Source organism: Pectobacterium odoriferum (assembly GCF_009931295.1).
GTDB classification, from domain to species: Bacteria; Pseudomonadota; Gammaproteobacteria; order Enterobacterales; family Enterobacteriaceae; genus Pectobacterium; species Pectobacterium odoriferum.
Genome location: NZ_CP034938.1, coordinates 3,227,751 through 3,343,093, shown reverse-complemented (window position 1 = coordinate 3,343,093; position 115,343 = coordinate 3,227,751). Strand labels below are relative to the sequence as shown.

Here is a 115,343-nt window from a genome sequence, read left to right as displayed (position 1 = left end):
TGCTGCCCTGGTACGGTGTTGCCAGTAACCGTTTGATCCGCGACCCGGCAAATGAGGCGTTACAGCAAAAAATCAGCAGGCTGGCCAACCTGCCACCGGCCAGCCCACTGCGCGGCGAATTGGCGAAGACCGGCTATGACCAGTTGAAAGCCTGGCTGATGATGGCTCGTCCGGATAAGGCCGATGGTGCGTATTACGCGCAGACCCTGAAAGCCGTGCAGCCGACGCGGATGGGTATCTCAACCGGCCTGTGGCAAAGCCTGTCGCCGGATTTGTGGGCCTTCTACATCAACGAATTACCGAAGCAGCCTCAGTGGAAAATCACGCCGGATGCCGGGCTGGTGGCGCAGGCACGTCAGGTGCTGTTGGAACAAATTGGTCGTCGCAATGCGGAAAGCACGCTGTATGAGAACATGCTCAAATCCGTGCGTCGTAACTTCGCCGATGTCTCTCTGGAAGACATGACCAGCGGCACCGATGCGCGGCGACTGTTCACCATCGGGGAGGTGGTGCCGGGCATGTTCACCCGCCAGGCGTGGGAAGGGGGCATTCAGCAGGCTATCGAAAAGGCCGCAAACTCCCGCCGGGATGAAATTGACTGGGTGCTGAGTGATTCCCATCAGGCCGTATCAGCTGACCTGTCGCCGGAAGCCCTGAAAGCGCGTCTGACGCAACGTTACTTCACCGACTTTGCCGGCAGTTGGCTGAGCTTCCTCAACAGCCTGCGACTTAACCCGGCAAACAACATTGCGGACGTCACCGACCAGCTGACGCTGATGAGCGATGTCCGCCAGTCGCCACTGATTGCCCTGATGAATACCCTCGCCTGGCAGGGACAGACCGGCCAGCAAAGCGAAGGCCTTTCGGATTCCATCATCAAATCGGCTAAAGACCTGGTAGGCGGAAAAGACAAACCTGCGATTGACCAGTCTGCGTCAGGGCCGCAGGGGCCACTCGATGAAACTTTTGGCCCCCTGCTTCAGCTTCTGGGTAAAAACAAGGGCAGTAACGTCATGTCGGCTGACAACTCACTGAGCCTGCAGACGTATCTGACCCGCATCACCCGCGTGCGTTTGCGTCTGCAACAGGTGGCCAGCGCCTCTGACCCACAGGCGATGATGCAGACCCTGGCGCAGACCGTGTTCCAGGGCAAAAGCGTGGACCTGACCGACACCCAGCAGTACGGCAGTTTGATTTCAGCAAGCCTTGGCGAGGAGTGGAGCGGATTTGGCAGCACAATGTTTGTGCAGCCGCTGCTCCAGGCCTGGGAGACGGTGCTTCAGCCGTCGGCGGCGAGCCTGAATGACAAATGGAACCGCTCCGTGGTGGCGAACTGGCACACCGCCTTTGACGGGCGCTTCCCGTTTGCGGCGAGTAAAAGTGATGCCTCCCTGCCAATGCTGGCTGAGTTTTTGCGTAAAGACAGCGGACGTATTGAGCGTTTTCTGACGACAGAGCTCAGCGGTGTGCTGCACAAAGAGGGCAGCCAGTGGGTACCGGATAAGGTCAACAGCCAGGGGCTGACCTTTAACCCTGCCTTCCTGAAAGCGGTGAACCAACTCAGCCAGCTTTCCGACATTCTGTTTACCGATGGAGCGCAGGGTATCAGTTTTGAGTTGCAGGCACGGCCGGTACCGGAAGTCGTGGAAACTCAGCTCACTATTGATGGTCAGCCGCTCCATTACTTTAATCAGATGGCCGACTGGCAGTCGTTCCGCTGGCCGGGAGAGACGTACAAGCCGGGAACTATGCTGACCTGGAGCACGGTCAACGCTGGTGCGCGCCTGTTCGGAGATTACAGCGGGACCTGGGGCTTTATTCGCTGGCTGGACCAGGGCAAGCGCCAGCAGCGTGACCGCAGCCAGTGGATGATGAGCTTTACCGCCCCGGACGGTCGGACCCTGCAGTGGGTCCTGCGCTCACAACTCGGGAAAGGTCCGCTGGCGCTACTGGAGCTGCGCGGTTTCACGCTGCCGGATCAAATATTCAGTGTCGACAGCGCGGCCACGGCTCAGGCGCTGATGGCCAACACTGGAAACAGTGACATGGATGGAGTCGAATAATGAGCATTTTGCAGAATCTGGTCACCGCCTGTCAGGCTGACGATACTCAACTGCGGCAACAGGCGCAGGCACGCACGGAAAACTGGCAGCCCTGGCTTGCGCCGGTAAGTGACACCAGTCCGACCGGAGAAGACCCCAGCTATGACGATGATTTTCAGCGCATCCGCGAGGAGGTTAATAAACTTTCCGGCATTGATACTGGGCTGATTTGCACGCTTGCTGAAAAGTTACTGACCACTGGTGCTAAAGATATCCGGGTTGCGACTTATTACTGCTGGGCGCGCCTGCACCAGGATGGCGAAGCCGGCTTTGCCGAAGGGCTTGAACTGCTGGCAGGATTGCTACAGCGCTATGGCAGGCAACTTCATCCGCAGCGCGAGCGAAGCCGTAAACCGTCGCTGGAGTGGCTCGCAGGCTCTCGTGTTCTCGACAGCCTGTCACTCTGGCCAGAAGTGGTGCGCGACGATGCACTGCACACTGTCGGTGCGCTGCTGCTGATCCGCGACAGCCTGGAGGCAGAGCCGGAAGCGTCACGACCAGAGCTGAATGCCCTGTACAGCGCGCTGGAATCTCGCCTGATGAAGGCCGGTGGCGTGGATGCTGTGGTGCCGCAGAACGCCGGTAATAAGGCGCATTCACAGACCTCCACGCATACGACGGAGTTTGACGCGCCGGTTCTGAGTCGCATTACCTCCGGTCAGGATTTGCTGGCCCAGGCTCGTACCCTGACGGGATATCTGCGTGAGCAACCCGATGGCTGGCTTGCCGCACACCGGCTGATGAAAAGCCTACGTCATGACACGCTGAGTGCTATTCCTGCACCGGATGCTGAGGGGAAAACGCGCATCGAACCGCCGCGGGCTGACCAGCGGGCGATGCTCAAACGCCTGTACCTGCAGCAAAGCTGGCTGGAGATACTGGAGCAGGCAGACAGCACCTTTTCGCGTGGCGCTAATCACCTCTGGCTGGATTTGCAGTGGTATATCCACCAGGCCCTGATGAAATCGGGACAGGATGTGCTGGCTGATATCATCGCCGCCGACCTAAAAGGACTGCTGCGCCGCCTCACCGGACTTGAAACGCTGGCTTTTAATGACGGGACGCCGTTTGCCGATGAGGTCACGCTGAACTGGATAAATCAGAGCGTGCTGGACGATATGTCCGGCTGGCGGGACGAGCCGGTCAGTGCCGCCAGCACGTCTGACAACAATATTCTGGCGCTGGAGCCGGAAGCGCTGGATAAAGCGGACAGCGAAGGACTTGATGCCACACTCCAGTGGCTTCAGACACGCCCGGGCACCGATTCCACAAAAGACAAATGGCTACTGCGTCTGCTGATGGCCCGTGTAGCCGAGCAGAAGGGCAAGAATGAACTTGCGTTGCATCTGCTGGGTGAGCTCGACAGTGCCGCACAGACAATCACCCTCACACAGTGGACACCAGCACTGTTGTTTGAAGTGAAATCGCGCCGCCTCAGGTTATTGCGCATGAAAGCCACACGCAGTGAAACCGATAAATCACGGCTTCAGCCTGAGATGGATTTGCTTTTGTCCGGTCTGATTGCGCTCGATCCGGCCAGCAGTGCAGTGCTTTGCGGGTAAAACGCCTAGCATACCTTTAAAACACACATATTCAGGTTTTTATGGACGACTTAACCCTGCGTTATTATGACGCCGAAATGCGCTATCTGCTGGAAGCCGGTGAAGAGTTTGCCCGCGCTCACCCTGAGCAGGCAGCAATGCTCAATCTCGACAAAGCGGGGGCGCGCGACCCGTACGTAGAGCGGCTGTTCGAGGGCTTTGCCTTCCTGATGGGCCGGCTGCGTGAAAAGCTCGATGACGATCTTCCAGAACTGACCGAAGGGCTGGTCAGCCTGCTGTGGCCGCATTACCTGCGCACCATTCCGTCGATGTCGGTGGTGGAGTTCACCCCTGACTGGCGCGAGATGAAAGAGCCGATGCGCATTGTCAAAGGTTTCGAGGTCAATTCGCGGCCGATCGGGGAGAAGGGCACGCGCTGCCGGTACACCACCACCAAAGAGATAACCCTTCAGCCGTTGTCACTGGAGCACGTCCGCCTGTCGACTGACCCTGACGGGCGTTCGGTCATCAACCTGCGGTTTAACTGCAGTCATCTTGCCGACTGGAGCCGTGTCGATCTCAGCCAAATCCCATTCTACTTCAATGCTGACGCACCGCTGGCCTGTGCCATGCATGAAGCCTTTACTATGAATACTGCGCGTCTCTGGCTGAGCATGCCGGGTGACACGGACAGAAGACCGCTGGACGGGTATTTCACCGCACTGGGGTTTGGTGATGATGACGGGTTGTGGCCGAAGGGTGACAGCAGTTTCAGCGGTTACCAGTTGCTGCTGGAGTATTTCACCTTCCGCGAGAAATTCATGTTCACGGGCCTGCGCGGGCTGGAGACCGTGATCTTTCCGGCTGAGCTCCCCTGGTTCGAAATCGACGTGGTACTGGCGGATCGCTGGGAGCATGACTTCAGCTTTACCGAAAAGCATCTGCGCCTGAACTGTGTGCCGGTGATTAATCTGTTCCCGCTGGAATCTGACCCGCTGACGCTCAACTCTCTGCAGACCGAATACATGCTGCGTCCGATGCGGGTGCAGGATGGCCATACCGAGATTTATGCTGTCGATTCGGTGATGTCATCAAGCCAGCATACCTACGTGCCATTCTCAAGCTTCCGCCACAAAGGCGGGATGATGCGCCATGAAGCCCCAGAATATTACTACCACACCCGCGTGCGCCGCGGTCCGTCCGGGCTGCATAACACCTGGCTTATCCTCGGCGGTGAAGCGTTTGATAACCACACGGTGCCGGAAGACGAGAGCCTGTCGCTGACGCTCACGGGTACCAACGGTCAGTTGCCAAGACGTGCACTGCAGAGCACCGTGCTTGATACGGTGATGAAAACCACCTCGGCCAGCATCGCCGTGCGTAACCTGTGTGCGCCGACACTGCCCTGTTATCCGCCAGCGCAGGACCGTTTTCACTGGCGTGTGCTCAGCCATCTCGGCAGCGGATTTCTGTCGATGATGGATAATGCCGACGTGCTGCGCGGTACCTTGGCTCTGTATGAATGGACCGACAGCGAGATGAACCGCCGTCGCCTAGAAGCCATCATTGATGTGAAGCACAGCGAAACCGAGCGCTTTGAGCAGGGTTACCTTGTGCGTGGTGTGCAGATTGAGGTGACGTTGGACAGCCACGGCTTTGCCGGACGCGGCGACATCTGCCTGTTTGGCGAGATGCTGAGCCGCTTCTTTGCGCTCTACACCGATATCTATCTGTTTAACCGCCTGATTATCATTCTGCAACCGACAGGAGAGCGTCTGGAATGGGAAGAGAAGCACAACCGCCGTATTCCCGGCTGACCCCGCGGCTGGAGGCTGACCTTAACCGCATTAACTTTTACCGTTTCTGCCAGTTGCTGGAGAAGATGAATCCGGGCAGGCCGCTGATGGGCTCAACCGGCCATCCGGCTGACGACCCTGTGCGTTTTGCCCCGCATCCGGGAATGGGGTTTCCGGTCAGTGAACTGAAGGCCATCGAATACGATGAGGATGATGACAGCAAACCGCCTGTCATCCGTGCCACGTTTATGGGGATGTACGGCGTCGATTCGCCACTGCCGACGGCCTATCTCGATGACATCACCCAGCGCCGTGAAGGGCATGAAGCGCTGCAGGGTTTTCTGGATATTTTCAGCCACCGCATCCTGACGCAGTTTTACCGCATCTGGCGAAAATATTCCTACCCGGCCACGTTTGAGCCGAGCGGAACGGACAGCATTTCGCAGTCGTTGCTGGGTCTGGTGGGGCTGGGCATTCCGGGCACCGCAGAGCATATTGCCACCCCGGTGTCCCGTTTTCTGGCGCTGCTGGGTGTGCTGCAGCAACCGGGTAAAACGCAGGAGGGCATGCAGGCCTTGGTGACCCTGTTGGCCCCGGATACTACCGTAAAGGTCAGCCCGTACTGCCTTCGACCGGTGGAGGTCAGTCAGCCACTGGGCTTTTACGGTGATGACGATTTTCTGCTGGACGGCAATACGCCACTGGGTGATGAAGCGATGGATGCCGGCAGCCAACTGCTGGTTGCACTCACGACGGATAACGAACAGGAAGCGCAGGGCTGGAAACCGGGTGACCTGCTGTATAAGGACTTTCTGGTGATGCTGCGGGTCTATCTCGGTTGGCGCTTTAAGGCAAAAATCACACTGACCACTCGGACCCGCCTGCTGGCCGCTCCGCCGCTCGGCGAAGGCCCATTCTGGCTTGGGATGAATGGTGTACTGGGCGCGGAAGACGAAGACCTCCTGGACGATATCCCGCAGACCTTTACGACGGAACTGGGCTATTACACCGGCCTGCAGCCCGCAACACCACAACAAGGAAATCGACATGTTACGTACAAATTTAACTAAAACTGCGCGCTGGCTGTTGCCGCTGCTGGCATTCAGCCTGGCTGGCTGCGGGCTGACGCAGGGCGTCACCGATGGTACCAAATCGGCGTTTAATGCTGTTTTCTACAAAAAGATTAAGGTGCTGCGCCTGGATTTCACCGCGCGTGAAGCGCTGAACACGGATTCCCGCGAGAGTAACTCACTGTCCGAGCCGGTGGTGGTCCGTATCTACCAACTGAAAGACCGGAAAACCTTCGACAAAACGGTCTACCAGCAACTGCTCCAAGATGGGGGCACCATTCTGAAGGACGACCTGCTTGCCAGCCGTGATGTGGTGGTAAAACCGGGCGGGGATGCAAACCTTGATATGCCAATGGAAGAGGACGCGCAGTTTGTCGCAGTGGTCGGGTTATTCCGCCATCCGGATATGGTCAATAACACCTGGAAACACGTAATTCAGCGCGAAGATCTTGATCCGGATAAGCCGCGCATTCTGGAAGCGGGTAATAACCATCTGACGCTGCAACCGCTCAAGGATGAATGATGCCCCAGAGACACAACACACCTTCGCTCTATGAAATGCTCACAGGTCATTTTATCGGTGGCCTTGGCCTCAATCAGGTCAGTGAAGAAAATCAGGTCATCCTGTCAGTACTCGACAATATGCAACGTATCCTCAACAGCCGTGCAGGAACGCTGGCGCACCTGCCTGATTATGGTCTCCCAGATATGACCAAAATCCTGCAGGGCATGCCGGGAACGGCCCATGAGCTGATGGGCACCCTGTCGGCTGTTTTGCTCAAATATGAGCCACGTCTGAAAAAAATAACTGTTGTCCTGCTGGAGCAGAATGTTCCGGGCGAACTGCGCTATGCCATTGATGCTGAACTTAAAGGTGTCGGTCTTGTACGTTATGGCACCGAGTTTATGCCTGAAGGGCGGGTCCTGTTACGCCATCTGAAGCAACAGCAATATCTCGACACGACAACACGTCTGTAAGGCCAGATAACACCATGACAGTAAAATCACAGTTCCTCAAAAAACTGCAGGCCAGACAGCCCGCTCCGTCTTCATCTGTTAGGAAGAGTCAGGCTGATATTGCAGAGTTTCGCCTGCGAATAACGCAGCTTCAGGAGCAGATGGATACGTGGCTGGTGGATACCGGACTGAACGTGGAGACGTTTACTGTCTCTGTTACGGACCTGCTGGTGGAGGGCGGTGCTTTTGATCTTTCCGCTATTGTTCTGCATTACGACGACCGGTCCGTAAAGTTTGTGCCGGTATTTTTGTACGGCAAGGGTGTGATCGGGTGTATAGAGGCGACCTTCAATAATGGTGCGTACATGACTTCACTGGGGCGTTTATTCATGCGGTCAGGTACTGTGAGCGACTGGACCTTTGCTCCGCCTGGTACTTTACCCTGCACTGGGCAGGGTTTTGATGAGAGCACGTTTTTTGGGCTGACTATCGCGCTTCTTTCATAGCGGAACCGGAAGGAGTAATAGTTATTTTTTTCCTATTCGTCATTGCGTATTTACCTGGCGAAACAGTCAAAGCTGACGGGGAACAGAGCTCCAAAATAACGAAATAAATCACGGATATGGAAATGAGAAAATTAATCTTCCTGCTGGTTTCAGAAATGCTGTTTACGGCACAAGCTGATGCTGCGCGTGGAAGGCAGACCCACAGAGAAGAGCTGGAAAGACAGCGTCTGGAGCTGGAGCAGAAAATTCAGGACGTGCATCAGCAGTATGAACGCGCCAAATCCATGGCCCAGCTTACAAAGCAGGGTCATGTGTATGTGATTTCCAATATCGGCTCCTTCGGTGAAAACGTCTTCAAAATCGGTATGACCCGACGGCTGGAGCCTATGGAGCGAGTGAAAGAGCTGAGCGGGGCAGCCGTGCCGTTTGATTTTGACGTTCATGCCATGATTTCCTGCGATGATGCCCCCGCACTTGAAAAGACGCTACACGACCATCTTGAAAGCTACCGGATTAACAGGATTAACCTGCGTAAGGAGTTTTTCCGAGTCGAGCTCAGCATAATTATCGATGAGGTAAGCCATTCCGGCGCTTTATGTGGCGTTTACCCGCGCGACGCGTTCGTTACTGGTGACCTGCTACAAAGAAAACAGCATCAGTCGTCAGCTGACGAAATATGCTGGCGTGGGCCTGCAGGAGCGACAGGATGACTATGCATAAAACGATTAAAACCGGTTGCGACCCACGCTCGCTTCCGGATTATTCCGCCCTGCGCGATGAGCTGAGTAAGCTGACACATCCGGCACGTCCGGATGTGAACTGGCAATATGTCGAAAAACTCTGTCTCTCACTGTTTGAGCAGAACGGTGTAGAGCTGCAGACGGCGGCCTGGTATACGCTTGCGCGTACGCAACTGGCCGGCTTATTCGGACTTAATGAAGGGCTGACGATACTCGAGGCACTGATAAGCCATCAGTGGGGCGCACTCTGGCCGCAGCCAGTCCATGCCCGCATGGAAATTCTCAGCAGTCTGAGTCTGCATCTGCAGCAACGAATGCGCTCGTTCCCGTTAAATTACAGCGACCTCAGCCAGTTGTATCGGGCGGAACAACTGCTTACCGGTCTGGGGCAGATACTGCAGCGTCTGGAGCTTAAGCATCTGAGCCAGCTCGATACGTTGCGTACCCTGATGCACAACAATGCTGTCAGGTTGGAAAACAGCGATAGCATAACCAGCGCTGGGCCGAACATTCAGCCAGGTATCGTGTTGCCTGCCCCGGTGATGAATGATGCGGCAGCAGCCACGAGGAATCTCGCTGGTAGTCCGCCTGAAGATATGCCAGACAGTGCCGTGAAGCGGGTGTACGTCATGCAGTCGGAACACCAGGCGAATGTGGAAGTACAGACGGCAATGCCCGCTCCGGTAAAAAAATGGAAATCCTTCGCCGCCGGGATGTCTACCATGCTGGTGATAAGCGCCGTCGCAGTGTGGAGCTGGCAGGTTATTCACCGGCCACAACCGCTACAGACTCAGCTTGCTGCCTCACTGGCTCCGTTACCTGCACCTCTTGCGCCTGAAACGCTGGATATATTGCGTCAGCAATCTCCGTCATCACAAACAGTGATAGCACAAACACAACAGCAGCTTGCCCGACTGGATAAATTACCTCCTGACTGGAATATCACTTACGCCAGAAAACTTACAGAACAGGCTCAGGCGCTGTGGCCGGAACAGGCTAAGCCCCTGGTGCAACAGTGGCAGCAACAACTTAATGCTTCCGCATTACCGGTAGAACAGCTCAATGGCTGGTATCAGGGAATGACAACGCTACAAAAACTGAGTGATCGGCTAAACGGGCTTGATGAGCAGAAAGGCAAATACATGACGGTCAGCGAACTTAAGTCCGTTGTATTTTCCGTCCGACAGTCTTTTAACCAGTCCATACCGGCTGAAGAGCAACTGCGTGTATTGTCAGAAAATCCTGCTGGAGTACCTTTACCTGCCGCAGCGAGGTCTCAACTGGAGATGCATCTTAAACAATTGGCAGCCCGCTATGCTGAAATAAAACAGAATGCATCAGAGTAAAAATGGTGCTAAAAAATAGCAGTGATTCAGTGTGTTACCGTAATAACCGTGCCAGATGGACAGTCGGGGATTTAACCTTTCTGGAAAATAACTATGCTTCCATACCTGTCGCGGAAATTGCTGTGCGGCTGGGACGGACGCCTGGCGCAGTGAGGCTGAAATGGATTGATCTGTCCTTGATTTAATGCCCACCTTGTTTTCAAATCAGTCAACGACAGTTGGCTGAAGACATCCTGAGCCTGAGTAACAGACTGAACACTCAGGTTGTGGTTGAGGCACTGGAGAGGGCGATAAAGCGGCGAAAGCCGACAAGGCAGGTGATAGCGCATTCGGACAGAGGGCGTCAATATGCGAGCCATCGATATCGGGACACACTGAAAGATAACGATTTACGCTGCTCAATGAGTGGAAAGGGTTGCTGTTACGATAATGCGGTAATGGAAAGCTTTTATCACACGCTGAAAACGGGGCTGATGTGTGGAAAAGCGTTTGTCAGCAGAGAAGAGGCGCTGAACGCGATATTTGATTATATCGAGGTGTTTTATCATCGTCGTCGCAACCATTCAACGCGGGGTTATCAAACACCGGTGGATTATGAAATGGCGGCGTAATTAGGTGGGAGTAATTTCAGGGACAGATTAAGACTATATGTTGATTGTATTCGTTGTTTTTAAATAATTTTTTAGACTTTCGGAGAGCGTGTAAGAGAGGGTTATGGTGTCCCCAGCAGGAATCGAACCTGCAACTAGCCCTTAGGAGGGGCTCGTTATATCCATTTAACTATGGAGACGTGAAGCACTGCTATTATACGCATTTTTGCTCTGAGAATAAGCACTTAACGGCGCGTTTGCTCAAAGTGTCGACAATCAGCGTTTCTGCTGGTGTTCTTCTCCCTCATTCCCTTGCTCCTTTTGGCGTTTTCCGTGAGATGAACTGCTCATGTCATTGCGGATTTGTGCGTGGCTGATGAGTGCGAAAATAAAGGTGCCGCCGATGATATTCCCCGCCAGCGTGGGCAGAGCAAACGGCCAGATAAAGTCCTGCAAGGGGATGTGGCCAATGAACACCAGATAGAAAATCTCTGAAGCACCGGCCACGATGTGGGTGAGGTTACTGAAAGCAATCATCCAAGTCATAATGATAATAATCCACAGTTTGGCGGAGTAGGCGCGAGGCAGCATCCAAACCATCGTGGCAATAATCCAGCCGGAGACAACGGCATTGGCGAACATCTCCGTTGGTGAGTGCTTCATGACCTTCATCGCAATGTTGACCAAAGCTTCCCGCGTTTCGCCATCAAAAACGGGCATGTAGGTAAAGGCGAGAGCGGCCAATGCTGTGCCGATCAGGTTGCCAGCCAGCACGACGAACCATAATCGGCCGAGTAGGTAGAAGTTACTGCGCGTGGGCTTATGCATGATGGGAAGCACCGCGGTCACGGTGTTTTCCGTGAACAACTGCTGGCGTGCCATGATGACAATCACAAAGCCGATGGTGTAACCGAAACACTCCAGCAGAAAGCCGCTGGGCACGCCAACCAGATGGTTGTGTAGCATGCCAACCGCCATGAATGAGGTTCCCATGGAGATCCCTGCCGCAGTCGCTGACCACAATAATGCCATTGCATCGCGTTCCAGTTCCTTTTGCCCTTCCTGACGAATCTCTTCATGGATCGCGGCCGCAGGGGAAGGTAAGTGATCTTCGTCTATATCTATCGTTTTTCCTTGCATGCTTTCCTCACTCTCTACCACAACCTCTTCTTCTTTCTCTTGCTGGGTTTGTCTGGATTTTGAAGGTGGATTCATAGCGATTCTCTCGACGAGTGGGCCGGTTGGTGCCTGGCTAACGGTGCTGAGGTTGAGGGGCGATCACCGACAACCCCGATGATAAGCGTAGTCAGTTTTTACAACACGGGATGGCACAGCATGGCTCATTGATTTAGGCTGGTGGTGCTATGCTGTGAGGGGAGCAAGGGAATACCGTGCTGTCGCCCACGCTGGAGCGCGTGTCGCAACGATGCCGCGAGTTGTCCCCACAAAAAAATGGCAAGCCTCTGAAAATGCAGTAATGCGTAAGCCAACGTAGCGATGGAGCGATAAAATGTTACACTGTTGGCCGATATCCCGTCCTTGTCGCTCAACCTGATAGGCTGGGCTGATACTGGGAATACCCATTTTCGGTCGCGGGTATGTACCCTAAATAATTCGCGTTGCAGGACAAAACGTTAGTGTTTTGAACAACGCAAAGCGTTGGCCCGTAGGGCGAGGCTCATTTATGCGCCTCGTAACGCGGTAAGTGAAGGAATCCCGATGAGCTTACCCAAGTAAGTGATTCGGGTGAGTTAACGTAACCAACACACATGTAACGTGAAGTATGACGGGTATAGCACACTATAAATCAGGGAGAACAGATATGAATTACCGCCTGAGTGGGGTGGTGTTTGCCAGCGTGTTACTGATCGGCTGCGCCAGTTCCGGGGATCGAGCTCAAGAAGGACGTTCTGATCCGCTTGAAGGCTTTAACCGTACCATGTTCAGCTTTAACTACGACGTTCTGGATCCTTATCTGGTGCGTCCTGCGGCTGTTGCCTGGCGCGATTATGTGCCGACGCCTGCGCGTAATGGGCTTGGAAATTTCTTCAGCAACCTAGAAGAACCTGCAACGATGGTGAACTACTTCGTTGAAGGCAAGCCGTATAAAGCAATGATTCACTTTAACCGTTTCTTCCTGAATACCTTGCTCGGGATGGGCGGTCTGATTGACGTGGCCTCAATGGCAAATCCGAAACTGGCGAAAGAAGAGTCTCGCCGCTTTGGCAGCACATTGGGTCATTATGACGTGGGCTACGGGCCTTATGTGGTGGTGCCAGGCTACGGTAGTGTGACACCTCGTGAAGACGGCGGTGGCGTAGTGGATACGCTGTATCCGATGCTAAGCTATCTGACGTTTTGGATGTCCGCAGGTAAGTGGGCTATCGAAGGGCTGGAAACGCGAGCACAGCTGTTGGATTCTGACGGGCTGCTGCGTAACTCTTCCGATCCTTACTTGATGGTGCGTGAAGCCTACTTTCAGCGGCATGATTTCCTTGCCAGTGATGGGCAACTCACTCCGCAGAAGAACCCGAATGCTTCAGCGATTGAAGACTCGCTCGACGAGATCGATTCAGCGAAATAGTGTTGCGTCGCATCGCTCATTATACAGGCACCTGCGGGTGCCTTTTGCTTTTATAAAACACTGCTAAACTTATTTTTACCATGATGAATCTGTGGTTTGTTTCTTAAAAGTTATGGCATTGTTGTCTATTTATTTACTTACTAAAATTTATTTCCTCTCTCTAGATAACAATAATGCTACGTCGTTAACCAGTACCGATGTCCATCATGGTTGAAATGTGTCTGCACGCTGATTTTTTTGTTAGCAAGATGATTAACAAAAAGGTCATAAGAATGATGCCTTTTACGGGTGATGGTGTGGTCGTGTGTTAATGAATGCCTGGAATTCTATTTACCTGCACTTATAAAAATAGAGATATAAGCATGAAAAAACTACTTGCTATGTTCTTCTGCCTGAGCGTGGTGGTTAACGCCCCACTGGCGATGGCTGAAGATGCTAAAACGACAGAGAAGACAACGGATGTGGTACTGATCGGCGGGGGCATTATGAGCTCTACGCTGGGCGTGTATTTACAGGAACTGCAACCAGATTGGTCTATCGACATGGTTGAGCGGATGGATAACGTGGCGGAAGAGAGCTCTAACGGCTGGAATAATGCCGGTACGGGTCACTCTGCTTTCATGGAACTCAACTACACGCCGGATAATCCCGACGGCCCAATCAATATCAGCAAAGCGCTGGAAATTACCGAAGCCTTTGAAATCTCGCGCCAGTTTTGGTCCTATCAGGTGAAAAACGGCGTGCTGAATAACCCGCACTCCTTCATTAACAGTGTGCCGCACATCAGCTTTGTCTGGGGTGACGAGAACACGGCTTTCCTGAAACATCGCTATGATGCGATGCAGCACAGCACGCTGTATCGTGGCATGGAGTTCTCTGACGATCCTAATACGATCAAAGAGTGGGCTCCGTTGGTAATGGAAGGTCGCGATCCGGCTCAGAAGATTGCGGCGACTCGTATGCCTATCGGGACCGACGTGAATTACGGTGAAATCACGCGTCAGCTGGTTAGCGCGATGAAAGCCAAGCCCAACTTTGCGCTGCACCTGAATTCAGAAGTGCGTGATATCAAACGTAATGCGGACAACACCTGGAGCGTGACTTACGCCGATCTGAAGAACGGCGAAAAAGAAAGCGTGATTAAGGCGAAGTTCGTCTTTATCGGTGCGGGTGGGGCGGCACTGCCGCTGTTGCAGAAATCCGGCATTCCTGAGGCGGATCTGTACGGTGGCTTCCCAGTTGGTGGCGAGTTCCTGGTGACAGAAAACCCAGAAATCGTGAAGCGCCACATGGCAAAAGTGTACGGTAAAGCTTCCGTCGGTGCGCCACCGATGTCCGTTCCACATCTGGACACCCGTATTTTTGACGGTAAGCCAGTCCTGCTGTTCGGGCCATTTGCCACCTTCTCCAGCAAGTTCCTGAAAAACGGTTCGCTGTGGGATCTGATCGGTTCTGTGACTTTCTCCAACGTGATGCCGATGACGCACGTCGGTCTGGATAACTTCGATCTGGTGAAATACCTGGTCAGTCAGGTCATGATGGATGACGATGACCGTTTTGCGTCGTTGCAGGAATATTTCCCGAACGCCAAGAAAGAAGACTGGAGACTGGCGATTGCCGGACAGCGTGTTCAAATTATCAAGAAAGATGAAGATAAAGGCGGTGTGCTGAAGCTGGGTACCGAGATCGTCAGCTCACAAGATGGTTCGATTGCCGCTCTGCTGGGGGCCTCTCCGGGCGCGTCTACCGCAGCACCGATTATGCTGAGCCTGCTTGAAAAAGTGTTTAAAGATAAAGTGGCGACGCCGGAATGGCAGAGCAAGCTGAAAGAGATTGTTCCGTCTTATGGTCAGAAGCTGGACGGTAACATTGAAATGACCAATAAAATCCGCAGCTACACCAGCAGCACGCTGGGTCTGGATTATATTGAGGTTAAGCCTGAGTAATCGGGTTCGCTGGAAGTCACGATGTAAGGCCGCGAAAGCGGCCTTTTTTGTGCTTTCCAGCCCAATGCGAATTAGCGGTAGTGATAGCCAGTATTGAGCCCAGGGATCCTAGAAAACGCTTCTGCAATGAAGTCCATGAATACAATGGCTCGCTTCGGTAGCAGGCGATTGGCGACATAGAGAAACTGGATTGGCACCGGCGGCGCTTCGTAGTCGCACAGCACCTGACACAGCTTGCCGCTTTTTAATCCACCCTCGTATAACCACTTTGGTCCGCTGGCGATACCAAGGCCGGCGATGACGGCTTCCTGTACCGCCTGGGGTGAGTTGACTCGGAATCGCCCCGAAACGTTGATTTCGGTATCTCGAAAATGCCATGTATTACCCGTGTTTAACAGCGAGTACAGAATACAGTCATGATCGCACAGATCTTCCGGCGTTTGCGGTGTGCCGCGGCGGCTCAGATAGTCTACAGAGGCTACGTACACGCGTGTAAAAAGACCAATCCGGCGTGCGCGTAGTGCACTGTCGTTAGGATGACCTATTCGGATCGCCAACTCTGTTCCTTCTTCAACCAGATCCACGAAACGATCGCTAAGCTGCAAGTCCAGCGATAAGCCGGGGTAGCGGGCCAGAAAAGCGGGTATGTGTGGCATAAGGAAGGCATGCGCCATTGCCGTTGGGCAGGCCACTCGCAGGAGTCCTGTGGGTTCAGCCTCATTGCTCAAGGACGATTCGGATTCTGCAATCGCATCGAGAATTCGGCTTACATCTGCGTAGTACCGCTCACCTTCAGGCGTCAGCACAAGTTGGCGTGTTGTCCGCTGAAGTAATCTTGCGCCCAGATGCTCTTCTAAGGCGGCAACATATCGACTGACGTTGGGTTGCCCCATACCTAGGTCGCGGGCTGCTGCAGAGAAACTCCCCGTCTCGACAGTCCGTTTAAAACAAGTCATGAGTAGAAAGCGATCCACGTGAAGACTCCTCGATTCATGCGAATTCGGAATGAAATATATGCAAAAGCAGAATCTTATCATTGTTTCTGCATATACGTATGATTAGCGCTGTCTCAGGCAGCACATTGCTGCATCCCGCTATGATTATCAGGAGTTCCTTATGTCTCGCTTACACAATAAACGTACCCTTATCACTGGCGGCACCACCGGCATTGGGCTGGAAACCGCAAAGCAGTTTCTTGCGGAAGGGGCCCGTGTCATCGTTACCGGGGTCAATCCCGATTCTATTGCCGCGGCAAAAAACGAGCTTGGCAGCGAGGTGCTGGTGCTGCGCGCCGATTCGGCCAGCGTGAGTGCACAAAAGGAACTGGCGCAAGCTGTGGAAGCCCATTACGGAAAGGTTGATGCTGTCTTTCTCAACGCTGGCGTTTCCGTTTGGCAACCGATTGAGGAATGGACGGAGGATATGTTTGATCGCTCCTTCGACATCAACGTCAAGGGGCCGTACTTCCTGATCCAGTCGCTGCTGCCCGTGTTCGCTAACCCTGCTTCGGTCGTGCTCAATACGTCGATTAATGCGCACGTAGGATCGGCTCGTTCCTCGGTTTATTCTGCGACCAAAGCGGCTTTCCTTAGCCTGTCAAAGACGCTGTCGAGCGAACTGATGGCACGCGGTATTCGCATTAACGCGGTTAGCCCTGGGCCAATCGATACTCCGCTGTATGACAAACTTGGCATTCCCGATAGCTATCGCAAACAAGTCAATGAGGAGATCGTCAAAAGCATTCCTTCAGGCCGTTTCGGCACGTCGGAGGAGGTGGCTAAGGCGGTGTTGTACCTGGCTTCAGATGAGTCCCGATGGACCATCGGCAGTGAGATTGTTGTGGACGGCGGTCGTCTATTGAACGATTGATCCAGCATGACGATTTGCGTGCGGTGTTCATCATTAGCTAATCACTACGCCAGTAAGAAAGAGATAAATGCCTTGTGGTGAGCAATAAAAAAGCAGGTAAGTTGCCTTACCTGCTTTGTCACGTTATGGCTGATGTGATTAGAACGCGTAGTTAAAGTTCACACCGTACAGCCAGGCTTTACCTTTGGAGCTGAAGTTGTAACTTGGAGAACCTGCTCTATCAGAGATAGGTTCGCTGATATCAACTTGCTTACCATGCATATAAGACACGCCAACATCAACAGACGCGTCTTTATTGAAAGCATAGGTCGTGCCTGCGCTCAACCAGAAACGGTCCTGATCGGGGATAGAGATAGAACGTCTGTCGGCTGGTATTGGGCTGTCATCAAACGCGATACCGCTACGGAACGTCCAGTTATCGTCATGATAGTAGGTGGTGCCGAGTGCGATACGGTAGGCATCACGGAAGCCTTCCTCTTTCTGGAACAGCGTGTTACCACTGTTACCTGTCGCTTTCAGCTCCTGGAAATGGCTCCAACTGGTGTAGGTCAGGCTGTAGTGAACCGCCCATTTCGGCGCTACACGGTGGTAGGCAGACGCTTCCCACATTTCTGGCAGATTAAGTGTTAATTGACCTGGTATTGTTGCGCCATTGAGGGCACCAGGTCCAGCGGACCGTTGGTTACTGTAATCGCCATTGAAATCGATATCGACTTTGGAACGATAGGTCAGGCCGACGCGGTTGTTTTCATCGATTTCGTACAGGATGCCGGCATTCCAACCGTAGCCCCATTCTTTGCCTTCCAGACGAGCCATCTCTGAAGACGGACCAGCAACGGCACCTTGAGCGCCACCCGCACCGGCAGGAATATTAGCCAGTTCACCAGCGCGCCGAATAAATTTGGCATCGGCATAAACGGCGTTAACCCCTAAACCAAAACTGAAATGTTGGTTCAGGCGATACGCGGCGCTCAGGTTCAGGTTTGACGTCAACAGGTCGGTTTCTCCGCCGATAGAACCTGCTGCATAGTTGTCATTAAATTTAGTCGCCAGACCATAGTTAGTGGTGGCGGAAGCACCAATCGCCCATTGTTCATTCAGCGGCATGATGAAATGCAGGTTCGGTACCCAGGCGTGTGGCGCGATATTTTTGGCGCTGGTATCTTGCCCAGTCAGGGAGTTTTTCCCCTGAACATCGATATCTGGGTTGATATAGGTGACACCACCGGAGAATGACGGGCGGTCAAACATGGTCATGGTCGCTGGGTTACGGCTACCTGAGGTCGCATTATCGGCTACGGCACCTTCACCAGAAAACGCACGTCCCAGACCCGATGATGAGTATTCATTTAGCTGGAAACCAGCTGCGGACACATTTGCTGAAAACAGGGCCACCGCAACAGCAATTGTGGATTGTTTGAACAGGTTTTTCTGGTTCATGACCAAAACCTCTTTATATGCTTGTTATTTAACGTTGTTACACGGGGTAACAAGGGACGCGCATTGTAGGGGGCGCACTCAGCCTGACAAATCAGACCAGTTGCCAAAGTATAAGTTGGGAATACGATAATGTTGCGTTTGTGTATTCGAAATATTTCCAAAATGATGCGAAATTTAGATCTGCTTAACGTTTTGGTTAATTTGTGTGAAGCGATATGACTCGATTTTACTGTCGCATAACACCGTAATGTGATTGATATCACTAAAATTACTGGTCAGCATGAAGTGCTGGCACTGCTTCGGGATGAGGGAGTAAAATATAAGGAAGATAAAAATATTTGAACTTGATCATATACGCTAAATAATTCGAGTTGCAGGAAGGCGGCAAGAGAGGGAGTCCCGATGAGCTTACATAAGTAAGTGATTCGGGTGAGTGAACGTAGCCAACGTACATGCAGCTTGAAGTATGACGGGTATATATCTCCCGCGTCTTAAGTCTTAAGAGGAAAGTAGCATGACGAACGTAATCAACAAATGCAGTGCTGAAGAAACCGCAGCCTGCTGCTGTGTCGATGTCGGCACAATCATGGATAACACGGATTGCACGGCGTCTTACAGCAACGTTTTCGGCGGTCGTTCTGAGGCGGAAGCGGCACTGGCCGCGCTGACGGAAAAAGCGCGTGCGGTAGAGTCTGACCCTTGCGAAATCACCAGCACGCTGGAAGATGTAGACGGCGGCGTGAAACTGGATATTGATTTCACATTCAGTTGCCAGGCCGAAACGATGATTTTCCAGCTCGGCCTACGTTAAGTATTCCTCTGGCAGGTATGGCCTCATCGCCTAGTCTGCCAGACTCTTTTTTGCTTCTCCCTGCTGTTTATCTCCTTCTCCTTTCATGCTGAATTGATGTTGTCCAACACGATAACGTGTTGCGCTGAAATTCATCCTTTCTTTCCCCTTCTGCCACGTCTTTAGCTAACAATCGCAATTGGATAGCATTTTTTGTTTCTGGTAGATAACTCTGTGATTCTATTTAATTTAAGTATTATTTTTTACATCAAGTTGAGTCCTGTTTTGATCAGTTTTGAGCACGTTAGTAAATCGTTTACGACACAGGGTAAAACGCTTTATGCGGTGAAAGATGTCACGCTGGATATCGATAAAGGGGAGATATTCGGCATCATCGGGTTCAGCGGGGCGGGGAAAAGCACGCTGTTGCGTCTGGTTAATTTGCTGGAGCAGCCAACGGAAGGAAAAGTGACGGTTAACCAGCAGGATATTACCGCGCTTTCCGCAGAAGCGCTGCGCCAACTCCGGCGGCGCATCGGCATGGTCTTTCAAACGTTCAATTTATTTCAGTCGCGAACGGTGGCGGGAAATGTTGCCTGGCCGCTGCGTTTGGCTCGAATGGATCGCCAGCAGATACAGCAACGTGTTGATGAAGTGCTGCGCTTTGTTGGTCTGGAAGATAAGAAGGATCACTATCCCGAACAACTTTCCGGAGGACAAAAGCAGCGCGTTGGCATTGCCAGAGCGCTGGTCAGCTCACCGGATATCCTGATTTGTGACGAGGCCACCTCGGCGCTGGATCCCGAAACCACGGAGGATATTCTTCAACTGCTGGAGAGTATCAATCGGCAATATAACATCACTATCTTGTTGATTACGCATGAGATGAATGTGATCCGTCGCATTTGCCATCGGGTTGCGGTCATGGAACAAGGTCGCGTCATCGAACAGGGGCGCGTGGTCGATATCTTCACTCGCCCCGAGCATAAAACCACGCGCAACTTTGTGCGTTCTATTTTTAACGATCGTCTTCCTCCTCGGTTATTACAAACGCTGCAATCACGTCATTCTGGCGCGTTATACCAGCTCATTTTTCATGATGGCTCAACCAGCGTGCCGTTGCTGTCACAGACGGCACGCCTGCACTCGCTTATCGATTACAACATTATTTACGGCAACATCAGCGAGTTGCAGGGTGCACTGTTCGGTAGCCTTATTGTGGAATTTATTGGCCCGCCGGACAGCATTGCTGCCGCGCTGGAAACGCTAGCGCAAACGGTAGAAGTCAGGGAGGTGAGCGATGAAGGTTGATTGGACGACATTCTGGCAGACGCTGCTGGTTGCCACAGGCGAAACGCTGGCAATGGTGCTGGTGACGCTATTGTTCGCCAGCGTGCTGGGTATTGGCCTGGGCCTGCTGCTGTTTCTGAGCCGCGCAGGTGGCTTGTTTGAGAATCGCGTGCTGTTTGTGTTGCTGAATCTGCTGATCAACATCGTGCGCCCCGTTCCCTTCATCATCTTTCTGGTCGCGGTCAGTCCGATGACGCGCATGGTTGTGGGCACCACCATCGGTATTGCCGCCGCCATTTTCCCCATGATTCTGGTTGCCGCCTGTGCGATTGCGAGGGTGGTGGAGAACAACCTGATGTCGGTCGATCCCGGCATGATTGAAGCCGCCCGCGCATTGGGAGCCACGCCTTTGCAAATCATTACCGGCGTGCTGATTCGGGAAGCTCTGGGCCCGCTGATTATGGGGCTGACATTTATTACCGTGGCGCTGGTCGATTTCTCCGCTGTTGCCGGAATGGTTGGCGGCGGCGGGTTGGGAAATCTGGCGATGACCTACGGCTACAACCGGTTTAACACCTCCGTCATGGTGGTCACGGTGGTCATTCTGATTGTGTTGGTTCAACTGGCACAGCATGCGGGCAACTATTTCTCTCGTCGCATCATGCGGCGCTAGCACGGCGTGTCAGGTGCGCGATATTCAAAACGGTATTCATTTAAGGAGCGAACAATGAAATGGCAAAAGATGGTATTGGGGGCGCTTTTGACGCTCTCCTTGCAGGCGGGTGCAGCACAAAAACCGGTGGACGTGACAATCGGCGTGGCCGGAAGCGAAGACGCGTATTGGAAGGTACTGGCGCAAAAAGCGAAAGCGGAGAACATCAACATCAAACTCATCAGCTTTTCGGACTACGCATTGCCGAATAAAGCGTTGGCCAGCGGCGATGTCGATCTTAATGCGTTTCAACATCTGGCTTTTCTAAGCCAGTTCAACGTGAACAACCAACTGACGATTGTGCCGATCGGTGCGACACAAATTGTGCCTATGGCGCTGTATTCGGAGAAGTATCGTGCTCTGGCGGATATCCCGCAGGGGGCGCAGATTGCCTTGCCAAACGATCCTTCCAATCAGGGGCGTGCACTCAATGTGCTGCAATCCTCTGGCTTATTGAAGTTAAAGGACGGCGCGGGCTTGCACGCGACGCCTGACGATATTATTGAGAATCCGCGCAAACTGAAAATTCTGCCGGTAGTCGCACAGCAGACGCCGCGCGTGCTAGCGGATGTGGCTGCCTCGGTGGTCAATCAGGGCGTGGCGGTCGATGCTGGTTTACCTGCCGATAAAATCCTGTTTCAGGACGATCCTACCGCACCGTCTGCGTTGCCTTACGTGAACGTGTTTGCCGCCCGTGAAAAGGACAAAGACAACCCGGTCTATCAGCGGATTGTGGCGTTGTATCACCAACCTGATGTGATCGCTGCGGTGAAAGAGGATACGAAAGGCGTTGCGGTTGTGGTGGATCTGCCAGCCAAAGATTTGCAGGACAAGCTCAAACAGCTGGAAGACGATTTGAGAAAACAGTGAGCCTTTCGCTTAAATCCAATTTGCTGAAGCCAGGTTGCTTAACCATGCCAGCTTAAGCTGGCAGCTAGCGCAACGATGACGTCAGGAGGCGCAAAATGAGTGAATTAACCCCCCATCATCGCGGCATCATTCGGTCCCATGTTGAACAGGCCGCGCAGCGATATCTAGAGGTCAGCCACCAGATTCATGCCCGGCCGGAGCTGGGCAATCAGGAGTATTTTGCCGCTGAAACCCTTACCGATCTACTGCGTGACGCTGGTTTTACCGTAATGCGGGATATCGCCGGGCATGAAACGGGCTTCGTCGCGCGCAAAGGACAGGCAAACAGCGGGCCACGGATTGGCTATCTAGCCGAATATGATGCGCTGCCGGGGTTGGGGCATGCCTGCGGCCATAACCTGATCGGTACCAGCAGCGTGGCGGCGGCCATTGCGCTGTCCCACGTTGTGGATCAAACCGGCGGAGAGGTATGGGTATTTGGCACTCCGGCAGAAGAGGGCGGTGCCAACGGCAGCGCCAAAGGAAGCTTTGCTGATGCTGGCGTGTTTGATGGCATTGATGCCGCGTTCATGATCCACGGTTCAGGTAAAACACAACTGACTTCCGCCAGTCTGGCGGTCGATCCGCTGGATTTCCATTTTACCGGTCGAGCGGCACACGCGTCGGCTTCGCCGGAGGAGGGGATTAACGCGCTGGATGCGGTGATTCAACTCTTTACTGGCATCAATGCGCTACGACAGCAGTTACCGGGTGATACGCGCATTCATGGCATTATTACCCATGGCGGAGAAGCGCCGAATATTATTCCCGAGTATGCGGCCGCACGGTTTTATATTCGCGCTTCAACCTGGCAACGGGCGCAGGCCGTCAGTGAAAGAGTGCGGGCAGTGGCGGAAGGGGCTGCGCTGGCGACGGGCAGTACGCTGAACGTTGAGCGATTCCAGAATCCCGTTAAGGATTTGATTATCAACCGGCCATTGGACACTATCGTCGGAGAGGAACTGGTGGCGCTGGGTGAAGGGCTTTCTGATCAGCCGCGTCGTGGTCTCGGTTCGACGGATGCCGGTAATGCCAGCCACGTCATCCCCGTTAGCCATTGCTACATTAAAATTGGTCCTGACGATCTTATTGGCCACACGCCTGAGTTTCGTGAAGCTGCCGTTTCCCCACAGGGTGACCGTGCATTGCTGGTGGCAGCACAGGCGCTGGCGCTCTCGGGCTACCGTCTATTGACCGATCCTTCTCTGCTGGAAAGCGTGAAAGCCGATTTTCTCCGTACCCATTCCCCTGCCTGACGGCAATAGATAACGGTTGCTGCTGAAATCACCGTTTCAGCGGCAATCCCGAGTGCCCTGTTGGCTGACAACCGCATGCTCTTCACACTTTTGTGTTGCGCAGCTTTGCGTAATGTAACTATCTGGTTAACAATGAAATCAGGTCTGACCTGTTGTGCGCATACTTTATTTTTGGTTAACGGGAATATTTTCGGTTAACAGGAGCGTTTATGAGCGAGGTATTACCTCTGATAACCCACCGTGGCGATCGCATTGCGATCGTGAGCGGATTACGCACCCCATTTGCCCGGCAGGCAACGGCCTATCATGGTGTACCTGCCATCGAATTAGGAAAGCTCGTCACCAGCGAATTACTGGTTCGCACTGGGATCGATCCTGAATTGATCGAGCTATTGGTCTTTGGGCAGGTGGTCCAAATGCCGGAAGCGCCAAATATCGCCCGAGAGATCGTGCTCGGCACGGGCATGAGTGTGCATACCGATGCCTACAGCGTGTCGCGCGCCTGCGCCACCAGCTTTCAGGCGGTTGCTAATGTGGCGGAAAGCATTATGGCGGGTACGGTGGACGTCGGCATTGCTGGCGGGGCGGATTCCTCTTCTGTGCTGCCGATTGGCGTCAGCAAAGCGTTGGCCAGAACGCTGGTGGATATGAACAAGGCTCGGACACTGAGCCAGAAATTGAAACTGTTAAGCGGCCTGCGCCCGAAAGACCTGCTACCGGTTGCGCCCGCCGTGGCGGAGTATTCTACCGGATTGCGCATGGGCGATACCGCCGAACAGATGGCAAAAACCTACGGCATCACGCGTGAAGAGCAGGATGAACTGGCGCACCGCTCACACAAGCTGGCGGCTCAGGCTTGGGAATCCGGCGTGCTGCGCGATGAAGTCATGACGGCTTACGTCCCACCTTATGACAAGGCGCTGAGCGAAGATAACAATGTGCGTCATGATTCCGCACTGGATCAATATTCCCGTTTACGCCCGGCGTTCGATCGCCGACACGGTACGGTCACGGCGGCGAACAGTACGCCGCTGACGGATGGTGCGGCGGCGGTGTTGATGATGAGTGAGTCTAAGGCCAAAAGTCTGGGGCTCACGCCGCTGGGTTACCTGCGCAGCTATGCATTCAGTGCCATCGGCGTGCAGCGTGATATGTTACTGGGGCCGGCTTATGCCTCCCCGCTGGCGTTGGCAAGGGCCGGCGTGACGCTGGCCGATCTGACGCTCATTGATATGCACGAAGCCTTTGCCGCCCAAACGTTGGCAAATCTCAAACTGTTTGCCAGCGATGAATTCGCCCAGAATCAACTGGGTAGAAACGCCGCGCTGGGCGAGGTGGATCGCGACAAGTTCAATGTGTTGGGGGGATCCATTGCCTATGGACACCCCTTTGCTGCCACCGGGGCGAGGATGATTACCCAAACGCTGAATGAACTGCGTCGTCGCGGCGGCGGGTTGGGATTAACCACCGCCTGCGCGGCTGGCGGGCTGGGGGCGGCAATGGTACTGGAGGTGACGCCATGAACGATCAACAGCCTTTCTCCGTGACAACATCGTCTGCAATGGAAACAACATCATCTGCAACGGAAAAAACAGTGCCTGCAACGGAAAGCCCGTCTGCCTTTTCCCTTACTATCCGGCCGGACAATATCGGTGTTATTCGCATTGATGTCCCCGGCGAGAAGGTGAACACGCTAAAGAGCGAATTTGCAGAACAAATTCTCTCGGTCTTCAAGCAGGCGCGGCAGCATGCGACGCTCAGGGGGCTGATTTTTATTTCCGCCAAGCCTGATTCGTTTATCGCCGGTGCGGATATCACCATGTTGAACCAGTGCAGCAGCGCCGAACAGGCAGAAAATCTGGCGAAACAAGGGCAGGAAACGTTCGATCAGGTTGCCGCGCTGCCGTTCCCCGTGGTAGCCGCGATCCACGGTGCCTGTCTGGGCGGTGGTCTGGAACTGGCATTGGCCTGCGACTATCGCGTCTGCTCGCTGGATGAAAAAACGGTGCTGGGGCTACCCGAAGTTCAGCTTGGCCTTCTTCCTGGTTCGGGTGGAACGCAGCGTTTGCCTCGGTTAATTGGTTTGGATAGCGCGCTGGATCTTATTCTGACGGGTCGTCACCTCCGTGCGAGTCAGGCACTACGACAGGGGCTGGTTGATGAGGCCGTCCCGCACGATATCCTGCTGGAGACGGCGGTCGAGATTCTCAAAAAAGGAAAACGCAAAGCGGTGCCGCTGGGCTGGCATTCACGTCTGCTGAGTAGTCCGGGCATTCGCCACATGCTGTTCAAAATAGTGAAACGCAAAACGCGTGCGAAAACACACGGCAACTATCCGGCCACGGAAAAAATCATTCAGGTGGTGCGTCAGGGCATAGAAAAAGGCCGTGAGGAAGGGTATCGGCACGAGGCGCGAGCGTTTGGCAAACTGGTGATGACGCCGGAATCGGCCGCGCTACGCCATCTGTTCTTTGCCTCCAATGCATTAAAGAAAACTGTCGGTGCGGCCTCTGAAGCGAAGCCGATCCACCGCGTCGGTATTCTCGGCGGTGGGCTGATGGGCGGTGGGATCGCTAGCGTTACGGCGACGCGCGGGCAGGTGCCGGTGCGCATTAGAGACATCAATGAACAGGGCATTAACCATGCGCTGAAATACAACTGGCAACTGCTGACCAAGCGCGTCCAGAGTAAGCGGATGAAGCCGACGGAGCGCCAGCGGTTGATGACGTTGATTTCCGGCAGTACGGATTATCGCGGTTTTGAACATGCGGATATCGTCATTGAGGCCGTTTTTGAAGATCTGGCGCTGAAGCGGCAAATGGTCGCGGAGATTGAAGAGCACGCTGCGCCGCACACGATCTTCGCATCGAATACTTCCTCGCTGCCGATCCATCAGATTGCAGAGGGCGCGCGCCGTCCGCAACAGGTTGTGGGTCTGCACTACTTTAGCCCGGTGGACAAAATGCCGCTGGTTGAAGTTATCCCTCACGCTCACACCAGCGCAGAGACGGTCGCAACGACGGTGGCTCTGGCGAGAAAGCAGGGGAAAACCGCGATCGTCGTGGGCGACAGCGCCGGTTTTTATGTGAACCGCATATTAGCGCCTTATATCAACGAAGCGGCTTATTGCCTGCTGGAAGGGGAACCGATCGAATCGATTGACTATGCGCTGGTGCGTTTTGGCTTCCCCGTCGGTCCGCTCGCACTGCTTGATGAGGTCGGTATTGATGTCGCGACCAAAATTGTGCCGGTGCTGAGTGAAGAACTGGGCAACCGCTTTACCTCTCCCCCCGCGTTTGATGCGATCCTGAAAGATGGGCGCAAAGGGCGTAAGAATGGGAAAGGGTTCTATCGATACAATAAAACACGCCGTTTTTGGCACGCGGGCAGAGAGGTAGACAGCTCGGTTTATCCGCTGCTGGATGTGACACCGAAGGCCCATATTGACCCTGCATTAATCAGCCAGCGTGCTGTGATGATGATGTTGAATGAGGCTGCGCGCTGTCTGGATGAAGGCGTGATTCAATGCGCTCGCGACGGTGATATCGGCGCGGTATTTGGCATTGGTTTCCCACCTTTCCTCGGCGGGCCGTTCCACTATATGGATCGTCTGGGGGTGGAAACAGTAGTGAAAACGCTGCTGGTATTACAACAACAGTATGGCGATCGGTTCGCACCCTGTGAACGTCTGCTCGCGATGCGGGAAGGTCGGCGGACGTTTTATCCGCCAACCAATGAAGACCCTGGCACTAGTTGATCGTGACGTTAATCGTGACGGTATCTTTATACGCGCCCTCTGGCTTACTGGCCTGACTGGCGTTAATGCGGGCGGTGTACGGGATACTCTGCGTAATCCCCGTACCCGTTCCACTGTAATCGTTGGTCTCTGTCCAGGCGATGTTCCCGGTGCGATAGAGTTGATATTGCAAATAAGAGGGAGCCCCCCCGACGGTGGCCGTCATTCTGCGCCAGTTGGCATCGTCGGGGTGGGTGCTGACCAGCTTGACGGTATACGCCCCCAGCAACGTACAGCGAACGCCGAGGCTACTGTTGACCGCCGCGAAATCGGCGGGAAACGCTGCAATTCCAAAACTGACATTCGGCGCACTGGTGATCTGGCAATCATTGGTGATAGTCATGGTGATATTGAGGGTTGAGGTGGTTGAGCCTTCTTCGTAAATGCAAGCACCTAATAAGCCCACTGAACAAAGTCGATAATCCCATTTGATGGTTACCGTATCGGTATAGGTTCCGGCAGAAACGTTGTTGCCGATACTGGTGCGGATATAGATCGGCATGGAGCCATCTGCTGAATTGAACAGGCCTAAGATTCCCAGAAACGTCGTCCGAGACCAGATATAGGTTGAACCGATTTCATAAAGCGTACCGCAGCCAGAATCGATACACAGACTATAGGGAACGTAGTCTGTGCTCGTCCCTCTGCGCATCCGCATGGCGGTACCGCTGGGGTTACTGTCATCCAGTATTGTGATTTGAATTGTATTGGTACTGGCTAAACTCAACAGGCTTCCCGTACAGCGGAACCCACTCCCCGATGTCACGATCTGGGGAGTGCCGTTAACACCGACAACGGAAGAGGCATAAGGCCCCAGCGTGGTGGAGCTCGGTGGGGTCGTGCAGGCGGCGTAGCTAACTGGCGCGTAATACAGCGCCATCAGCAGGAAAGCCAGACGTAGCCAACGGGCCGCTCGCCGGTTAGCGGGGGAGAAGTGCTGGATTTTCGGTATCGGAGTCAGCATCGTTTTATCCTTTTGAGTCAGTCTGGCAGGTCAGTGGGCCGATGGCCGCCATCATGGTCTGTGATTCCGGTAGTGAGAACTCCACTCGGCAAAGCCGCCCGTCCTCTTGTTTAAAGCGTAGGCGGTTAGCCGTTCCCAGATTGGTGAAATAGACCAGACCATCGTAGCCGCTGATGGTGGTATCGCCGCTGATGTCGTCTGTTATCCAGGTGCCGATGGTTAGCGGGTTGCCATCCGTATTGCGCAGCTTAATGTTGGCGGATCGCACGGCATGAACGGGGAACGTAACGACGGTGCCGCTGCCTTCTTTGACCGACACGCGCGATTCCACCTGTGGGGTGGCGACATTGGCTGGCAGTTGTAACGTATCGATTTCCACTTTCGCGGGGTAGTTGGACACGACCCACGGCACGAGTAAATGGCCGCGTTTGTTGGTTTTACCCACCAGTTGGTTTTCATATTTTACTGGGACGTCAGGGTATCCCTCGGTATCGACCACAATAAAAGCGTCGTTGATACGGTTACTGGCGAAAAGCCCGCTATTCATGTAGATCAGCGAGCCGCTCAGTTCCCCCCACTGCGTGGTATTTCCTTCATTGCCATAGGTTCCGCCGGCAAGCATGGCATAAGGGCCGCGCCAGTTCAGCGAACCTTGGTGATAAGGGGCTTTTCCTGCGCCATACGCGGCGTTCCAGCCTAATCCACCTTCTGTCGGCACGGTACGGTTCACTCCGACACGCGGTGAATAATCGCCATTGCTGTCGCGCTGAACGCCGGCATTAATACTGCCGTTTGTACCAAAAGGCATTACGAACTGGATCTGGGCGCTGTAGCCGTTTTCTCCCAGTTCTTTGTTAAAGGCGAGGTAAATAGAGCTGTCTTGCCAGACCTGGCGGCTAAAAGAGAAATTAAGCAAGCGGGTACGGATTGAATCGTACGTACGGATATCGAAATACCCCACGCCGAATGAACCGTTGCCTTCACCGAAGAGTTGGCTGCTGAGCGTTGCCTGATAGCTTTCCCGGCTGAGGCGACCTTCCGTGAGTACGGCGGTTAAATCGCGGTAGGCTTCACTGCGTTTAGCGTGTTGAACGCTCAGGCCAAATGCGGAGGTGTAGTAGGAGTAGCCCGTGGTGTATTGGTGTCCGGTGGCTTCTTTTTCACTCTGACTGTAGGACGAACTCAGCGTGCCCCAGCGGCCGACGGTAAAATCTGCCCCTGCGCCGAGCAGATAGAGATCCTGTACCGCTTCGCCATGCGCCGATACCGTCAGTTTATTGGTCAACCCGTAGCGATAGATGCCGCTAACGGCAGGATCGTCAGTATAGGCGTTATTCTTTACCCCATAGTCCTGACGCAAAACGCCAACGGACAGATCGAAATCACTTAATCCCTCCCTTAGCAACGAGTTGGAGACGTAAAAGGGGATCGTGGTGGAAACTTGCCGCCCCTGCGCATCCGTAGTGATGACAGTCGCTTCCCCTGCGCCGTTAAGGTAAGGCGTATTCGTGAGGGTGAAGGGGCCAGCATTCAGGCTGGTGCTGTTCGCTTTATAGCCGTTGATAAACAGATCCAACGTGCTGGGTACGGCAGCCGTACCGGTATATTGCAACATCGGATAGGTCACGATATCTGGGCGGAGGGCGAAATTGCGAGCGATGCGCAGGCCGCCCATGCGCACCGAGTTGCTCCACGTCAGGGAGTTGCTGATTAGATCGCCAACCTGATAGGTGAGCATGCGTTCGTTATCGTTATAGCGCCAATAGGTGTCGAAACGCTGATAGTCACCTTGCTGCGCGGTATTGCCGCTCGATGTGAAATAGTAAATCCCCGTGTTGGATAAGGTTCCATAGGGACTGAAAACGCGCTGTTCCATCCAACTGTTGAGTGAATCTGCATTGCCACGGGATGAGGTGTAATAAAGGTTATAGTTGAACAACAATCCGGGGCTGCTGCGGGCGGGGATACGTGCCATGTCTTGCCCTCCGCCTTCAACAGATTGCTCGGGTAGCCAGAGCGTGGGCACCGTGAGTTTTAGCTGCTGTATGGCCTGATCGTAATCGGCAGTTACCTCTGGCAGAGCGCTAACATTGACCAGCCCCGTACTTTGCTCCGGTAAGCGGATGTGATTCAAACGCAGCGTTGCCGCATCCACATAATAGCTCCCGGCACGATACGTGACAGGAACAACCGTGTTATCGCTCTGTCCGTTAACGGAAAGCGTTAAATAATAAACGGACTCGCTGAGCGAGGGCATGGCGCTGGGGGGAGCGGGAAGATCGGTATAGTCTTCCGCGAGAATCGTCGCAGAATAAAACAGCGCAAATGGAGCGTACATGAGCAGGGGGAAGGCAACTGTTTTGCGCTTCATACCTGGCTTCACCATAGCTTCACAGCCAATAGACACGCTTCTGCCGTTAACCGAGCCATCATTCGCGTTTAATCAAAATGGGATCGGTGATATCGATCAGGTTGGTGAAGAGCTGCATCGCCGCACCTGGTGTAGATACGCCCGCAGGCAACGACCAGCGCATCTCTTGCCCCGGTAGCACATAGCCTAAAAAGCCGTCGGTTACCTTTATCCGGCTTCCTTTCCCGCTTTGGTCGGCTGACCAATAGACGTTACTCAGGCGAGCATGGACCACGCCACGATTACGGACATAAAGGTAGTTTTTCCCCCCAACTGCACTGACTCGCCAACTGAGCACGGGCAGCGTTGGTTCTGCGTTGGCACGTCGTTTACCCGGGCGAGTATGTGTCCAGACGCCTGCACCATCAAGGAACAACGGCAGTAGGTAGCGCATCTGGAATTGCAGACCCATCTGTGGTGCGTTTTGCTGGTTGGGAGCGGCAATTTCATCAACGATGATGCGATAAGCCTGCTCGGTATTGGCAGACGCGGGGTTGACGCGAATCAGGCGCACCATATTGCGCTTACCCGGTTCCAGCGTCATGAACGGCGGTGTGGCAATCACGTTACTTTGTTCTGCATAACGATCCTGAAAATCTATCTGCTTCCACGACATGATGCGGATTTGCAAGCCGACGGGCGCATTCCCCTTGTTTTCCAGCCACAGCGCTGAGCTGCTCTCATCGGACTCAATAACCTGATAGATCGGCCAAACAAGAATAGAGCTGGCGGCAAAGCAAGACGAGGCGAAACCGCTTAATAAAAAGACCATTGCCCGAATAAAAAACGTCATTTTCCTTTTCATCCTGTGTTCACCCTGTTTTGTTTTTAATAAGTCAGGCTGACGGTCACGTTATCGGTATAAACCCCTGCGGGAGGAAGAGGCGTGCCGCCAAAATAGCGGGCATAAACGGTGTAGGTCTGGGTTGTGGCCGGAAAAGAGGCGATGTTGAGTGCCAGACCTCCCGTTCCCCATACCTGTGTGTGTGCCGCATCGCGGTAGAGCTGATAAGCCAACAGGCGCGTTCCTGCTGCATTTTTCAGATAACGTTGTGTGCTGTCACCGCCATTAGTGCCGTAGCTCAGTTCAATAACGGCGCTGATGCCTGGCGTACAGGTCGCGATAATCGACCCCCCGCCGCTGGTGCTGGCGATATCCACGTTGGTCGCCGTGGCGCTGCGCGTCCCAAAATTCAGCGTGCCCATGTTGGGCTGGCTGCTTGCCGTGCTAGTGCCAAAAACACAGCCTTTTTGTATCGTTGCCGTGACATCGAATGTACTGCTCACGGTGAGCGCCATCGCCACCGTAGGGACGATGGTGCCCGACAGCAGAAATGACAAAATCAGAACCGACGAAAAACGCATCGCAATACCAGCGGTTACGTAAATTGAACGGCGACACGAGAAACGCCTGAAGTCAAAAGGAGCGACGTGGCGTAGTCAGTAAACGCCACATCGCGTATGAGATGTGGTGACATAACGGCTCCTTTTCTTGTGGATCAATGACCCTAAAAAGGCCGACATACGAGCATGTCGGCCTGTAAAAAATTACCATACGATAGTTGCTGCGACGGTGTCGGTGTAAGAACCCGCAACGGGTGACAGAACCGTTTGGTCTGATGGCAGAATACGGGCATAGACCGGAACTGGCTGCGGGTTGCCAGTGGCGACAATGGCAATACCCGTACTCCCCGTAGCCGTAAGCTCGGCACTACGGTTGCTGTCGCTGTATAAACGGTAAGGGATGTTATACGTGCCTGTTCCTGGTGCGAGTCTGCGCAGTGCGCCGCTGTCGTTCAGCCCGGCATCGATGTTCAGGGTAGCTGGGGTGCCAACAGAACACGTGACCGTAATCCCGCCGCCTCCTGCGCTGGTGGTCTGACTATCAATATTGGCGGTCAAATCGGAATGGGAACCAAAATTAATCGTACCCCATATGCCGCTTTGGCCCGCGCTTCCGTTGTTGATGGTACAGGCGGCAGTAATCGTTAAGGATACGGGTATCTGGCCGTTAATCGTCACGCTGCTTGCGGTGTGGGAAAAGCCGAATGTGGTGAAAAGTGTAGCCAGAATAGGTAATGTTATTCGTTTAGAATTCATAACGATTCCTTTATATTCCTCTAACTTATTTTCATCGAAAATGTCTTCACGAAAGCGCATTGATTTCCGTGAAAACTGCTCGTCACGAATGACTATTACAAAAGTAATCATAACGAGTATTTTTAATCAGTACGGATATTTATATGGCATGGATTAACCGATCGGGAAAACACAGAGCATGTATTTTTTTCCTGATCGTCTAAGCCACTGACACAAAAACATCGCACTACTGAAATAGATATCGCTATTACTTTCAGTACGTTCTGTATGGTTCAGGTCATGCTATCAAGAAAGCGTATTACTTATTTTATCTTCCGTGGTGTGAATAATTTCGGACATATAAATAACAGAAAAATTCTTCGGGATTGATCCTGAATTGCACATTCGTCCATAAGAAGAGTAATCTATTTTTTATTATATGACGTTATATTCTGTGTAATTACCTTATTTATAAAAAATGAATAGTGAAGAAAAGTGCTATTTAAGATAAAGATAGAACCAGAGTGGTTTTTTAACAATGTCACAAAAATTGATATGCGTTAAAAAAGTGCAAGAAATCGACATTTTTGATTTTATTAGTGTTTTATGCTGATTTTTTTGTTCTTTACTGAATTCTGTATCCTATTTTTTGATTTTATTGTAGGCGTTCATAATGACCGTTATAAAGTTATGGTTATGTGTTTTGAGCGGGTAGATTTTACCGTATATTGATAAAACTTTTATTTATCATGTGATTAATGATGAAAGGAGAGGTCGGGGGGAGCCTGATGACTCTGCTGATACATTACAATTATTGACTCGTTGGCGACGGAACCGCTAAGAACGCGCCTTGAGAATAGTTAATGTTATAACAGTATTCTGCCGCATTTTGGGCTGACAACCTGTGGGTGGGAAGCGGAGATAATGCATTTTTCTACCAAAACCTGATCTCTGGTGAGTTTACATAGCGAGAAACTCAGGTAACCTACAACAATAAAGCGGTTATACCCGTCATACTTGAATGATTTAGGGTATCTACCTTATCTATGGCTTCTATTGCAGGTATGCCAAAGAGGCAGCAAAGCCAATGCTCATACAACATTTAAGTATGAGGATATATCATATATTTCATTAATATAGCGGTGTAATATGCAAGTGTTGATAATGCGTCATGGTGATGCGGTACTTGATGCAGCGAGTGATGCTGTTCGGCCATTGAGCGACGCAGGTCGTGATGAATCCCGTCAGATGGCGTGTTGGTTGAATGAGCAAAATATCGATATTGAGCGCGTTCTGGTGAGCCCTTATTTGCGCGCCCAGCAAACGCTCGAGGTGGTGAACAACGTGCTGCCGCTGCCGGAAGAAGCGGATTGCCTGAATGAACTGACGCCCGGTGGTGATGCCCTGCTTGTCAGTTATTATCTGCAAACGCTGGCGAGAGAAGGCGTGGGGGCGGTTCTGGTTGTGTCGCATCTGCCGCTGGTGGGCTATCTGGTTGCCGAATTATGCCAGAATGAAACCGCGCCGATGTTCGCTACCTCTGCTATCGCCTGCGTGAAAGTGGACGTGGAATCCGGTCATGGCGTTCTGCACTGGCAAGTCAGCCCGGCCCAACTGAACGCAAAATCCTGATACGACTAACCCAAAATTCCTGAATTCATACGGTATGAGGCGTGTAATGAACTGACACGCCTTGTCGTTCTTCGAAGAAGGGCGGGGTTACTCAAGCGAAGGGGCTTCCAACGCCACCAACACCAGCAACGCGGCACTCCCACCAAATTCTTTCGGGGCCTGATGAAAAGCCAGCACGTCAGGGTGCTGTGCCAGCCAGAGCGGCGTTTGTTGCTTAAGGATATGTTTGCCGTGCCCGTGCATCACGCAGGCGCAGTAAACGTGCTCCCGCCGACAGGCCGCCAGCAGCGCGCCCAGTTCCTGCTTCGCCTGAAGCTGTGTCAGGCCGTGCAAATCCAGAAACAGCTCCGGTGAATAATCTCCTCGTCGAAGCTTCTTCAATTCATAATGGCTGGCACCCGGGCGGACATAGCGCGTTGGGCCTTCTGCATCCAGCTGTGGCTGAAATTCATCCGAAAAATAAAAACTGGCATCAACCTGCTCCTGCAATACCCGTTTGGCGGGCAATTCGCCCGGTTTTTTGCGCAGCGGTTTGTGGGTATAGGTATCCTGATGCAACTTTTTTGTGCCAGTGATGGACGTGCGAAAAAGCTGCAATTCGTCGTCGTTCAGCGAATATTTATTACTCATGTTTCATTCATCTTGCGCCAACATTCGATCAGTTTACCTTGTCTCCCCGCTGTCGCTAAATAAAAGTCTGTATTGGAGCGCGTTCAGTCGGTTATATCTGCTGATTTGTCGCGGGCTTCATGGCAAACTAAGCGCCAATTTGCCATTCAGAACTGTCTGCGGAGGACACCCTTGGACAAAATTTTCGTCGATGAGGCCGTCAGTGAACTTCATACCATTCAGGATATGTTGCGCTGGGCTGTCAGCCGGTTTAACGCAGCCAACGTCTATTACGGTCACGGGACGGATAATCCCTGGGATGAAGCCATACAGCTCGTCTTGCCTAGCCTGTATCTGCCGCTCGATATTCCTGAAGATATGTACACGTCCCGTTTGATCAACAGCGAACGGCAGCGCATTGTTGAACGCGTGATCCGCCGCGTCAATGAGCGTATCCCGGTTGCCTATCTGACCAACAAGGCCTGGTTCTGCGGCCTGGAATTCTACGTGGACGAGCGCGTGCTGGTGCCACGCTCTCCCATCGGTGAGTTGATCAATAATTATTTTGATGAGCAACTGCCAAAAACGCCAAACCATATTCTGGATCTGTGCACGGGCAGCGGCTGTATTGCGATTGCCTGCGCTCAGGCGTTCCCGGAAGCGGAAGTCGATGCGGTCGATATCTCCAGCGATGCGCTGGCGGTAACCGAGCAAAATATTCAGCAGCACGGCCTGGAATACCGCGTGACGCCGATTCGCTCTGACCTGTTCCGCGATTTACCGGCGATTCGCTATGATCTGATCGTGACCAATCCACCGTATGTGGATGAAGAAGATATGTTCGATCTGCCGCAGGAGTTCCGTTTCGAACCTGAGTTGGGGCTGGCGGCGGGCAACGACGGTCTGGATCTGGTGCGTCGTATTCTGGCCTGCGCGCCAGACTATCTGAGCGACGATGGCGTGCTGATTTGCGAAGTGGGCAACAGCATGGTGCACCTGATCGATCAATACCCAGACATCCCGTTCACCTGGCTGGAGTTTGATAACGGCGGTGACGGCGTGTTTATGCTAACGCAATCACAGCTAGTTGATTGCAAAGCGCATTTCAGCGCTTACCGTGATTCGGATAGCTGATAAACCTATTTGCGAAGTGAGGGCGGGAGTAACGGAATAGAAGAGTAAAGCGTTTGCGCCAGGGATGGCGCAATCCGAGCTTACAGGGATGTACTTGCAGCGTCTTTACGATCTATCCGTTACTACCGTTCAACGACCTCTGTCAGCAGCCGTGATTAAACGGTCGTAACGATATTTATTCGCCTTACTGTTTAGACGGTAAGGCAGAAACAGAACACATGCGAAGGAGTTGTGATGGCAGGCAACAGTATTGGGCAATTTTTCCGCGTCACTACATTTGGTGAATCCCACGGTCTTGCGCTGGGATGTATTGTTGACGGCGTACCGCCGGGAATCCCGCTGACGGAAGCGGATCTGCAACACGATTTGGATCGTCGCCGTCCGGGGACTTCTCGCTATACGACGCAGCGTCGCGAACCCGATCAGGTCAAGATTCTGTCCGGTGTTTTTGAAGGCGTGACAACAGGAACCAGCATTGGCCTGTTGATTGAAAACACCGATCAGCGTTCTCAGGATTACGGTGCGATTAAAGATGTCTTTCGCCCCGGTCATGCCGATTACACCTATGAGCAAAAATACGGCCTGCGCGATTACCGTGGCGGTGGTCGCTCTTCCGCGCGTGAAACGGCGATGCGCGTTGCTGCGGGCGCGATTGCGAAGAAGTACCTGCAACAGCAACATGGTGTGAAGGTACGTGGCTATCTGTCACAGATTGGGGATGTCACCTGCGACCTGAAAGATTGGGAACAGGTTGAGCAAAACCCGTTCTTCTGCCCGGATATCGACAAGCTGGAAGCCTTGGATGAACTGATGCGTGCGCTGAAAAAAGAGGGTGATTCCATTGGCGCGAAGGTCAGCGTCGTGGCGGAATCGGTACCCGTTGGATTAGGCGAACCGGTCTTTGATCGTCTGGATGCCGACCTGGCTCATGCACTGATGAGCATCAACGCCGTGAAAGGCGTCGAAATTGGCGATGGCTTTGCTGTTGTCACCAAACGTGGCAGCGAAAACCGAGACGAAATTACGCCGGACGGTTTCCAAAGCAATCACGCTGGTGGCATTTTGGGCGGGATCAGCAGCGGCCAGAATATTGTTGCACATCTGGCGTTGAAGCCGACCTCCAGCATTATGGTGCCGGGCAAAACGATCAACCGTCAGGGCGAAGCGACTGAAATGGTCACGCGCGGGCGTCACGATCCGTGTGTGGGTATTCGCGCGGTGCCGATTGCCGAAGCCATGATGGCGATTGTGTTAATGGATCACCTGCTGCGCCAACGTGCACAGTGTGGGGATGTGAACAGTCAGATTCCTCGCTGGTAAAAAATAATGAAACAAGGGTTAATCGGGGTTCTCGCGCTGGCACTGAGCGCGCCGCTGTTATCGAACGCCGCATGGGCGAAAACGCCCTGGCAGGAGATCGCGCATCCGGTTGCGGGTACGCCGCAGTCAATTGGTAGTTTTTCCAATGGCTGTATCATCGGTGCCCAGCCGCTGCCATTGCAGTCGCTGGATTATCAGGTGATGCGTGTCGATCAGCGCCGCTATTTTGGTCACCCCGATCTTCTGGCGTTTATTCACCGCCTGAGCAACGAGGTTAAGCGCATGACCTCCGGTAATGTGCTTGTGGGGGATATGGGGATGCCGGTCGGGGGACGCTTCAGCAGCGGCCACGCCAGTCACCAATCCGGGCTGGATGTCGACATCTGGCTGCAATTGCCCAGACAGCGCTGGAGCGAGCAGCAGTTACTGAAGCCGCAGCCTATCGACCTGGTTAACGCCAGCGGACTGAACGTTAACCCACGCGTCTGGCGACCGGAAGTCACCACCCTGATCAAAACCGCTGCGCTGGATAGCGACGTAACGCGCATCTTCGTCAATCCGGCGATTAAAAAACAGCTGTGTGTTGAAGCGGGCCACGATCGTGACTGGCTGCGCAAAGTTCGCCCTTGGTTTGCACACCGTGCGCATATGCATGTGCGACTGCGCTGCCCGGCGGACAGCCTTGAGTGTCAGGATCAGGACGAACCACCCGTCGGTGACGGATGCGGTGCCGAGTTAACCAGCTGGTTCCAACCAAAGCAGCCGAGTACCGAAGCCCCGGAAAAAACCACGCCGCCGCCGTTGCCGCCGTCTTGTCAGGCATTGCTCGACAGACATTTTACCGCGAGATAACGAGTCACTATGTCGCGAGATAAAAAATAATTATGGACTGGTTAGTTCTTGGGCCAGAAATGCTGGCCGTGCTGTTTTTTGTCGGGGCGTTGGCAGGGTTTATTGATTCGATTGCGGGTGGCGGTGGTTTATTGACGATCCCTGCCTTGCTGGCTGCGGGGTTATCCCCGGCGCAGGCACTGGCAACGAATAAACTTCAAGCCGTCGGTGGATCCTTTTCCGCCAGTCTGTATTTCATCCGTCGCCGTGCGGTGAATCTGGGCGAACAGAAGCTGGCGATTGCGCTGACGTTTGCCGGCTCGACCTTTGGTGCCTGGCTGATCCAGCAGATCAATGCTGATTTTCTGCGTCAACTGCTGCCAGTGCTGATTATTGGCATCGGTCTCTACTTTTTATTAACGCCAAAAATCGGCGATGAAGATCGGCAGCGTCGGCTGTCACCGCTTCCGTTTGCGATTGTGGCAGGCGGCTGCGTCGGCTTTTATGACGGCTTTTTTGGCCCCGGTGCTGGGTCGTTTTACGCGCTGGCCTTCGTCACTCTGTATGGTTTCAATCTGGCCAAAGCGACGGCAAATGCCAAGATCCTAAACTTTACCTCTAACTTCGGTGGGCTGTTGTTTTTTATGCTCAGCGGAAAAGTAGTCTGGGTGGTCGGCGGCGTCATGCTGATCGGGCAGATCCTCGGGGCACGGCTTGGGGCCAAAATGGTGATGACGAAAGGGCAAAAGCTGATTCGTCCTATGCTGGTGCTGGTTTCCGCCATCATGAGCGGCAAGCTGATTTATGACAGCCACGGGCACGACATTGCCATCTGGCTGGGACAGTTTTTATGATAGCAAGCTTATGATAACAATAGATAACATGACAAATACTCACCACTATCAACAACTGATTGATATTTTTAATGATTGCTTTGGCGATGAATACAATACTCGTCTGGTAAAAGGCGACGATGAGCCGATTTATCTGCCAGCGGATGATGACATTCCGTATCACCGGATTGTGTTTGCTCATGGTTTTTATGCCAGCGCGCTACACGAAATTTCTCACTGGTGCATTGCGGGTGCCCAGCGGCGTTTGCAGGTCGATTTCGGCTACTGGTACTGCCCAGATGGCCGCGATGCCTCGACGCAAAGCCAGTTTGAGGTGGTAGAGATCAAACCGCAGGCCTTCGACTGGTTGTTCTGCGTGGCAGCAGGCTTTCCGTTTAACGTCAGCTGCGACAACCTGAACGGCGACTGCGAACCGGACCGTATTGATTTCCAGCGGCGCGTGCATGCGCAAGTGATGCAGTATCTGGAAGAAGGGATTCCCGCGCGTCCGGCCAGCTTTATTCGTGCATTACAATCGTTTTACAATACGCCACCGCTGACGGCGGCGAGCTTCCCGTATCCAGCCGATCTGTGATGCGCGGGAATCGCAAAAATTTGAGGATAAGAAATGATCGCAGAATTTGAAACGCGCATTCTGGCGCTGATTGATGACATGGTAGAGCATGCCAGCGATGACGAACTGTTTGCTGGCGGCTATTTGCGTGGTCATCTGACGGTGTCGGTGGCAGAAGCGGAAGAGAACGGTGAACAGACGCTTGAAGCACTGCATGTGCGCGTTAGCGACAGCATTAATCACGCCATCAAAAATGGTGAACTGTCACCGCCGGATCAGGTGCTGGTTAACGGGATGTGGGAACGTCTGTTCCAACAGGCGCAGAATAACACCCACTGATTTCCATGTGTGCTAATCGTTAATCTGTCAGTGCTGGTTTAGTAGAACCAGCACTGCTTTCTTCCCCATTAATCCTTCGTTACAGGCTTACCTTTCAGCAGTTTCCTTATCCAGAAACGATTCGGGTTTAGCGCGGCGAGCGTGTCGCGATCCAGCGGTAGCGGTTCGCCATACATCTGCGAGGCCAGAATTTCCGCCGCGAGTGGGGCGGAGCACAGGCCGCGTGAGCCTAACGCACCGATGATAAACAGATCCTGCCAATAGGGTGCGCTTGGCGCCGCGTCGGTACGGTGTTGAGGATGCAGTCGATCTTCATACTCGGCCAGCGTTTGTTCATAGTCCGGCACGGCGCCAAGCAGCGGTAGATGGTCGCGCAGCGCGCAGCGGACGCCCTGACGCGCCTGCGCATCACTGACATCGATCGTCTTGGCCCAGTCTGCATCAGGCAGACAATTCAGCAGGCGCTGGCGATTCTCTTGCTGCTCGTCTTCCCGATAATCACAGTGTGTTTCGCCCCGTAAATAGCTCGCCCCGATGCAGTGCGTTTGATGTTGCGGACTCACTGGCGTCAGGTAGCCGTCGTAGCACAAGACCTGTTTAAGCTTCCCCAGCACCGGGTTGGTCGGAATATGGCTTACTTGCCCGCGTACGGCGTAGGCGGGTAAATGGCGGGTTTGTGGCCAGTCGGTAATGTGATGACCATTTGCCAGCACCACGACCGCATGGTTTACCTGCTGGCCTGTGCTCAGGGTGAGCGCCCAGCCGTCGTCCGTTTTCTCCAGTGTGGAAATGGCAGTACTCATCTGTACCGATAGACCGTTTTGTTCTGCCAGCTTCAACGCAGAAGCCGTCAGCTCTGCCGGACACAGCCATCCGCCGTCAGGATAAGTGATGCCGTTTACGTCGGGATTCAGGCCGCTCTGATTTTCCAGTTGCTGCGCATCCACGCTGGCGACCAGTTCTTCCGGCCATTCCCCTTGCAGAATCTGTTCGATTTTACGCGCACTTTTTTCATCCCAGGCGAGCTGGCTGACGCCGCACCACTGATGCTCAAACTCCAAACCCTGCTGCGCCAGCGCGGTGTAACTGCGGTGAGCAAAGTCAAAGGCGAGGGAGAAAAAACGGGACACCGCATCATGGCGGTTATTCAACAGAGGATATAGCGCGCCCTGACGATTGCCGGATGCGCCCGTGGCAGGCAGCGCGTCCGCGCAGTAGAGCGTGACGTTTGCACCGCGACGTTGCAGCGCCAGTGCGGTAAGCACGCTGGCGATGCCGCCGCCGATAATCGCAATATCGTCAGTCGTGCTGGCGGCGGGGCGTGTGTACCACGGTGTTGGCGACGTGACCGAAAGTTCGTCGGGAAGGATGCCGCTCAGCATCTCGCGTTTCTGCCCGAATCCTTTGATTTTGCTGACCTGAAACCCTGCCTGTTGCAGACCGCGACGCACAAAGCCTGCGGCGGTAAAGGTGGCGAATGTGCCTTCTTTACGGCACAGACGTGCCATTGCCTGAAACAGATTATCCGTCCACATGTCTGGGTTTTTGGAGGGCGCGAAGCCGTCCAGAAACCAGGCGTCGACCTGATGATTCTGCGTATCATCCAGTTCAGGTAGTAAGACGTTAACGTCACCGAACCACAAATCGAGCGTGATAGTGCCTTGCGCCAGAATCAGACGATGGCAGCCCGGCAGCGGTAGCGGCCATTGCTCTCGCAGTTCATCTGCGAATGCGGCCAGCTCCGGCCACTGTGCGTGTGCGGCAGCCAAATCATGCCGACGCAGGGGGAATTTCTCGAAGCTCATGAAATGCAGGTGGCGCAATGTCGCCTGTGGCTGCTGTTGACGAAAGTCGGCAAAAGCCTGCCACAGCGTCAGAAAATTCAGACCCGTGCCAAAGCCGGTTTCTGCTATCACACAGGCTGCGCGCGCGTGTGTAGCGAAACGCTCGGGAAACTGATTGCCCTTTAAAAACACATAACGGGTTTCTGCCAACCCATCCTGATTCGAAAAATAGACGTCATCAAACTGTTGCGATACAGGTGTACCCTGAGCGTTCCAACTTAACGACGCGTGTTGGATGGGGAGGTTAGCCACGGTAAAAGCTCATTATTCAAGTGATGGCGAGATTTTAACGGGCTGAAGATCGTGGCGCAAATTTAGCAGTAATTCACGGTAGTTTGGCTGATCGGACTTGTTCAGCTTACAACTGTACGCTAAAGTGCGAAGCGAAATCCCAAACTCTATAAGTGGAATGAAGAGGTATTAAATGAAACGTGCAGTGATTACTGGCCTGGGGATCGTATCAAGCATCGGTAATAACCAGCAGGAAGTTCTGGCATCATTGCGAGAAGGCCGCTCGGGCATTACTTTCTCTCAAGAGCTGAAAGATTCCGGCATGCGTAGTCACGTCTGGGGGAATGTCAAACTGGACACCACTGGCCTCATCGATCGCAAAGTTGTGCGTTTTATGAGTGATGCATCGATTTATGCTTACTTATCCATGGAGCAGGCGATTCAAGATTCTGGGCTGTCTGATGAGGTTTATCAGAATAACCCACGCGTTGGCCTGATTGCCGGTTCCGGCGGTTCTGCGCGCTATCAGGTGTTCGGTGCTGACGCCATGCGCAGCCCACGTGGTCTGAAAGCCGTTGGCCCTTACGTTGTAACCAAATCCATGGGTTCTGCTGTATCCGCCTGTCTGGCAACGCCATTCAAAATTCACGGTGTGAACTACTCCATCAGTTCTGCCTGTGCGACTTCTGCACACTGTATCGGTAATGCGGTTGAGCAAATCCAGATGGGCAAACAGGACATCGTGTTCGCTGGCGGTGCCGAAGAACTGTGCTGGGAACTGGCCTGTGAATTTGATGCGATGGGCGCACTGTCGACCAAATACAATGAAACACCAGAAAAAGCGTCCCGTACCTATGACGCCGGCCGCGATGGTTTTGTCATTGCAGGCGGTGGCGGCATGGTCGTCGTAGAAGAACTGGAACACGCACTGGCGCGTGGCGCGCATATCTATGCGGAAGTAGTCGGCTACGGCGCGACGTCTGACGGCGCGGATATGGTTGCTCCATCGGGTGAAGGTGCGGTTCGCTGCATGAAGATGGCGATGAACGGTGTGGATACGCCGATCGATTATCTGAACTCTCACGGTACGTCTACGCCAGTTGGCGATGTGAAGGAACTGGGTGCGATTCGTGAAGTGTTTGGCGACAACTCGCCAGCTATTTCCGCGACGAAAGCGATGACCGGTCACTCTCTGGGCGCAGCTGGCGTTCAGGAAGCCATTTACTCACTGCTGATGCTGGAACACGGCTTTGTTGCACCTAGCATCAACGTGGAAAATCTGGACGAGCAGGCTGCTGGTTTGAACATCGTGACTGAACCGACGGAACGTGAACTGACCACAGTGATGTCTAACAGCTTCGGTTTTGGTGGTACGAATGCGACGCTGGTAATGAGAAAACTCGATAAATAATCGGTTTATCATTCAAACGTTCTCATTGAAACGTTCTGATTGAAATAAAGAAAACCCCGCTGGCGCAAGCCGCGGGGTTTTTTGTTGGCGCTGGCTTTGTTGAGGATGGTGTTGTTGGCTCATGGGCATGAGCGATAAGTCTGGCCTTAAGGTATTAGCGCTTAGATCAATACCCAAAGCAAAAATGCAGCCACGCAGGTGCTGACAATCACCAGGAACATCGGCTTATGGAACAGGGATTGCCAACTGAGCGGCAGTGACGCAATCAGCGGGTTAAACAGCGGATGCAGCAACTGTGAGGTCGTGGTCCAGTCCGTTTCCTGTGCGCGCTGAATGCGCTGCGTAAACAGGAACGTCAGCAGATCGCTGACCTGCATCGGCGTCAGCGGAGTTTGTAATCCAATATTGAAGCGATTTTGCGTATAATCCATCAATAAATGCTGTTCCTGCGCGGTCATAGGCTGTTGTAGCAAAGCCTGCAACGGGGCGAGATTCGGGGAAAGCAGCGCGTTCTGTGCCGGTAGCGGCTGTGATGATAGATTCGCTGTGGATGACAGATTCGCGTTAGCCGTATTGGTGGTGTTGGTTGTCAGCGGTTCTGGCGATGCACCCGCTGTGCCTGCATTTGTCGGTGCTCCCTGTGGCGCTGGCGAGGTGGCGCGCAGCAGCGTCTGCGTCTGTTGTAGTTCAACCTGTGCTTGCAGGAACTGCGTGATCAGCGGCAGATGTTTTAACGGGATAGCGTCGCCTGGGCTAAGGTTCTGCATCATCATCAGATTGTTCAGCACTCTTGCAGGCTGTTCCCCGGTCATGGTCGCTAATCGGGTGACTAACTGATTCAAGCCGCGCTGTTCCGCAGGAGAAAGCGGACGATCGGGCGAGTTGGCGACCTGAGCGGTTTGCGACGCGGTGGTTGATGCCGTTGACTGCGGGATTTGCCCGTTTTGCAGCAGCGTAACAACTTGCTGTAGCTGCATTTTATCCAGCGCGCTTAGCGTGGTGCTACCGAACTGTTGCTGGATGAAATTGCTGACCGCCTGACGATTATTTCCCTGAGACAGCATATCGGTCAGACGCTGAAGCAATTGTTGACGTCCACCGCTATCTTGCGCCTGCGTTAAGCGAGTCTGGAGTATCTGCTCGGCAGGCTGGTAGTGGCGGGACAGCAGTTCATTATTTTCTGCCAGACCTAATCCCTGTTTTACCGTCGTCCAGACTTCCGCTGCCTTTGACGTGGTCAGCGCGGCAACTTTAAGCACCAGATTTTCCAGCGTCGTGCGCTGCGCCAGCGTCAGCGGTCGATCGCCGTTGGATGAACCTGCGGCGTTAGCTGATGATGTAGAGGTTGACGATGTGGTGGTCGGCGTAACCGAGCGTTCGCCAGGCAGCGGGGCACCTGGGCCACTTACAGGTTGCATATCGGTTATCCTCACTGCCGTCATGATTGAGATGAATCATAGCAATCTCCCGTGACGGCCGATAGTCATGCGTCGCCTAAAACGGCACTAATCTTATGGGGTAGCTTATGAGCTACGTCCTAGCGGGATGCGCAAGCGCTGGGCGAGGATAACGCCGAGTAGTGTGATGCCCCCACCAACCAGATGATAATGGTGCAAAGGCTCGTGCAAAAAGCCGATCGCGATCATCGCCGTAAAGATCGGCGTCAGATTCATAAAGATGGAGGCTTTGCTGGCTCCCAGACGCATAACCCCCTGAATCCACAGAAAAGGGGCAATGATTGAAGCCATGATGCCAGCGAAAATCACCAGCGGCAGATTGTCGGCATTGAGCTGTACATTGTCCGTCAGCAGGAAGTTTGGAATCAGCACGACGACGCCAAAGGCAATTTGCACATAGAGCGACAGCCAATTGGGCAACGGGATGCTCCAGCGTTTGGTCAGCACGCCATAGAGCGCATAGGACAACGACGCACAAAACATCATGAATTCACCGGGGCCGATACCCTGCGCCAGAATCTGTTCTGGATGTCCCTCACCGATCAGCCAGACAATCCCGACCAGCGACAGCAGGCTACCGAGCACGACGCCCAGTGTGGGTGCCAGACGCAGCAGAGGGATGCTGAGCAGGACGGTGAGTAGCGGGACTAATGACCCCATGATCCCCATCATCACTGCGCTGATCGTGTGTGCCGCGTAATAGGCCAGACTTTGATACAGCACCATGCCAAGCAGACCCAGCACGAGCAGTTTCCAGGCGTGTTGACGAATGGCCACTGCATGATGGCGAAGCGTTGGCAGCATGAACGGCGTCATGACGAGGAACGCAAGAAGCCAGCGATAAAACGAGATAGCGGCCGGGTCAATAACGCTCGCGGAGAGCTTGTTGACGATGACGTTAATTGACCAGATCAGGACGGCAATGGTGGGAAATAGGGCGTTCAACGTTGGGTTTCTCATAACGAACCAGACGAAAAACGCACCAATTGCCAGTCTGGTCGATAAAAATGGGGCAAGTGCGGCAATGGCAAACAACATAACAGAGCCACACGATAGCTATCAACCATGTAATTGCCTTGGGTTTCTGCACCATTCGGTGGCAAAATATCTCCCCGCTTTTTTTGGCTGGCTACCGATGTCGGAGAAGACAATGAAGATTCTGGTTGATGAGAATATGCCTTATGCCCGCGAGCTATTTAGCCGTCTGGGTGAAGTGCAGGCCGTGCCGGGACGTCCTTTGCCACGCGATCTGCTGGCAGACGCGGATGCGTTGATGGTGCGTTCGGTTACGAAGGTGAACGCGGATCTGCTGTCTGGTTCGGCGGTAAAATTTGTTGGCAGCGCGACGGCAGGCACCGACCACGTTGATGACACGTGGCTTAACGCCAACGATATCGCGTTTTCTGCTGCCCCCGGCTGCAACGCCATCGCGGTAGTTGAGTACGTCTTTTCTTCTTTGCTGATGCTGGCCGAGCGTGATGGCTTTCAACTGCGTGATAAAACCGTAGGGATTGTCGGCGTGGGCAATGTTGGCAGACGTCTGGATGCGCGACTGAAAGCCTGGGGCGTGAAAACACTGTTGTGCGATCCGCCGCGTGCCGATCGCGGTGAGGCGGGCGATTTCCTGCCGCTCGACACGCTGGTGCGCGATGCCGACATTCTGACGCTGCATACGCCGCTGTATCTCGACGGCCCGTACCGTACTAACCATTTGATTGATGCCGCTGTACTGAACGCATTTGCTGACGGACGTATTCTGATTAACGCCTGTCGTGGCTCGGTGGTGAACAATGCTGCATTGCTTGAGGCGCTGCAACAGGGTAAAAAACTCAGCGTCATTCTTGACGTATGGGAGCCAGAGCCCGCGTTATCGACCGACTTGCTGGCGCGGGTAGACATCGGCACAGCGCATATCGCTGGTTATACCTTGGAAGGAAAAGCGCGCGGCACCACGCAGGTGTTTGAGGCGTGGAGCGAGTTTATCGGAACCCCGCAGCAGGTGGCGCTTTCGTCGCTTTTGCCTGCGCCAGAGTATGCCGAAGTGACATTGACCGCACCGCTGGATGAGGCGCTGCTAAAACGTCTGGTGCATCTGGTGTATGATGTGCGCCGGGATGATGCGTTGTTGCGCCACGTTGCGCATCAGGAAGGCGAATTCGATCGCCTGCGTAAACATTATCAGGAACGACGCGAATGGTCGTCACTCCATGTTATCTGTGCCGATGCTGACAGCGCAGATTGCCTGAACGCGCTGGGATTCACGGCGTCAGTGCGGGATGCGCGTTAACGGTGTTCCTCTGACGGCGGTGTTGCGCGAGTATCACACTTTTTTATTCATAAACTGACAGACGGCATCACTATCGTCTGTCGGTTCCATTCATGATTTGTGTTTCATTCAAAATTTGGGAGAGAACCAAATGTCTGACGGCTGGAATATTGCTCTGCTGGGCGCAACGGGCGCAGTAGGCACGGCGTTACTGGAATTATTGCAGGAACGCGAATTCCCAGTGGGTGAACTGTATCCGCTGGCCAGTGAACGTAGCGCGGGTGAAACCATACGTTTTAACGGCAAATCCTGTCTGGTCACCGATGTGGCCGATTTTGACTGGTCACAGGCGCAGCTGGCATTTTTTGTCGCCGGTCAGGATGTCAGCGCCCGCTATGCGGAAGACGCGGGGGACGCGGGTTGTCTGGTTATCGACAGCAGCGGTCTGTTTGCGATGGAGCCGGATGTCCCGCTGGTCGTACCCGGCGTGAATACACATACGCTGGCAGATTATCGTAACCGCAATATTGTCGCGGTGGCCGACAGCCTGACCAGCCAACTGCTGACGGCGATTAAGCCGTTGACCGATGCGGCTGGGCTATCGCGTCTGCATGTCGTCAATATGCTGTCGGTTTCCGCACTCGGTAAAGCAGCGATAGACGATCTGGCCGGACAAAGTGCCCGTCTGCTGAATGGTGTTCCGCCTGAGGCCGGGCTTTTCCCGAAGCAGCTAGCATTCAATCTGTTGCCTTTATTGCCTGATGATGCGGGCAGCGTGCGTGAAGAGCGCGTTCTGGTCGATCAGGTGCGTAAAGTCTTGCAGGATGACGGATTGCCGATTTCAGTGACCTGTATTCAGTCCCCTGTGTTCTATGGTCACGCGCAGGTTGTTCATCTTGAATCACTGCGTCCGCTGTCTGCGGAAGAAGCGCGTGACGAACTGCTCAATGCTGGGAATATTGAGGTAAGCGACGAGCAGGATTACCCGACGCAGGTTGGCGATGCGTCCGGCAATGGGCAACTGAGCATCGGCTGCCTGCGTAATGATTACGGTATTCCTGAGCTGCTGCAATTCTGGTCGGTCGCCGATAACGCTCGCTTTGGCGGCGCGCTGATGGCGGTGGAAACGGCAGAATGTCTGGTGCAGGAGTATCTCGGGTAATGTCGGAAACCACTCAGGCGGAGGCTATTCAGGCCGATGCCGCAGCGGAAAACGAACGCGCCCCGCTGAAAATCGCGCTCGGCATTGAGTACGACGGTAGCCTCTATTATGGCTGGCAGCGTCAGATTGATGTCGCTAGCGTGCAGGCCTGTCTTGAAAAGGCGCTGAGCAAAGTCGCGGATGAACCGATAGAGGTGTTTTGCGCCGGGCGAACCGATGCTGGCGTTCACGGCACCGGCCAGGTTGTGCATTTCACCACGCATGCGATCCGAAAAGATGCCGCCTGGACGATGGGCGTGAATGCAAATTTACCGCCAGATATCGCGGTGCGCTGGGTGAAAACGGTGGATGAGGATTTCCATGCGCGTTTCAGCGCGACGGCGCGTCGCTACCGCTATGTCATCTACAATCATCGCTATCGTCCTGCGGTGCTTTCACGTGGTATGACGCACTTTTATCATCCGTTAGACGTGGAACGCATGGAGCGTGCCGGGCAATGCCTGTTGGGGGAAAATGATTTCACCTCTTTTCGGGCGGTGCAGTGCCAGTCGCGCACGCCGTGGCGCTATGTAAATCATTTAAAGGTTACGCGTCACGGTGACTATATCGTGGTAGATATTAAGGCCAATGCGTTCGTTCATCATATGGTGCGTAATATCGTTGGTAGCCTGATGGACGTCGGCTGTGGTAATCGCCCCGAGTCGTGGATTGCAGAGCTGCTGGCGGCCAAAGATCGTACGTTGGCTGGTGCAACGGCTAGAGCCGAAGGGCTGTATTTGGTGGCGGTAGATTATCCCGCGCGTTTTGCTCTACCGCGGCCTACGATGGGGCCGCTCTTTTTAGCCGATTGACGTTTTTGTTGTAACGAGTGCGCCTTTTACCTGTCGCACACTGCCAGATGGCCGTAGGTCAAAAGGCAGCGTGCGACGCATATTAAGGACGAGGCTATTCAGCGTGCTATACGCAAGGCAACACGGATAGTGCGGCTGCTTTGCGTATATCGACCGCGTGCGTTCGATAGACACTTTGGGGAGAAGAAGTGGTGATGGAGTTTATACAGTTTATTATTGATTTTATTCTGCACATTGACGTTCATCTGGCGGAACTGGTGGCGCAATATGGTGTCTGGGTTTATGCCATTTTGTTCCTGATTCTGTTCTGTGAGACCGGGCTGGTGGTGACACCGTTTTTGCCGGGAGATTCGCTGCTGTTTGTCGCAGGGGCGCTGGCGGCGCTGCCGTCGAACGATCTGAATGTGCACACGATGGTGTTCCTGATGATCGTTGCCGCGATTACGGGCGATGCGGTGAACTACACGATTGGACGACTGTTCGGTGAGAAGCTGTTTAGCAACCCGAACTCAAAGATTTTCCGCCGCAGCTATCTGGATAAAACGCATGCGTTTTACGAGCGCCACGGTGGCAAGACGATAATTCTGGCGCGCTTTGTCCCGATTGTGAGAACATTTGCGCCGTTTGTCGCTGGGATGGGACACATGAGCTATCGGCATTTTGCAGCCTATAATGTCATTGGTGCGCTGCTGTGGGTGTTGTCATTCACCTATGCGGGCTACCTGTTTGGCGATTTGCCAGTGGTGCAGGAAAATCTGAAATTACTGATTGTCGCGATTATTTTTCTCTCTATCCTGCCGGGCATTATTGAGATAGCCCGTCACCGTAGAGCGGCTTCGCGCGGCAATGTGAAATAAGTGAAGTATTTTAACATCCGGTTTGACCAGTTTTTTATCCACAGTACCGGAACGTTATGGTTTAATGGGCAGCATTTATGGTCTGTTCTTGGGAACACCCTTGGTGCCGATGCCTTTGGATCGCGATTGTTGTGCGTCTCAGGCATTTTTTCATTGGCAATGTTGTCAGGGAATAACATGAACAGCGGACTGGCATTTGCCAGGTTCAAGCAGAAAGGTTATCAATGAGCTGGATTGAACGAATTCTTAACAAAAGCAATATTACACCGACCCGTAAAGCGAACATCCCTGAAGGGGTCTGGACAAAATGTGATAGCTGCGGTCAGGTTCTTTATCGTGCTGAGTTGGAGCGCAATCTGGGTGTCTGCCCGAAGTGCGATCACCATATGCGCCTTTCCGCGCGCGCCCGTCTACAGGCTTTTCTGGATAAAGAAAACACTGTCGAGTTGGGAAGCGAACTGGAACCGAAGGATGTCCTGAAATTCCGGGATTCCAAAAAATATAAAGATCGTCTGGTTTCTGCACAGAAACAGTCCGATGAGAAAGACGCGCTAGTCGTGATGAAAGGCACGCTGTACGGCATGCCGATTGTCGTCGCGTCGTTTGAGTTTGCTTTCATGGGCGGTTCAATGGCGTCTGTTGTGGGTGCGCGCTTTGTGCGTGCCGTTGAGCAGTCGTTGGAAGACGGTTGTCCGCTGGTGTGTTTCTCCGCCAGTGGCGGTGCGCGTATGCAGGAAGCGCTGATGTCGCTGATGCAAATGGCGAAAACCAGTGCCGCATTGGCCAAAATGCGCGATCGTGGCTTGCCTTATATTTCAGTACTGACCGATCCGACTATGGGCGGTGTTTCCGCGAGTCTGGCGATGCTGGGCGACCTGAACATTGCCGAGCCGAAAGCGCTGATCGGTTTTGCCGGCCCACGCGTTATCGAACAAACCGTGCGTGAAAAACTGCCGCCGGGCTTCCAGCGCAGTGAATTTCTGATTGAGAAAGGGGCGATCGATATGATCGTTCGTCGTCCAGAAATGCGCTACAAGCTGGCCACCATTCTTGCCAAACTGACGAACCATCCAGAACCGGGCGACGATGACGTGGAAATCCGCAGCGATGCGCCGTCTGAATCATCACAGGATGACGCATAATTGACATGATGGGCAGGACGTGTGGTACTCGACCACGTCGTTCTCGACCGAGTAGCAATACGCAATCTCTGCCCGCAATGAACCGTAAGCTAGTGAACGGGACTCATGGATACTCTTCAAATACCTCAAGCCACGTCACCTTTGGTCACGTGGCTTCATTATCTTGAGCACCTGCACGCTCAGGCCATTGATTTAGGTCTGGAGCGCGCTAGGCAGGTTGCTGAACATCTCCAACTGCTCCAGCCAGCCGCCACGATTTTCACCGTCGCGGGGACAAACGGCAAAGGAACGACCTGCTGTACGCTGGAGTCCATTCTGTTAGCCGCCGGGCTGCGGGTGGGGGTGTACAGTTCTCCCCATCTTGTTCGCTATACCGAGCGAGTGCGTATTCAGGGCAAAGAATTGCCTGAAGCGCTGCATACTCAGGCGTTTGCGGATATCGAAGCCGGAAGAGGGGCGGTATCGCTCACCTATTTTGAATTCGGTACGCTGTCGGCACTGCAACTCTTTAAGCAGGCGAATCTGGATGTCGTTATTCTGGAAGTAGGGCTAGGCGGGCGGTTGGATGCCACCAATATTGTGGATGCGGATGTATCCGTGGTAACCAGCATCGCGATCGACCATACCGATTGGTTAGGTAACGATCGGGAAAGCATTGGCCGCGAGAAAGCTGGGATATTCCGACAGGGTAGACCTGCCGTTGTTGGCGAGCCGGATATGCCAGGAACGATTGCCGATGTTGCCGCTGAGAAAGGCGCGCAACTGCGCCGCCGTGGTCGCGACTGGGAATATTCAATGCAGCGCGAGACGTGGAGCTGGCAGGATAAACAGCGCGAGCTGTCACGGTTGCCGTTACCCAACGTTCCGTTAGCCAATGCCGCCACGGCACTGGCTGCATTGCACTATTCTTTACTCAACGTGAGCGAAGAGGCGATTCGACAAGGCTTGCAGCACGCCGCATTACCCGGTCGTTTTCAGACCGTGCAGGCGTCACCGCGATTGATTCTTGATGTTGCGCACAACCCTCATGCGGCGGCGTATTTGGCAAACCGTTTGGCTGTGCTGCCGAAAACCGGAAAAGTGCGGGCTGTCGTCGGCATGCTGTCGGATAAAGACATCGCCGGTACGCTGGCTCACTTAACACCTGTGGTGGATGAGTGGTATTGCGCACCGCTGGAAGGGCCGCGTGGCGCAACGGCGCAGCAGATTGCTGAGCACCTTACGCGCAGCCAATCGTTCCCCGATGTCGTTACCGCCTGGCAGCAGGCGATGTCCGAGGCGACGGAGCAGGATATCGTCATTGTATGTGGATCTTTTCATACGGTAGCGCATGTGATGGAAGCGCTGGATGAGGAGAAGGCGAATGGCGAGTAAATTTCAGAATCGGCTGGTCGGTACGGTTATTCTGGTCGCGTTGGGCGTGATCGTTTTACCCGGCTTGCTGGACGGCAAGAAAAAGCACTACGAAGACGAGTTTGCATCGATTCCGCTGATCCCCAAACCGGGTGACAGCAATGAGATGGAAGCGCTGCCTGCGCTGAACCCGTCGTTGCCGAGTCAGCCGCCGGAAGGGGCGGAAGCGGCGATGCAAAACAGCGCGGAAGCCGAAGCGAGATCATCTACACCATCCACAACGACAGCACCTGAAACCACGACGCAGACGCCGCCATCGTCCCATTCTGGCACGAATACGCCAGCCATGACGGCACCGCCAGTGGTGGTTGAACGTCCGCCGGTTCAGACGCCCGCGCCAGTGACGCCGAAGCCTCAGCCAAAACCTGAGGTGAAGCCAGAAGTGAAACCAGAGGTGAAACCGAAGCCAGAGCCTAAACCGGAACCCAAACCGGAAATGAAGCCTGAAACGCAGCCGACGCAGCAAGCGCCTGTCGGACAGGCCTATATTGTGCAGCTTGGTGCGCTGAAAAACGCGGATAAGGTGAACGAGATTGTCGCTAAGCTTCGTCTCTCTGGTTACCGCGCGTATACCGTACCATCAACGCCGGTGTCAGGCGAAATCACCCGTATTTACGTGGGGCCGGATGCCTCGAAGCAGAAGCTGGAGTCTTCACTGGGCGAGCTGAAACAGCTCAGCGGGCTAAGCGGGCAGGTGCGAGCACATTCCGTTCGTTAAGGTCGTCGAGCGGATGATTACGTGATGGATGGTTCGCAGTCGAGCACGTAAATAAGCAAAAGCAGGCCGCGGGGATGAGGTTCACATCAGTGATACGTCGCCCCGCATCTGTTTTAAGATGCCTGCTGTGAGTTTTGAGATGCCGAGAGTTAATAGAATCAGGCATGATGTCTTGTCGGTTTTTTCGCCTGATTATCTATCGATGAAATCGGCGGAAATACGCTACGCAAACGTTTTCTTTTTCTGTTAGAATGCGCCGCGAACAGGATGACGTAGCGGCTTATTGGTAGCATCGTTCATTATTAGGATAGTTCATGGTTTGGGTTGATTACGTCATTATTGGCATCATCGGATTTTCGGCTCTGGTTAGCCTGATCCGGGGGTTTGTTCGCGAAGCGCTGTCGTTAGTAACCTGGGGATGTGCTTTTTTTGTCGCCAGCCATTACTACGCTTACCTCGCGGTCTACTTCACCCGTTTTGATGATGAGCTGGTGCGTAACGGCATTGCGATTGCCATTCTGTTTATTGCAACGTTGATTGTGGGAGCTATCGTCAACTATGTGATTAGTTCACTGGTTGAACGTACCGGATTATCCGGCACCGATCGCGTTCTGGGCATCTGTTTTGGTGCGCTGCGCGGGGTGCTGATCGTTTCCGCACTGCTATTCTTTCTGGATACGTTCACCGGTTTTTCACAAAGTGATGACTGGAAGCAATCCCAGTTAATCCCGCAGTTCAGTTATATTATCAGGTGGTTTTTTGACTACCTGCAAAGCACGTCAAGTTTCTTGCCGCAGCATTTACCGCTGCGGTAGCGCTGATGAGGAAAAGACACCATGTGCGGTATTGTCGGTATCGCCGGTTTTACACCGGTCAACCAGTCGATTTATGACGCGTTAACGGTGTTGCAACACCGTGGGCAGGATGCTGCGGGTATTGTGACCATCGATGCCTTTAATTGTTTTCGCCTGCGTAAGGCCAATGGCCTGGTGAAAGATGTGTTTGAAGCGCGGCACATGCAACGCTTGCAGGGCAACATGGGGCTTGGCCATGTGCGTTATCCGACTGCGGGTAGTTCCAGCGCTTCGGAAGCACAGCCTTTCTACGTTAACTCTCCGTTCGGCATCACGCTGGCTCACAACGGTAACCTGACTAACGCCCACGAACTGCGTAAAAAGCTGTTCGAGCAGGAGCGCCGTCACGTTAACACCACGTCTGATTCTGAAATTCTGCTGAATATTTTCGCCAGAGAGCTGGACCGTTTCCAACACTACCCGCTGGAAGCCGATAATATTTTTGCGGCCGTTGCCGCGACGCACCAGCAAATTCGCGGTGCCTATGCCTGTGTTGGCATGATTATCGGTCACGGTATGGTGGCTTTCCGCGATCCTAATGGGATTCGTCCTCTGGTTATCGGTAAGCGCGATCTGGAAGATGGCCGCAGCGAGTATATGGTGGCGTCAGAAAGCGTCGCGCTGGATACGCTGGGCTTTGAATTTTTACGCGATGTGGCGCCGGGAGAAGCGATCTACATTACGGAAAAAGGGCAGCTGTTTACCCGCCAGTGCGCAGAGAATCCAAAGAGCAACCCGTGCCTGTTCGAATATGTCTACTTCGCTCGCCCGGACTCTTTCATCGATAAAATCTCGGTCTATAGCGCGCGTGTTCGCATGGGCCAGAAGCTCGGTGAAAAAATTGCGCGCCAGTGGGAAGACCTCGATATTGATGTCGTGATCCCGATTCCTGAAACCTCTTGTGATATCGCGCTGGAAATCGCGCGCATTATCAACAAGCCGTATCGTCAGGGATTTGTGAAAAACCGCTATGTTGGTCGCACGTTTATCATGCCGGGACAGCAGGCGCGTAAGAAATCGGTACGCCGTAAGCTGAACGCCAACCGTGCTGAGTTCCGTGACAAGAACGTGCTGCTGGTGGATGACTCCATCGTGCGTGGTACAACGTCGGAGCAGATTGTCGAGATGGCGCGTGAAGCAGGAGCCAAGCGTGTTTATCTGGCCTCGGCAGCACCGGAAATTCGCTTCCCTAACGTGTACGGCATCGATATGCCAAGCGTCAATGAGCTGATTGCCCACGGTCGCGAAGTGGATGAAATCTGTAAGATTATTGGTGCCGATGAGCTGATATTCCAGGATCTCGACGATCTGATTGAAGCCGCGCGTGAAGATAACCCGGATATCGCTCAGTTTGAATGCTCGGTGTTTAACGGGATTTACGTGACGAAGGATGTCGATCAAGGCTATCTGGATTATCTGGAAGTCTTGCGCAATGACGATGCCAAAGCGCTGCGTAGCCAGAATGAAGTCGAAGATCTGGAATTGCACAACGAAGGTTAACGGCTAGTCGCACATTAAGGCTGTATTGAAGGGGGAGGGCGCGAAAGTGTCTTCCCCCTTATTGTATCTGGAAAACAGTTGTATAAAGAAAACAGGCTTTCGGCGCTTATCCTTGCTTATCGCTAATCAATACGGCAAAGTTTGCGCAGATGATTTTTCCGCGTTTCTGCTTGCGCGGCCAGCCAGAGGCAGTATGAATGAAGCGACTCATTGTAGGAATTTCCGGTGCCAGCGGCGTCATTTACGGCATCCGGCTGCTACAGGTTTTACAGACGCTGGAAGGTATCGAAACCCATCTGATCATGAGTCAGGCCGCCCGGCAGACGCTGGCGTTAGAAACGGATTTTAGCCTGCGTGACGTACAGGCACTGGCCGATGTGGTACATGACACGCGTGATATTGCTGCCAGCATCTCTTCGGGGTCGTTTAAAACGGCGGGGATGGTGATTCTACCCTGTTCGATAAAAACCCTGTCCGGCATTGTGCACAGCTACAGCGACAACCTATTGACCCGCGCGGCCGATGTGGTGTTGAAGGAGCGTCGTCCTCTGGTACTGGGGGTACGTGAAACGCCGCTGCACTTAGGGCATTTGCGGCTGATGACCACCGCCGTTGAGCTGGGTGCGATAATCATGCCACCTGTGCCTGCATTTTATCATCGCCCAGAAAGTGTGCAGGATATTGTCGATCAGACAGTGAATCGTATTCTGGACCAGTTTGACATCGACCTGCCAAAAGATCTCTTTATCCGCTGGCAAGGTGCGTCGTAGCAGGATAGAGACCAAGGCATGCTATTTTTTTCTCTCAGGGCGGTAAACTTTTACTGCCCTTTTTTTGTGCCTTTTTATCACATTGCACTAATTTTGTGCGCAAAAGCACCAAAATAGTGCAATTGAGTTTTGGTATTCATGCCAATGTTATCTATCCTTATTGTTACGCGCCAAAAAACAACCACTAAAAATATTTCAAAATCAAACGGTTAACCGTTATTTTCTGTGCGCTTCGCTCATGAGTTTTTTACGACATCCCTACGTTCATTGTGGCATGAAAACTGCTACAAAAACGGTAATAGTCGGCGTAGAAAACAAATAGCACTCATATCGTTCATTTTTAAAGCAATACACTCTAAATAATTCCGACATTGACGACACATGACATCAATCACTCATGATAAGGGTAGCAATATGAAGAAACTGATCAAAGTCTTACCGTTGGCACTCATTTTGGCTGCGGGTAGCGCGATGGCGGAGATTCCTAAGAATATTAAAATTGGTACCGATCCTACCTATGCTCCCTTTGAATCCAAAAACGCCAGCGGTGAACTGGTTGGGTTTGATATCGATCTGGCGAAAGAGCTGTGTAAGCGTATTCAGGCTAACTGTACGTTTGTCGAAAGCGACTTTGATGCGTTAATTCCGTCCCTTAAAGCTAAAAAAATCGATGCCATCATCTCTTCTCTGTCCATCACCGAAAAACGCCAGCAGGAAATTGCCTTCACCGAGAAGCTGTATGCGGCCAATTCACGCCTGATTGCGAAGAAAGGGGCGAGCATTGAACCTACGTTAGCTTCTCTGGGCGGCAAACGTGTTGGCGTATTGCAGGCATCAACGCAGGAAGCCTTTGCCAATGCTAACTGGCAGCCGAAAGGCGTTGACGTTGTTGCTTACCAAAATCAGGATCTGATTTATGCCGATTTGGCCGCAGGCCGTATTGATGCAGCCTTTCAGGATGAAGTCGCCGCAAGTGAAGGTTTCCTGAAGCTTGATGCGGGTAAAGACTATGAATTTGCTGGCCCAGCGGTAAAAGATGACAAATTTTTCGGTGTGGGGACCGGTATGGGTCTGCGTAAAGCGGATACTGAGCTGAAGGCCGCGCTGGATAAAGCCTTTGAAGAAATGCGTAAAGACGGTACCTACGATACCTTCGCGAAAAAATACTTCGATTTTGACGTCTACGGCGGCTAATGCTGCCACTGTGACTCTCATTTCTTTATCACATGTGTAGCGGGATCGTAGGGCATGCGGCACGGGATCGTTCCTCTCGTGCCGTATTCCTGACTGATGACGCAGCGTGCCATTAACCGCTATTTCAACGGATATCATTGATGCTCTATGGCTATTCCCAGCTAATTCTGGATGGTGCCATCATGACGCTGGAGCTGGCCGCGAGTTCGTTACTGCTGGCGCTGGCTATCGGCCTGATTGGCGCGTCGGCGAAGCTGTCTTCCAACCGTCTGCTGGCGGGGTGTTTTTCCTGCTATACCACGCTGATTCGTGGCATTCCCGATCTGGTACTGATGCTGCTGATTTTCTATGGTCTGCAAATTGTCTTAAACGGTGTGACGGAATCGATCGGTCTGGATCAGATTGACATCGATCCGTTGACTGCTGGAATTATTACACTGGGCTTTATTTACGGCGCGTATTTCACGGAAACCTTTCGTGGTGCCTATCTTGCCGTGCCGCATGGGCAAATTGAAGCTGCCGTCGCGTTCGGTTTCTCTCCCATGAAGGTGTTCCGCCGTATTCTGTTTCCTTCCATGATGCGCTTTGCGCTACCGGGCATCGGCAATAACTGGCAGGTGATCCTGAAAGCGACGGCGCTGGTGTCACTGCTTGGCCTGAATGATGTGATTAAGGCGACGCAACTGGCCGGCAAGGGCACACACGAACCGTTTTATTTTGCGCTGGTTGCCGGGGCGATGTACCTGATTTTTACCACCATTTCTAACGGCGTGTTGTGGTGGCTGGAAAGACACTATTCGCAGGGAGTCAAAAAAATAAACTATGAGTGAGATCCTGCAACAATATTGGCAGCCGCTCCTGTGGAGCGATGGTTACCGCTTGACTGGGCTAGCGATGACGCTCTGGCTGCTCATTTCCTCAGTCGTTATTGGCGGGCTGATGGCGCTACCACTGGCGATTGCCCGTGTGTCGCCGCGACGCCGATTCAGCTTTCCGGTTTGGCTATTCACCTATGTGTTCCGCGGCACGCCGCTCTACGTGCAGCTTCTGGTGTTCTATTCTGGCGTGTATAGCCTGGAGATTGTGCGCGGCACCGATCTACTGAATGCCTTTTTTCGCAGCGGGCTAAACTGTGCCATTCTGGCGCTGGCACTGAATACCTGTGCGTACACGACAGAGATTTTTGCGGGGGCAATCCGCTCAGTACCTCATGGGGAAATTGAAGCGGCCAGAGCATACGGTTTCTCCCGATTTAAGCAGTATCGCTGCATTATTTTGCCGGGTGCGCTGCGTATTGCGCTGCCCGCCTACAGCAACGAAGTGATTCTGATGCTGCATTCAACGGCGCTGGCCTTTACCGTAACGGTGCCGGATATTCTGAAGATTGCCCGTGATATCAATGCGGCAACCTACCAGCCGTTTTATGCCTTTGGCATTGCGGCGGTCATCTATCTGGCGATCTCGTTTGTGTTAATTGGGCTGTTCAGAAAGGCGGAACGGCACTGGTTACGTCATCTTTATACCCGTTCATCTCATTAAACGCAGGAAAAAAGAGTATGTCGAATAACAAACTGATGGTGACGGAACTGCGTAAACGTTATGGCCAGCATGAGGTGCTGAAAGGGATCTCATTACAGGCGAAAGCGGGTGACGTTATTTCGATTATCGGATCGTCCGGTTCGGGAAAAAGTACCTTACTGCGCTGTATTAATTTTCTGGAAAAACCCTGTGAAGGCGCGATTTACGTCAGCGATCAGGAAATTCGCATGGTGCGAGATACTGATGGACAGCTGAAGGTATTTGATAAAAAACAGCTTCAGATGCTGCGGACGCGCCTGACGATGGTATTTCAGCACTTCAACCTGTGGAGCTTCATGACGGCGTTAGAGAACGTGATGGAAGCGCCAATTCAGGTGTTAGGGCTCAGTAAAGCGGAAGCGCGTGAGCGGGCGGTGTTCTATCTGAACAAGGTCGGGATCACGGATGCGGCCCAACAGAAATACCCGTCGGATCTCTCCGGTGGTCAGCAGCAGCGCGTTTCCATTGCACGGGCGCTGGCGATGGAGCCGGAAGTTTTGTTGTTTGATGAACCCACGTCAGCGCTGGATCCCGAACTGGTCGGCGAGGTGTTGCGCATCATGCAGCAACTTGCGGAGGAAGGGAAAACGATGGTGGTGGTGACGCATGAAATGGAGTTTGCCCGCCATGTTTCCAGCCACGTTATCTTCCTGCATCAGGGCGTAATTGAAGAAGAAGGGCCACCGGATCAACTGTTCGGTAGCCCGAAAAGTGCGCGTTTGCAGCAGTTTTTGTCCGGTGCGTTGAAGTAGGTTTGGGGGTTGATGATGTGCATTGAGCGATGATAATGGGTAGATCGTAAAGACGCTGTGAATACATCCCTGTACGCTCGAGCCGCGCCATCCTTGGCGCGGACGCTTTACTCTTCTATCCCATTATCATCGTTCCCGTTCTGCGAAAAGGCTACCAGCAACCTGAGATGGATAGTTATCAGCTCGGTTTTTTGATGACGTCTTGTAGGGCTTCTTCCAGCTCAAGGAAGCGGAAAGTAAAGCCTGCGGCTTCTAACCGCTGCGGAATGGCGCGCTGTCCACCCAGTACCAGCGTCGACGCTTCTCCCATCAGTAGTTTGATCACAAAAGCGGGAGCCCGCAGGAAACCGGGACGATCCAATACGTGTGCCAGCATGGCAGAAAATTGTTCATTATGAGCCGGATAGGGCGCAACCATATTGAAAGGGCCGCTCAGTATCGGCTGGTTCAGCAGATAAATAATGCCGTTCACCATGTCATCAATATGAATCCACGGCATATATTGCTTACCGGAACCCATTGGCCCGCCAAGTCCGAGGCGGAAAATCGGCAGCATTTTTGCCAGCGCGCCGCCCTGTGCTGACAAAACAATGCCGGTGCGCAGCAGGCAGACGCGGGTTTTATCACTTTCGGCGGACTGCGCCAGCGCTTCCCAGCGGGCGCACAGATGATGTGTGAATTCATCGACTGGGGATTCATCTTCCGTGACCAGCGCTTCTCCCTGATCGCCATAATACCCGACAGCGGATCCCGAGATAAAAACCGCTGGTGGCTCACTGCTGGCCTTTATCAGCGTGGTAAGCTGCTCGGTGATGTTCCAGCGACTCTTTGCCAGGCGCTGTTTTTGCTGTGGCGTCCACCGTTTGTCAGCGATAGGTTCGCCCGCCAAATTGATGACGCCGTCAAAGTTGTTCAGTGAGGTGACATTATTCAGCGTGGACCAATATTCCACCTGATTGCCGAGAACGCCTCGAGCGTGCTCAGGATCGCGTGTTAGTACCGTGATGTCATGGGAAAGCAGCTGTAATCGTTGGATAAGATGGCGGCCAATAAGGCCGGTTCCGCCTGTTATGAGTAGTTGCATCGCTTCCCCTTATCTTTATGCCTTGTGATAACGCAGGGTCATGGAAACCGAATCGGCGTACCGCAGGGCAAACGGTTTATCTACTTCTACTTCAGCATAGGTTATCCATTCGTGCTCGCTGGCGATGTTGAGCACATCCTGCGTTAATTTCTCCAGCAAAGCGAAGCGGTTATCTTCTACGTGGCGAATAATGTTTTTGGTGATGGTGCGGTAGTTCAGCGCATCGGCAATATTTTCGCTGTTGCGCGCTTGTTCTGCTGGGTAGTGAATCACAACGTTGATGATCACATCCTGCTTATTCGTGATTTCCTCATCTTTGATACCGATGAAGGTGCGTAGCCGCAGATTTTTTATACGAATAATGGCGTCAGAATGGTGATGTGGCATTGCTCGGCCCTCGGTTGCTTCTGTTACTGCGACTAAACCGCAGCGTCAGGGGGATCGTTAACGACAATATGTTGATTACCATAGCAGAAGATACCCAAAGGCCGAATGAGATGATGCCAGAATTTTATTGCTCGGCGAGCTGGTAAGCCCGTTGCGTTGCCGGGCGCTCACTGATACGCGTATACCACGCCTTCACCGCTGGGTAATCATCAAGGTCGACGCGCTGGCGAGCATAAGAAACGACCCACGGGTAGGTCGCGATATCGGCAATGCTGTAATTTTCTCCTGCTAGCCAAGGGTTGTCTTGCAGATGTTTATCCAGCACGCGATACAGGCGCTGCGTCTCCTGCTGATAGCGTTCAATGGCGTAAGGCACTGGCTGAGGGGCATAGTGGTTAAAATGATGATTCTGCCCCAGCATTGGCCCGAAACCGGCGACCTGCCAGAACAGCCACTGTAGTGTGGCCGTACGCTCACGTAATGACGTGCTCAATAGCACGCCGTGCTTTTCCGCCAGATAGAGCAGAATCGCGCCAGATTCAAACAGGCTAATTGGCGTGTCACCTTCCGCGGGCTGCGTATCGACAATCGCGGGGATTTTGTTGTTAGGCGAGATAGCCAAAAACTCCGGTTTGAACTGTTCGCCTTTGCTGATATTCACGCGGTGGAGCTGGTAGGGGAGATTAGCTTCTTCCAGAAACAGGGTGATCTTGTGCCCGTTAGGGGTTGGTGCGTAATACAGGTCAATCATGAATCAAGTCTCCGTTTTAATTCAGAAAAACATCATGGACTGTATGGCAGTTGATCGCTTCAGAGAGCGATGCGCTGTCAGAATAGCGTATTGAGGAACGGGCTCTTACCCTACCACTTCTACGAGTGAAAAATAAACGATGGCGGACCTCGTTATACGATCTTTACCGGAAGCGTGCTGCCAACTTTGGTAGACTACGTCCGATGAAGGATACGGGTGTTGTGGGTGTAGCATTGTTGATATAAATGTTGTGGAGATAACGATGAAGTTGATGTTTGCGTCCGACATACACGGTTCCCTCAGTGCGACGGAGCGCGTGCTGGAAATCTTTGAGCAGAGTCAGGCCGATTGGCTTATCTTGCTGGGCGATTTTCTCAATCATGGCCCACGCAACCCGCTGCCGGAGGCGTATGAACCTGCGGAAGTGGCTACCCGACTGAACGTTTATGCGTCACGTATCATTGCCGTACGGGGGAATTGCGACAGCGAGGTTGATCAGATGCTGCTGACCTTTCCGATAACGGCACCCTGGCAACATGTGCTATTGCCGCAGAATCGCCTTTTCCTGACGCACGGTCATCTTTATCATCCAGAGAATATGCCACCGCTACACGCGGGGGATGTGCTGGTATATGGTCATACCCATATCCCCGTTGCTGAGCAACGCGGGGAATATTACTTTTTCAATCCCGGCTCAGTGAGCTTGCCGAAAGGGGGATACCCCGCGAGCTACGGTTTACTTGAACAAGACGAACTGCGGGTTCTGCCGTTACACGGCGGCGAACCTATTGAACAGGTCGTGATTAGGCACTAATTTAGCGTATACTCGTCATACTTCAAGCTGCATGTGCGTTGGCTGCGTTCAGTCACCCGAATCACTTACCTGAGTAAGCTCATCGGGACTCCCTCTCTTGCCGCCTGCCTGCAACTCGAATTATTTAGAGTATATACCCTGTTTTTGACCTTGAATAACGGCAAGGCAACAGGGAATATTCACAGCAAAGTTCGATCATTTAAAACAGACGCACGTAGCAACGTGCCAATACTAAAGGGTTTCAGAGGATGGCGGAACAAAGTCAGGCAGCAGGCACAGAGTGGGTTGATATCGTCAATGAAAACAACGAGGTAATTGCTCAGTCAAGTCGTCAGCAGATGCGTGCTCAGAGTCTTCGTCATCGTGCTACTTACATTGTTGTGCATGATGGAATGGGTAAAATTCTGGTGCAGCGCCGGACGAAAATCAAAGATTTCTATCCAGGCTGGCTGGACGCGACCGCTGGCGGCGTAGTGCAAAGCGGTGAGCAGATGCTGGAATCCGCACGCCGTGAAGCCGAAGAAGAGCTTGGCATTGCGGGCGTGCCGTTCGCAGAGCACGGCTTGTTCTATTACGAAGGCGAGAATTGCCGGGTATGGGGCGGGCTGTTTAGCTGCGTCACCCACGGGCCGTTTGCGCTACAGGAAGAAGAGGTTGATGAGGTCAGCTGGCTGACGCCGCAGGAAATCACCGCTCGCTGCGATGAATTTACGCCGGACTCGCTGAAAGCCCTGTCGCTGTGGCTGACGCGCTATAGCGATCAGGATTATGGCAAGCCGATTTCACGTAAGCTGAACGAGGCGCTAGACGCTGCTGAGACACCTGCTGTTAATAATAAAAATATTCATGATGAAAATGCTCATGATGAAAACGACAGCAACGTCGTTGCTCCATCAGACGCTGATTCACAGAAATAATGCCTTCCCTGTCTCGCCGCTGCTTTTTCTCCGCTGCGGCGTCTATTTTTCCGAGTGATAAACTGCGGGTTATCACTCGGGAACATGAATACTTTTCTTGATGTCCTTCAGGTAAATCACGATGGTGAACGTCATGATCACCAACAAAGCCCACGAGCTCCATTTCCCTACGTGAACCATCGACCAGGCTCCGAGCTGTTCTGGATAGCTCCAGACACTGAAAAGCGTACTGATATTTTCAGCCAGCCAGATAAAAAAGCCGATCAGAATAAAGGCCAATGACAGCGGCATTCGTCGTTCCCGATCGTAAGGCGTGAAAATGACGGTGGTGCGTGCATAGAGCCCGACAGCCAGTGCGGCAATGTACCAGCGATAGTCGCCGATGTAGTGGTGGGTGAAGAAATTGGCATAAATGAGTAGTGCGACCAGCGTTGCCAGCCAGTAGGGCGGGTGATGGCGAATTTTAAGATCGAATAGCCGCCAGGACTGAATGATATAGCTACCGACAGAGGCGTACATGAATCCGGCAAATAGCGGCACACCCAGTACCTTGGTGTAGGCGAAATCAGGGTAAGACCAGGAACGAATACCTGATGAGGTTTTAAACACCTCAAGCGCAAAACCTACGAGGTGAAACAGCGTAACGGCTTTTAACTCATCCCAGGTTTCCAGCTTGCTGGCGATCATCCATCCCTGAATCACAATGGCGAATATCAACAGCAAATCATAGCGAGGGATAGCGAACCAGCCCGCTTTCGGCACGCTGAAAACAGCAAGAAAGAACAGGCCTACGAAGATACAGGCGCGGGCTTCTTTGACGCCGAAATAGAGAAATTCAATCAAAAAACGGGTTAACCCTGTTGGCGATGAAGGCGTGATCCCTTTTTCCAACTGCTGCTGAAAGTGTTGATCCAATAATCGTATTACAGTCATCCATAGACCCTGTTTATGGTTATTCTTGAGCCTGCTCGGTGTGGTTTTTTGTGCGGAGAGCAATAAAAAATGCCAGCGCTGAGGCTGGCATAAGATAACAGAATTAATCTGAATATATCCGTCATACTTCAAGCTGATTGTGCGTTGGCTTCCTTTACTCACCCCAGTCACTTACTTGAGTAAGCTCCTGGGGATTCGTGCAGTTGCCGCCTGCAAGCAACTCGAATTATTTAGGATACAGATTAGAGCTGTGTAGCCTGAATGGCGGTCAGGGCAACGGTGTAAACGATGTCGTCTACCAGTGCTCCACGAGACAGGTCGTTAACCGGTTTGCGCATGCCTTGCAGCATTGGCCCGATGGAGATCAGGTCGGCAGAACGCTGTACCGCTTTGTACGTGGTGTTACCGGTGTTCAGGTCAGGGAAGATGAACACGGTAGCTTTACCCGCAACTGGCGAGTTCGGCGCTTTGGACTGTGCAACGTCAGCCATGATAGCGGCGTCGTACTGCAGCGGACCATCGATGACCAGATCAGGGCGTTTTTCCTGCGCCAGACGGGTCGCTTCACGCACTTTCTCAACATCGCTACCCGCGCCGGAGTTACCGGTAGAGTAAGAGATCATTGCAACGCGTGGGTCGATACCGAATGCGGTAGCGGAATCAGCAGACTGGATAGCGATTTCAGCCAATTGCTCTGCGGTTGGATCTGGGTTGATGGCGCAGTCGCCGTAAACCAGAACCTGCTCAGGCAGCAGCATGAAGAACACAGAAGACACCAGCGAGCTGCCCGGTGCTGTTTTGATCAGCTGCAACGGTGGACGGATGGTGTTAGCGGTGGTATGAACGGCACCAGAAACCAGACCGTCAACTTCGCCCTGTTCCAGCATCAGCGTACCCAGAACCACGTTGTCTTCGAGCTGTTCGCGCGCAACCACTTCGGTCATGCCCTTGCTCTTACGCAGCTCAACCAGACGCGCAACATAGCGCTCACGCACGACAATCGGATCGACGATTTCGATGCCTTTGCCCAGTTCTACGCCCTGAGCGGCAGCAACACGTTGAATCTCTTCTGGGTTACCGATCAGCACACAGTGAGCAATACCGCGTTCAGCACAGATAGACGCTGCTTTAACGGTACGTGGTTCATCACCTTCTGGCAGAACGATACGTTTGCCTGCTTTACGCGCCAGCTCAGTCAGCTGATAGCGGAACGCTGGTGGAGACAGACGACGTGAACGCTCAGATGCTGCGCTCAGTGAATCGATCCACTGGGTGTCGATGTGGCGTGCCACATATTCCTGCACTTTCTCAACACGTTGACGGTCATCAGCTGGCACTTCAAGGTTGAAGCTTTGCAGGCTGAGTGAGGTCTGCCAGGTGTTGGTGTCGACCATAAATACTGGCAGGCCAGTCTGGAAGGCACGTTCGCACAGCTTGGCAATGCTCGGATCCATTTCGTAGCCGCCAGTCAGCAGCAGGGCACCGATTTCCACGCCATTCATGGCAGCCAAACAGGCGGCAACCAGAACATCAGGACGGTCAGCGGAGGTCACCAGCAGTGAGCCCGGACGGAAATGCTCCAGCATATGAGGGATGCTGCGTGCGCAGAAGGTTACAGACTTAACGCGACGCGTCTGAATGTCACCTTCGTTGACGATACGGGCATTCAGGTGCTTCGCCATATCGATGGCGCGCGTAGCAATCAGGTCAAAGCTCCACGGGATGCAGCCCAGAACCGGCAGCGGGCTGTTAGCGAACAGCTGCTTCGGATCGATGTTGGCAACGCTGGCTTTCGTGGAATCATCAAAGATTTCAGACAGGTCAGGGCGAGTACGGCCCTGGTCGTCTACTGGCGCATTCAGTTTGTTGATGATCACGCCAGTGATGTTTTTGTTTTTGCTGCCGCCGAAGCTGGAACGCGCCAGTTCGATACGGTCTTTCAGCTGTGCCGGGGAATCATTACCCAGCGCCAGTACGAAGACGATTTCTGCATTCAGCGTTTTGGCGATTTCATAGTTCAATGCGTTAGCAAACTGGTGCTTACGGGTAGGAACCAGACCTTCAACCAGAACGACTTCAGCGTCTTTGGTGTTTTCGTGGTAGCGCGCGATGATTTCTTCCATCAGCACGTCTTGCTGGTTGGAGCTCAGCAGGGCTTCAACGCGGCTCATCGCCAGCGGCTCGGCGGCGCTGATGGCGGAATTAGCACGAATAATGGTGGTCGTTTGATCTGGCGTATTGTCGCCACTGCGCGGCTGGGCAATAGGTTTGAACACGCTCAGGCGGACGCCTTTCTGTTCCATGGAGCGGATGACACCCAGGCTGACGCTTGTCAGACCAACGCTGGTGCCAGTTGGGATCAACATGATTATACGGGACACGGCCGAACCTCTTTACGGTTGCTCGTTAGTCAAAAACAACACCGTCAGCCTTGGCTGACGGTGTTGGGAGTTACGTGTTTTACGCGGTCAGACGGTAAGCGTCTTCGGCGATGACCAACTCTTCATTGGTCGGGATAACCAGCGCCGCGCGGGTGCCATCTTTAGCGATGTTGCCACCTTTACCGAAGCGTGCAGCCAGGTTGCGTTCGTGATCGACGTCGAAGCCCAGCAGACCCAGTTTTTTCAGTGACAGCTCGCGAACCATTGCCGCGTTTTCACCGATACCACCGGTGAAGATGACGGCATCCAGGCGGCCTTCCATCAGTGCAGCGTAAGAACCGATGTATTTAGCCAGACGGTGGCAGTAAACGTCCATTGCACGTTTAGCATCTGCTTTCGTCTCGTAGTTATCTTCAACGTAGCGGCAGTCGCTGGTCACTTCAGTCAGACCCAGCAGACCTGATTCTTTGGTCAGCATTTTGTTGATAGCATCAACACTCATGCCCATTGAGTCATGAAGGTGGAAAATGATCGCCGGATCGATATCGCCACTACGTGTACCCATCACCAGACCTTCCAGCGGCGTCAGACCCATAGAGGTGTCAACGCATTCGCCGTTACGGATTGCAGTAACGGAACCACCGTTGCCCAGATGGCAAGTGATGACGTTCAGCTCTTCTACGGGTTTGTTCAGCACTTTGGCGGCTTCACGAGAAACAAAGTAGTGGCTAGTACCGTGTGCGCCATAACGACGGATGTGGTTTTCTTTATACAGTTTGTATGGCAGTGCATAAAGGTAGGATTCTTCCGGCATGGTCTGGTGGAACGCTGTGTCGAAAACAGCGACGTTTTTATCAGCCAGGTGTGGGAAAGATTTCAGTGCTTCGTCGATGCCGATCAGGTGCGCCGGGTTGTGCAGAGGTGCAAAAGGTACGGAATCTTTGATACCCTGAAGAACATCATCAGTGATGATCGCGGATTGGGTGAACTTCTCACCGCCGTGAACGATACGGTGACCAATAGCAACCAGTTGAGCTGACAGCTCAGGTTTCTGAGACAGAATGGTATTGACGATGAAGTTCAGCGCTTCGCTGTGAGCTGCACCGGCACCCAGTTCGGCGTCTTGTTTACCGCCGTCCATTTTCCATTTGATGCGGGCTTCAGGCAGGTTGAAACACTCGGCTAAACCAGACAGGTACTCTTCTCCGTTAATCGCATCGATGATAGCGAATTTCAGGGATGAACTACCGCAGTTAAGAACCAGTACTAACTTACTCGACATGGAAGTACCTACTTGTTATACATGGTTAAAAAAATGTCATACAGGGCATAGCGTATCGCATGCCGCCGCTGGCATTTATGATTAACATCATACCTTGGTGTGATACACCAGACACGATGATGAAATAGGGTCGATACTATGATGTAGGTTATATCGGATAATCGATACACAATTAATCGATATAACTAATCTCTATAACAACGTGACATCGACCTGATGTAAACCGCAGCTTTTAAAGCGATGGATAACCGCGTTATGGCCGTTGGCTGCGCTTATGTCGCGAAGGGAATTATACTCCTTGCGTGTAGTCATACTACTTTAGGTATACAGCGGCCAAAAGGCCGATCTAGGATACCGATAGCGTAGGCTAAACACAAAATATATTTTAACCTTATCAACTTGAGTTGTTGATTTGTGCAAAAGTTTTATTTTTTATCTGTAAAGTTGAGGTGTGGCTATGGCGACGAAACCAGACAGTAGAATCAGTTGGCTACAGCTACTCCAACGTGGGCAGCATTACATGAAAACGTGGCCAGCAGAAAAGCGGCTGGCTCCGGTATTTCCTGAAAACCGCGTGGCGCGAGCGACGCGGTTCGGTATCCGCATCATGCCGCCGCTGGCGGTGTTTACCTTAACGTGGCAGATTGCGCTCGGTGGTCAGCTCGGTCCGGCCATCGCCACCGCACTGTTTGCCTGTAGCCTGCCGTTGCAGGGGCTCTGGTGGCTGGGTCGCCGTTCTGTGACGCCTTTACCGCCGACGCTGGCACAGTGGTTCCATGAGATTCGCCATAAGCTATTGGAGTCAGGACAGGCATTAGCACCATTGGAAGAAGCGCCGACTTACCAAGCGTTGGCAGATGTGCTGAAACGTGCGTTTAACCAGCTTGATAAAACCTTCCTGGATGATTTGTGATCGGCGTCAGGCTGTGTGCGGGTTGATGGCTATTTTGTTCTTTCCCCTGTTTCAAATCAAAGAAGCGGTGGCTACCGCTACCGTGACACGATTCAGTATGCGATTCTGCGGTTAATACCTATTTAGCGATATTGGCTTACCCCAAAAAGGGTTCAGGAGAGCAACATGGAAATGACAAATGCCCAGAGATTGATCCTTTCAAATCAATATAAAATGATGACGATGCTCGATCCCGACAACGCCGAGCGCTATCGCCGGTTACAAACGATTATCGAGCGTGGTTACGGTTTGCAGATGCGCGAACTGGACCGAGAGTTTGGCGAGCTGACCGAAGAGGTTTGCCGCTCGATTATTAACATCATGGAAATGCATCATGCCTTGCAGGTGTCGTGGACCAATCTGAAAGATAAGCAGGATTTGGATGAGCGTCGCCTGACCTTCCTGGGCTTTGATGCCGCAACGGAAGCACGCTACCTCGGTTTTGTACGCTTTATGGTACATGTTGAAGGTCGCTATCCCCACTTTGATGCGGGCACGCATGGGTTTAACGCTCAGACAAAAATGTGGGAAAAATACAACAGAATGCTGGCTGTCTGGCAATCTTGCCCGCGCCAGTATCACTTGAGTGCGGTTGAGATCGCACAGATCATCAACGCCTGATTAATGAAAAAGGGGCTTTCTGTGGAGTGTAAAGGTTTTCTGTTCGACCTCGATGGTACGCTGGTTGATTCACTGCCTGCTGTAGAACGTGCGTGGATTAACTGGGCAAAAGATCACGATATTGAACCACAGGAAGTACTGGATTTTATTCATGGCAAGCAGGCAATCACCTCCCTGCGCCACTTTCTTCAAGGGCAAAGCGAAGAAACGATTCAACAAGAGTTTGACGCGCTGGAGAAAACAGAAGCGTCTGATACGCAGGGTATTGTTGCCATGCCAGGGGCGAAGGCGCTGTTGGAACGTTTGGATGCACTGGATATTCCTTGGGCGATTGTGACATCCGGCACGGTGCCGATTGCCAGCGCACGTCATCATCGCGGAGAACTCCCCGCTCCTCGTGCCTTTATTACGGCGGAGCAGGTTGCCAAAGGTAAGCCTCACCCTGATGCCTATCTACTGGGTGCACAGCAGTTAGGGCTAAAACCGGAAGAGTGTGTCGTCGTTGAGGATGCGCCCGCAGGCGTGCTATCGGGTCTGGCGGCGGGTTGCAAGGTCATTGCGGTGAAGGCACCAGCAGACACACCGAAACTGGATCAGGTCGATCTGATCCTTGATTCGCTGGAGCAGATAGAAATAGAACCATTACCGAATGGCGCTAAGGTGCTTCTGCGCCAGTAGGTCGTCTGTAACACCATGACAAAACTGTGACTAAATATGATCAGACCTCGCATCCGCGAGGTTTTTTTATGGCAGACTATACCCGTCATACTTCAAGCTGCATGTGCGTTGGCTTCTTTTTTATGGCATGCGGAACCTATACCTCTCAACATGCATTTTTCCGTCAGGGGAACCTGTTTTGAATAGCGAACTTCTCTGGGTTTTATCCCTGTTGCTGATCGCCATTGTGTTGTTTACCACCAATAAATTACGCATGGACGTCGTCGCGTTGTTAGTCATCATCGCGTTTGTACTGAGCGGTACACTGACGCTATCTGAAGCGTTGGTAGGGTTCAGCGATCCTAACGTGATATTGATTGCAGCCCTGTTTGTGATTGGTGAGGGGTTGGTTCGTACCGGTGTTGCTTATCAGGTTGGTGATTGGTTGGTTCGCGTGGCGGGCAGCAGTGAGATGAAGATGCTGATCTTATTGATGGTCACCGTTGCGCTGCTGGGGGCATTCATGAGCTCCACTGGCGTTGTTGCGATTTTTATTCCCGTGGTGCTCAGCGTTTCCGCTCGGATGAAAATTTCCCCCGGAAGGCTGATGATGCCGCTGAGTTTTGCCGGATTGATTAGCGGCATGATGACGTTGGTCGCGACGCCGCCGAATATGGTGGTGAGCAGTGAGCTGATGCGTGAAGGTGTTGCGGGCTTTGGGTTTTTCAGCGTGACGCCGATAGGGATGGTGGTATTGCTGCTGGGCGTGGCGTATATGATAGTGGCGCGTTACTGGCTTGGCGACGCCGAGACGGCAACAGCAAAAGAGATGTGGAAGAGAAGAACGTTTCGCGATCTAATTCGTGATTACCGACTGACGGGCAGGGCGCGTCGGCTGGCGATTCGGCCAGGATCGCCTTTTATCGGCCACCGACTTGATGATTTACGCCTGCGTCAGCGTTTTGGGGCGAACGTGGTTGGGATTGAGCGCTGGCGCAAATTCCGCCGCGTGATGATCAGCGTGGCGGGCAATACCGAACTTCGCCTGAATGATGTCTTACTGATCGACATGTCGGCGTCTGAGGTGGATTTACGCGAATTTTGCACCGCACAGCGGCTTGAGCCGATGGTGCTGCGCGGTGAATATTTCTCCGAGCAGGCGCGTGATGTGGGAATGGCGGAAGTCTCTTTGATTCCCGATTCTGAACTGTTGGGGAAAACGCTGTATGACGTCGGATTCCGAAGCCGCTACGGCCTGAGTGTCGTGGGGATTCGCCGGTCAGGTGAAGCAATGGAAGGTATCTTGGCTGATGAGCCGCTCCAACTTGGTGACATTCTGCTGGTAATGGGTGACTGGCGCATGATTAGACAGCTGCACACGCAGAAAAACGACTTCCTTTTACTTAATCTCCCTGCCGAAGTGGATGACGTTGCGCCCGCGGTGAGTCAGGCACCACACGCGCTGTTTTGTCTGGCGCTGATGGTAGCGATGATGCTGACGGATGAAATACCGAATGCGGTTGCCGCGCTGATCGCCTGCTTGCTGATGGGTAAATTCCGCTGTATCGACATGGAAAGCGCCTACCGGGCGATCCACTGGCCGAGCATTATTCTTATCGTCGGGATGATGCCGTTTGCGCTGGCGTTGCAGCAAACGGGCGGTGTGGCGCTGATCGTTAAAGGGCTGATGGATGTTGCTGGGAACGCTGGGCCGCATGTGATGCTGGTGTGTTTGTTCGTGCTGTGTGCCGTGATCGGCCTGTTTATTTCCAACACGGCGACGGCGGTGCTGATGGCGCCCATTGCGATTGCCGCAGCGAAGCAGATGGGCGTGTCGCCTTATCCTTTTGCGATGATCATCGCCGTGGCGGCATCTGCCGCATTTATGACACCCGTGTCGTCACCAGTGAATACGTTGGTACTGGGGCCAGGCGGTTATAAATTCGGGGACTTTGTACGCATTGGCGTCCCCTTTACTGTTCTGGTGATGTTGGTCAGCGTAGTGATGGTGCCGTGGCTGTATCCGTTCTGATGAGGTTTGCCCGTTATAGCGGCGAATCCTGACTGATTTCGTCAAGCGACAGGCTAAAGCTGGGAACGAACACCGTCATGAAATAGTCCATTTCTGGGCTGTGGCGCAGCTGCAATGTTTTTTCCAACCGTGCTTTGGCAAGCGTGAATTCCGCGTTGCCTGCCGATAATTCTTCCAGACATTTCAGGTAGGCGCAAAGTGCGTCTGCCTGTTTAACGATGAGGCGTTCTTCTTCGCTGGTGTAGTGATCATCCAGCAGCATGCGATAATCCTGCTGTAACTCTTCCGGCAACATCTCAACCAGTTTCTGCTGTGCAATCTTCTCTATCTTCTTGTACTCATGTGCGATCTGCGCGTTGTAGTACTTGATGGGCGTCGGCATGTCACCGGTCAGCACCTCGCTGGCATCATGATACATCGCCAATAGTGCGATGCGTTCTGCATTCAGGTTACCCTCGAATTTGCGGTTTTTGATTACCGCCAGCGCGTGAGCGACGAAGGCGACCTGAAGACTGTGCTCGGAGACGTTTTCCGTGCGCACGTTGCGCATGAGCGGCCAACGGCTGATCAATTTTAGACGGGATAAATGGGCGAAAAAGTGGCTTTGATTCATGGCGATCTCTCAGACAACAGCACGGTGAAATAGCAATATCGTGGGAATCTATTGTGGGCACTTGCCAGAGATTATGCAAACGGAGGTGAGGTATTCGCCGAGCGGTGATTGCCCGGCGAGGATAGGCGCGATGGCTGCTGGGCTATTGGTGATAGTGACCCAGAAAACGACCTAACTTGTGGATTGCCATGTCCAGTTCATCAATACGCGGCAGCGTGACAATGCGTACATGGTCCGGGTAAGGCCAGTTAAACGCAGTTCCCTGAACCAGTAACACTTTCTCCTGCAACAGGAGATCCAGCACCAGTTTTTGGTCGTCGTGGATATTAAAGCGCTTAGCATCAATGCGTGGAAACATATACAGCGCGCCGCGTGGTTTTACGCACGATACACCGGGGATCTGATTGATCAGTTCCCAGGAACGGTTGCGCTGCTCGTACAGGCGTCCGCCGGGCTGAATAAATTCACTGATGCTCTGATAGCCACCTAGCGCGGTTTGAATCGCATGCTGCATTGGCACGTTGGCACACAAACGCATGGAAGCCAGCATTTCCAGCCCTTCAATGTACCCTTTGGCGTGCTTTTTCGGGCCGTTCAGTACCATCCAGCCTTGACGGAAACCCGCTACGCGGTAGGTCTTGGAAAGCCCGTTGAACGTGACGGTCAGCAGATCCGGCGCGAGAGCGGCAATAGAATGATGCTGCGCGTCGTCATACAGAATTTTGTCGTAAATTTCGTCGGCGAAAATGATCAGGTTATGTTCGCGTGCAATCGCCACGATATCCAACAGCAGCGCTTTGCTGTAGACCGCACCCGTTGGGTTATTCGGGTTGATGATGACAATACCACGCGTATTGGACGTGATCTTTTTGCGGATATCATCCAGATCGGGGAACCAATCGGAGGACTCATCGCAGAGATAGTGAACGGCGTTGCCGTTAGACAGGGAAACCGCTGCGGTCCAAAGCGGGTAGTCCGGCGCAGGAACCAGCATTTCATCGCCTGGGTTAAGCAGCGCCTGCATGGATTGCACGATGAGTTCGGAAACACCGTTACCAATATAGACGTCTTCGACCGTCATATCGCGCATATCCCGCGCCTGATAGTGCTGAACGATGGCTTTGCGGGCGGAATACAGACCTTTGGAATCACAGTAGCCCTGTGCGGTAGGCAGGTTACGGATCACATCGACCAGAATTTCGTCCGGTGCCTCGAAGCCGAAAGGGGCAGGGTTGCCAATGTTCAGTTTAAGGACTTTATTACCTTCTTCTTCAAGCCGCTTGGCTTCCTTTAAGACTGGACCACGGATGTCATAGCATACGTTCTCCAGTTTCTTGGATTTTTCAATCGGAGACATAAATAGTACGAACCTTCTGCAGAGAGCGCATATTCCCAGACGGAATAGCATAACCTGCTTAATGTACTCCTCCTGTAGTACCTTTTGAAGAATGATTATCGCTTTTGCTGCAAATGGTTGCGCATCTGCACTATATGGTTGTGTACTCGTTGGATGGTGCGATATGGTAGGGGGCGGACAACTGTTCATGCCGCACTTTTTTAGCGCCAGAATAGGGTGGCAGGGAGAGCGTGTTTATTTAAGTGTGGAGCGTATTTATTTCGCAAGATGAAATAAAGGGAAGGCGACGTTGTTATTGAATTAAGGATTAAGGCTGGTGAGTCATTTAATTACATGATGTCTTACCAATGGAAAGGCGATAGTGGTAACGAAATATAAGTATTTTTTTGCCCTTATCGTGCGTCTGCGATAGTGTCTTTAAATGTATCGGTCATTACCTGTACATGTAATAAAACACCAGGAATATTTTGTTAAAATTAAAATAGATAAGTGAAAAATCGTATGACCAGTGCAAATCGACCAGTACTTAATCTCGATCTTGATTTACTGAGGACGTTTGTTGCCGTTGCAGATTTAAATACATTTGCAGCGGCGGCGACCGCAGTCAATAGAACCCAATCGGCTGTCAGTCAACAGATGCAGCGGCTGGAGCAACTCATCGGAAAGGAGCTTTTTGCCCGACACGGGCGTAATAAATTGCTGACCGAACATGGTATCCAGTTTCTGGGTTATGCCAGAAAAATATTACAATTCAATGATGAAGCTTGTATTTCATTAATGTACAGCGATATTCAGGGTACGCTGACCATCGGGGCGTCTGACGATACTGCAGATACCATCCTTCCTTATATTTTGCATCGGGTGACATCCGTATTTCCTAAACTCTCTGTCAATGTCAGCGTAAAACGTAGCGCTGAAATGATGGAAATGTTGAATCAGGGGAAAATAGATCTAGTTATTACCACAATGAACGGTGTGGTGTTCCCTCATGTGTTATTACGCAGTTCTCCAACGTTATGGTATTGCGCAGCGGATTATCAGTTCCGATCGCAAGAACCTGTACCTCTGGTTGTTCTGGATGAGCCAAGTCCTTTCCGTACGTTGGCTACGCAGCAACTGACGGCCGCTGGGATCCCCTGGAGAATTGCGTATGTGGCTTCAACGTTGTCTGCTGTACGTGCAGCGGTGAAGGCCGGCATGGGTATTACCGTGCGGTCGGTGGAAATGATGAGCCCAGAATTGCGGGTGTTGGGCGAAGAGGAAGGGTTGCCGAGATTGCCTGAAACACGTTATTTCCTCTGCCAGAATCCTAATCAGGAGAATGAGCTGGCAACGGCAATTTTCAATGTGATTGAATCAGGGAAGCCCTCTCACATTACGCCTGTCAGCCTGTTAGCAAACAGCACGAATGAAAAACTGTCTTCCGACCCGTCGCTGAAGGATGCGATCTAATCGTAATGGGTAGTTAACTATCATTCGGGGAGGGTAGGGATGCACCCCGAATGATGATGATTTATGACTAAGGTGTTAAACCCACATCGGTAGAGGCTTCTTGGCCTCATTTCTTCACGTCGATCCCACTTTGCGTTTTCCATTTCACATCAATAGGCTAGGCGTGGCGAGATTAATGATTTTTTCATTTTATAAAACGCCGGTTCTTTTTTTTTAAAATAATGTTACGGAAAATGGCGTCAAACCTTGTCCAGCATCATCTTGATTTTTTTACTAACTAAATTGGTAAAAATGTGTGCTGGATCAAAAAATACCCCTAATAACCACATGGGGGAACAGGCATTTTCTGTGAAAATGGTATAGTGACGCGGTGAACTTGCTTCCTGTGCTGCTACATATTGGTTAACTGACAAAAGTACTGACTCGATTTAGCTGCGGGTGAGAACACAAAATGTTAACAAAACAGCGTGCATGTAAAGTAATGTACTGTTATTTTTAGTAAGGTTGAAAAAAAGGTTACAAATTTAGGGGCTCAACCATACCAAGCAAGGCTTACCTGATACGTTTCCGTGCTTTTTTGTGGTTATTAATCCTTCCTTTTAATCGATGTGGCGCATTAACTGCCGATAATAGAGCAGAGATGTTACCCGCCACTTTTGATGAGTAAGCAAAGAGAATGTCAACAACTACTGAAATCCTCGCCCATCATTGGGCATTTGGGCTATTCCTTATCATTGCCGTAGGCCTTTGCGTCTTCATGCTGACCGGTGGATTCTTGCTGGGGGGAAGAGCAAAAGGCAGGGCCAAAAACGTACCTTATGAATCCGGTATTGACTCCGTAGGTTCAGCGCGGTTACGCCTGTCTGCTAAATTTTATCTTGTCGCTATGTTCTTCGTTATCTTCGACGTTGAAGCCCTCTATCTCTACGCTTGGGCTGTGTCTATCAAAGAAAGCGGCTGGATTGGCTTCATTGAAGCAACCATTTTCATTTTGGTGCTGTTGGCTGGTTTGATTTATCTGGTTCGCGTTGGGGCACTTGACTGGACCCCAGTACGTTCCAAGAGACAAGTCGTTAAATCAGACATCATCAACACTACCAACAATCATCCGCAGTAACAGCGAGGCATTTTAAGATGGACTATACGCTCACCCGCATAGAGCCGGACGGTGAGAATGACCGTTATCCCCTGCAACGTCAGGAGATCGTTTCCGACCCTCTGGAGCAACATGTTCACCGCAGTGTCTATATGGGCAAACTGGAACATGCATTACACGATACGGTGAACTGGGGGCGTCAGAACTCCCTGTGGCCGTACAACTTCGGCCTGTCTTGTTGCTACGTAGAAATGGTGACGTCATTTACCGCCGTTCATGACGTTGCGCGTTTTGGTGCTGAGGTTTTGCGTGCGTCGCCACGTCAGGCCGACTTCATGGTGGTAGCGGGGACCTGCTTTACCAAGATGGCCCCTGTTATTCAGCGTCTGTATGAGCAAATGCTTGAGCCTAAATGGGTTATCTCCATGGGTGCATGTGCTAACTCCGGCGGTATGTACGATATTTATTCCGTCGTTCAGGGCGTAGATAAATTCCTACCTGTTGATGTGTATATTCCGGGCTGCCCTCCGCGTCCTGAAGCCTACATGCAAGCACTGTTGCTGCTGAAAGAATCCATCGGTAAAGAACGCCGCCCTCTGTCATGGGTGGTGGGTGAACAAGGCGTTTACCGCGCCAACATGCAATCTGAGCGTGAGCGCAAACGCGGCGAGCGAATCGCTGTGACCAACCTGCGTTCGCCTGATGAGATTTGACCTGTAGATGATAAACCCGGTGGCCGTGTAATACCTCGATAATAGTGTGCGGTCATTATCAGCTACAGAAATAGCACATTTAATGTGGTGACATATTTATGACAGATTTAACGACACACGATCTCGCTCAGCCAGGCTGGCAAACCCGCGATCATCTTAACGATCCGGTCGTTGGCGAACTGTGTAACCGTTTTGGACCAGATGCATTTACTGTACAGGCAACCCGCACAGGTATCCCTGTTGTGTGGGTCAAACGTGAGCAATTACTGGATGTTGTCGCATTCCTGAAAAAACAGCCGAAGCCTTATGTCATGCTGTTTGACCTGCACGGTATGGATGAGCGCCTGCGCACCCATCGTGAGGGTTTACCTGCCGCCGACTACTCCGTCTTTTATCACCTCATTTCCATCGAGCGTAACCGCGACATCATGCTGAAAGTCGCGTTGGCTGAAAATGATATGCATTTGCCGACCGTGACCAAGCTGTTCCCGAATGCCAACTGGTATGAGCGGGAAACTTGGGAGATGTTCGGTATGACCTTTGATGGTCACCCGCACCTGACGCGCATCATGATGCCGCAGACGTGGGAAGGGCATCCGTTGCGTAAAGATTATCCGGCGCGTGCGACCGAATTCGATCCTTTCGAGCTGACCAAGCAGAAAGAAGATCTGGAAATGGAATCGCTGACGTTCAAACCGGAAGAGTGGGGAATGAAGCGCGGTACTGAAAATGAGGACTTCATGTTCCTCAACCTCGGTCCGAACCACCCGTCTTCACACGGTGCCTTCCGTATTATCCTGCAATTGGATGGCGAAGAAATCGTCGACTGCGTGCCTGATGTGGGTTACCACCATCGCGGTGCGGAGAAAATGGGCGAGCGCCAGTCTTGGCACAGCTACATCCCTTATACCGATCGTATTGAATACCTCGGCGGCTGCGTTAACGAAATGCCGTACGTACTGGCAGTGGAAAAACTGGCTGGCATTGAGGTGCCGGATCGCGTCAAGACGATTCGCGTCATGCTGTCTGAGCTGTTCCGCATTAATAGTCATCTGCTGTATATCAGTACCTATATTCAGGACGTCGGTGCGATGACACCGGTGTTCTTTGCGTTTACTGACCGCCAGAAAATTTACGATTTGGTTGAAGCGATTACCGGTTTCCGTATGCACCCAGCGTGGTTCCGTATTGGCGGTGTGGCGCACGATCTACCACGCGGCTGGGAACGTCTGCTGCGTGAATTCCTTGACTGGATGCCGGCTCGTTTGGACACCTATGTCAAATCTGCATTGCAGAACACCATTCTGAAAGGCCGTACTCAGGGCGTTGCTGCCTACAATGCGAAAGAAGCATTGGAATGGGGCGTAACGGGTGCAGGTCTGCGTGCTACTGGTATCGGTTTTGACGTGCGTAAATGGCGTCCGTATTCCGGCTATGAAAACTTTGACTTTGAAGTGCCAGTAGGCGACGGCATCAGCGATTGCTATAGCCGCGTGATGCTGAAAGTTGAAGAACTGCGTCAGAGTTTACGTATTCTGGATCAGTGCCTCAAGAACATGCCGGAAGGCCCGTTCAAAGCGGATCACCCGCTGACGACGCCGCCGCCAAAAGAGCGCACGTTGCAGCATATCGATACGCTGATTAACCACTTCCTTCAGGTTTCCTGGGGACCGGTTATGCCTGCCAATGAATCATTCCAGATGGTTGAGGCAACGAAGGGCATTAACAGCTATTACCTGACCAGTGACGGCGGCACGATGAGCTACCGTACCCGTATTCGCACGCCGAGCTATGCGCATCTGCAACAGATTCCTTCTGTAATTCGCGGATGTCTGGTATCCGACCTGATCGTTTACCTCGGCAGTATTGATTTCGTAATGTCAGATGTGGACCGCTAATTATGCATGATCACAACAATCACGATCATATTGACGCACAGGGACAACCTGCTGCCGATTCGCTGACAAAAGACAATGCTTTTGTATTGAGTGACGCCGAACGTGACGCCATTGAGCACGAAAAACATCACTACGAAGATGCACGCGCGGCGTCAATCGAAGCACTGAAAATTGTGCAAAAAGAACGTGGCTGGGTGCCTGATGGTGCTATCCATGCGATTGCCGATCTGCTGGGTATCCCCGCCAGTGACGTGGAAGGCGTGGCAACGTTCTACAGCCAGATTTATCGCCAGCCTGTTGGACGCCACATTATTCGCTATTGCGACAGCGTCGTGTGCCACATCAATGGCTATCAGGGCGTTCAGGCAGCGCTTGAGCGTAAGCTCAGCATCAAACCGGGACAGACAACGTTCGATGGACGTTTCACGCTGTTGCCGACCTGCTGCCTGGGGAACTGTGATAAGGGGCCGTCAATGATGATTGACGACGATACCCACAGCCATGTGACGCCGGAAGGAATTGAATCGTTATTGGAGCAGTATCAATGAGTAAAGACATTGTTCTGACTGCTGAGCAGCATCCTCTGACCTGGCGTTTACGTGCAGACAAACAGCCAGTATGGCTGGATGAATATCGCAGTAAAAACGGCTATGTCGCCGCGCAAAAAGCGTTAACCGGCATGGCGCAGGATGAAGTGGTCTCACTGGTTAAAGACGCTGGCCTGAAAGGGCGTGGCGGCGCGGGCTTTTCGACAGGCTTGAAGTGGAGCCTGATGCCGAAAGACGAAAGCATGAACATCCGCTACCTGCTGTGTAACGCGGATGAAATGGAGCCAGGCACTTATAAAGACCGCCTGCTGATGGAGCAAGAGCCTCATCTGCTGGTTGAAGGCATGCTGATCAGCGCCTTTGCGCTGAAAGCCTACCGTGGCTACATCTTCCTGCGCGGTGAATACATCGAAGCGGCTGTTCACCTGCGTCGCGCAATCGAAGAAGCGAAAACGGCTGGCCTGTTGGGCAAAAATATTCTGGGTAGCGGGTTCGATTTCGAACTGTTCGTGCATACGGGCGCTGGGCGTTACATCTGCGGTGAAGAAACCGCATTGATTAACTCACTGGAAGGCCGTCGTGCCAACCCACGTTCCAAGCCGCCATTCCCAGCGTCTGCGGGTGTTTGGGGCAAACCGACCTGCGTCAACAACGTGGAAACGCTGTGTAACGTGCCAGCGATTATCGAGCACGGTGCGGCGTGGTATCAGGGGCTGTCTGCGGGTAAAAGTAAAGATGCAGGCACGAAACTGATGGGCTTCTCCGGCCGTGTCAAGAATCCTGGCCTGTGGGAACTGCCGTTCGGGACCACGGCGCGTGAGATTCTGGAAGATTACGCGGGCGGTATGCGCGATGGCTTGAAGTTAAAAGCTTGGCAGCCGGGTGGTGCAGGTACAGATTTCCTGACGGAAAACCATCTCGATCTGCCGATGGATTTTGAGCACATTGCGAAAGCAGGTAGCCGTATGGGCACTGCGCTGGCGATGGCCGTCGATCACGAAATCAATATGGTTTCGCTGACGCGCAATCTGGAAGAGTTCTTCGCCCGTGAGTCCTGTGGCTGGTGTACGCCGTGCCGCGATGGTTTGCCGTGGAGCGTGAAGATTTTGCGTGCGCTGGAGAATGGCGAAGGTCAGCCTGGCGATATCGAAACGCTGGAGCAGCTTTGTCGTTTCCTCGGGCCGGGCAACACCTTCTGTGCGCATGCGCCGGGTGCGGTCGAACCGTTGCAAAGTGCCATCAAATATTTCCGGGAAGAATTCGAAGCGGGTATCTCTAAACAGTATTTAGGCAATGTCAAAGCGATTGGCGGTATTCAGCCTAACCTGTTGAAAGAGCGCTGGTAAGCTATCGCTCAACACGTGCGAGATGCAGTGAATGTATCCGCAGGGTGGCGCAAATAAGCCACCCTCATAAACCCAATAGATTTCAAGGCGCAGGTAGCCAACGCATTTGCGATTTGAAAGTGAGGGTATACAGAATTTTTGATTAGCGCTCGTGGTAACACGGGCCATTATGGAAGCATGCTGACTATGGCTACTATTCATGTAGACGGCAAAGAGTATGAAGTAAACGGAGCAGACAACCTTCTGGAAGCTTGCCTGACTCTGGGACTTGATATTCCTTACTTTTGCTGGCACCCCGCGCTCGGGAGCGTCGGATCCTGCCGCCTCTGTGCGGTAAAACAGTACCAAAACGCGGAAGACACCCGCGGTCGTCTGGTGATGTCTTGTATGACACCAGCAACCGAAGGAACGTTCATCGCGATTGAAGATGAAGAAGCGAAACTATTCCGTAAGACGATAGTTGAGTTTCTGATGACCAACCACCCGCACGATTGTCCGGTGTGTGAGGAAGGCGGTAACTGTCATTTGCAGGATATGACGGTGATGACGGGACAGAACTTCCGTCGCTATCGCTTCACTAAACGTACCCACCGCAATCAGGATCTCGGACCGTTCATTTCTCATGAGATGAACCGCTGTATCGCGTGCTATCGCTGCGTGCGTTACTACAAAGACTACGCGGATGGCAAAGATCTCGGTGTTTACGGCGCACACGACAACGTTTACTTTGGTCGCCCAGAAGATGGCACGCTGGAAAGCGAGTTCTCCGGCAACCTGGTTGAAGTGTGTCCTACTGGTGTTTTCACCGATAAAACGCACTCTGAGCGCTATAACCGTAAATGGGATATGCAGTTTGCACCGAGCGTCTGCCAACAGTGCAGCATCGGTTGTAATACCAGCCCCGGTGAACGCTACGGCGAACTGCGTCGTATCGAAAACCGTTTCAACGGTAGCGTAAACCACTATTTCCTGTGTGACCGCGGCCGTTTTGGTTACGGCTATGTCAACCAGAAAGATCGTCCGAATCAGCCGTTGCAACGTCGTGGTAATGACTGGATCGCGCTGAATGCCGATCAGGCATTGCAAGGTGCGGCGGATGTGCTGCGTCAGGCGAAGAAAACGATTGGTATCGGCTCACCGCGCGCCAGCGTTGAAAGTAACTTCGCCTTGCGTGAGCTGGTGGGTGCAGAAAACTTCTACACGGGTATCGCGCAGGAAGAACAAAATCGTCTGCAACTGATCCTGAAAGTGCTGCGCGAAAGCGGTGTGAGAACGCCAGCGCTGCGTGAGATCGAAGGCTACGATGCGGTTCTGATTCTGGGTGAAGACTTGACGCAGACCGGTGCACGTATCGCACTGGCCGTTCGTCAGGCTGTTAAAGGCAAAGCCCGTGAAATGGCGGCAGCGCAGAAAGTGGCTGACTGGCAGATTGCGGCGATCATGAACATTGGTCAGCATGCCAAGCACCCGCTGTTTGTCACCAACGTCGACAACACCCGTCTGGACGACATCGCTGCATGGAACTACCGCGCACCGGTTGCCGATCAGGCACGTCTTGGTTTCGCTATTGCACACGGTCTGGATAGCAGCGCACCGGCAGTTACCGATCTGGCTGCGGGCCTCGACCAGAAAGTCGATATCATCGTACAGGCGCTGGCCGGTGCGAAAAAACCACTCATCATCTCCGGCACCAATTCCGGTAGCGAGGAAGTGATCTCCGCAGCGGCGAACGTTGCCAAAGCGCTGAAGAATCGCGGTTCTGACGTCGGTATTACCTTTGTTGCGCCTGCTGCTAATAGCATCGGGTTGTCAATCATGGGTGGCGGTTCGTTGGATGACGCGCTGGTGCAGTTGGAAAACGGCGACGCTGACAGCGTGGTGGTTCTGGAGAACGATCTCTACCGTCATGCCCCAATCGCTCGCGTTGACGCGGCGCTGGAAAAAGTTGAGAACCTGATTGTGGTTGACCATCAGCGTACTCGCATCATGGATAAGGCCAGCATCATTCTGTCTGCCGCCAGCTTTGCTGAAAGCGACGGTACGTTGGTGAATCAGGAAGGCCGCGCTCAGCGCTTCTTCCAGGTTTATGACCCAACGTACTACAACGACAAAATTGTGATGTTGGAAAGCTGGCGCTGGCTGCACTCGCTGTATATCACCTATAACAGCCGTCAGGTTGACTGGACGCAGTTGGATAACGTGATTGATGCCTGTGTTGCTGCTCTGCCGCAGTTGGCTGCAATCAAAGATGCCGCACCGGACGCGTCGTTCCGTATTCGTGGTCAGAAACTGTCGCGTTCACCGATCCGCTCCAGTGGTCGTACGGCGATGCGTGCCAATATCAGCGTGCATGAACCACGTCAGCCCGTCGATAAAGACACTATGTTTGCCTTCTCAATGGAAGGGAACAACAGCCCGACAGCCAATCGTCAGCAGATTCCGTTTGCCTGGGCGCCAGGTTGGAACTCACCGCAAGCCTGGAACAAATTCCAGGACGAAGTGGGTGGACATTTGCGTCATGGCGATCCGGGTGTGCGTATGATCGAAGCTGGCGAAGGTTCACTGGCGTATTTCGACAACATTCCTGCGGCCTTCGTCCCACAAGCGGGTCAATGGCGTGTTGCGCCGTATTATCACCTGTTTGGTAGTGATGAAATGTCACAGCGTTCTGATGTGATTCAGCAACGTATGCCTGAGCCTTATGTGATGGTGAACCCGGCTGATGCGGCAACGCTGGGCGTGAACGCTGGTACGTTGCTGGAGTTGACCTGTGCAGGACAAACGCTACGTCTGCCACTGCGCTTAAGTGCGGCATTGAGTCAGGGACAGGTTGGTTTACCGCTGGGCTTACCGGGTATTGCGCCGGTGCTGGCGGGTGCAACCGTTGAAAATCTGCGGGAGGCCGCACAATGAGTTGGTTAACACCAGAATTAATCGAGATTCTGATCTCCGTCGGAAAAGCGGTCGTGATTCTGCTGGTTGTGGTGACCTGTGGCGCATTCATGAGTATGGGTGAACGTCGACTGCTCGGCCTCTTCCAGGGACGTTATGGACCGAACCGGGTAGGTTGGGGCGGTTCATTGCAGCTTGTCGCTGACATGATCAAGATGTTCTTCAAAGAAGACTGGGTGCCGAATTTCACCGATAAGGTGATCTTCACGTTGGCACCGATGATCGCATTTACGTCAATGCTGATTGCCTTTGCGATTGTGCCGATCACGCCAACCTGGGGTGTCGCCGATCTGAACATCGGTATCCTGTTCTTCCTGATGATGGCGGGTTTGGCCGTTTACGCGGTGCTGTTTGCTGGCTGGGCAAGTAACAACAAATACTCGCTGCTGGGTGCGGTACGTGCTTCTGCGCAGACCGTGAGCTACGAAGTGTTCATCGGCCTGTCGCTGATGGGGGTTGTCGCGCAGGCGGGTTCGTTCAACATGCGTGACATCGTCGATTCTCAGGAACACCTGTGGAACGTTATCCCGCAGTTCTTCGGCTTTATTACGTTTGCCATCGCAGGCGTGGCGGTGTGTCACCGTCACCCGTTTGACCAGCCTGAAGCTGAACAGGAACTGGCAGATGGTTACCACATTGAATACTCCGGTATGAAATTCGGTCTGTTCTTTGTTGGGGAATATATCGGGATCGTGACTGTTTCCGCGCTGATGGTGACCTTATTCTTCGGTGGCTGGCATGGTCCAATCCTGCCTCCGTTTGTCTGGTTTGCGCTGAAAACAGGCTTTTTCATGATGATGTTCATCCTGATTCGTGCTTCATTACCCCGTCCGCGTTATGACCAGGTGATGTCTTTCGGTTGGAAAGTCTGCCTCCCGATAACGCTTTTGAATCTGCTGGCGACAGCGGCCGTCATTTTGTACAACGCTTAAGAAGGGGTGAATAAACCATGACATTGAAAGAGTTAGTGGTTGGTTTCGGCACCCAGATACGCAGTATCTGTATGGTGGGATCGAATGCTTTTAAGAAGCGCGAAACCAGAATGTATCCAGAAGAGCCTGTGAATCCACCGCCGCGCTACCGTGGTCGTATCGTGCTGACGCGCGATCCAGATGGTGAAGAGCGTTGCGTGGCCTGCAACCTGTGTGCGGTGGCCTGTCCGGTCGGCTGTATCTCATTGCAGAAAGCGGAAACCAAAGATGGTCGCTGGTATCCCGAGTTCTTCCGCGTTAACTTCTCGCGCTGCATTTTCTGTGGCTTCTGTGAAGAAGCCTGCCCGACAACCGCGATCCAGCTGACGCCGGATTTCGAGATGGGCGACTACAAACGTCAGGATCTGGTGTACGAGAAAGAAGATTTGCTGATATCGGGGCCGGGTAAATATCCGGAATACAATTTCTACCGGATGGCTGGTATGGCAATCGATGGGAAAGACAAAGGCGAAGCTGAAAACGAAGCCAAACCCATTGATGTCAAAGGCCTGTTGCCCTAAGGAGCTAGCATGGAATTCGCTTTTTATACCACAGGCTTGATTGCGATACTGGCGACACTGCGCGTCATTACGCATACCAATCCTGTGCATGCATTGTTGTATATGGTCACCTCGCTCATGGCGATTGCGGGCGTATTTTTCTCGCTGGGGGCTAATTTTGCTGGCGCGCTGAGCATCATCGTGTATGCGGGTGCCATCATGGTGCTGTTTGTGTTCGTGGTCATGATGCTCAACCTCGGTAATTCCGTAGAAGAACAAGAGCGGAATTGGCTGAAACCCAGCGTCTGGATCGGTCCGAGCATTCTTTCACTGGCGTTACTGGTGATTGTCGTCAATGCCATTCTTAGCCTGAAAGATCAGGGCATCACGGGTACGCCTGTTGAGGCGAAAGCCGTGGGTATCAGCCTGTTTGGGCCTTATGTTCTGGCCGTTGAATTGGCATCAATGCTGCTGCTGGCGGGATTGGTCGTCGCTTTCCACATTGGTCGTGAAGATAAACGTGGTGACGTTGTCAATAAAGAAGGCGCGAACCAGGACGTTGAGAAGAAAATAACGGGGGAACGCGCATGATTCCGTTACAACATGGATTGATTTTAGCCGCTATTCTGTTTGTTCTCGGGCTGACTGGTCTGTTGATTCGTCGTAACCTGCTGTTTATGTTGATCAGTCTTGAAATTATGATCAACGCTGCCGCGCTGGCCTTTGTGGTCGCAGGCAGTTACTGGCAGCAGCCGGATGGTCAGGTGATGTACATTCTGGCGATTACGCTGGCAGCGGCTGAGGCCAGTATTGGTCTGGCACTGTTGCTGCAAATGTACCGTCGTCGTCAGACCCTGAATATTGATACAGTCAGTGAGATGCGCGGATGAACTTACTCTATTTAACAATACTCTTCCCGCTGCTCGGCTTTCTGTTGCTGGCATTTTCCCGCGGTCGCTGGTCTGAAAATACGTCCGCGACCGTCGGTGTTGGCTCGATTGGTCTGGCAGCGTTGGTTACTGCTTGGGTTGTGGTCGATTTTATGGGCCAACAGCACGGCGGCGTGACCTTCTTTAATCAACATCTATGGACATGGATGGCCGTCGGCAACTTCGACATCAGCGTCACGCTGACGCTTGATGGCCTTTCGGTGACGATGCTATCCGTTGTAACGGGTGTCGGCTTCTTTATCCACCTGTTTGCCTCTTGGTACATGCGTGGGGAAGAGGGATATTCCCGCTTCTTCGCCTACACCAACCTGTTCATCGCGAGTATGGTCGTTCTGGTACTGGCAGATAACCTGTTGTTGATGTACCTCGGCTGGGAAGGGGTGGGGCTGTGCAGTTACCTGCTGATTGGTTTCTACTACACCAATCCGAAGAACGGCGCGGCGGCGATGAAAGCCTTCGTCGTTACGCGTGTGGGTGACGTTTTCCTCGCCTTTGCGCTGTTCATCCTTTACAAAGAGCTGGGTACGCTTAACTTCCGCGAGCTGATGGTATTGGCACCGCAGAAACTGGCTGAAGGTTCACCGGAAATCACTTGGGCTACGCTGATGTTGCTGGGTGGTGCGGTTGGTAAATCGGCACAGTTGCCGCTGCAAACCTGGCTGGCGGATGCGATGGCTGGTCCAACACCAGTATCTGCACTGATCCACGCCGCCACGATGGTTACCGCGGGTGTTTACCTGATTGCGCGTACTAACGGCCTGTTCCTGATGGCTCCAGATGTCCTTCATCTGGTGGGTATTGTGGGTGCAGTCACGCTGGTGCTGGCTGGTTTTGCCGCTTTGGTTCAAACCGACATCAAGCGCGTCTTGGCCTACTCAACCATGAGCCAGATTGGTTACATGTTCCTGGCGCTGGGCGTTCAGGCATGGGATGCCGCGATTTTCCACCTGATGACGCACGCATTCTTTAAAGCGCTGCTGTTCCTCTCGTCTGGTTCGGTGATTCTGGCCTGCCACCACGAGCAGAACATCTTCAAGATGGGCGGCCTGCGTAAAACGATTCCGCTGGTTTATGTTTGCTTCTTGGTCGGGGGCGCAGCGCTGGCTGCACTGCCGCTGGTTACCGCAGGCTTCTTCAGTAAAGACGAGATTTTGGCTGGCGCATGGGCAAATGGTCACATCAATCTGATGGTGGCTGGATTGGCCGGTGCCTTCATGACCTCGCTGTATACGTTCCGTATGATTTTCATTGTGTTCCACGGTGAAGAGAAAACCAAAGCGCATGCAGGAAAAGGTATTTCTCACCACTTACCGCTGGTTGTGCTGATGATTCTGTCCACCTTTATTGGTGCGATGATTGTTCCGCCGTTGCACGGTGTATTGCCGGCGACGACTGAGCTTGAACACGGTCAGTTGATGACGCTGGAAATTACCTCTGGCGTGGTGGCGATTGCCGGTATTCTGCTTGCCGCTGTGCTGTGGCTGGGTAAACGTCAGGCGGTGAATAGCATCGCGAAGAGTGCTCCAGGTCGTTTCTTCTCGACCTGGTGGTTCCACGCGTGGGGCTTCGACTGGTTGTACGACCATGTCTTTGTTAAACCGTATCTGGCTATCGCGAAGCTGTTGCAGCGTGATCCGTTAAATGCATTGATGACGCTTCCGGCTACGGTTACTCGCTGGGGTAACCGTGGGCTGGCGCTCAGTGCGAATGGTCAGTTGCGCTGGTACGTTGCTTCTATGGGCTTTGGTGCCGTGCTGGTGCTGGCCTTGTTACTGCTGGTCTAAGGCAGTATCCGGTAACGTATAAAAGGTAGGGCATTCCGCAGACAGGGATGCCCGCCACGGCAAGTTTTCAGATTTCTTTAATTTAGGGACACAAAACGCCATGCTACTACCTTGGCTAATTCTTCTCCCCTTTATCGGCGGTCTACTGTGCTGGCAGTTAGAGCGTTTTGGTACGAAAGTACCGCGCTGGATAGCGTTGATTGCAATGGGGCTGACACTCGCACTGTCTCTGCAACTGTGGTTGCAAGGCGGTTACTCACTGACGGCGCCGACAGGCGTACCACAATGGCAATCCGAGTTTTATGTGCCATGGATCCCGCGCTTCGGCATCGGTATTCATCTTGCGCTGGACGGCCTGTCACTGCTGATGGTGGTGCTGACGGGGTTGCTGGGCGTGTTGGCAATCCTCTGTTCCTGGAATGAAATTCAGCGCTATCAGGGCTTCTTCCACCTGAACCTGCTGTGGATTCTGGGCGGCGTTATTGGCGTGTTCCTTGCCATCGACATGTTCCTGTTCTTCTTCTTCTGGGAAATGATGCTGGTACCGATGTACTTCCTGATTGCGCTGTGGGGCCATAAAGGCTCTGACGGTAAAACCAGAATTACAGCGGCGACCAAGTTCTTCATCTATACCCAGTCAAGCGGCCTGATCATGTTGATCGCGATTCTGGCGCTGGTCTTTGTGCATCACAATGCCACTGGCGTTTGGACGTTCAACTATGAAGACCTGCTGAAGACGCCGATGTCATACGGTGTTGAATATCTGCTGATGCTGGGCTTCTTCATCGCGTTTGCGGTAAAAATGCCTGTCGTGCCGTTGCACGGTTGGCTGCCAGATGCACACAGTCAGGCACCAACTGCGGGTTCTGTTGACCTGGCAGGGATCCTGTTGAAAACGGCGGCCTATGGCCTGCTGCGTTTCAGCCTGCCGCTGTTCCCGAACGCCTCTCATGCCTTTGCACCGATTGCCATGTGGCTGGGTGTGATTGGTATCTTCTACGGTGCCTGGCTGGCGTTTAAACAGACGGATATCAAACGTCTGATTGCTTATACCTCTGTGTCCCACATGGGCTTCGTGATGATTGCCATCTATTCCGGTAATCAGCTGGCTTATCAGGGCGCGGTGATTCAGATGATTGCGCACGGCTTGTCCGCTGCGGGTCTGTTCATTCTGTGTGGTCAACTGTACGAACGTCTGCATACCCGTGACATGCGTGAAATGGGTGGCCTGTGGTCGCGTCTGAAGTTCCTGCCTGCGCTGTCTCTGTTCTTTGCTGTGGCAACCTTGGGGATGCCGGGCACAGGTAACTTTGTCGGCGAATTCATGATTCTGTTCGGCAGCTATCAGGTTGTGCCGGTGATTACGGTGATCTCAACCTTCGGTCTGGTATTTGCGTCGGTCTACTCACTGATCATGATTCAGCGTGCTTATTACGGTACGCCTAAATCTGATGAACCATTGAAGAGTATGTCGCTCCGCGAATTGTCTATCGTGATGCTGTTGGTGGTATTACTGGTGTTGTTAGGGGTTTACCCGCAACCGATTCTGGATACCTCCAGTGCCGCGATGTCAAATATCCAGCAGTGGTTTATGTCGTCTGCTCCAGATTCAATTATTTCAACAACAAGGCCGTAATTCGCCATGACAATAACTCTTCAACAACTAATTGCGCTATCGCCGCTGTTAATCGTCGGATTGACGGTAGTGGTTGTGATGCTGTGCATTGCGTGGCGACGCAACCATTTTGTCAACGCAACCATGACGGTTATCGGCCTGAATATTGCGTTGCTGTCACTGTACTTTGTCGGCCAGGTTGGCCCAACGGACGTGACGCCGCTGCTGCGTGTTGATGGCTTCTCGATGTTTTATACCGGACTGGTTCTGCTTGCCAGTCTGGCTACCAGCACGTTTGCCTATCCGTGGCTGCAAGGCTACCCAGACAATCGTGATGAGTTCTACCTGCTGGTGCTCATTGCTGCGTTGGGTGGAATCCTGCTGTCGAGCGCCAACCATCTGGCTTCGCTGTTCATCGGGATCGAACTGCTTTCTCTCCCGCTGTTTGGTTTGGTCGGCTATGCCTTCCGCCTGAAACGTTCGCTGGAAGCCAGTATTAAATACATGCTGCTGTCGGCCGCGGCGTCTTCCTTCCTGCTGTTTGGTATGGCGCTGATTTATGCTGAATCAGGCGATATGAGCTTCGCCAGCCTCGGTAAGAGCCTGAGCGATCACCAAATCCATGAGCCGCTGTTGCTGGCAGGCTTGGGGATGATGATTGTCGGTTTGGGCTTCAAGCTGTCTCTGGTTCCGTTCCAGCTGTGGACGCCTGATGTGTATCAGGGTGCACCTGCGCCCGTGTCTACGTTTCTGGCGACCGCCGGTAAAATTGCCGTTTTCGGTGCAGTCATGCGTTTGTTCCTGTACGCACCGATGGCTGACAGCGAGTCCGTCAGAATCGTGCTGGGTGTCATCGCATTCGCGTCGATCCTGTTCGGTAACGTGATGGCGGTATCGCAAACCAACATCAAACGTCTGCTCGGTTACTCTTCTATCGCGCACTTGGGCTATTTGCTGGTTGCCCTGATCGCGGTTCAGAGCCATCAACTGGCGCTGGAAACTGTCGGTGTTTATTTGGTGGGTTACCTGTTCAGCAGCCTGGGTGCGTTTGGTGTGGTTAGCCTGATGTCTAGCCCGTACCGTGGCCCTGATGCCGATTCACTGTTCTCTTACCGTGGTTTGTTCTGGCATAAACCAATTCTGTCTGCGGTGATGACGGTGATGATGCTGTCATTGGCAGGTATCCCGATGACGCTGGGCTTCTTCGGCAAATTCTATGTGCTGGCTGTTGGTGTTAATGCTGAACTGTGGTGGCTGACGGGTGCGGTCGTGCTGGGTAGTGCCATTGGTCTGTACTACTATCTGCGCGTGATGGTGAGTTTGTTCCTGAATGCGCCACAGGTGTTGCAGCGTGATACGCCAAACAACTGGGCTTTAACCGCTGGCGGTGTGGTCGTGCTGATCTCCTCCATCGCCGTACTGTTCTTTGGTTTGTATCCGCAGCCTCTTATCTCTCTGGTGCAATTGGCGCAGCCAATGATGTAACCACTGACGAGAGTCTGCTTGAGTAATGAAGCGCCGTTGATGAGAATCAACGGCGTTTTTTATGGCGAGCTTCCTGCTCGCCACCCTTCGGGCCGTCGCAAGCGACGTTGAAAAACGCTCCCTGCGTTTTTTTATGGAAGCAAAATACGTTTTAGGAATGATCTGGTCTGTTGAAGCCGTAGGAACGGCGCAAAATTGTCTATAGTTAATCAGCAACGATTTATAACTAATGACTTTTCATAACAGAAGGGAGCACTTTATGGCAGCGACCAAAAAACAGCCTGAAGAAATTCGTGTCGATGATGATTTAAAACTTCTGTCTGAAACGCTGGATGAGGTATTGCGCTATACGGGCGATCAGGCAGACCAAGCCTACCTTGATTTGAAGAAGGGCGCTGAAAAAGCGCTGTTGGAAGTCAAAGCCCGTATTGGCGTAACCGACAGCTATTATGCACGCGCCAAGCAGGTGGCCGACAAAGCCGACGTCTATGTGCATGACAAACCCTGGCACGGTATCGGTATCGGTGCCACCGTGGGGCTGGTATTAGGGTTACTGCTGGCTAAGCGCTAGTTCCTGCCAATCTAGTTTCTGGTAATTGAGTTTCTGGTAATAATGTAGCGGGGTTACCCGCTACATCTCACGATATCCTCTAGCCCTGAATCTTATCCTCTTTCTCCAGCATTCCTTGTACCCAATAGATAGCTTCAAACGGGCGTAGCGCCAGTATGGCGGGCTGAGGCTGTGTATCAGAGTAATTACTGAATAACAGTCTCCAGCGGCGGTCATGGGTATTAATTGGAGGCTGCCAGCGCTGCGTCTGTTTGCTGAGATTTGCCAGAACCAGAAGCCGCTGTCCCTCCCAGATGCGCTGATAGCACCAGACGTTAGGGTGATCGGGTTGCAAATCCTGATAGTCTCCATACGTCAGCAGCGGAAGCGCTTTACGCATAGCAATAAGCTGCTGGTAGGTATAGAAAACGGAGTCTTTATCCGCCAGCGCCTGTGCTGCGTTGATGTGGTCGACATTCTGGCATGGGGTTATCCACGGCGTACCGGTCGTAAACCCAGCATGATGGCTGTCATCCCACTGCATCGGCGTACGGCCGTTATCGCGTGATTTGCTGGCGAGGATTGCTAAGATTTGTTCGTCCGGCTGACCCCGTTCGCGCTGTTCAGCAAACTGATTCAGGCTTTCAATATCGCGGTATTGTGCAATCTGCGTATAGCCGGGATTGGTCATACCCAGTTCTTCACCCTGATAGATATAGGGTGTGCCTTGCATACCGTGAAGCACCATTGCCAGCATCTTGGCGGATTGCACACGGAATTCGCCTTCGTCACCAAAGCGCGACACGATGCGCGGCTGGTCGTGATTACACCAGAACAGTGCATTCCAGGCATGATTGTGCATCCCCTGCTGCCAGTGATTAAATATCTGCTTGAGCTGGATAAAATCAGGTGCCGCCAGCGCCCACTTTTCCCCATTTGGATAATCGACTTTCAGATGATGGAAATTGAACGTCATGGAGAGTTCATTGCCGTCCAGCGCAGCGTAGCGGCGGCAGTGCTCCAGCGAGGTCGATGACATCTCACCGACGGTCATCAAGCCACGGGGGTGAAAAACATCCCGGCTGAACTCCTGTAGGTAATCATGAATCAGGGGGCCATCGGTATAGAAACGGCGTCCATCGCCCTGAGCATCAGACGGGAAATCCTGCTGCTTGGAAACCAGATTGATGACATCCAGCCGCAGTCCGTCCACACCTTTATCCGCCCAAAATGCACAGACCTGCTTTAATTCATCCCGTACGCGCGGGTGTTCCCAATTCAGGTCGGCCTGTTCAGTGGCGAAAAGATGCAGATAGTACTGTTTGCTTTCTTCGTGCCATTGCCAGGCTGGGCCGCCAAATTTTGAACGCCAATTATTAGGTAGCGCTCCGTCATTACCATCACGCCAGATATAAAAATGCCGGTACGGACTACGGCGATCCTGTGCGTTCTGGAACCAGTGGTGTTGCGTAGAGGTGTGGTTGAACACCATGTCCATCACGACACGGATACGGCGCTGATGCGCTTCCGCGAGCAATGTTTCCATATCGGCCATCGTGCCATAGGCAGGGTCGATGGCGCAGTAGTCGGCGACGTCATAGCCGTTGTCAACCTGAGGAGAGAGGTAAACCGGTGTCAGCCAGATCGCATCGACGCCCAGCTGTTGCAGGTAATCGAGCCGGGCGGTGATGCCTGCGATGTCGCCAATGCCATTGCCGGTACTGTCCTGAAAGCTCTTCGGGTAGATTTGATAAATTACGCCGTTTTGCCACCAGGGAAGCGAGGCGTTCATGGTCATGAGGTCGCTCCTTTATTACAGTGGGCCGTGCAAGCACGGCCTGAGTTGAGACAATAATTATATGCCACCGCTATGCTGGGTCGAGTGTGCCATTGCGGCTTTTGCGTTTATAGACCAGCGATGTCAATGCAATCGGAATGACGGTGGCAACCAGCGTGGCAAGGGCGAAGATTCCCCAAAACTGTGGCTTGATGGAGAGAATACCCGGTAGCCCACCCACGCCGATGCCATTTGCCGTTACGCCGTACAGCCCGCAGATGAGTGCAGCCGCAGCGGAGCCGATCATGGCGCACAGCATCGGAAAGCGGTATTTCAGGTTGATACCGTACATGGCGGGTTCGGTCACGCCAAGAAAGGCGGAAATCGCCGCAGGGACAGAAATTTCGCGTTCGTTGGCTTTCCGGCTGACGAGAATCACCCCGACGACGGCAGCCGCCTGTGCAATGTTGGACAGTGCGATGAGCGGCCAGACGGGGGTGCCGCCCATGCTTTGAATCATCTGCATATCAATCGCTAACGTTGTTTGGTGCACGCCCGTGATGACCAGCGGCGCATACAGGAACCCAAACAGCGCGGCGCCAATGGGAGCGAAGCTGCCTGTCATCACAGCCTTAACGGCCCAGGCGACGCCATCGCCAATCATACGACCAAACGGGCCAATCAACGTGTGTGCCAGGAAAACGGCCAGAATGAGCGAGGTTACGGGCACGACCACCAGATAGAGGTAATCCGGCACGATTTTTTTCAGCCGCGTTTCGATCAGGGCCAGCGCCATCCCGGCCAAGACGGACGGAATGACCTGTGCCTGATAGCCTATCTTCTCGATCGTGAACCAGCCGAAATTCCACACTTCAGGCGTTTGCTGACCGATGAGGTAGGCGTTCATTAGCTGTGGCGATACCAGCGTGATACCGAGCACGATGCCGAGGATGGGCGTGCCGCCCATTTTGCGTACGGTTGACCAGCAGACCGCAACGGGAAGATAGAAGAAGATGGCTTCGCCCAGCAGCCAGAGGAAATCGTAGATGGTTTGCCAGGTCGGGTAGAGCTGTACCAGCGTTTGCCCGTCGCGCATCGGAATATCGCCAATTACGTTACGTGCGCCGAGGATCAAGCCCCCGCTGATGAGCGCGGGAAGCAGCGGAAAAAAGATCTCGGCAAAATGTGAAATGCTGCGTTCAAACCAGCTCATGTTCTGGCGAGCGGCGACTTTGGCTTCTTCTTTATTAATCTCGCCTTTTCCCGTGGTGGCGAGCAGCGCTTTGTAATATTCATCCACGTTGGTGCCGATCACGACCTGAAATTGTCCGGCGTTGGTAAAACACCCTTTAACAATACGCAGCTCTTCAATGTTCTTGGGATGGGCTTTGGATGAGTCGTGCAAGACGAAGCGGAGACGAGTAATGCAGTGCGTGACCGCCGCGATGTTCTCACGCCCGCCGACCAGTTCGATCAGACGGTCAATATCCTGTTGTTTAACTTTACTCATAGTCATGTCCTTTTTATCTTTTTGCGCAGACGTCGGGGACGCGAAGTAAGTACAAAAAAGCATAGTCTGTTAACGGTGGTTTTGCCGTGAAAGGAAAATGCATTGAGCTGTTTTTAAAAGAGAATGTTCAGGCATGCGGTGTACTGCACAAATCTGCGACGTGTGGGTAGACAAAAAGGAAAGGGGAATGAACAGGGTGTGAGAGAGGATGAAAAAACAAAAGCCGCCTGTAGGAGGCGGCTTCAGAGATTGTTTATATCACAATCAGAACGGGCTGATGATTGACCCAATACGTTCACAGTAACTGACATAAACATCTCCCATTCTTTTAAAGAATTTGCTGATTTTGCGAATCATTTTCATTATCAGGCTCCTCTAACGGGTTAGTTAAATGTGATGTTCATCACGTTTTTAATGTTAGCGAAGATGAAATTGGATTTCAACATTTTTGTGATTTCAGTCACAAAAATATAACGATATGGTAAAGGGAATGCGTCATGAAGAGAAAGAATCTGATGCGCAGCCGGAAGGTCAGCGCATCGGGTAATGGATGGTATTCGGGGGAATATCAGGCAGGATAGCGATAAATATTGTGATCGAACCACTGCTCGCCAATCTGCTCAGCATCTTTCTCCGTATGGTGAAAGCGGAAGCCGAGTCGTTGAGCGACAGCGTTGCTACGCGTATTGGCGGTTGAGGCTCTGATGACGCAGCGGTCAACGAGGCTCGCATTGGTATAGGCCGTTATCAGCGTGCTGACGGCCTGAGAAACGATGCCTTTGCCTTCAAAGGCTTCGGCGATCCAATAGCCAATGACGCCCTCTTTATCCTGAATCGTGTTGAAGGAGACGATGCCAGCCAGCGAGTCGTCCCAGCGGATAAGATACACGGCGGCTGATTTGGCGAGGAATTCTTCTCTGTTGGCGCGAATGGTTTCACGTGTGTCATCGACGGTCTTAACAGAATCCGGCCAGGGTAACGTACGCCGCAGACGCGCTTTTTCCTGCTGAATCAGGGTAAAGAGCGCATCGGCATCGCTTTCTTCCTGAATCGTTAGGCACAAATGGGGCTGATGACGCAATGCATACAATGCATCTGTAAATGACGTATCGGCAAATGGCGTTGCCATAAAATCCCTCCTTTATCCCTGCAACGTACCGTCAACGATCGTGACGCTGTGCCCGCCGATCCACGGTTCATCGTTCAGGTAAGTGACGGTAATCTGGCCATCGCGCTGTAGCATAGTGCCCTGTCGCGCAAGGTAGCTAAGTGGTGCGGTGACGTTATTCGTTGAGTGCTGCTGGCGAAGCAGCGCAGCCAGACAGGCATTGGCGCTGCCGGTAACCGGATCTTCCTTGAGATGGCCGCGTTCGATGTAGAACGCGCGAACTTCATAATCGGCTGGCGTTGCGCCATCGTATGGGCCATAGATGGCGATGCCATTGGTCTGGCTGAGGTTTTGCACAACTGCGAGTGCCTCTGCATCCGGTGTGATGTTCAGGCAGGTGTCGGCGCTGTCTACGCGAATCACGAGCCAGCGAATGCCCATGTGTACCGCGGTGGGCGGGTAGCGGGTATCGATAGCGGCACGATCAAAACCAGCAATGCCCAGCGTTTTTTCCAGCAGTGGCAGGTGTTCACCGTCAAAGGGAACGAGGGTGGCCTGAGGCGCGTGAAAAGCGAGGCTCTTATCCTCACCGATGTTGATCGGCACGAGGCCAATACCGCATTGTTGCACCAACTGGCCCGGAGATTTAGGACGCAATCCTTCTTCCAGCAGGGCATGTGCGGTGCCTAGCGTAGGGTGTCCGGCAAAGGACAGCTCCGATTCTGGCGTAAAAATGCGGACGTGGTAATCCGCTAAAGGATCGGTGGCTGGCAGGACGAACGTGGTTTCTGACAGGTTTGTCCAGCGAGCGATCTCCTGCATTTGCGCATCGGTTAATCCCTTTGCCTCCATAATGACGGCAAGCGGATTGCCCTTGAAAGGCTGCTGGGTGAAAACGTCGACCTGTTTGAAACGACGTAGTATAGGCATCGCATTTCTCTCCTGTATGCGCTATCGCTTAAATATTACTCAAAACTAACCGCGATCCTATCGCGCGCTTGTGGCATAATGCGCGCCAAATCACATTCCGACTCGAGTATAAGTGCTGTGTTAAGTACCAACAATATCACCATGCAGTTCGGCAGCAAGCCGTTGTTTGAAAACATTTCCGTTAAATTTGGCGGCGGCAACCGTTACGGTTTGATTGGCGCGAATGGTTGCGGAAAATCCACATTCATGAAGATTCTCGGCGGCGATCTGGTGCCGAGCGGCGGTAACGTCTTCCTCGATCCTAATGAACGTCTGGGTAAACTGCGTCAGGATCAGTTCGCTTTTGAAAAATACAGCGTGCTGGATACCGTGATCATGGGCCACGGTGAGCTGTGGGCGGTAAAAGAAGAGCGCGATCGTATCTATTCATTGGCTGAAATGAGCGAAGCCGACGGCTATAAAGTTGCCGATCTGGAAGTGCAATACGGTGAGATGGATGGCTACAGCGCAGAATCACGCGCGGGCGAATTGTTGCTGGGCGTGGGGATTCCCGTTGAGCAGCACTATGGCTTGATGAGTGAAATTGCTCCCGGTTGGAAGCTGCGTGTCCTGTTGGCGCAGGCGCTGTTTGCCGATCCCGATATCCTGCTGCTCGACGAACCCACCAACAACCTGGATATCGATACGATCCGTTGGCTGGAGCAGGTGCTGAACGAGCGTAACAGCACCATGATCATCATCTCGCATGACCGTCACTTCCTGAACATGGTCTGTACGCACATGGCGGATTTGGACTACGGCGAGCTGCGTATTTATCCCGGCAACTATGATGAATACATGACGGCAGCGACGCAGGCTCGTGAGCGTTTACTGTCCGATAACGCCAAGAAGAAAGCGCAGATTTCCGAACTGCAATCGTTCGTCAGCCGCTTTAGCGCCAACGCCTCTAAATCCAAGCAGGCGACATCGCGTGCGCGCCAGATCGATAAAATCCAGCTGGATGAAGTGAAAGCGTCCAGCCGTCAAAACCCGTTTATCCGTTTTGATCAGGATAAGAAACTATTCCGTAATGCGCTGGAAGTTGAAGCGTTGAGCAAAGGTTTTGATAATGCTCCGCTGTTTAGCAAGCTGGGTTTGATGGTCGAAGTGGGTGAAAAAGTTGCTATTTTGGGTGCCAACGGTATCGGTAAATCGACATTGCTGAAAACGCTGGTCGGTGATTTCGAACCGGATAGCGGCACCGTGAAATGGTCTGAAAACTCAAAAATTGGCTACTACGCGCAGGATCACGAATACGAATTCGATGAGACGCTGACCGTTTTTGATTGGATGAGCCAGTGGAAACAGGAAAAAGACGACGAGCAAGCCGTGCGCAGTGTACTCGGTCGTTTGCTGTTCAGCCAGGATGATATCAAGAAGAAAGTGAAGGTGTTATCCGGTGGTGAAAAAGGCCGCATGCTGTTCGGTAAGCTGATGATGCAGCGTCCGAATATTCTGGTGATGGATGAACCGACCAACCACCTTGATATGGAATCCATTGAATCGCTGAATATGGCGCTGGAAATGTACGAAGGGACGCTGCTGTTCGTCTCTCATGACCGTGAATTTGTCAGCTCGTTGGCGACCCGTATTCTGGAGATTACGCCAAATAAAGTGATCGATTTCACCGGCAACTATGAAGATTACCTGCGCAGTCAGGGTATTCAGTAAGCCCCATACCGACTTTCAGGCCTAAATCATGGCCTGAAGGTCGGCTCTTTTCCTTTCTTTCGTTCTTTTTATGCTCTATTTGTTTCTTTTCGCTGATGCCATCGGACGGAAACATTCACCGATCCTGCCTGTATTTATTACCCAAATTAACGAACTTTAATAAACGCTGTTTTTTTTTCGTACTTGTTAAAAAAACAAAGAGAGATACACCGTAACCCTCTGAAATAAAACAGCAGTATGGTTTTTGGGCATAATTTTCAGTTTGCACAAAAGAAAACAATTTGTTAATCCCTGTCGTTATTTTTCTGTATTCAAATTCAGCCCATTCATTTACGTTTTCTCCTCGTTGCCAAATAAAAATAATTATCATTTAATTTATTTTATTGATTATTTGGGGGCCGTTAATGAACATCGATTTGACGCCGTATTATGCCGAGCCCGGTGAGCAGCCTTTTGGCGCCCGACGTATGGCAATGCCTTGGCGCAACCATGTGCCGCTTTCACCAGAACAGATTCCGGCCGGTTGGCAGACGCTGAAGCAGCAGACTGTGCCTGCGCGTAAGCGTCTGCTCTACTTGCACATTCCTTTCTGCGCTACGCACTGCACGTTCTGCGGTTTTTATCAAAACAAGCTGCGTGATGACAGCACGGCGACCTATACCCGCTATCTGTTGCAGGAATTGGCGATGGAAGCGGACAGCCCGCTGCATCAGTCTGCGCCGATTCATGCGGTGTATTTTGGCGGGGGGACGCCAACGGCGCTGGCGGCCGATGAACTGTCACAGATCATCCGCGCGATTCGTACCTCTCTGCCGCTGGCACCGGACTGTGAAATCACGGTGGAAGGGCGGGCGATGGATTTTGACGATGAGCGAATCGATGCCTGTCTGGATGCGGGAGCGAACCGCTTCTCCATTGGGATTCAGACGTTCGATACTCGCATTCGTCAGCGTATGGCGCGTACGTCAGATAAGCAGCAGTCAATTCGCTTCCTTGAGCGCCTGTGCGAGCGAGACAGAGCTGCCGTAGTGTGCGATCTGATGTTCGGCCTGCCGGAACAAACGCCGGAAATCTGGCGCGAAGATCTGGCGATCGTCAGTGATTTACCGTTAGACGGCGTCGATCTGTATGCGCTTAATCTGTTACCGACCACGCCGCTGGCGAAAGCAGCCGAAAACCAGCGCGTCGCGTTGCCTGATGTGGTGGCCCGTCGTGATTTTTACCGGACTGGCGCGGCATTTCTGGCCGATGCTGGCTGGCACCAGCTTAGCAACAGTCACTGGGCACGCACCACGCGTGAACGCAACTTGTACAACCTGCTGATTAAACAGGGCGCGGACTGTCTGGCAATGGGAAGCGGTGCGGGCGGCAATATAAACGGGCAAGCCTACATGATGGAACGCAGCCTGGAGCGCTACTACCAGCAGATCGATCAGGGGAAAAAACCGATCATGATGATGACGCCAGCCAGTCCTACCGGGCCGTGGCAGCACCAGCTTCAGGCGGGTATTGAGGTTGGTCGTATCAAGCTGCCTCAACTGACTCGACATGCCCGTGAACTTCAGCCGTTACTCAGCCAGTGGCATCAGGCCGGGCTGACCTGTGACGATTCCACCTGCCTGCGCCTGACCAATGATGGCCGCTTCTGGGCGAATAACCTGATGCAGGCATTACAACAAATTATCCCCCAGCTTAATGCCGAAGAGCATGCGCACTAACCGGAGACGCAACGATAACCATGACACTGAATGAATTACTGGCAACCAACCCTGATGGCACACTGGAAGAGATTGCCGGAAAGTATAATACCTCGCTGTTTGCTGTCGTTGAGGCCTTGCCTGCGGCTCAGCGTACGCTGGCAACGGGCGATCGTTTCGATCAGGTCTGGGACACGATTGCGACCTGGGGGGAAGTGACGCTCATCAGCCACACGGCAGACGCGATTCTGGAATTCAAGAGCGAGCTGCCAACCGGTACGCACCGTCACGGTTACTTTAACCTGCGCGGCAAAAATGGCCTGAGTGGGCATATCCGTGCAACGAGCTGTCAGCACATTGCATTTATTGAGCGTAAGTTCATGGGGATGGACACGGCGTCCGTGGTGTTCTTTAATGCCAGCGGTGCAGCGATGTTTAAAATTTTCCTTGGACGAGACAACCACCGTCAGCTGCTGAGCGCTCAGGTTGAGGCGTTCCGCGCGCTGGCGAGTGAATGACAACCGGAGCAGGTATGACGTGGTTACTTTTCGGCGCAGGCAATGGGGTTGGCGCCTGCTTATTACAGCGCGCCATTGAGTGCGAGCAGGCGGTCGTACTCGTCTTGCGTAATCCTGAACAGGCCAAACACTGGCGTGAGCAGGGAATGACGGTAGTGGAAGGCGATGCCTGCGACTCGGAAACGGTCGCGGAAGCCTGTCGCGTGGCGGGGCCTTCTGCCATTGTGGTATCAACAATGGGCGGAGGCACGGTAAATTATCAGGGCCATCGTATGGTGATCGATGGCGCAGAGCAGGCTGGCATCAAGCGTATGCTGCTGGTGACGTCACTGGGCTGCGGCGATAGCTGGCCGCTGTTGTCGCCACGCGCCAGAGCCGCATTTGGCTTCGCGGTACGCGAGAAATCACTGGCAGAAAGCTGGTTGCAGAGCAGTACGTTGGATCACTGTATCGTTCGTCCCGGCGGCCTGCTGGACGTGGTCGCGACGCACAATGCAAAACTGACGCAGGGTACTGCTACGCTGGGATTGGTGTCACGCTGGGATGTTGCGCTGGCGGTTGATCAACTGTTGCAGCAACCCGTGTTTGGCAATCACATCTACAATCTGATCGATCCCGATCTCACGATGCCCGCCATTCCGTAACTCTCGCTATTTTGTTGTCAATGTTGCTGGGAGAATTCCTCCCGGCATCAGTCAAACTGTTATAGTCAATCTGTCGAAAACTGTATCTGTTATCTCTCATGTGGCTATGTTCTAATCGATGCAAGCAGTGTTGTATTCCTCAAGCACGATGGTGATGACGATGGATGAAGTAAAACGCCTTCTGACCGAAGAGATCGAACGTATTAATCGGGAAGAAAAACGCGACAATAAAATACGTTTTAGCCGCAAATTCATGCAGTCTCACCCCTATCTGTTTGCCGCGATGCTGGTGAGCTACGTGCCGGTCGCGATCATCCTTTTTTATGCCCCTTATTTTGGTTTGCCCTACCTGATCGGCTTTACCGTTTTCCTGCTGGTGATGACGCTTGCCCTTTCAGTGGATATCAATCCGACCTATCGCTTTGAAGACATTGATACCCTGGATCTCCGTGTTTGCTATAACGGCGAGTGGTTTACTGTCCGCCACGTGTCGCAGGACACGCAGGATAAGTTGTTACACAACGAGCAGGTGCCGTCAGCCGTGAAAGCGGGGATAGAGAAAATTCGACGCACGAAAGGTGACGTTGATTTTTACGACGTCTTCTCGCTGGCCTACCACCAACAGCCTTCCCGTTAGCAGGCTCTTTCTGCCCTCAAACTGCCCATTCCGCGATGGCCAAATAATGCGCATGGCTTTTTCTATGCGCAGATTTTCATGGTGGCTGGTTTTCGCCGGAATACTGGTTTTCATGTAGTCATAATGCTACGTTCGTTATAAGCGGCGAGCGCCGCATTCTTGTGGTTTTTCAGACCGATGGTTTTTCAGGTTGATGGTTTTTCAAATACGGGCAGAACAGGACGATGAGCGAAAAGGTATTGCTGGTGATTCAGTTGGGCCAACCGCCGGAAGGCATCGCGTCTCAGGTGGGGCAGCAGGGGAAGTGGTTTACCGATGCGGTGCAGGGTAAGACGCAGCCGGTGCAGGTGGTTCGTCCCGATCTTGGGGAGCCGTTACCGCCGTTTGATACGCTGGCAGCGGTGGTGATTTCCGGCTCGTGGTCGATGGTCACGGATCGGCTGGACTGGAGCGAATACACCGCTGGCTGGCTGCGTGAAGCGTATTATGCGGATGTTCCTCTGCTAGGCGTGTGCTATGGGCACCAACTGCTGGCCGATGCGTTGGGCGGTAAAGTGGGGGATAACCCGAACGGCAAGGAAGTCGGCGTTCAGGTCGTGACAACCCATGAAGCCGCTGTGCACGACATTTTACTGCGTGATTATCCGCAGCAGTTTGGCGCTTATCTGACGCATCAGCAATCCGTGCTGGAACCGCCTGCGGGCGCGCAGGTGCTGGCGAGTTCAGAGATGGATGGCTGCCAGATTATCCGCTACAGCGATAAAGTGTTGACTGTACAATTCCACCCGGAATTTAGCGCGGACATCATGTTGACGTGCCTGCGTCATAATGAAACGGCCCTGCGACAGGGTGGGTGGGATGTCGATCGGATGATGGATATTCCGCAGGAACCCGTCTGGGCGCGCAAAATCCTGCTGGATTTTGTACAACGCTACGCGGCGAAATAGCCCTCGAACAACGTATTATTGTCGATAAAGCGTCCTTCTCGATCGTCACTCATCGGTGATGATCGAGCCAAAAATCATGACAGACTCATCCACCGAAACCGTCGCGCTATGGCAAAGTTTGAACAGCTCGCTCACCAGATCCGTGAGCAGCTTCAGGAAGGGATCTGGCAGCCGGGCGACAAACTGCCCTCGCTGCGGGAAAAATCACTGCACTCGGGCATGAGCCTGATGACCGTGCTGCACGCGTATCAGCTGCTGGAAAGTCAGGGGCTGATTGTGTCGCGTCCGCAGTCGGGTTATTACGCAGCACCGCAGTTGTCCGCACTACCGGCAGACAGCCTGCATTCGCCTGTGGGGCAGGAGCGCGTTCAGTTGACCGAAGACGTGGACGTCAATGCGTTCATTTTTGATGTGCTTCAGGCCAGCAAAGATCCGGCGGTGATGCCGTTCGGATCGGCGTTTCCCGATCCGCAGCTCTTTCCACAGCGTCAACTGACGCGCTCGTTGGCCTCGGTGGCGCGTCATATGCAGCCACAGAGCGCGCTGGATAATTTGCCGCCGGGTAATGAGAGCCTGAGGAAGAACATCGCCCAGCGCTATGCGTTGCAGGGGATTGCCGTCTCGCCCGATGAGATTGTGATTACGGCGGGGGCGATGGAGTCCCTCAATCTCAGTCTTCAGGTACTGACGGAGCCGGGCGATTACGTGGTGATTGAATCTCCGGCTTTTTACGGTGCGCTACAGGCGATCGAACGCCTTAAACTCAAAGCGATTGCGATAGCGACCGATCCGCAGCAGGGCATCGATCTTGACGCGTTGCAGCAGGCGCTGAATGATTACCCGATCAAAGCCTGCTGGTTGATGACCAATTTTCATAACCCGCTTGGCTGCACGCTGTCCTGGGAGAAGAAACAGCGGCTGGTGGCGATGCTGGAGACACACGGTGTTGGACTGGTAGAAGATGACGTCTACAGTGAGCTTTACACTGGCCTGCAACGTCCGCTACCCGCAAAAGCGTTAGATAAAAAAGGCACGATTCTGCACTGCTCCTCGTTTTCTAAAAATCTGGTGGCAGGGTTCCGCATTGGCTGGGTAGCGGCAGGGAGCCATGCGGGAAGCATTCAGCGTTTACAACTGATGAGTACATTATCAACCAGCGCACCGATGCAGCTGGCGATTGCAGATTATCTGGCGACCAGCAGCTATGACAGCCACCTGCGCCGCCTGCGGCGGGCGCTGGAGCAGCGCAAACATGCGGCATTACAGTCGCTACGCCGACACTTTCCCGGTGAAGTCCGCATTAATCATTCGCAAGGTGGTTATTTTCTCTGGCTGGAGTTGCCTGAAGGTGTCAGCAGCACGGAGCTATACCGTCGTGCGCTGGAGCGGGGCGTCAGCATTGCACCGGGGAAAATGTTCACGACCGGCGACAAATACGATCGCTATTTCCGCTTTAACGCGTCCTACGAATGGGACGATCGCTGCGAACAAAGCGTGATCGTCTTAGCATCGCTGATTCGGGCGCAGATAGCGAGCGTCTGACCCGATCACCCCTTTAGAGGTGTGGAGATGTTTGCCGCTTTTCTGCTACTGTTTCCGTCATGGCGGAAGGTGGCGGCATTGATGGCGAAAAACAGCCATAACCTTGCCGGAAATCAGGAAGTCGATAGGCACGATGCGTATAATCCCGGCTAAAGTTGAGCGATACCCGAATGCTGATCATTTAAGCTCATTTTTAGGGGAAACACAGGGGGAAGTTCCCGCAGGGAGGCCTCATCCCTGTGGTCGCCCCGTGTATCTCGATCTTTAAGCGATTGGCATTAGCTATTATACCCGGACCGCGCTGGCGGCCTTCCTGCACCCCGAAACCTATCGGATAGACAACGTAAATAACAGGAAAAACCACCCTGATGAGTATTCGCATTGTTCCTCAGGAACAGTTAGAACAGAACGAAAAATCGATGCCGGAAGGGAACATCCCTCCGCTGCTTTTTGCCAATCTGAAAAGCCTGTACAGCAGCCGCGCGGAGCGTCTGCGTCAGTTAGCTGAAGAGCACCCGTTGGGGGATTATCTCACCTTCGCCGCAGGCGTGGTGGAAGCCCAGCAGAAGGTATTGCACGATCATCCGTTGAAGCTTGACCTGAGTGACGTGCTGAAACAGTCCGGCGAACGTCCGCCGCTCGATATCGCGGTGTTCCCGCGTGATGCGCACTGGCATACGCTGCTGCGTGCGCTGATCGAAGAATTAAAACCGGATGCCAGCGGGCAGGTGTTATCCACGCTGGAGAATCTGGAAAAAGCCTCAGAGCAGGAGCTTGAAGAACAGGCGACAGCACTGCTGCAACACGAGTTTCGTGCCGAGAGCAATGATAAAGCCCCGTTCATCTGGGCAGCGCTGTCGCTGTTCTGGGCGCAGATGGCAAGCCAACTGCCCGGTAAAGCGCGTGCAGTTCCCGGCGAACATCGCCAGTTCTGCCCCGTGTGCGGCAGTATTCCGGTATCGGGCGTGGTGCAGTTAGGCACCTCCAGCGGGCTGCGTTATCTGCACTGTAATCTGTGCGAGAGCGAATGGCACATGGTGCGGGTGAAATGCAGCAACTGTGAAGAATCGAGCGAGCTGAACTATTGGTCGCTGGATAGCGAAAATTCCGCTATCAAAGCGGAAAGCTGTGGTCACTGTGGCACGTATCTGAAACTGTTGTATCAGGAAAAAGATCACCGTGTAGAAGCCGTCGCTGACGATTTGGCATCGCTGGTACTGGATGTGAAAATGGAGGAAGAAGGTTTTTCTCGCAGTAGCATCAATCCCTTCCTGTTCCCGGAAAGTTCGATCGAATAGCCACTCTAATCGGTGAAGCACGTTCGGGCTTCACCGCCTTTCTTGCAAAAAACCTATCCTTGCCACACGCCGCTGAAGTGCAGCAGCAAAACCAGCGCAGTTATCGCGATTGACGATGACGTAAGGACGATCAGCCCGTGGCTGGCGCGTGATAACACCGGTTGGCAAGAGGCGTTAAAGCGGTAGCGCAGAATCGCCAGCACCGACATCAGAGCAGAGACGCACAAAAGCAGGATGGCGCAGGCAAAAACGGCGCGGCTGTCATCTACCATGCTTAAACGAAAACACAGCAGGCTATTTATCAACATCACAAACAAGGTGCGTGTCCAGGCCATGCCGGTTCGCTGCGGCTGTAAACCGGGATCGCGTGTTGTCTCCATGTGCTACCCGAACAGGATCATGGCGGCAAGCGCGATGGCAATGAGGGTGATAAACAGCGTCACGATCAGCAGCATTGGCGTATACGGTATATCACTTTCCTGACGCATGGCTTTCTCATTGCTGGCCCAGCGACGATAGGCCAGACCGCCGAGCAATGCCGCACAGACGACTAGCAGCAGAGCCAGCCCCTGACGCACCAGCGGATCGAGATGAACGGTAAATTGATCGATACCCACCGCACCTGCAAGAAACGCCAGCGCGGTGCGAATCCACGCCAGAAAGGTGCGCTCATTCGCTAATGAAAAACGGTAGTCCGGGGTTTTCCCCTGACTCCACCACGGCGTTTTGTCCTGTCTGGGTGTTGTCATGTCGTCGTCTGATTTCAGGTTAAAAGAGGGCATCCGATTGGGCGCAGCGTCTGCATTCTAGCGCCCTTAGCGGGTTTCGTCTGCCCTGATGACTGTCTCAGTACAAAATGATGAAGCGCCCGATGGTGGCGCTTCGTTCTCTCAAGGGGCGTCTTTGCCCGCTTCATGGTTCTCAACCGCCAGCGCGGTGACCAGCGCGAACGCGCAGGCCAACAGCGTGCCCAGTATCCAGGCGAAATACCACATTTTCTTTCTCCTCAAATCGTTAGTAAACGGAGTGCTTATTTTCTTCGATGTAACGCGCATCGACCCGACCGAACATCTTGTAGTAACACCAACTGGTATAAAGCAGGATGGTGGGGACAAAAATGCAGGCCAGAATGGTCATCACCTGAAGCGTAAGCTGGCTGGACGTCGCATCCCAGAGGGTCAGGCTGACGTTGGGATCGAAGCTGGAAGGCATCACGAACGGGAACAGCGTAATCCCAGCCGTCAGAATCACGCAGACAATCGTCAATGACGAGGTCAGGAAACCCCAGCCGCAGCGGTTCACACGCGAGAAGAGACAGGTGAGCCACGGCAGAACTACACCCAATGCGGGGATCGCCCACAGCGACGGATACGCATTAAAGTTGGTTAACCAGGCACCGGCCTGCTGGACCACGTCTTTATTCAGTGGATTAGATGGAGCCGCTTTATCCAGCGTGGAGGTAATCAGGTAGCCGTCGATTCCGGTAACGACCCACAGGCCAGCCAGTAAGAAGGTGAGGCTCATCAGCGCGCTGGCGATTAGGACGGTTTTTTGCGCGCGACGCTGAAGTGCATCTGTGGTGCGCATTTGCAGGTAAATCGCGCCGTGTGCGACGATCATCGCAACACTCACGACGCCAGCCAGCAGCCCGAACGGGTTCAACAGGCCAAAGAACCCGCCGTGGTAGGTGAGGCGCAAATACTTATCGACGCTCAGCGGCACGCCCTGCAACAGGTTGCCTAATGCGATGCCGAACACCAGCGTGGGGACGAAGCTGCCGATGAAAATGCCCCAATCCCACATGTTGCGCCAGCGGTGATTTTCCAGCTTGGAGCGATAATCAAAGCCAACCGGGCGGAAAAACAGGGCGGCCAGCACCAGAATCATAGCGAAATAGAAACCAGAAAACGCGGCGGCATAAACCATCGGCCAGGCGGCGAACAGTGCGCCCGCCGCGGTGATCAGCCAGACCTGATTGCCGTCCCAGTGCGGTGCGATCACGTTAATCATCACCCGTCGTTCGGTATCGGTCTTGCCCAGCAGGCGCAGCAGAATGCCCACGCCCATATCAAAGCCGTCGGTGATAGCGAAGCCGATGAATAACAGGCCAATCAACCCCCACCAAATCAGACGTAATGTTTCATAATCCAGCATTATTATGGCTCCTGTTAAGGTTTTGCAGGTGTCGCGAGGGATTGTGTCGTCGGTTGTTCAAAGTGGTAGCGGCCGGTTTTCAGGCTACTTGGCCCCAGTCGGGCAAATTTGAACATCAGATACATTTCTGCGATCAGAAACAGCGTGTACAGTCCGCAAATCAGCCCCATCGACAGCAGGATGTCGTGTGCCTCAAGGGAGGAATTGGCGATGGCGGTAGGCAGAACTTCACCGACTGCCCACGGCTGGCGGCCGTACTCGGCGACGAACCAGCCGGATTCAATCGCGATCCAGGGCAGGGGGATGCCGTACAGCGCCACGCGGTGCAGCCATTTGCGCTGCCCCATGCGGCCGCGTATGACGCTCCAGAACGACAGAGCAAAAATGCCGAGCATCAGCACGCCGCAGCCCACCATCAGACGAAACGCGATATACAGCGGCGCGACGCGAGGAATCGAATCTTTGGTTGCCTGCTGAATCTGGTTTTCGCTGGCGTTGGCGACGTCATCGGTATAACGCTTAAGCAGTAGACCGTAGCCAAGATCGCGCTTGGCGGCCTCAAATTGTGCGCGAACGGCGGGGTCGGTGTTACCTGAGCGCAGTTCTTCCAGCAGGCCATAGGCCGTCATGCCGTTACGAATGCGAATCTCATGTTGCGCCATCAGGTCTTTAATGCCGACGACGGGTTTGTCGAGTGAGCGTGTGGCGATGAGTCCCAGTAGGTAGGGAACGTGGATTGCATAATCGTTCTGCATCGTTTCCTGATTGGGGATGGCGAACAGCGTGAAAGACGCGGGGGCGGGCTGCGTTTCCCATTCGGCTTCGATCGCAGCCAGCTTGGTTTTTTGTACGTCGCCCATCACATAGCCGGATTCATCGCCCAACACGATGACGGACAGCACCGAGGCCAGACCAAAACTGGCGGCAATCGCGAACGAGCGTTTGGCAAAGGCGATATCGCGGCCTCTCAACAAATAGTAAGAGCTGATCCCGAGAACAAACATCGCGCCGGCGGTGTAACCTGCGGCTACGGTGTGCACAAACTTCACCTGCGCGACCGGGTTCAGCACCAGTTCGGCGAAGCTCAGCATTTCCATGCGCATGGTTTCATAATTGAATTCGGCGGCAATCGGGTTTTGCATCCAGCCGTTGGCGACCAGAATCCACAGGGCGGAAAAGTTGGAGCCTAGCGCGACGAACCAGGTCACCAGCATATGTTGAACTTTGGTCAGACGATCCCAACCGAAAAAGAACAGGCCGATCAGCGTGGATTCGAGGAAGAACGCCATGAGTCCTTCCATTGCCAGCGGCGCACCAAAAATATCGCCCACGTAGTGAGAATAGTAAGACCAGTTGGTGCCGAACTGGAATTCCAGCGTCAGACCAGTTGCCACGCCCAGCGCAAAGTTGATGGCGAACAGCTTGCCCCAGAATTTGGTCATATCCTTATAGATTTGCTTGCCGGTCAACACATAAGTGGTGTTCATAATGGCCAGCAGGAAAGATAACCCCAGTGTCAGCGGGACGAAAAGAAAGTGATACATGGCAGTCAGGGCAAATTGCAGCCGCGACAGCTCAACGACATCAAACATGTTAGGCTCCTAGCTTCAGGCAGGAAAATGCTGTTATTCCGATGCTTGCCGGAATAAATAGTGATGAATAAAATGCGAATAAATTACCGCCGACGATATTTGCATCCGTCAGAAATTAACGTCACTGATTGAAGTGAGATAAAAATGAATAGTGAATAAAACGTGTGGGGATTATAGCGTGCAAAAACTGAAGGATAAATAGTACAGTTTGTTGATTCGGTTTTTTTATCTTTTATGTCATTATTTTGGTTTTATATTTTAATCTTACATTACTTCTTGGTGTTTAATTTTATTTGATTTTAATTTTTGGGTTTTTGTTCTGTATATTTGTTGGTGTTGGAAATTTAATTTAATTAAAATAGTACAGATTTGAAATGTATAAATATAACAGTTTCATTTTTTATTTTATTTTACATTTGACGATAAAGATAATAGGAAATTATCAGAATATCCTTACTAAAGAGGCGAAGATGATGTGCGTGTGCCGTATGCTAAATACGGCACACCTAATTGATATGATGAAATACGGGTGCCAGCGATTACACGGAAGGTGCTACTGGCCACACAACTGGCGCAGCGGTGAGATCAATGCGGTTCAACGTCACCAGATAAATTTTCCATTGGGTTAGCCGCTCTTGCTCTTCATCCGTGGCAATAGCCAAATCCACTGCGTAGTTCAGCTCGGCAATTCGGGTATTTGCTGTCGCGCGCCGTGCTGCCAGTTCCTGCTGTAGGCTTTTGGTTGCGGCAAGCTGTTGCGCTTCTAAGTTTGTCACCCAAGCCGCCCCATTCCACTGATCAAACTCGGTTGCTGGAGCCAGAAATGTCATATTGTCAGGCAGTTCACCGAACTGCGTCACCGTCTGCGCCTGTCGTGTTTCCGTACTGTAAACCGTCTGGCCGCGATAGTCTGGCACCGGTTCCCATGCCTTACCGTCTGCACTACGGCGCAAGGCTTGGCCGACAGGCGGCAATTGCGGTTCGTCTGCGTAGCTGTCGGCGGGCAGGCCAACACCTTGCATAACATACTCATAGCTCGCTGACAGGTATTCCCGCGTAGCCGGGTTAACGTGATAAACGGTAATCCATCCCGTATTGATGGCTAATCCGCGTTCGTTCAGTTCTGCGTTTTTAATTTGTGTTGAATAGTTGCTCATTATGCTGCTCTCACGATGTAGTTAAAGGCGATATTGCGGGGACGGGTTTCACTCTCACCAAACGAATACATCGGGTTACCCGTTCCAGATGATGATGATGATGACCCATCAGGCTGACTTTCACTGTGAACAACAAATGGGCCAGTTGCATCCAGCGGCGGGAATCCCCCTCCGTCGTACTGACCCCCTCCCTCGTGCGATAGTTTGAGCGCATGCTTGTGGCTGCGTATCGTATCGCCCTGTACTGATAGCAACGCACGCCCAGCATCAGCGCCGCGTCCGTCATCCCAACCGCGTACAAATTCGCCGCGTAAATCGGGCAGGAAACCGTTCGGATAACGGGATGCCAGAACAGGGTATTGTGCCGTATCGAACTGCTGACCGTTGCATTTCAGCCACCCTGCTGGCGCAACAGCGCCAGGGAATGGCAGCGGCATGCCGACCAGTTCGGATGTGGGTAGTGCGCCGATGGTTTGCGGGGTTAGGTTTCCATCATGATAGATTGAACGCCATGCCCCGCCTGCGGCTGCGATGTAAACGCGGTCATTGGTATGAATAACCGTCGAGCTATTCGGATTGCCAACAACAACAGTATTATCGGGTGATAACGACAGCATTTGTCTGTAACTCGCATCGGGCATCACACCGACTACTGCATCTCTAGCATTGAGGTCTAAATTCCCCCGCAGCCTAACTCCGCCCTGTAGATGACCGCCTGTAATTGGCAATGCGCCGACATCAGCCGCAGTCGGTTTAAATTGGGTTGTGTAAAATTTTTCCCACGGATGTTCAAATCCCATGCCATCACGCGCTGTGCGGTATGACAGCCCGCCATTTCCATACTCAGCCAAAAATTGCAATGATGGGCAACTGGACGCACCACCAAAAAAATGCACAACCATGTTGCTTGCGCCGGGAAACAGTGCCTGATAAACGCCTGAATTCGCATCCCACGCCACGTCACTATTATTTACATGACCTGTAAATCCCAGCGGGAATGCGCCAATATCCGTCGCGCTGGGTTTATTCGCTAAGCCGTCAAGCATGACATTCCAGCCCAGACTGTAGGAAATCCCATCCCAATTTTGGCGCGTTGCGACGGGGCCACGGTGAGGTAAATATATCTGGCTAATGACACCTGCTATTTCATCTACCAGTAAAAAACCGTATGAATACAGAATTTCCCCACGAATGTTTTTGGGCATATCTGTAACGGTATTACCGTCATTAATAGCTACTCGATACACTCCTACCTGATTACATGCCGCAAACGTTCCGCCATTTACCAATTCGCCGCGATAAACAAGTGTCGAAAGAAATCTCGCCTTATCAGGAATATCCGCACCGTTCTGATCTTTTGCCAGCTTACCCGCTAGTGCATTCAACACCGTTGTGCTGAAGTTCGGATCATTACCTAATGCGTTCGCCAATTCTTGCAGCGTATCGAGCGCCGCAGGAGAACCATTAACCAATGCTGCTACGGCGGCTTTCACAAAGGCCGTTGTCGCCAACTGTGTGTCATTAGAACCGGATGCGGCAGTCGGCGCGGTTGGCGTGCCCGTGAATGCAGGACTGGCTTTTGGGGCATACTGAGGATGCGCATCGAGGATGGAAGCATGGGCATTCAGCTTATTGGCTACGTCAGTTTTCACATCAGCAATGGCATTCACCACGGTGGTACTGAAGTGCGGATCGTTGCCCAACGCGTTCGCCAGCTCTTGCAGCGTATCCAGTGCTGCCGGAGAGCCATTGACCAGTGCGGCAAGGGCCGATTTCACAAATGCTGTGGTGGCAATTTGCGTGTTGTTTGCCGTTTGTGCTGTCGTTGGCGCGGTGGGTGTTCCTGTTAGCGCCGGGCTATTTTTGGGGGCATATTGCGAATGCGGGTCGCTGGCAGCGAGATGTACCTGCAAACTCTCACCCGTGGTTTCCTGCATTTTTTTCAGGTAAGCCGTGCGGCTGGCTAATTGCTCTGCCTGACGGTTAGAGATCCCCCCTGGGCCTGCGACAACGGGGTCCGATGTCTCAAGCTGATAAATTCCATCAATCCAGCTTTCTTGTTCAGATAAATTCGCCATGTTCATGCGTTCCTATGGTTGTGACGTCGCTACGATGCGGTTTTAACAGCGATTCTTTCTGTTTCCACGCCGATGTCAGCATCATGCCGATGGCTATAAAACAGTTTTAGTAACGATGATGAGAGTACCTTTTGCGATGGGGTTGGTTTAGTAACGGAGTTTAAAAATTGAAGTGAAACGTGTACGAACTCAGCAGCCATCGTGCGGACAACATGCCCTTGCTTTCCGCTAAATGTGAATGAGTGCAAATGGCGCGTTAATTGCATATTTCTGAACGTGGTTTTTTCAGGAGAGACAGTAATGGTGGCGGAGCCTTCAACGACAATTCGATTTTTACTTGCCTCGCGCCAGTGTGAGCTGAACAGCCTGCGTTACCTGCTGCAAAGCGGTGAGCTGGTGGGCAAAATCAGCCAACTCGTCCATCTATTGCAGCGTGAACGGGGAACAGCCAACCTGTTTCTTTGCTCCGATGGTCGACTGTTCGCCGACGAACTGGCGCTACGTGAGAAAGACGTGCAGGCGGCACAGGCGCATTTGATGACGCATCTGGCCGGGTTGGAAAAAATGACGGCGGAATTGCCGCAGGCGAGCCGTTTATTCAGCCGTGTTGCCAGCGTGGTTTATGCGCTGAGCCTGCTGCCCGCGCTGCGCCAGCAGATTTGCCAGCGTTTGCTGCCTCAGCCGCAGGCGATGACGTTTTTCAACGACATTGTTCGCAACCTGCTGGCGCTGGTTTTTGAGGTCTCGGATACGGCAGCCGATCCGGGGATTTCCCGCGCGCTGATTGCCATGTTCAGCTTTATGCAGGGGAAAGAACTGGCGGGGCAGGAGCGTGCTATTGGCGCGGCAGCCTATGCGGCGGGCAGTGTCGATGAGGAAACCCGGCAAAAGCTGCTGGATTTGATTGAACGGCAGGAGCGCTGTTTCGATACCTTTCTGAGTTTTAGCGATGAAGAAAACCAGCAGCGCTGGCGGGCTATCGCGGTAGACAGCGAATTTGAGCGCCTGCGCCGCATTGTGTGCACCCGCAGCCCGATAGAAAAGCTGCCGGAAGCCGATAGCCTGCACTGGTTTTCGATTGCCACGCGGCGCATTGATGAAATGAAGCAGATGGAAGATGAACTGGAGCAGACGCTGATGCAGCGCTGCCGTACCCGTATTGCGTCAGCGGAGAAGGCATGTAGCGATCAGCGCGCAGATCTCGACGCACTGATGGCACAGCAGGAGCATGACGATCCCGGTTATTCGATATTTATCGCCGGTCATGGCGTGGAAGGGCAAAGTGCGCAGCCCAACTGGCTACATAGCGATGGTGTCAGCCCACAGCTGGGGCGTTCGCTACTGTCGCTGGTGCAGCAACAGTCGCGTCGCTTACAGGCGCAGGATCATGAATTGGCTGCGCTGCGAGCCACGTTGAATGAAAGAAAGCAGATCGATC

General features: G+C 53.0%; 103 protein-coding genes, 1 tRNA gene and 2 pseudogenes (2 of these 106 cut by a window edge). 74 read left to right on the top strand and 32 right to left on the bottom strand.

The genetic code is table 11. The features are described 5' to 3' along the window. From EO763_RS15015 to EO763_RS23650, 11 genes and pseudogenes are all read left to right on the top strand, one after another. Positions 1 to 2,063, top strand: the 3' portion of a protein-coding gene (locus EO763_RS15015) for an ImcF-related family protein (RefSeq protein WP_161529433.1). The gene continues 1,387 nt to the left of window position 1, outside the view; only the last 2,063 of its 3,450 coding nucleotides appear in the window; the start codon falls outside the window, past its left edge; the stop codon is at positions 2,061 to 2,063. Next, positions 2,063 to 3,664 (top strand): type VI secretion system protein TssA, encoded by a 1,602-nt coding sequence (tssA, locus tag EO763_RS15010; protein WP_161529432.1) that lies wholly within the window; start codon positions 2,063 to 2,065, stop codon positions 3,662 to 3,664. The genes EO763_RS15015 and tssA overlap by 1 nt, the downstream gene beginning before the upstream one ends. A gap of 41 nt (positions 3,665 to 3,705) precedes the next feature. After that, on the top strand, positions 3,706 to 5,460 hold the full coding sequence (gene tssF / locus EO763_RS15005) for a type VI secretion system baseplate subunit TssF (protein ID WP_161529431.1): 1,755 nt from the start codon (positions 3,706 to 3,708) through the stop codon (positions 5,458 to 5,460). Further along, positions 5,424 to 6,509, top strand: coding sequence for a type VI secretion system baseplate subunit TssG (gene tssG / locus EO763_RS15000; RefSeq protein WP_161529430.1), 1,086 nt, complete (start codon positions 5,424 to 5,426; stop codon positions 6,507 to 6,509). Before tssF ends, tssG begins: the two co-directional genes overlap by 37 nt. Continuing rightward, complete coding sequence (tssJ, locus tag EO763_RS14995) at positions 6,487 to 7,032, top strand: type VI secretion system lipoprotein TssJ (RefSeq protein WP_161529429.1); 546 nt, start codon at positions 6,487 to 6,489, stop codon at positions 7,030 to 7,032. The genes tssG and tssJ overlap by 23 nt, the downstream gene beginning before the upstream one ends. Next, complete coding sequence (gene tssE / locus EO763_RS14990; RefSeq protein ID WP_161530413.1) at positions 7,032 to 7,487, top strand: type VI secretion system baseplate subunit TssE; 456 nt, start codon at positions 7,032 to 7,034, stop codon at positions 7,485 to 7,487. The genes tssJ and tssE overlap by 1 nt, the downstream gene beginning before the upstream one ends. 14 nt (positions 7,488 to 7,501) lie before the next feature. Further along, positions 7,502 to 7,972 carry a hypothetical protein gene (locus tag EO763_RS14985; protein ID WP_161529428.1) on the top strand — a complete coding sequence of 157 codons (471 nt, stop codon included), beginning with the start codon at positions 7,502 to 7,504 and terminating at the stop codon, positions 7,970 to 7,972. 179 nt (positions 7,973 to 8,151) lie between these two features. Beyond that, a pseudogene (locus EO763_RS14980) lies at positions 8,152 to 8,562 on the top strand (GIY-YIG nuclease family protein); the annotation flags it as partial. 116 nt (positions 8,563 to 8,678) lie between these two features. Beyond that, positions 8,679 to 10,058: a VasL domain-containing protein gene (locus tag EO763_RS14975; RefSeq protein WP_425281348.1), complete on the top strand. Its 1,380-nt coding sequence runs from the start codon at positions 8,679 to 8,681 to the stop codon at positions 10,056 to 10,058. A 266-nt stretch (positions 10,059 to 10,324) separates the two neighbouring features. Beyond that, positions 10,325 to 10,414, top strand: a pseudogene (locus tag EO763_RS23945) (hypothetical protein); the annotation flags it as partial. 81 nt (positions 10,415 to 10,495) lie between these two features. Next, positions 10,496 to 10,669 carry an IS3 family transposase gene (locus tag EO763_RS23650; RefSeq protein WP_244322001.1) on the top strand — a complete coding sequence of 58 codons (174 nt, stop codon included), beginning with the start codon at positions 10,496 to 10,498 and terminating at the stop codon, positions 10,667 to 10,669. A gap of 104 nt (positions 10,670 to 10,773) precedes the next feature. On the opposite strand, the gene EO763_RS14965 is transcribed toward EO763_RS23650, so the two are convergent. Both EO763_RS14965 and EO763_RS14960 read right to left on the bottom strand, forming a co-directional pair. After that, a tRNA-Arg gene (locus EO763_RS14965) sits at positions 10,774 to 10,848 on the bottom strand. 76 nt (positions 10,849 to 10,924) lie between these two features. Beyond that, positions 10,925 to 11,863, bottom strand: a complete 939-nt coding sequence (locus EO763_RS14960; RefSeq protein WP_161529426.1) for a formate/nitrite transporter family protein — start codon at positions 11,861 to 11,863, stop codon at positions 10,925 to 10,927. Between the two features lie 607 nt (positions 11,864 to 12,470). Between EO763_RS14960 and mlaA the strand changes: the two genes are divergently transcribed. Together mlaA and mqo are read left to right on the top strand one after the other, a co-directional pair. Further along, entirely contained in the window at positions 12,471 to 13,232 is a 762-nt protein-coding gene (gene mlaA / locus EO763_RS14955) for a phospholipid-binding lipoprotein MlaA (protein ID WP_039491472.1), read from the top strand. A gap of 362 nt (positions 13,233 to 13,594) precedes the next feature. Further along, positions 13,595 to 15,178 (top strand): malate dehydrogenase (quinone), encoded by a 1,584-nt coding sequence (mqo, locus tag EO763_RS14950; RefSeq protein WP_039491474.1) that lies wholly within the window; start codon positions 13,595 to 13,597, stop codon positions 15,176 to 15,178. Positions 15,179 to 15,249: 71 nt separating this feature from the next. Here mqo and EO763_RS14945 read toward each other — a convergent pair whose 3' ends face one another. Then, a complete protein-coding gene (locus EO763_RS14945) occupies positions 15,250 to 16,152 on the bottom strand; it encodes a LysR family transcriptional regulator (RefSeq protein ID WP_161529425.1) in 903 nt (300 codons plus the stop codon). A 142-nt stretch (positions 16,153 to 16,294) separates the two neighbouring features. Between EO763_RS14945 and EO763_RS14940 the strand changes: the two genes are divergently transcribed. After that, the gene (locus EO763_RS14940) at positions 16,295 to 17,047 is read left to right on the top strand and encodes an SDR family oxidoreductase (protein ID WP_161529424.1); all 753 of its coding nucleotides are present in this window, start codon (positions 16,295 to 16,297) and stop codon (positions 17,045 to 17,047) included. A gap of 138 nt (positions 17,048 to 17,185) precedes the next feature. On the opposite strand, the gene fadL is transcribed toward EO763_RS14940, so the two are convergent. Beyond that, positions 17,186 to 18,487, bottom strand: coding sequence for a long-chain fatty acid transporter FadL (gene fadL, locus EO763_RS14935; RefSeq protein WP_161529423.1), 1,302 nt, complete (start codon positions 18,485 to 18,487; stop codon positions 17,186 to 17,188). A gap of 514 nt (positions 18,488 to 19,001) precedes the next feature. Here fadL and EO763_RS14930 point away from each other — a divergent pair. The 7 genes from EO763_RS14930 (at position 19,002) to fadJ (ending at position 27,201) form a co-directional block, all read left to right on the top strand. Continuing rightward, positions 19,002 to 19,298, top strand: coding sequence for a YfcZ/YiiS family protein (locus tag EO763_RS14930; protein ID WP_010298581.1), 297 nt, complete (start codon positions 19,002 to 19,004; stop codon positions 19,296 to 19,298). 264 nt (positions 19,299 to 19,562) lie between these two features. Next, positions 19,563 to 20,588 (top strand): methionine ABC transporter ATP-binding protein, encoded by a 1,026-nt coding sequence (locus EO763_RS14925; protein WP_161529422.1) that lies wholly within the window; start codon positions 19,563 to 19,565, stop codon positions 20,586 to 20,588. Continuing rightward, the gene (locus EO763_RS14920) at positions 20,578 to 21,240 is read left to right on the top strand and encodes a methionine ABC transporter permease (RefSeq protein WP_039491480.1); all 663 of its coding nucleotides are present in this window, start codon (positions 20,578 to 20,580) and stop codon (positions 21,238 to 21,240) included. Before EO763_RS14925 ends, EO763_RS14920 begins: the two co-directional genes overlap by 11 nt. A gap of 54 nt (positions 21,241 to 21,294) precedes the next feature. Then, complete coding sequence (locus EO763_RS14915; protein WP_039491483.1) at positions 21,295 to 22,149, top strand: MetQ/NlpA family ABC transporter substrate-binding protein; 855 nt, start codon at positions 21,295 to 21,297, stop codon at positions 22,147 to 22,149. A 95-nt stretch (positions 22,150 to 22,244) separates the two neighbouring features. Further along, complete coding sequence (locus EO763_RS14910) at positions 22,245 to 23,444, top strand: M20 family metallopeptidase (protein ID WP_161529421.1); 1,200 nt, start codon at positions 22,245 to 22,247, stop codon at positions 23,442 to 23,444. A gap of 209 nt (positions 23,445 to 23,653) precedes the next feature. After that, positions 23,654 to 24,967, top strand: coding sequence for an acetyl-CoA C-acyltransferase FadI (gene fadI / locus EO763_RS14905; protein ID WP_161529420.1), 1,314 nt, complete (start codon positions 23,654 to 23,656; stop codon positions 24,965 to 24,967). After that, positions 24,964 to 27,201 carry a fatty acid oxidation complex subunit alpha FadJ gene (gene fadJ / locus EO763_RS14900; protein ID WP_161529419.1) on the top strand — a complete coding sequence of 746 codons (2,238 nt, stop codon included), beginning with the start codon at positions 24,964 to 24,966 and terminating at the stop codon, positions 27,199 to 27,201. Before fadI ends, fadJ begins: the two co-directional genes overlap by 4 nt. Here fadJ and EO763_RS14895 read toward each other — a convergent pair. The 5 genes from EO763_RS14895 to EO763_RS14875 form a co-directional block, all read right to left on the bottom strand. After that, positions 27,194 to 28,204: a Csu type fimbrial protein gene (locus EO763_RS14895; RefSeq protein ID WP_039491488.1), complete on the bottom strand. Its 1,011-nt coding sequence runs from the start codon at positions 28,202 to 28,204 to the stop codon at positions 27,194 to 27,196. The genes fadJ and EO763_RS14895 overlap by 8 nt on opposite strands. Positions 28,205 to 28,208: 4 nt before the next feature. Beyond that, on the bottom strand, positions 28,209 to 30,575 hold the full coding sequence (locus EO763_RS14890) for a fimbria/pilus outer membrane usher protein (RefSeq protein WP_161529418.1): 2,367 nt from the start codon (positions 30,573 to 30,575) through the stop codon (positions 28,209 to 28,211). A 58-nt stretch (positions 30,576 to 30,633) separates the two neighbouring features. After that, the gene (locus tag EO763_RS14885) at positions 30,634 to 31,407 is read right to left on the bottom strand and encodes a fimbrial biogenesis chaperone (RefSeq protein WP_161529417.1); all 774 of its coding nucleotides are present in this window, start codon (positions 31,405 to 31,407) and stop codon (positions 30,634 to 30,636) included. A gap of 35 nt (positions 31,408 to 31,442) precedes the next feature. Continuing rightward, complete coding sequence (locus tag EO763_RS14880) at positions 31,443 to 31,979, bottom strand: Csu type fimbrial protein (RefSeq protein ID WP_161529416.1); 537 nt, start codon at positions 31,977 to 31,979, stop codon at positions 31,443 to 31,445. A 183-nt stretch (positions 31,980 to 32,162) separates the two neighbouring features. Beyond that, positions 32,163 to 32,714 carry a Csu type fimbrial protein gene (locus EO763_RS14875; RefSeq protein ID WP_161529415.1) on the bottom strand — a complete coding sequence of 184 codons (552 nt, stop codon included), beginning with the start codon at positions 32,712 to 32,714 and terminating at the stop codon, positions 32,163 to 32,165. A 1,128-nt stretch (positions 32,715 to 33,842) separates the two neighbouring features. On the opposite strand from EO763_RS14875, the gene sixA reads away from it, so the two are divergent. Next, positions 33,843 to 34,325, top strand: a complete 483-nt coding sequence (gene sixA / locus EO763_RS14870; protein WP_161529414.1) for a phosphohistidine phosphatase SixA — start codon at positions 33,843 to 33,845, stop codon at positions 34,323 to 34,325. A gap of 87 nt (positions 34,326 to 34,412) precedes the next feature. Here the strand turns inward: sixA and smrB are convergent, their stop codons facing one another. Further along, entirely contained in the window at positions 34,413 to 34,955 is a 543-nt protein-coding gene (gene smrB / locus EO763_RS14865) for an endonuclease SmrB (RefSeq protein ID WP_161529413.1), read from the bottom strand. 171 nt (positions 34,956 to 35,126) lie between these two features. Between smrB and prmB the strand changes: the two genes are divergently transcribed. From prmB to EO763_RS14835, 6 genes are all read left to right on the top strand, one after another. Further along, a complete protein-coding gene (gene prmB / locus EO763_RS14860) occupies positions 35,127 to 36,068 on the top strand; it encodes a 50S ribosomal protein L3 N(5)-glutamine methyltransferase (protein WP_161529412.1) in 942 nt (313 codons plus the stop codon). 234 nt (positions 36,069 to 36,302) lie between these two features. Then, positions 36,303 to 37,388 (top strand): chorismate synthase, encoded by a 1,086-nt coding sequence (aroC, locus tag EO763_RS14855; protein WP_161529411.1) that lies wholly within the window; start codon positions 36,303 to 36,305, stop codon positions 37,386 to 37,388. Positions 37,389 to 37,394: 6 nt separating this feature from the next. Beyond that, positions 37,395 to 38,240, top strand: coding sequence for a penicillin-insensitive murein endopeptidase (gene mepA / locus EO763_RS14850; RefSeq protein ID WP_161529410.1), 846 nt, complete (start codon positions 37,395 to 37,397; stop codon positions 38,238 to 38,240). 32 nt (positions 38,241 to 38,272) lie between these two features. Beyond that, positions 38,273 to 39,073 carry a sulfite exporter TauE/SafE family protein gene (locus EO763_RS14845; RefSeq protein ID WP_161529409.1) on the top strand — a complete coding sequence of 267 codons (801 nt, stop codon included), beginning with the start codon at positions 38,273 to 38,275 and terminating at the stop codon, positions 39,071 to 39,073. 28 nt (positions 39,074 to 39,101) lie between these two features. After that, the gene (locus EO763_RS14840; protein WP_161529408.1) at positions 39,102 to 39,647 is read left to right on the top strand and encodes an elongation factor P hydroxylase; all 546 of its coding nucleotides are present in this window, start codon (positions 39,102 to 39,104) and stop codon (positions 39,645 to 39,647) included. A 33-nt stretch (positions 39,648 to 39,680) separates the two neighbouring features. Beyond that, complete coding sequence (locus EO763_RS14835; RefSeq protein WP_161529407.1) at positions 39,681 to 39,965, top strand: YfcL family protein; 285 nt, start codon at positions 39,681 to 39,683, stop codon at positions 39,963 to 39,965. Positions 39,966 to 40,033: 68 nt separating this feature from the next. Here EO763_RS14835 and mnmC read toward each other — a convergent pair whose 3' ends face one another. Next, complete coding sequence (mnmC, locus tag EO763_RS14830; protein ID WP_161529406.1) at positions 40,034 to 42,061, bottom strand: bifunctional tRNA (5-methylaminomethyl-2-thiouridine)(34)-methyltransferase MnmC2/FAD-dependent 5-carboxymethylaminomethyl-2-thiouridine(34) oxidoreductase MnmC1; 2,028 nt, start codon at positions 42,059 to 42,061, stop codon at positions 40,034 to 40,036. Between the two features lie 172 nt (positions 42,062 to 42,233). On the opposite strand from mnmC, the gene fabB reads away from it, so the two are divergent. After that, positions 42,234 to 43,451, top strand: coding sequence for a beta-ketoacyl-ACP synthase I (fabB, locus tag EO763_RS14825; RefSeq protein ID WP_039491500.1), 1,218 nt, complete (start codon positions 42,234 to 42,236; stop codon positions 43,449 to 43,451). 161 nt (positions 43,452 to 43,612) lie between these two features. On the opposite strand, the gene flk is transcribed toward fabB, so the two are convergent. Continuing rightward, positions 43,613 to 44,869 carry a flagella biosynthesis regulator Flk gene (gene flk, locus EO763_RS14820; protein ID WP_161529405.1) on the bottom strand — a complete coding sequence of 419 codons (1,257 nt, stop codon included), beginning with the start codon at positions 44,867 to 44,869 and terminating at the stop codon, positions 43,613 to 43,615. Between the two features lie 105 nt (positions 44,870 to 44,974). After that, positions 44,975 to 45,946 carry a DMT family transporter gene (locus EO763_RS14815; protein ID WP_161529404.1) on the bottom strand — a complete coding sequence of 324 codons (972 nt, stop codon included), beginning with the start codon at positions 45,944 to 45,946 and terminating at the stop codon, positions 44,975 to 44,977. 112 nt (positions 45,947 to 46,058) lie between these two features. On the opposite strand from EO763_RS14815, the gene pdxB reads away from it, so the two are divergent. The 14 genes from pdxB (at position 46,059) to hisP (ending at position 59,965) form a co-directional block, all read left to right on the top strand. Further along, positions 46,059 to 47,195, top strand: a complete 1,137-nt coding sequence (pdxB, locus tag EO763_RS14810) for a 4-phosphoerythronate dehydrogenase PdxB (protein ID WP_161530411.1) — start codon at positions 46,059 to 46,061, stop codon at positions 47,193 to 47,195. Between the two features lie 130 nt (positions 47,196 to 47,325). After that, positions 47,326 to 48,336 carry an aspartate-semialdehyde dehydrogenase gene (locus EO763_RS14805; protein ID WP_161529403.1) on the top strand — a complete coding sequence of 337 codons (1,011 nt, stop codon included), beginning with the start codon at positions 47,326 to 47,328 and terminating at the stop codon, positions 48,334 to 48,336. Next, positions 48,336 to 49,187: a tRNA pseudouridine(38-40) synthase TruA gene (gene truA / locus EO763_RS14800; protein ID WP_095700066.1), complete on the top strand. Its 852-nt coding sequence runs from the start codon at positions 48,336 to 48,338 to the stop codon at positions 49,185 to 49,187. Before EO763_RS14805 ends, truA begins: the two co-directional genes overlap by 1 nt. 194 nt (positions 49,188 to 49,381) lie before the next feature. Then, positions 49,382 to 50,044, top strand: a complete 663-nt coding sequence (locus EO763_RS14795; RefSeq protein ID WP_161530410.1) for a DedA family protein — start codon at positions 49,382 to 49,384, stop codon at positions 50,042 to 50,044. Between the two features lie 224 nt (positions 50,045 to 50,268). After that, a complete protein-coding gene (gene accD, locus EO763_RS14785) occupies positions 50,269 to 51,186 on the top strand; it encodes an acetyl-CoA carboxylase, carboxyltransferase subunit beta (protein WP_161529401.1) in 918 nt (305 codons plus the stop codon). 105 nt (positions 51,187 to 51,291) lie between these two features. After that, positions 51,292 to 52,560: a bifunctional tetrahydrofolate synthase/dihydrofolate synthase gene (gene folC / locus EO763_RS14780; RefSeq protein ID WP_161529400.1), complete on the top strand. Its 1,269-nt coding sequence runs from the start codon at positions 51,292 to 51,294 to the stop codon at positions 52,558 to 52,560. After that, a complete protein-coding gene (gene dedD / locus EO763_RS14775) occupies positions 52,550 to 53,317 on the top strand; it encodes a cell division protein DedD (protein WP_161529399.1) in 768 nt (255 codons plus the stop codon). Before folC ends, dedD begins: the two co-directional genes overlap by 11 nt. Positions 53,318 to 53,631: 314 nt before the next feature. After that, positions 53,632 to 54,132: a colicin V production protein gene (cvpA, locus tag EO763_RS14770; protein ID WP_010298532.1), complete on the top strand. Its 501-nt coding sequence runs from the start codon at positions 53,632 to 53,634 to the stop codon at positions 54,130 to 54,132. Between the two features lie 21 nt (positions 54,133 to 54,153). Next, positions 54,154 to 55,671 carry an amidophosphoribosyltransferase gene (gene purF, locus EO763_RS14765; RefSeq protein ID WP_010285044.1) on the top strand — a complete coding sequence of 506 codons (1,518 nt, stop codon included), beginning with the start codon at positions 54,154 to 54,156 and terminating at the stop codon, positions 55,669 to 55,671. A gap of 197 nt (positions 55,672 to 55,868) precedes the next feature. Further along, positions 55,869 to 56,441, top strand: a complete 573-nt coding sequence (locus tag EO763_RS14760) for a UbiX family flavin prenyltransferase (protein ID WP_010298530.1) — start codon at positions 55,869 to 55,871, stop codon at positions 56,439 to 56,441. Between the two features lie 414 nt (positions 56,442 to 56,855). Further along, positions 56,856 to 57,635 (top strand): lysine/arginine/ornithine ABC transporter substrate-binding protein, encoded by a 780-nt coding sequence (locus tag EO763_RS14755; RefSeq protein ID WP_039471300.1) that lies wholly within the window; start codon positions 56,856 to 56,858, stop codon positions 57,633 to 57,635. 140 nt (positions 57,636 to 57,775) lie between these two features. After that, positions 57,776 to 58,465, top strand: a complete 690-nt coding sequence (locus tag EO763_RS14750) for a histidine ABC transporter permease HisQ (protein ID WP_161529398.1) — start codon at positions 57,776 to 57,778, stop codon at positions 58,463 to 58,465. Further along, on the top strand, positions 58,458 to 59,174 hold the full coding sequence (locus EO763_RS14745; RefSeq protein WP_039360277.1) for an ABC transporter permease: 717 nt from the start codon (positions 58,458 to 58,460) through the stop codon (positions 59,172 to 59,174). Before EO763_RS14750 ends, EO763_RS14745 begins: the two co-directional genes overlap by 8 nt. Positions 59,175 to 59,191: 17 nt before the next feature. Further along, positions 59,192 to 59,965 carry a histidine ABC transporter ATP-binding protein HisP gene (gene hisP / locus EO763_RS14740; protein WP_039471302.1) on the top strand — a complete coding sequence of 258 codons (774 nt, stop codon included), beginning with the start codon at positions 59,192 to 59,194 and terminating at the stop codon, positions 59,963 to 59,965. Between the two features lie 178 nt (positions 59,966 to 60,143). Here hisP and EO763_RS14735 read toward each other — a convergent pair whose 3' ends face one another. From EO763_RS14735 to yfcG, 3 genes are all read right to left on the bottom strand, one after another. Further along, entirely contained in the window at positions 60,144 to 61,049 is a 906-nt protein-coding gene (locus EO763_RS14735; protein WP_161529397.1) for a TIGR01777 family oxidoreductase, read from the bottom strand. A 15-nt stretch (positions 61,050 to 61,064) separates the two neighbouring features. Continuing rightward, positions 61,065 to 61,436, bottom strand: coding sequence for a dihydroneopterin triphosphate 2'-epimerase (folX, locus tag EO763_RS14730; RefSeq protein WP_161529396.1), 372 nt, complete (start codon positions 61,434 to 61,436; stop codon positions 61,065 to 61,067). Between the two features lie 124 nt (positions 61,437 to 61,560). Next, positions 61,561 to 62,187: a GSH-dependent disulfide bond oxidoreductase gene (yfcG, locus tag EO763_RS14725; protein ID WP_161529395.1), complete on the bottom strand. Its 627-nt coding sequence runs from the start codon at positions 62,185 to 62,187 to the stop codon at positions 61,561 to 61,563. A 262-nt stretch (positions 62,188 to 62,449) separates the two neighbouring features. Between yfcG and yfcE the strand changes: the two genes are divergently transcribed. Both yfcE and yfcD read left to right on the top strand, forming a co-directional pair. After that, positions 62,450 to 63,001 carry a phosphodiesterase gene (yfcE, locus tag EO763_RS14720; RefSeq protein ID WP_161529394.1) on the top strand — a complete coding sequence of 184 codons (552 nt, stop codon included), beginning with the start codon at positions 62,450 to 62,452 and terminating at the stop codon, positions 62,999 to 63,001. 248 nt (positions 63,002 to 63,249) lie between these two features. Further along, positions 63,250 to 63,918, top strand: coding sequence for an NUDIX hydrolase YfcD (gene yfcD / locus EO763_RS14715; protein WP_072886144.1), 669 nt, complete (start codon positions 63,250 to 63,252; stop codon positions 63,916 to 63,918). A gap of 72 nt (positions 63,919 to 63,990) precedes the next feature. Here yfcD and EO763_RS14710 read toward each other — a convergent pair whose 3' ends face one another. From EO763_RS14710 to ackA, 3 genes are all read right to left on the bottom strand, one after another. Further along, complete coding sequence (locus tag EO763_RS14710; RefSeq protein WP_039506189.1) at positions 63,991 to 64,851, bottom strand: DUF817 domain-containing protein; 861 nt, start codon at positions 64,849 to 64,851, stop codon at positions 63,991 to 63,993. 242 nt (positions 64,852 to 65,093) lie between these two features. Continuing rightward, positions 65,094 to 67,232, bottom strand: a complete 2,139-nt coding sequence (gene pta, locus EO763_RS14705; protein ID WP_029367433.1) for a phosphate acetyltransferase — start codon at positions 67,230 to 67,232, stop codon at positions 65,094 to 65,096. Positions 67,233 to 67,311: 79 nt separating this feature from the next. Beyond that, positions 67,312 to 68,514, bottom strand: coding sequence for an acetate kinase (ackA, locus tag EO763_RS14700; RefSeq protein ID WP_039491518.1), 1,203 nt, complete (start codon positions 68,512 to 68,514; stop codon positions 67,312 to 67,314). A 457-nt stretch (positions 68,515 to 68,971) separates the two neighbouring features. On the opposite strand from ackA, the gene yfbV reads away from it, so the two are divergent. The 4 genes from yfbV (at position 68,972) to EO763_RS14680 (ending at position 72,776) form a co-directional block, all read left to right on the top strand. Then, positions 68,972 to 69,427 (top strand): terminus macrodomain insulation protein YfbV, encoded by a 456-nt coding sequence (yfbV, locus tag EO763_RS14695; protein ID WP_039491519.1) that lies wholly within the window; start codon positions 68,972 to 68,974, stop codon positions 69,425 to 69,427. 165 nt (positions 69,428 to 69,592) lie between these two features. Continuing rightward, the gene (locus EO763_RS14690; RefSeq protein ID WP_039360255.1) at positions 69,593 to 70,087 is read left to right on the top strand and encodes a YfbU family protein; all 495 of its coding nucleotides are present in this window, start codon (positions 69,593 to 69,595) and stop codon (positions 70,085 to 70,087) included. Positions 70,088 to 70,108: 21 nt separating this feature from the next. Next, a complete protein-coding gene (locus EO763_RS14685; protein WP_039484043.1) occupies positions 70,109 to 70,765 on the top strand; it encodes a sugar phosphatase in 657 nt (218 codons plus the stop codon). A 178-nt stretch (positions 70,766 to 70,943) separates the two neighbouring features. Beyond that, the gene (locus tag EO763_RS14680; RefSeq protein ID WP_161529393.1) at positions 70,944 to 72,776 is read left to right on the top strand and encodes an SLC13 family permease; all 1,833 of its coding nucleotides are present in this window, start codon (positions 70,944 to 70,946) and stop codon (positions 72,774 to 72,776) included. Between the two features lie 13 nt (positions 72,777 to 72,789). On the opposite strand, the gene yfbR is transcribed toward EO763_RS14680, so the two are convergent. After that, positions 72,790 to 73,389, bottom strand: a complete 600-nt coding sequence (yfbR, locus tag EO763_RS14675) for a 5'-deoxynucleotidase (RefSeq protein ID WP_010295392.1) — start codon at positions 73,387 to 73,389, stop codon at positions 72,790 to 72,792. Between the two features lie 142 nt (positions 73,390 to 73,531). Next, on the bottom strand, positions 73,532 to 74,746 hold the full coding sequence (locus EO763_RS14670; protein WP_039491522.1) for a pyridoxal phosphate-dependent aminotransferase: 1,215 nt from the start codon (positions 74,744 to 74,746) through the stop codon (positions 73,532 to 73,534). Positions 74,747 to 75,247: 501 nt separating this feature from the next. Between EO763_RS14670 and lrhA the strand changes: the two genes are divergently transcribed. The 15 genes from lrhA (at position 75,248) to elaB (ending at position 92,627) form a co-directional block, all read left to right on the top strand. After that, positions 75,248 to 76,198: a transcriptional regulator LrhA gene (gene lrhA, locus EO763_RS14665; RefSeq protein ID WP_161529392.1), complete on the top strand. Its 951-nt coding sequence runs from the start codon at positions 75,248 to 75,250 to the stop codon at positions 76,196 to 76,198. 676 nt (positions 76,199 to 76,874) lie between these two features. Then, positions 76,875 to 77,315 carry an NADH-quinone oxidoreductase subunit A gene (locus EO763_RS14660; protein WP_010278904.1) on the top strand — a complete coding sequence of 147 codons (441 nt, stop codon included), beginning with the start codon at positions 76,875 to 76,877 and terminating at the stop codon, positions 77,313 to 77,315. A gap of 17 nt (positions 77,316 to 77,332) precedes the next feature. After that, positions 77,333 to 78,007 carry a NuoB/complex I 20 kDa subunit family protein gene (locus EO763_RS14655; protein WP_005969846.1) on the top strand — a complete coding sequence of 225 codons (675 nt, stop codon included), beginning with the start codon at positions 77,333 to 77,335 and terminating at the stop codon, positions 78,005 to 78,007. A gap of 98 nt (positions 78,008 to 78,105) precedes the next feature. Next, positions 78,106 to 79,905: an NADH-quinone oxidoreductase subunit C/D gene (gene nuoC, locus EO763_RS14650; RefSeq protein ID WP_039484051.1), complete on the top strand. Its 1,800-nt coding sequence runs from the start codon at positions 78,106 to 78,108 to the stop codon at positions 79,903 to 79,905. A gap of 2 nt (positions 79,906 to 79,907) precedes the next feature. Then, positions 79,908 to 80,453 (top strand): NADH-quinone oxidoreductase subunit NuoE, encoded by a 546-nt coding sequence (nuoE, locus tag EO763_RS14645; RefSeq protein WP_109224802.1) that lies wholly within the window; start codon positions 79,908 to 79,910, stop codon positions 80,451 to 80,453. Continuing rightward, positions 80,450 to 81,799: an NADH-quinone oxidoreductase subunit NuoF gene (nuoF, locus tag EO763_RS14640; RefSeq protein WP_161529391.1), complete on the top strand. Its 1,350-nt coding sequence runs from the start codon at positions 80,450 to 80,452 to the stop codon at positions 81,797 to 81,799. The genes nuoE and nuoF overlap by 4 nt, the downstream gene beginning before the upstream one ends. Positions 81,800 to 81,985: 186 nt before the next feature. After that, positions 81,986 to 84,712, top strand: a complete 2,727-nt coding sequence (nuoG, locus tag EO763_RS14635) for an NADH-quinone oxidoreductase subunit NuoG (protein ID WP_161529390.1) — start codon at positions 81,986 to 81,988, stop codon at positions 84,710 to 84,712. Then, a complete protein-coding gene (gene nuoH / locus EO763_RS14630) occupies positions 84,709 to 85,683 on the top strand; it encodes an NADH-quinone oxidoreductase subunit NuoH (protein ID WP_103971283.1) in 975 nt (324 codons plus the stop codon). Before nuoG ends, nuoH begins: the two co-directional genes overlap by 4 nt. Positions 85,684 to 85,700: 17 nt before the next feature. After that, the gene (gene nuoI / locus EO763_RS14625; protein ID WP_010278884.1) at positions 85,701 to 86,243 is read left to right on the top strand and encodes an NADH-quinone oxidoreductase subunit NuoI; all 543 of its coding nucleotides are present in this window, start codon (positions 85,701 to 85,703) and stop codon (positions 86,241 to 86,243) included. Positions 86,244 to 86,252: 9 nt separating this feature from the next. Continuing rightward, positions 86,253 to 86,813 (top strand): NADH-quinone oxidoreductase subunit J, encoded by a 561-nt coding sequence (nuoJ, locus tag EO763_RS14620; RefSeq protein ID WP_095700048.1) that lies wholly within the window; start codon positions 86,253 to 86,255, stop codon positions 86,811 to 86,813. Further along, positions 86,810 to 87,112 carry an NADH-quinone oxidoreductase subunit NuoK gene (gene nuoK, locus EO763_RS14615; protein ID WP_005969835.1) on the top strand — a complete coding sequence of 101 codons (303 nt, stop codon included), beginning with the start codon at positions 86,810 to 86,812 and terminating at the stop codon, positions 87,110 to 87,112. The genes nuoJ and nuoK overlap by 4 nt, the downstream gene beginning before the upstream one ends. Further along, on the top strand, positions 87,109 to 88,956 hold the full coding sequence (gene nuoL / locus EO763_RS14610; protein ID WP_161529389.1) for an NADH-quinone oxidoreductase subunit L: 1,848 nt from the start codon (positions 87,109 to 87,111) through the stop codon (positions 88,954 to 88,956). Before nuoK ends, nuoL begins: the two co-directional genes overlap by 4 nt. Before the next feature lie 100 nt (positions 88,957 to 89,056). Further along, complete coding sequence (gene nuoM, locus EO763_RS14605) at positions 89,057 to 90,592, top strand: NADH-quinone oxidoreductase subunit M (protein ID WP_039484058.1); 1,536 nt, start codon at positions 89,057 to 89,059, stop codon at positions 90,590 to 90,592. Positions 90,593 to 90,598: 6 nt separating this feature from the next. Then, the gene (gene nuoN / locus EO763_RS14600; protein WP_010295367.1) at positions 90,599 to 92,056 is read left to right on the top strand and encodes an NADH-quinone oxidoreductase subunit NuoN; all 1,458 of its coding nucleotides are present in this window, start codon (positions 90,599 to 90,601) and stop codon (positions 92,054 to 92,056) included. 259 nt (positions 92,057 to 92,315) lie between these two features. Next, positions 92,316 to 92,627 carry a stress response protein ElaB gene (gene elaB / locus EO763_RS14590; protein ID WP_010295366.1) on the top strand — a complete coding sequence of 104 codons (312 nt, stop codon included), beginning with the start codon at positions 92,316 to 92,318 and terminating at the stop codon, positions 92,625 to 92,627. Between the two features lie 79 nt (positions 92,628 to 92,706). Here the strand turns inward: elaB and treC are convergent, their stop codons facing one another. From treC to EO763_RS14570, 4 genes are all read right to left on the bottom strand, one after another. Beyond that, on the bottom strand, positions 92,707 to 94,398 hold the full coding sequence (gene treC / locus EO763_RS14585) for an alpha,alpha-phosphotrehalase (RefSeq protein WP_161530409.1): 1,692 nt from the start codon (positions 94,396 to 94,398) through the stop codon (positions 92,707 to 92,709). Between the two features lie 76 nt (positions 94,399 to 94,474). Then, entirely contained in the window at positions 94,475 to 95,893 is a 1,419-nt protein-coding gene (treB, locus tag EO763_RS14580) for a PTS trehalose transporter subunit IIBC (protein ID WP_161529387.1), read from the bottom strand. 568 nt (positions 95,894 to 96,461) lie between these two features. Further along, the gene (locus tag EO763_RS14575) at positions 96,462 to 97,022 is read right to left on the bottom strand and encodes a GNAT family N-acetyltransferase (RefSeq protein ID WP_161529386.1); all 561 of its coding nucleotides are present in this window, start codon (positions 97,020 to 97,022) and stop codon (positions 96,462 to 96,464) included. A gap of 12 nt (positions 97,023 to 97,034) precedes the next feature. Continuing rightward, positions 97,035 to 97,931, bottom strand: a complete 897-nt coding sequence (locus EO763_RS14570) for a PhzF family phenazine biosynthesis protein (RefSeq protein WP_161529385.1) — start codon at positions 97,929 to 97,931, stop codon at positions 97,035 to 97,037. Between the two features lie 117 nt (positions 97,932 to 98,048). On the opposite strand from EO763_RS14570, the gene EO763_RS14565 reads away from it, so the two are divergent. The 9 genes from EO763_RS14565 to fdhE all read left to right on the top strand — a co-directional run bounded on the left by EO763_RS14565 (position 98,049) and on the right by fdhE (position 106,924). Continuing rightward, positions 98,049 to 99,641 carry an ABC-F family ATPase gene (locus EO763_RS14565; RefSeq protein ID WP_161529384.1) on the top strand — a complete coding sequence of 531 codons (1,593 nt, stop codon included), beginning with the start codon at positions 98,049 to 98,051 and terminating at the stop codon, positions 99,639 to 99,641. Between the two features lie 404 nt (positions 99,642 to 100,045). Further along, positions 100,046 to 101,359, top strand: a complete 1,314-nt coding sequence (gene hutW, locus EO763_RS14560; protein WP_161529383.1) for a heme anaerobic degradation radical SAM methyltransferase ChuW/HutW — start codon at positions 100,046 to 100,048, stop codon at positions 101,357 to 101,359. Between the two features lie 20 nt (positions 101,360 to 101,379). Then, positions 101,380 to 101,856, top strand: a complete 477-nt coding sequence (gene hutX, locus EO763_RS14555) for a heme utilization cystosolic carrier protein HutX (RefSeq protein ID WP_244322000.1) — start codon at positions 101,380 to 101,382, stop codon at positions 101,854 to 101,856. A gap of 14 nt (positions 101,857 to 101,870) precedes the next feature. Beyond that, positions 101,871 to 102,500, top strand: a complete 630-nt coding sequence (locus tag EO763_RS14550) for an NAD(P)H-binding protein (protein WP_161529382.1) — start codon at positions 101,871 to 101,873, stop codon at positions 102,498 to 102,500. 160 nt (positions 102,501 to 102,660) lie between these two features. Beyond that, positions 102,661 to 103,137, top strand: a complete 477-nt coding sequence (locus EO763_RS14545) for a YlaC family protein (protein ID WP_010295331.1) — start codon at positions 102,661 to 102,663, stop codon at positions 103,135 to 103,137. Between the two features lie 224 nt (positions 103,138 to 103,361). Next, complete coding sequence (locus EO763_RS14540; RefSeq protein ID WP_161529381.1) at positions 103,362 to 104,084, top strand: glutamine amidotransferase; 723 nt, start codon at positions 103,362 to 103,364, stop codon at positions 104,082 to 104,084. 108 nt (positions 104,085 to 104,192) lie between these two features. After that, positions 104,193 to 105,626: an aminotransferase-like domain-containing protein gene (locus tag EO763_RS14535; protein ID WP_161529380.1), complete on the top strand. Its 1,434-nt coding sequence runs from the start codon at positions 104,193 to 104,195 to the stop codon at positions 105,624 to 105,626. 27 nt (positions 105,627 to 105,653) lie between these two features. Then, the gene (locus tag EO763_RS23765) at positions 105,654 to 105,779 is read left to right on the top strand and encodes a hypothetical protein (RefSeq protein ID WP_258034202.1); all 126 of its coding nucleotides are present in this window, start codon (positions 105,654 to 105,656) and stop codon (positions 105,777 to 105,779) included. Positions 105,780 to 105,994: 215 nt separating this feature from the next. Further along, complete coding sequence (gene fdhE, locus EO763_RS14530) at positions 105,995 to 106,924, top strand: formate dehydrogenase accessory protein FdhE (protein ID WP_095995016.1); 930 nt, start codon at positions 105,995 to 105,997, stop codon at positions 106,922 to 106,924. A 53-nt stretch (positions 106,925 to 106,977) separates the two neighbouring features. On the opposite strand, the gene EO763_RS14525 is transcribed toward fdhE, so the two are convergent. The 7 genes from EO763_RS14525 to EO763_RS23645 form a co-directional block, all read right to left on the bottom strand. Beyond that, positions 106,978 to 107,304, bottom strand: coding sequence for a DUF202 domain-containing protein (locus tag EO763_RS14525; RefSeq protein WP_039506163.1), 327 nt, complete (start codon positions 107,302 to 107,304; stop codon positions 106,978 to 106,980). A 3-nt stretch (positions 107,305 to 107,307) separates the two neighbouring features. Beyond that, positions 107,308 to 107,673 carry a YidH family protein gene (locus tag EO763_RS14520; protein WP_161529379.1) on the bottom strand — a complete coding sequence of 122 codons (366 nt, stop codon included), beginning with the start codon at positions 107,671 to 107,673 and terminating at the stop codon, positions 107,308 to 107,310. A gap of 141 nt (positions 107,674 to 107,814) precedes the next feature. After that, positions 107,815 to 107,919, bottom strand: coding sequence for a cytochrome bd-I oxidase subunit CydX (gene cydX / locus EO763_RS14515; RefSeq protein ID WP_010295317.1), 105 nt, complete (start codon positions 107,917 to 107,919; stop codon positions 107,815 to 107,817). Positions 107,920 to 107,938: 19 nt separating this feature from the next. Beyond that, the gene (gene cydB / locus EO763_RS14510; RefSeq protein WP_161529378.1) at positions 107,939 to 109,078 is read right to left on the bottom strand and encodes a cytochrome d ubiquinol oxidase subunit II; all 1,140 of its coding nucleotides are present in this window, start codon (positions 109,076 to 109,078) and stop codon (positions 107,939 to 107,941) included. A gap of 14 nt (positions 109,079 to 109,092) precedes the next feature. Beyond that, positions 109,093 to 110,670 carry a cytochrome ubiquinol oxidase subunit I gene (gene cydA / locus EO763_RS14505; protein WP_039506160.1) on the bottom strand — a complete coding sequence of 526 codons (1,578 nt, stop codon included), beginning with the start codon at positions 110,668 to 110,670 and terminating at the stop codon, positions 109,093 to 109,095. 539 nt (positions 110,671 to 111,209) lie between these two features. Beyond that, a complete protein-coding gene (locus tag EO763_RS14500; protein ID WP_161529377.1) occupies positions 111,210 to 111,827 on the bottom strand; it encodes a tail fiber assembly protein in 618 nt (205 codons plus the stop codon). Next, the gene (locus EO763_RS23645) at positions 111,827 to 113,905 is read right to left on the bottom strand and encodes a phage tail protein (protein WP_244321999.1); all 2,079 of its coding nucleotides are present in this window, start codon (positions 113,903 to 113,905) and stop codon (positions 111,827 to 111,829) included. The genes EO763_RS14500 and EO763_RS23645 overlap by 1 nt, the downstream gene beginning before the upstream one ends. 300 nt (positions 113,906 to 114,205) lie before the next feature. Between EO763_RS23645 and EO763_RS14485 the strand changes: the two genes are divergently transcribed. Beyond that, positions 114,206 to 115,343 carry the 5' portion of a nitrate regulatory protein gene (locus tag EO763_RS14485; RefSeq protein WP_161529376.1) on the top strand. It continues 152 nt past the right edge of the window, so only the first 1,138 of its 1,290 coding nucleotides appear in the window; its start codon is at positions 114,206 to 114,208; the stop codon falls past the right edge of the window.

Bases quoted from the DNA above. Each gene is read 5' to 3' on its own strand.
- flk (WP_161529405.1), bottom strand. From the start codon at position 44,869: ATGCAACCTGTAAGTGGCCCAGGTGCCCCGCTGCCTGGCGAACGCTCG.
- accD (WP_161529401.1), top strand. From the start codon at position 50,269: ATGAGCTGGATTGAACGAATTCTTAACAAAAGCAATATTACACCGACC.
- ackA (WP_039491518.1), bottom strand. From the start codon at position 68,514: ATGTCGAGTAAGTTAGTACTGGTTCTTAACTGCGGTAGTTCATCCCTG.
- EO763_RS14540 (WP_161529381.1), top strand. From the start codon at position 103,362: ATGAGCGAAAAGGTATTGCTGGTGATTCAGTTGGGCCAACCGCCGGAA.
- pdxB (WP_161530411.1), top strand. From the start codon at position 46,059: ATGAAGATTCTGGTTGATGAGAATATGCCTTATGCCCGCGAGCTATTT.
- EO763_RS14550 (WP_161529382.1), top strand. From the start codon at position 101,871: ATGACGTGGTTACTTTTCGGCGCAGGCAATGGGGTTGGCGCCTGCTTA.
- EO763_RS14880 (WP_161529416.1), bottom strand. From the start codon at position 31,979: ATGCGTTTTTCGTCGGTTCTGATTTTGTCATTTCTGCTGTCGGGCACC.
- smrB (WP_161529413.1), bottom strand. From the start codon at position 34,955: ATGAGTAATAAATATTCGCTGAACGACGACGAATTGCAGCTTTTTCGC.
- fadI (WP_161529420.1), top strand. From the start codon at position 23,654: ATGAGCGAGGTATTACCTCTGATAACCCACCGTGGCGATCGCATTGCG.
- fabB (WP_039491500.1), top strand. From the start codon at position 42,234: ATGAAACGTGCAGTGATTACTGGCCTGGGGATCGTATCAAGCATCGGT.
- EO763_RS14895 (WP_039491488.1), bottom strand. From the start codon at position 28,204: ATGCTGACTCCGATACCGAAAATCCAGCACTTCTCCCCCGCTAACCGG.
- EO763_RS14735 (WP_161529397.1), bottom strand. From the start codon at position 61,049: ATGCAACTACTCATAACAGGCGGAACCGGCCTTATTGGCCGCCATCTT.
- EO763_RS14760 (WP_010298530.1), top strand. From the start codon at position 55,869: ATGAAGCGACTCATTGTAGGAATTTCCGGTGCCAGCGGCGTCATTTAC.
- dedD (WP_161529399.1), top strand. From the start codon at position 52,550: ATGGCGAGTAAATTTCAGAATCGGCTGGTCGGTACGGTTATTCTGGTC.
- sixA (WP_161529414.1), top strand. From the start codon at position 33,843: ATGCAAGTGTTGATAATGCGTCATGGTGATGCGGTACTTGATGCAGCG.
- aroC (WP_161529411.1), top strand. From the start codon at position 36,303: ATGGCAGGCAACAGTATTGGGCAATTTTTCCGCGTCACTACATTTGGT.
- cydA (WP_039506160.1), bottom strand. From the start codon at position 110,670: ATGTTTGATGTCGTTGAGCTGTCGCGGCTGCAATTTGCCCTGACTGCC.
- EO763_RS14500 (WP_161529377.1), bottom strand. From the start codon at position 111,827: ATGAGCAACTATTCAACACAAATTAAAAACGCAGAACTGAACGAACGC.
- EO763_RS14910 (WP_161529421.1), top strand. From the start codon at position 22,245: ATGAGTGAATTAACCCCCCATCATCGCGGCATCATTCGGTCCCATGTT.
- treB (WP_161529387.1), bottom strand. From the start codon at position 95,893: ATGAGTAAAGTTAAACAACAGGATATTGACCGTCTGATCGAACTGGTC.
- EO763_RS14690 (WP_039360255.1), top strand. From the start codon at position 69,593: ATGGAAATGACAAATGCCCAGAGATTGATCCTTTCAAATCAATATAAA.
- EO763_RS14885 (WP_161529417.1), bottom strand. From the start codon at position 31,407: ATGACGTTTTTTATTCGGGCAATGGTCTTTTTATTAAGCGGTTTCGCC.
- treC (WP_161530409.1), bottom strand. From the start codon at position 94,398: ATGAACGCCTCGCTTCCCTGGTGGCAAAACGGCGTAATTTATCAAATC.
- tssJ (WP_161529429.1), top strand. From the start codon at position 6,487: ATGTTACGTACAAATTTAACTAAAACTGCGCGCTGGCTGTTGCCGCTG.
- nuoH (WP_103971283.1), top strand. From the start codon at position 84,709: ATGAGTTGGTTAACACCAGAATTAATCGAGATTCTGATCTCCGTCGGA.
- hutW (WP_161529383.1), top strand. From the start codon at position 100,046: ATGAACATCGATTTGACGCCGTATTATGCCGAGCCCGGTGAGCAGCCT.
- EO763_RS14915 (WP_039491483.1), top strand. From the start codon at position 21,295: ATGAAATGGCAAAAGATGGTATTGGGGGCGCTTTTGACGCTCTCCTTG.
- EO763_RS14655 (WP_005969846.1), top strand. From the start codon at position 77,333: ATGGACTATACGCTCACCCGCATAGAGCCGGACGGTGAGAATGACCGT.
- mepA (WP_161529410.1), top strand. From the start codon at position 37,395: ATGAAACAAGGGTTAATCGGGGTTCTCGCGCTGGCACTGAGCGCGCCG.
- EO763_RS14795 (WP_161530410.1), top strand. From the start codon at position 49,382: ATGGAGTTTATACAGTTTATTATTGATTTTATTCTGCACATTGACGTT.
- EO763_RS14535 (WP_161529380.1), top strand. From the start codon at position 104,193: ATGGCAAAGTTTGAACAGCTCGCTCACCAGATCCGTGAGCAGCTTCAG.
- EO763_RS14930 (WP_010298581.1), top strand. From the start codon at position 19,002: ATGACGAACGTAATCAACAAATGCAGTGCTGAAGAAACCGCAGCCTGC.
- EO763_RS14940 (WP_161529424.1), top strand. From the start codon at position 16,295: ATGTCTCGCTTACACAATAAACGTACCCTTATCACTGGCGGCACCACC.
- EO763_RS14750 (WP_161529398.1), top strand. From the start codon at position 57,776: ATGCTCTATGGCTATTCCCAGCTAATTCTGGATGGTGCCATCATGACG.
- nuoG (WP_161529390.1), top strand. From the start codon at position 81,986: ATGGCTACTATTCATGTAGACGGCAAAGAGTATGAAGTAAACGGAGCA.
- fadL (WP_161529423.1), bottom strand. From the start codon at position 18,487: ATGAACCAGAAAAACCTGTTCAAACAATCCACAATTGCTGTTGCGGTG.
- fdhE (WP_095995016.1), top strand. From the start codon at position 105,995: ATGAGTATTCGCATTGTTCCTCAGGAACAGTTAGAACAGAACGAAAAA.
- purF (WP_010285044.1), top strand. From the start codon at position 54,154: ATGTGCGGTATTGTCGGTATCGCCGGTTTTACACCGGTCAACCAGTCG.
- EO763_RS14920 (WP_039491480.1), top strand. From the start codon at position 20,578: ATGAAGGTTGATTGGACGACATTCTGGCAGACGCTGCTGGTTGCCACA.
- EO763_RS14875 (WP_161529415.1), bottom strand. From the start codon at position 32,714: ATGAATTCTAAACGAATAACATTACCTATTCTGGCTACACTTTTCACC.
- folC (WP_161529400.1), top strand. From the start codon at position 51,292: ATGGATACTCTTCAAATACCTCAAGCCACGTCACCTTTGGTCACGTGG.
- lrhA (WP_161529392.1), top strand. From the start codon at position 75,248: ATGACCAGTGCAAATCGACCAGTACTTAATCTCGATCTTGATTTACTG.
- tssA (WP_161529432.1), top strand. From the start codon at position 2,063: ATGAGCATTTTGCAGAATCTGGTCACCGCCTGTCAGGCTGACGATACT.
- nuoK (WP_005969835.1), top strand. From the start codon at position 86,810: ATGATTCCGTTACAACATGGATTGATTTTAGCCGCTATTCTGTTTGTT.
- nuoC (WP_039484051.1), top strand. From the start codon at position 78,106: ATGACAGATTTAACGACACACGATCTCGCTCAGCCAGGCTGGCAAACC.
- EO763_RS14745 (WP_039360277.1), top strand. From the start codon at position 58,458: ATGAGTGAGATCCTGCAACAATATTGGCAGCCGCTCCTGTGGAGCGAT.
- EO763_RS14835 (WP_161529407.1), top strand. From the start codon at position 39,681: ATGATCGCAGAATTTGAAACGCGCATTCTGGCGCTGATTGATGACATG.
- EO763_RS14520 (WP_161529379.1), bottom strand. From the start codon at position 107,673: ATGACAACACCCAGACAGGACAAAACGCCGTGGTGGAGTCAGGGGAAA.
- EO763_RS14985 (WP_161529428.1), top strand. From the start codon at position 7,502: ATGACAGTAAAATCACAGTTCCTCAAAAAACTGCAGGCCAGACAGCCC.
- EO763_RS14570 (WP_161529385.1), bottom strand. From the start codon at position 97,931: ATGCCTATACTACGTCGTTTCAAACAGGTCGACGTTTTCACCCAGCAG.
- nuoE (WP_109224802.1), top strand. From the start codon at position 79,908: ATGCATGATCACAACAATCACGATCATATTGACGCACAGGGACAACCT.
- EO763_RS14805 (WP_161529403.1), top strand. From the start codon at position 47,326: ATGTCTGACGGCTGGAATATTGCTCTGCTGGGCGCAACGGGCGCAGTA.
- fadJ (WP_161529419.1), top strand. From the start codon at position 24,964: ATGAACGATCAACAGCCTTTCTCCGTGACAACATCGTCTGCAATGGAA.
- elaB (WP_010295366.1), top strand. From the start codon at position 92,316: ATGGCAGCGACCAAAAAACAGCCTGAAGAAATTCGTGTCGATGATGAT.
- EO763_RS14670 (WP_039491522.1), bottom strand. From the start codon at position 74,746: ATGTCTCCGATTGAAAAATCCAAGAAACTGGAGAACGTATGCTATGAC.
- EO763_RS14660 (WP_010278904.1), top strand. From the start codon at position 76,875: ATGTCAACAACTACTGAAATCCTCGCCCATCATTGGGCATTTGGGCTA.
- hutX (WP_244322000.1), top strand. From the start codon at position 101,380: ATGACACTGAATGAATTACTGGCAACCAACCCTGATGGCACACTGGAA.
- EO763_RS14755 (WP_039471300.1), top strand. From the start codon at position 56,856: ATGAAGAAACTGATCAAAGTCTTACCGTTGGCACTCATTTTGGCTGCG.
- tssG (WP_161529430.1), top strand. From the start codon at position 5,424: ATGGGAAGAGAAGCACAACCGCCGTATTCCCGGCTGACCCCGCGGCTG.
- EO763_RS14710 (WP_039506189.1), bottom strand. From the start codon at position 64,851: ATGACTGTAATACGATTATTGGATCAACACTTTCAGCAGCAGTTGGAA.
- cydB (WP_161529378.1), bottom strand. From the start codon at position 109,078: ATGCTGGATTATGAAACATTACGTCTGATTTGGTGGGGGTTGATTGGC.
- EO763_RS14845 (WP_161529409.1), top strand. From the start codon at position 38,273: ATGGACTGGTTAGTTCTTGGGCCAGAAATGCTGGCCGTGCTGTTTTTT.
- EO763_RS23645 (WP_244321999.1), bottom strand. From the start codon at position 113,905: ATGGCGAATTTATCTGAACAAGAAAGCTGGATTGATGGAATTTATCAG.
- yfcD (WP_072886144.1), top strand. From the start codon at position 63,250: ATGGCGGAACAAAGTCAGGCAGCAGGCACAGAGTGGGTTGATATCGTC.
- EO763_RS14545 (WP_010295331.1), top strand. From the start codon at position 102,661: ATGGATGAAGTAAAACGCCTTCTGACCGAAGAGATCGAACGTATTAAT.
- hisP (WP_039471302.1), top strand. From the start codon at position 59,192: ATGTCGAATAACAAACTGATGGTGACGGAACTGCGTAAACGTTATGGC.
- yfbV (WP_039491519.1), top strand. From the start codon at position 68,972: ATGGCGACGAAACCAGACAGTAGAATCAGTTGGCTACAGCTACTCCAA.
- mlaA (WP_039491472.1), top strand. From the start codon at position 12,471: ATGAATTACCGCCTGAGTGGGGTGGTGTTTGCCAGCGTGTTACTGATC.
- EO763_RS23650 (WP_244322001.1), top strand. From the start codon at position 10,496: ATGGAAAGCTTTTATCACACGCTGAAAACGGGGCTGATGTGTGGAAAA.
- nuoN (WP_010295367.1), top strand. From the start codon at position 90,599: ATGACAATAACTCTTCAACAACTAATTGCGCTATCGCCGCTGTTAATC.
- EO763_RS23765 (WP_258034202.1), top strand. From the start codon at position 105,654: ATGTTTGCCGCTTTTCTGCTACTGTTTCCGTCATGGCGGAAGGTGGCG.
- nuoI (WP_010278884.1), top strand. From the start codon at position 85,701: ATGACATTGAAAGAGTTAGTGGTTGGTTTCGGCACCCAGATACGCAGT.
- tssE (WP_161530413.1), top strand. From the start codon at position 7,032: ATGCCCCAGAGACACAACACACCTTCGCTCTATGAAATGCTCACAGGT.
- truA (WP_095700066.1), top strand. From the start codon at position 48,336: ATGTCGGAAACCACTCAGGCGGAGGCTATTCAGGCCGATGCCGCAGCG.
- tssF (WP_161529431.1), top strand. From the start codon at position 3,706: ATGGACGACTTAACCCTGCGTTATTATGACGCCGAAATGCGCTATCTG.
- cydX (WP_010295317.1), bottom strand. From the start codon at position 107,919: ATGTGGTATTTCGCCTGGATACTGGGCACGCTGTTGGCCTGCGCGTTC.
- nuoF (WP_161529391.1), top strand. From the start codon at position 80,450: ATGAGTAAAGACATTGTTCTGACTGCTGAGCAGCATCCTCTGACCTGG.
- EO763_RS14840 (WP_161529408.1), top strand. From the start codon at position 39,102: ATGACAAATACTCACCACTATCAACAACTGATTGATATTTTTAATGAT.
- nuoL (WP_161529389.1), top strand. From the start codon at position 87,109: ATGAACTTACTCTATTTAACAATACTCTTCCCGCTGCTCGGCTTTCTG.
- cvpA (WP_010298532.1), top strand. From the start codon at position 53,632: ATGGTTTGGGTTGATTACGTCATTATTGGCATCATCGGATTTTCGGCT.
- yfcG (WP_161529395.1), bottom strand. From the start codon at position 62,187: ATGATTGACCTGTATTACGCACCAACCCCTAACGGGCACAAGATCACC.
- mqo (WP_039491474.1), top strand. From the start codon at position 13,595: ATGAAAAAACTACTTGCTATGTTCTTCTGCCTGAGCGTGGTGGTTAAC.
- EO763_RS14575 (WP_161529386.1), bottom strand. From the start codon at position 97,022: ATGGCAACGCCATTTGCCGATACGTCATTTACAGATGCATTGTATGCA.
- nuoM (WP_039484058.1), top strand. From the start codon at position 89,057: ATGCTACTACCTTGGCTAATTCTTCTCCCCTTTATCGGCGGTCTACTG.
- EO763_RS14890 (WP_161529418.1), bottom strand. From the start codon at position 30,575: ATGAAGCGCAAAACAGTTGCCTTCCCCCTGCTCATGTACGCTCCATTT.
- EO763_RS14525 (WP_039506163.1), bottom strand. From the start codon at position 107,304: ATGGAGACAACACGCGATCCCGGTTTACAGCCGCAGCGAACCGGCATG.
- nuoJ (WP_095700048.1), top strand. From the start codon at position 86,253: ATGGAATTCGCTTTTTATACCACAGGCTTGATTGCGATACTGGCGACA.
- EO763_RS14960 (WP_161529426.1), bottom strand. From the start codon at position 11,863: ATGAATCCACCTTCAAAATCCAGACAAACCCAGCAAGAGAAAGAAGAA.
- yfcE (WP_161529394.1), top strand. From the start codon at position 62,450: ATGAAGTTGATGTTTGCGTCCGACATACACGGTTCCCTCAGTGCGACG.
- folX (WP_161529396.1), bottom strand. From the start codon at position 61,436: ATGCCACATCACCATTCTGACGCCATTATTCGTATAAAAAATCTGCGG.
- EO763_RS14975 (WP_425281348.1), top strand. From the start codon at position 8,679: ATGACTATGCATAAAACGATTAAAACCGGTTGCGACCCACGCTCGCTT.
- EO763_RS14815 (WP_161529404.1), bottom strand. From the start codon at position 45,946: ATGTTGTTTGCCATTGCCGCACTTGCCCCATTTTTATCGACCAGACTG.
- yfbR (WP_010295392.1), bottom strand. From the start codon at position 73,389: ATGAATCAAAGCCACTTTTTCGCCCATTTATCCCGTCTAAAATTGATC.